Annotated in this window: 116 protein-coding genes, 1 tRNA gene and 1 riboswitch (2 of these 118 cut by a window edge); of the genes, 74 read left to right on the top strand and 43 right to left on the bottom strand. The window is 71.0% G+C overall.

All coding sequences use genetic code 11. The features are described 5' to 3' along the window. Both ACYVAQ_RS04355 and ACYVAQ_RS04350 read right to left on the bottom strand, forming a co-directional pair. Positions 1-30, bottom strand: the beginning of a protein-coding gene (locus ACYVAQ_RS04355; protein ID WP_460787245.1) for a succinic semialdehyde dehydrogenase. The gene continues 1,542 nt to the left of window position 1, outside the view; 30 of the gene's 1,572 nt are visible here — the first part of the coding sequence; the start codon lies at positions 28-30; the stop codon falls past the left edge of the window. An 8-nt stretch (positions 31-38) separates the two neighbouring features. Then, a complete protein-coding gene (locus ACYVAQ_RS04350; protein WP_460787244.1) occupies positions 39-965 on the bottom strand; it encodes an acetoacetate decarboxylase family protein in 927 nt (308 codons plus the stop codon). 116 nt (positions 966-1,081) lie between these two features. Here ACYVAQ_RS04350 and ACYVAQ_RS04345 point away from each other — a divergent pair, with 116 nt between their 5' ends. After that, a complete protein-coding gene (locus ACYVAQ_RS04345; RefSeq protein WP_460787243.1) occupies positions 1,082-1,663 on the top strand; it encodes a TetR/AcrR family transcriptional regulator in 582 nt (193 codons plus the stop codon). Between the two features lie 115 nt (positions 1,664-1,778). Continuing rightward, the gene (locus ACYVAQ_RS04340) at positions 1,779-2,468 is read left to right on the top strand and encodes a type 1 glutamine amidotransferase domain-containing protein (RefSeq protein ID WP_460787242.1); all 690 of its coding nucleotides are present in this window, start codon (positions 1,779-1,781) and stop codon (positions 2,466-2,468) included. A gap of 224 nt (positions 2,469-2,692) precedes the next feature. Here the strand turns inward: ACYVAQ_RS04340 and ACYVAQ_RS04335 are convergent, their stop codons facing one another. Genes ACYVAQ_RS04335 through ACYVAQ_RS04310 form a run of 6 tightly spaced genes read right to left on the bottom strand, consistent with a single transcriptional unit; the run spans position 2,693 to position 7,129 of the window. Continuing rightward, complete coding sequence (locus ACYVAQ_RS04335; RefSeq protein WP_460787241.1) at positions 2,693-3,274, bottom strand: acetate uptake transporter; 582 nt, start codon at positions 3,272-3,274, stop codon at positions 2,693-2,695. 25 nt (positions 3,275-3,299) lie between these two features. Beyond that, positions 3,300-3,812: a flavin reductase family protein gene (locus tag ACYVAQ_RS04330; protein WP_460787240.1), complete on the bottom strand. Its 513-nt coding sequence runs from the start codon at positions 3,810-3,812 to the stop codon at positions 3,300-3,302. A gap of 14 nt (positions 3,813-3,826) precedes the next feature. Continuing rightward, on the bottom strand, positions 3,827-4,180 hold the full coding sequence (locus tag ACYVAQ_RS04325) for a cupin domain-containing protein (RefSeq protein WP_460787239.1): 354 nt from the start codon (positions 4,178-4,180) through the stop codon (positions 3,827-3,829). Further along, complete coding sequence (locus ACYVAQ_RS04320; protein ID WP_460787238.1) at positions 4,177-5,634, bottom strand: 4-hydroxyphenylacetate 3-hydroxylase family protein; 1,458 nt, start codon at positions 5,632-5,634, stop codon at positions 4,177-4,179. The genes ACYVAQ_RS04325 and ACYVAQ_RS04320 overlap by 4 nt, the downstream gene beginning before the upstream one ends. Beyond that, a complete protein-coding gene (locus ACYVAQ_RS04315) occupies positions 5,634-6,278 on the bottom strand; it encodes a DUF2848 family protein (protein WP_460787237.1) in 645 nt (214 codons plus the stop codon). The genes ACYVAQ_RS04320 and ACYVAQ_RS04315 overlap by 1 nt, the downstream gene beginning before the upstream one ends. After that, positions 6,275-7,129 (bottom strand): nitrilase-related carbon-nitrogen hydrolase, encoded by an 855-nt coding sequence (locus tag ACYVAQ_RS04310; protein ID WP_460787236.1) that lies wholly within the window; start codon positions 7,127-7,129, stop codon positions 6,275-6,277. Before ACYVAQ_RS04310 ends, ACYVAQ_RS04315 begins: the two co-directional genes overlap by 4 nt. Before the next feature lie 216 nt (positions 7,130-7,345). Between ACYVAQ_RS04310 and ACYVAQ_RS04305 the strand changes: the two genes are divergently transcribed. The 13 genes from ACYVAQ_RS04305 to ACYVAQ_RS04245 are packed head-to-tail and all read left to right on the top strand — an operon-like array spanning position 7,346 to position 17,054. After that, positions 7,346-8,056 (top strand): hypothetical protein, encoded by a 711-nt coding sequence (locus tag ACYVAQ_RS04305; protein ID WP_460787235.1) that lies wholly within the window; start codon positions 7,346-7,348, stop codon positions 8,054-8,056. 29 nt (positions 8,057-8,085) lie between these two features. Next, positions 8,086-9,582 carry a YHS domain-containing protein gene (locus ACYVAQ_RS04300; protein WP_460787234.1) on the top strand — a complete coding sequence of 499 codons (1,497 nt, stop codon included), beginning with the start codon at positions 8,086-8,088 and terminating at the stop codon, positions 9,580-9,582. A gap of 14 nt (positions 9,583-9,596) precedes the next feature. Further along, the gene (locus ACYVAQ_RS04295; protein ID WP_460787233.1) at positions 9,597-9,851 is read left to right on the top strand and encodes a toluene-4-monooxygenase system B family protein; all 255 of its coding nucleotides are present in this window, start codon (positions 9,597-9,599) and stop codon (positions 9,849-9,851) included. An 11-nt stretch (positions 9,852-9,862) separates the two neighbouring features. Beyond that, positions 9,863-10,210 carry an MmoB/DmpM family protein gene (locus tag ACYVAQ_RS04290; protein WP_460787232.1) on the top strand — a complete coding sequence of 116 codons (348 nt, stop codon included), beginning with the start codon at positions 9,863-9,865 and terminating at the stop codon, positions 10,208-10,210. After that, on the top strand, positions 10,207-11,202 hold the full coding sequence (locus ACYVAQ_RS04285) for a ferritin family protein (RefSeq protein WP_460787231.1): 996 nt from the start codon (positions 10,207-10,209) through the stop codon (positions 11,200-11,202). The genes ACYVAQ_RS04290 and ACYVAQ_RS04285 overlap by 4 nt, the downstream gene beginning before the upstream one ends. 2 nt (positions 11,203-11,204) lie before the next feature. Continuing rightward, the gene (locus tag ACYVAQ_RS04280; RefSeq protein ID WP_460787230.1) at positions 11,205-12,221 is read left to right on the top strand and encodes a 2Fe-2S iron-sulfur cluster-binding protein; all 1,017 of its coding nucleotides are present in this window, start codon (positions 11,205-11,207) and stop codon (positions 12,219-12,221) included. Positions 12,222-12,245: 24 nt separating this feature from the next. Beyond that, complete coding sequence (locus ACYVAQ_RS04275; RefSeq protein ID WP_460787229.1) at positions 12,246-12,581, top strand: Rieske 2Fe-2S domain-containing protein; 336 nt, start codon at positions 12,246-12,248, stop codon at positions 12,579-12,581. Positions 12,582-12,609: 28 nt separating this feature from the next. Continuing rightward, complete coding sequence (locus ACYVAQ_RS04270) at positions 12,610-12,819, top strand: tautomerase family protein (protein ID WP_460787228.1); 210 nt, start codon at positions 12,610-12,612, stop codon at positions 12,817-12,819. A gap of 43 nt (positions 12,820-12,862) precedes the next feature. Further along, the gene (locus tag ACYVAQ_RS04265) at positions 12,863-13,579 is read left to right on the top strand and encodes a 5-oxoprolinase subunit PxpA (protein WP_460787227.1); all 717 of its coding nucleotides are present in this window, start codon (positions 12,863-12,865) and stop codon (positions 13,577-13,579) included. Between the two features lie 21 nt (positions 13,580-13,600). After that, positions 13,601-13,849 (top strand): acetyl-CoA carboxylase, encoded by a 249-nt coding sequence (locus ACYVAQ_RS04260; protein WP_460787226.1) that lies wholly within the window; start codon positions 13,601-13,603, stop codon positions 13,847-13,849. Continuing rightward, positions 13,849-15,222: an acetyl-CoA carboxylase biotin carboxylase subunit gene (locus tag ACYVAQ_RS04255; RefSeq protein ID WP_460787225.1), complete on the top strand. Its 1,374-nt coding sequence runs from the start codon at positions 13,849-13,851 to the stop codon at positions 15,220-15,222. The genes ACYVAQ_RS04260 and ACYVAQ_RS04255 overlap by 1 nt, the downstream gene beginning before the upstream one ends. Beyond that, positions 15,215-16,096: a 5-oxoprolinase subunit B family protein gene (locus ACYVAQ_RS04250; protein ID WP_460787224.1), complete on the top strand. Its 882-nt coding sequence runs from the start codon at positions 15,215-15,217 to the stop codon at positions 16,094-16,096. Before ACYVAQ_RS04255 ends, ACYVAQ_RS04250 begins: the two co-directional genes overlap by 8 nt. Beyond that, complete coding sequence (locus ACYVAQ_RS04245; RefSeq protein ID WP_460787223.1) at positions 16,086-17,054, top strand: 5-oxoprolinase subunit C family protein; 969 nt, start codon at positions 16,086-16,088, stop codon at positions 17,052-17,054. The genes ACYVAQ_RS04250 and ACYVAQ_RS04245 overlap by 11 nt, the downstream gene beginning before the upstream one ends. A gap of 31 nt (positions 17,055-17,085) precedes the next feature. On the opposite strand, the gene ACYVAQ_RS04240 is transcribed toward ACYVAQ_RS04245, so the two are convergent. Continuing rightward, positions 17,086-18,072 (bottom strand): hypothetical protein, encoded by a 987-nt coding sequence (locus ACYVAQ_RS04240; RefSeq protein ID WP_460787222.1) that lies wholly within the window; start codon positions 18,070-18,072, stop codon positions 17,086-17,088. Further along, positions 18,069-19,049, bottom strand: coding sequence for a 5-oxoprolinase subunit B family protein (locus tag ACYVAQ_RS04235; RefSeq protein ID WP_460787221.1), 981 nt, complete (start codon positions 19,047-19,049; stop codon positions 18,069-18,071). The genes ACYVAQ_RS04240 and ACYVAQ_RS04235 overlap by 4 nt, the downstream gene beginning before the upstream one ends. Before the next feature lie 107 nt (positions 19,050-19,156). Here ACYVAQ_RS04235 and ACYVAQ_RS04230 point away from each other — a divergent pair, with 107 nt between their 5' ends. Then, the gene (locus tag ACYVAQ_RS04230; RefSeq protein ID WP_460787220.1) at positions 19,157-20,293 is read left to right on the top strand and encodes a PucR family transcriptional regulator; all 1,137 of its coding nucleotides are present in this window, start codon (positions 19,157-19,159) and stop codon (positions 20,291-20,293) included. Positions 20,294-20,313: 20 nt separating this feature from the next. Here the strand turns inward: ACYVAQ_RS04230 and ACYVAQ_RS04225 are convergent, their stop codons facing one another. Beyond that, a complete protein-coding gene (locus ACYVAQ_RS04225; protein WP_460787219.1) occupies positions 20,314-20,709 on the bottom strand; it encodes an SRPBCC family protein in 396 nt (131 codons plus the stop codon). 154 nt (positions 20,710-20,863) lie between these two features. Here ACYVAQ_RS04225 and ACYVAQ_RS04220 point away from each other — a divergent pair, with 154 nt between their 5' ends. Genes ACYVAQ_RS04220 through ACYVAQ_RS04210 form a run of 3 tightly spaced genes read left to right on the top strand, consistent with a single transcriptional unit; the run spans position 20,864 to position 23,930 of the window. Next, positions 20,864-22,180: a purine-cytosine permease family protein gene (locus tag ACYVAQ_RS04220; protein WP_460787218.1), complete on the top strand. Its 1,317-nt coding sequence runs from the start codon at positions 20,864-20,866 to the stop codon at positions 22,178-22,180. Between the two features lie 8 nt (positions 22,181-22,188). After that, complete coding sequence (locus ACYVAQ_RS04215) at positions 22,189-23,634, top strand: NAD-dependent succinate-semialdehyde dehydrogenase (protein WP_460787217.1); 1,446 nt, start codon at positions 22,189-22,191, stop codon at positions 23,632-23,634. After that, complete coding sequence (locus ACYVAQ_RS04210; protein ID WP_460787216.1) at positions 23,631-23,930, top strand: WhiB family transcriptional regulator; 300 nt, start codon at positions 23,631-23,633, stop codon at positions 23,928-23,930. Before ACYVAQ_RS04215 ends, ACYVAQ_RS04210 begins: the two co-directional genes overlap by 4 nt. A gap of 157 nt (positions 23,931-24,087) precedes the next feature. Here ACYVAQ_RS04210 and ACYVAQ_RS04205 read toward each other — a convergent pair whose 3' ends face one another. Genes ACYVAQ_RS04205 through ACYVAQ_RS04195 form a run of 3 tightly spaced genes read right to left on the bottom strand, consistent with a single transcriptional unit; the run spans position 24,088 to position 26,877 of the window. After that, positions 24,088-25,056 carry a helix-turn-helix transcriptional regulator gene (locus ACYVAQ_RS04205; protein ID WP_460787215.1) on the bottom strand — a complete coding sequence of 323 codons (969 nt, stop codon included), beginning with the start codon at positions 25,054-25,056 and terminating at the stop codon, positions 24,088-24,090. 13 nt (positions 25,057-25,069) lie between these two features. Further along, positions 25,070-26,239, bottom strand: a complete 1,170-nt coding sequence (locus ACYVAQ_RS04200; RefSeq protein WP_460787214.1) for a serine hydrolase domain-containing protein — start codon at positions 26,237-26,239, stop codon at positions 25,070-25,072. Further along, positions 26,236-26,877: a TetR/AcrR family transcriptional regulator C-terminal domain-containing protein gene (locus tag ACYVAQ_RS04195; protein WP_460787213.1), complete on the bottom strand. Its 642-nt coding sequence runs from the start codon at positions 26,875-26,877 to the stop codon at positions 26,236-26,238. Before ACYVAQ_RS04195 ends, ACYVAQ_RS04200 begins: the two co-directional genes overlap by 4 nt. An 85-nt stretch (positions 26,878-26,962) precedes the next feature. Here ACYVAQ_RS04195 and ACYVAQ_RS04190 point away from each other — a divergent pair, with 85 nt between their 5' ends. After that, positions 26,963-28,411, top strand: a complete 1,449-nt coding sequence (locus tag ACYVAQ_RS04190) for an APC family permease (RefSeq protein ID WP_460787212.1) — start codon at positions 26,963-26,965, stop codon at positions 28,409-28,411. Continuing rightward, entirely contained in the window at positions 28,408-29,991 is a 1,584-nt protein-coding gene (locus ACYVAQ_RS04185) for an amidohydrolase (RefSeq protein WP_460787211.1), read from the top strand. The genes ACYVAQ_RS04190 and ACYVAQ_RS04185 overlap by 4 nt, the downstream gene beginning before the upstream one ends. 34 nt (positions 29,992-30,025) lie before the next feature. Here ACYVAQ_RS04185 and ACYVAQ_RS04180 read toward each other — a convergent pair whose 3' ends face one another. After that, positions 30,026-30,796, bottom strand: coding sequence for a nucleoside phosphorylase (locus tag ACYVAQ_RS04180; protein ID WP_460787210.1), 771 nt, complete (start codon positions 30,794-30,796; stop codon positions 30,026-30,028). Between the two features lie 136 nt (positions 30,797-30,932). Continuing rightward, positions 30,933-31,595, bottom strand: a complete 663-nt coding sequence (locus ACYVAQ_RS04175; protein ID WP_460787209.1) for a FadR/GntR family transcriptional regulator — start codon at positions 31,593-31,595, stop codon at positions 30,933-30,935. A gap of 207 nt (positions 31,596-31,802) precedes the next feature. Here ACYVAQ_RS04175 and ACYVAQ_RS04170 point away from each other — a divergent pair, with 207 nt between their 5' ends. The 5 genes from ACYVAQ_RS04170 to ACYVAQ_RS04150 all read left to right on the top strand — a co-directional run bounded on the left by ACYVAQ_RS04170 (position 31,803) and on the right by ACYVAQ_RS04150 (position 37,413). After that, entirely contained in the window at positions 31,803-32,843 is a 1,041-nt protein-coding gene (locus ACYVAQ_RS04170; RefSeq protein ID WP_460787208.1) for an ABC transporter substrate-binding protein, read from the top strand. Next, positions 32,830-33,651 carry an ABC transporter ATP-binding protein gene (locus ACYVAQ_RS04165; RefSeq protein ID WP_460787206.1) on the top strand — a complete coding sequence of 274 codons (822 nt, stop codon included), beginning with the start codon at positions 32,830-32,832 and terminating at the stop codon, positions 33,649-33,651. Before ACYVAQ_RS04170 ends, ACYVAQ_RS04165 begins: the two co-directional genes overlap by 14 nt. Beyond that, positions 33,652-35,244 carry an ABC transporter permease gene (locus ACYVAQ_RS04160; protein WP_460787205.1) on the top strand — a complete coding sequence of 531 codons (1,593 nt, stop codon included), beginning with the start codon at positions 33,652-33,654 and terminating at the stop codon, positions 35,242-35,244. A gap of 73 nt (positions 35,245-35,317) precedes the next feature. After that, positions 35,318-36,541 (top strand): amidohydrolase family protein, encoded by a 1,224-nt coding sequence (locus tag ACYVAQ_RS04155; RefSeq protein WP_460787204.1) that lies wholly within the window; start codon positions 35,318-35,320, stop codon positions 36,539-36,541. Further along, positions 36,538-37,413 carry a purine-nucleoside phosphorylase gene (locus ACYVAQ_RS04150; RefSeq protein WP_460787203.1) on the top strand — a complete coding sequence of 292 codons (876 nt, stop codon included), beginning with the start codon at positions 36,538-36,540 and terminating at the stop codon, positions 37,411-37,413. Before ACYVAQ_RS04155 ends, ACYVAQ_RS04150 begins: the two co-directional genes overlap by 4 nt. A gap of 175 nt (positions 37,414-37,588) precedes the next feature. Here ACYVAQ_RS04150 and ACYVAQ_RS04145 read toward each other — a convergent pair whose 3' ends face one another. From ACYVAQ_RS04145 to ACYVAQ_RS04130, 4 genes are all read right to left on the bottom strand, one after another. Then, on the bottom strand, positions 37,589-37,885 hold the full coding sequence (locus ACYVAQ_RS04145; protein ID WP_460787202.1) for a hypothetical protein: 297 nt from the start codon (positions 37,883-37,885) through the stop codon (positions 37,589-37,591). Positions 37,886-37,898: 13 nt separating this feature from the next. Further along, positions 37,899-38,648: an aspartate/glutamate racemase family protein gene (locus ACYVAQ_RS04140; RefSeq protein WP_460787201.1), complete on the bottom strand. Its 750-nt coding sequence runs from the start codon at positions 38,646-38,648 to the stop codon at positions 37,899-37,901. A 13-nt stretch (positions 38,649-38,661) separates the two neighbouring features. Then, the gene (locus ACYVAQ_RS04135; RefSeq protein WP_460787200.1) at positions 38,662-39,153 is read right to left on the bottom strand and encodes a cupin domain-containing protein; all 492 of its coding nucleotides are present in this window, start codon (positions 39,151-39,153) and stop codon (positions 38,662-38,664) included. A gap of 86 nt (positions 39,154-39,239) precedes the next feature. Further along, positions 39,240-40,253, bottom strand: a complete 1,014-nt coding sequence (locus ACYVAQ_RS04130; protein WP_460787199.1) for a LacI family DNA-binding transcriptional regulator — start codon at positions 40,251-40,253, stop codon at positions 39,240-39,242. 225 nt (positions 40,254-40,478) lie between these two features. Here ACYVAQ_RS04130 and ACYVAQ_RS04125 point away from each other — a divergent pair, with 225 nt between their 5' ends. The 12 genes from ACYVAQ_RS04125 (at position 40,479) to ACYVAQ_RS04070 (ending at position 55,083) form a co-directional block, all read left to right on the top strand. Beyond that, positions 40,479-42,053: an ABC transporter substrate-binding protein gene (locus ACYVAQ_RS04125; RefSeq protein ID WP_460787198.1), complete on the top strand. Its 1,575-nt coding sequence runs from the start codon at positions 40,479-40,481 to the stop codon at positions 42,051-42,053. Between the two features lie 84 nt (positions 42,054-42,137). After that, on the top strand, positions 42,138-43,157 hold the full coding sequence (locus tag ACYVAQ_RS04120; protein WP_460787197.1) for an ABC transporter permease: 1,020 nt from the start codon (positions 42,138-42,140) through the stop codon (positions 43,155-43,157). Then, complete coding sequence (locus ACYVAQ_RS04115; RefSeq protein WP_460787196.1) at positions 43,154-44,035, top strand: ABC transporter permease; 882 nt, start codon at positions 43,154-43,156, stop codon at positions 44,033-44,035. The genes ACYVAQ_RS04120 and ACYVAQ_RS04115 overlap by 4 nt, the downstream gene beginning before the upstream one ends. 5 nt (positions 44,036-44,040) lie before the next feature. Beyond that, positions 44,041-45,090 carry an ABC transporter ATP-binding protein gene (locus tag ACYVAQ_RS04110; RefSeq protein ID WP_460787195.1) on the top strand — a complete coding sequence of 350 codons (1,050 nt, stop codon included), beginning with the start codon at positions 44,041-44,043 and terminating at the stop codon, positions 45,088-45,090. After that, positions 45,087-45,926 carry an ABC transporter ATP-binding protein gene (locus ACYVAQ_RS04105; RefSeq protein WP_460787194.1) on the top strand — a complete coding sequence of 280 codons (840 nt, stop codon included), beginning with the start codon at positions 45,087-45,089 and terminating at the stop codon, positions 45,924-45,926. Before ACYVAQ_RS04110 ends, ACYVAQ_RS04105 begins: the two co-directional genes overlap by 4 nt. Beyond that, the gene (locus ACYVAQ_RS04100; RefSeq protein WP_460787193.1) at positions 45,923-46,894 is read left to right on the top strand and encodes a polysaccharide deacetylase family protein; all 972 of its coding nucleotides are present in this window, start codon (positions 45,923-45,925) and stop codon (positions 46,892-46,894) included. The genes ACYVAQ_RS04105 and ACYVAQ_RS04100 overlap by 4 nt, the downstream gene beginning before the upstream one ends. Before the next feature lie 48 nt (positions 46,895-46,942). Next, complete coding sequence (locus ACYVAQ_RS04095) at positions 46,943-48,049, top strand: hypothetical protein (RefSeq protein ID WP_460787191.1); 1,107 nt, start codon at positions 46,943-46,945, stop codon at positions 48,047-48,049. Next, complete coding sequence (locus tag ACYVAQ_RS04090) at positions 48,049-48,999, top strand: cyclase family protein (RefSeq protein WP_460787190.1); 951 nt, start codon at positions 48,049-48,051, stop codon at positions 48,997-48,999. Before ACYVAQ_RS04095 ends, ACYVAQ_RS04090 begins: the two co-directional genes overlap by 1 nt. After that, positions 48,996-50,933, top strand: coding sequence for an acetoacetate--CoA ligase (locus tag ACYVAQ_RS04085; RefSeq protein WP_460787189.1), 1,938 nt, complete (start codon positions 48,996-48,998; stop codon positions 50,931-50,933). Before ACYVAQ_RS04090 ends, ACYVAQ_RS04085 begins: the two co-directional genes overlap by 4 nt. Beyond that, positions 50,930-51,868: an MBL fold metallo-hydrolase gene (locus ACYVAQ_RS04080; RefSeq protein WP_460787188.1), complete on the top strand. Its 939-nt coding sequence runs from the start codon at positions 50,930-50,932 to the stop codon at positions 51,866-51,868. Before ACYVAQ_RS04085 ends, ACYVAQ_RS04080 begins: the two co-directional genes overlap by 4 nt. Positions 51,869-51,958: 90 nt before the next feature. Beyond that, positions 51,959-54,166, top strand: coding sequence for a malate synthase G (locus ACYVAQ_RS04075; RefSeq protein WP_460787187.1), 2,208 nt, complete (start codon positions 51,959-51,961; stop codon positions 54,164-54,166). After that, positions 54,163-55,083 (top strand): fumarylacetoacetate hydrolase family protein, encoded by a 921-nt coding sequence (locus ACYVAQ_RS04070; RefSeq protein ID WP_460787185.1) that lies wholly within the window; start codon positions 54,163-54,165, stop codon positions 55,081-55,083. The genes ACYVAQ_RS04075 and ACYVAQ_RS04070 overlap by 4 nt, the downstream gene beginning before the upstream one ends. A gap of 158 nt (positions 55,084-55,241) precedes the next feature. Here the strand turns inward: ACYVAQ_RS04070 and ACYVAQ_RS04065 are convergent, their stop codons facing one another. The 3 genes from ACYVAQ_RS04065 to ACYVAQ_RS04055 form a co-directional block, all read right to left on the bottom strand. After that, positions 55,242-55,991, bottom strand: a complete 750-nt coding sequence (locus tag ACYVAQ_RS04065; protein ID WP_460787184.1) for a class II aldolase/adducin family protein — start codon at positions 55,989-55,991, stop codon at positions 55,242-55,244. 300 nt (positions 55,992-56,291) lie between these two features. Further along, a tRNA-Pro gene (locus ACYVAQ_RS04060) sits at positions 56,292-56,365 on the bottom strand. Positions 56,366-56,420: 55 nt separating this feature from the next. Further along, positions 56,421-57,332, bottom strand: a complete 912-nt coding sequence (locus ACYVAQ_RS04055) for a metallophosphoesterase (protein WP_460787183.1) — start codon at positions 57,330-57,332, stop codon at positions 56,421-56,423. A 36-nt stretch (positions 57,333-57,368) separates the two neighbouring features. On the opposite strand from ACYVAQ_RS04055, the gene ACYVAQ_RS04050 reads away from it, so the two are divergent. Then, positions 57,369-57,827 (top strand): GatB/YqeY domain-containing protein, encoded by a 459-nt coding sequence (locus ACYVAQ_RS04050; protein ID WP_460787182.1) that lies wholly within the window; start codon positions 57,369-57,371, stop codon positions 57,825-57,827. 12 nt (positions 57,828-57,839) lie between these two features. Here ACYVAQ_RS04050 and ACYVAQ_RS04045 read toward each other — a convergent pair whose 3' ends face one another. Beyond that, complete coding sequence (locus ACYVAQ_RS04045) at positions 57,840-60,227, bottom strand: transglycosylase domain-containing protein (protein ID WP_460787181.1); 2,388 nt, start codon at positions 60,225-60,227, stop codon at positions 57,840-57,842. A 194-nt stretch (positions 60,228-60,421) separates the two neighbouring features. Here ACYVAQ_RS04045 and ACYVAQ_RS04040 point away from each other — a divergent pair, with 194 nt between their 5' ends. Then, positions 60,422-60,709: a WhiB family transcriptional regulator gene (locus tag ACYVAQ_RS04040; protein ID WP_460787180.1), complete on the top strand. Its 288-nt coding sequence runs from the start codon at positions 60,422-60,424 to the stop codon at positions 60,707-60,709. A gap of 21 nt (positions 60,710-60,730) precedes the next feature. Here the strand turns inward: ACYVAQ_RS04040 and ACYVAQ_RS04035 are convergent, their stop codons facing one another. Together ACYVAQ_RS04035 and ACYVAQ_RS04030 are read right to left on the bottom strand one after the other, a co-directional pair. After that, on the bottom strand, positions 60,731-61,897 hold the full coding sequence (locus ACYVAQ_RS04035; protein ID WP_460787179.1) for an ArsA family ATPase: 1,167 nt from the start codon (positions 61,895-61,897) through the stop codon (positions 60,731-60,733). Between the two features lie 70 nt (positions 61,898-61,967). Then, positions 61,968-62,966, bottom strand: coding sequence for an ArsA-related P-loop ATPase (locus ACYVAQ_RS04030; RefSeq protein ID WP_460787178.1), 999 nt, complete (start codon positions 62,964-62,966; stop codon positions 61,968-61,970). A 43-nt stretch (positions 62,967-63,009) separates the two neighbouring features. On the opposite strand from ACYVAQ_RS04030, the gene ACYVAQ_RS04025 reads away from it, so the two are divergent. Genes ACYVAQ_RS04025 through ACYVAQ_RS04010 form a run of 4 tightly spaced genes read left to right on the top strand, consistent with a single transcriptional unit; the run spans position 63,010 to position 65,317 of the window. Beyond that, positions 63,010-63,165 (top strand): DUF4177 domain-containing protein, encoded by a 156-nt coding sequence (locus ACYVAQ_RS04025; protein WP_460787177.1) that lies wholly within the window; start codon positions 63,010-63,012, stop codon positions 63,163-63,165. 3 nt (positions 63,166-63,168) lie between these two features. After that, entirely contained in the window at positions 63,169-63,630 is a 462-nt protein-coding gene (locus ACYVAQ_RS04020) for a RidA family protein (protein ID WP_460787176.1), read from the top strand. Continuing rightward, complete coding sequence (locus tag ACYVAQ_RS04015; RefSeq protein WP_460787175.1) at positions 63,627-64,505, top strand: NUDIX hydrolase; 879 nt, start codon at positions 63,627-63,629, stop codon at positions 64,503-64,505. The genes ACYVAQ_RS04020 and ACYVAQ_RS04015 overlap by 4 nt, the downstream gene beginning before the upstream one ends. Further along, on the top strand, positions 64,502-65,317 hold the full coding sequence (locus ACYVAQ_RS04010; RefSeq protein WP_460787174.1) for an MBL fold metallo-hydrolase: 816 nt from the start codon (positions 64,502-64,504) through the stop codon (positions 65,315-65,317). Before ACYVAQ_RS04015 ends, ACYVAQ_RS04010 begins: the two co-directional genes overlap by 4 nt. On the opposite strand, the gene ACYVAQ_RS04005 is transcribed toward ACYVAQ_RS04010, so the two are convergent. The 4 genes from ACYVAQ_RS04005 to ACYVAQ_RS03990 form a co-directional block, all read right to left on the bottom strand. Then, positions 65,299-66,642 (bottom strand): DUF2079 domain-containing protein, encoded by a 1,344-nt coding sequence (locus tag ACYVAQ_RS04005; protein ID WP_460787173.1) that lies wholly within the window; start codon positions 66,640-66,642, stop codon positions 65,299-65,301. The two genes, ACYVAQ_RS04010 and ACYVAQ_RS04005, sit on opposite strands and share 19 nt — an antisense overlap. Before the next feature lie 50 nt (positions 66,643-66,692). Then, positions 66,693-67,913 (bottom strand): hypothetical protein, encoded by a 1,221-nt coding sequence (locus ACYVAQ_RS04000; protein WP_460787172.1) that lies wholly within the window; start codon positions 67,911-67,913, stop codon positions 66,693-66,695. Next, positions 67,910-68,422 carry a SigE family RNA polymerase sigma factor gene (locus ACYVAQ_RS03995; RefSeq protein WP_460787171.1) on the bottom strand — a complete coding sequence of 171 codons (513 nt, stop codon included), beginning with the start codon at positions 68,420-68,422 and terminating at the stop codon, positions 67,910-67,912. Before ACYVAQ_RS03995 ends, ACYVAQ_RS04000 begins: the two co-directional genes overlap by 4 nt. A gap of 89 nt (positions 68,423-68,511) precedes the next feature. After that, positions 68,512-69,189 (bottom strand): Crp/Fnr family transcriptional regulator, encoded by a 678-nt coding sequence (locus ACYVAQ_RS03990; RefSeq protein ID WP_460787170.1) that lies wholly within the window; start codon positions 69,187-69,189, stop codon positions 68,512-68,514. A 151-nt stretch (positions 69,190-69,340) separates the two neighbouring features. Here ACYVAQ_RS03990 and nth point away from each other — a divergent pair, with 151 nt between their 5' ends. Genes nth through ACYVAQ_RS03970 form a run of 4 tightly spaced genes read left to right on the top strand, consistent with a single transcriptional unit; the run spans position 69,341 to position 72,544 of the window. Next, a complete protein-coding gene (gene nth, locus ACYVAQ_RS03985) occupies positions 69,341-70,057 on the top strand; it encodes an endonuclease III (RefSeq protein WP_460787169.1) in 717 nt (238 codons plus the stop codon). Beyond that, positions 70,057-70,686: a TlpA family protein disulfide reductase gene (locus ACYVAQ_RS03980; protein WP_460787168.1), complete on the top strand. Its 630-nt coding sequence runs from the start codon at positions 70,057-70,059 to the stop codon at positions 70,684-70,686. Before nth ends, ACYVAQ_RS03980 begins: the two co-directional genes overlap by 1 nt. Next, positions 70,683-71,360, top strand: a complete 678-nt coding sequence (locus ACYVAQ_RS03975; protein ID WP_460787167.1) for an NUDIX hydrolase — start codon at positions 70,683-70,685, stop codon at positions 71,358-71,360. The genes ACYVAQ_RS03980 and ACYVAQ_RS03975 overlap by 4 nt, the downstream gene beginning before the upstream one ends. Continuing rightward, on the top strand, positions 71,360-72,544 hold the full coding sequence (locus tag ACYVAQ_RS03970) for a MarP family serine protease (RefSeq protein ID WP_460787166.1): 1,185 nt from the start codon (positions 71,360-71,362) through the stop codon (positions 72,542-72,544). The genes ACYVAQ_RS03975 and ACYVAQ_RS03970 overlap by 1 nt, the downstream gene beginning before the upstream one ends. 138 nt (positions 72,545-72,682) lie before the next feature. Here the strand turns inward: ACYVAQ_RS03970 and ACYVAQ_RS03965 are convergent, their stop codons facing one another. From ACYVAQ_RS03965 to ACYVAQ_RS03925, 9 genes are read right to left on the bottom strand one after another with little or no spacing between them, the layout of a single operon-like run. Further along, positions 72,683-73,810, bottom strand: coding sequence for a sensor histidine kinase (locus ACYVAQ_RS03965; RefSeq protein WP_460787165.1), 1,128 nt, complete (start codon positions 73,808-73,810; stop codon positions 72,683-72,685). Then, positions 73,807-74,484: a response regulator transcription factor gene (locus tag ACYVAQ_RS03960; protein ID WP_460787164.1), complete on the bottom strand. Its 678-nt coding sequence runs from the start codon at positions 74,482-74,484 to the stop codon at positions 73,807-73,809. The genes ACYVAQ_RS03965 and ACYVAQ_RS03960 overlap by 4 nt, the downstream gene beginning before the upstream one ends. Beyond that, on the bottom strand, positions 74,472-74,894 hold the full coding sequence (locus ACYVAQ_RS03955; protein WP_460787163.1) for a hypothetical protein: 423 nt from the start codon (positions 74,892-74,894) through the stop codon (positions 74,472-74,474). Before ACYVAQ_RS03955 ends, ACYVAQ_RS03960 begins: the two co-directional genes overlap by 13 nt. Next, complete coding sequence (locus tag ACYVAQ_RS03950; RefSeq protein ID WP_460787162.1) at positions 74,894-76,033, bottom strand: molybdopterin-dependent oxidoreductase; 1,140 nt, start codon at positions 76,031-76,033, stop codon at positions 74,894-74,896. The genes ACYVAQ_RS03955 and ACYVAQ_RS03950 overlap by 1 nt, the downstream gene beginning before the upstream one ends. Then, positions 76,030-76,668 carry a class I SAM-dependent methyltransferase gene (locus tag ACYVAQ_RS03945; RefSeq protein WP_460787161.1) on the bottom strand — a complete coding sequence of 213 codons (639 nt, stop codon included), beginning with the start codon at positions 76,666-76,668 and terminating at the stop codon, positions 76,030-76,032. The genes ACYVAQ_RS03950 and ACYVAQ_RS03945 overlap by 4 nt, the downstream gene beginning before the upstream one ends. Next, complete coding sequence (locus ACYVAQ_RS03940) at positions 76,665-77,327, bottom strand: TIGR04282 family arsenosugar biosynthesis glycosyltransferase (protein ID WP_460787160.1); 663 nt, start codon at positions 77,325-77,327, stop codon at positions 76,665-76,667. The genes ACYVAQ_RS03945 and ACYVAQ_RS03940 overlap by 4 nt, the downstream gene beginning before the upstream one ends. Then, positions 77,324-77,998, bottom strand: a complete 675-nt coding sequence (locus ACYVAQ_RS03935) for a glycosyltransferase family 2 protein (protein WP_460787159.1) — start codon at positions 77,996-77,998, stop codon at positions 77,324-77,326. Before ACYVAQ_RS03935 ends, ACYVAQ_RS03940 begins: the two co-directional genes overlap by 4 nt. Then, complete coding sequence (locus ACYVAQ_RS03930) at positions 77,995-79,053, bottom strand: NAD-dependent epimerase/dehydratase family protein (protein WP_460787158.1); 1,059 nt, start codon at positions 79,051-79,053, stop codon at positions 77,995-77,997. Before ACYVAQ_RS03930 ends, ACYVAQ_RS03935 begins: the two co-directional genes overlap by 4 nt. After that, positions 79,050-79,859: an S-methyl-5'-thioadenosine phosphorylase gene (locus ACYVAQ_RS03925; RefSeq protein ID WP_460787157.1), complete on the bottom strand. Its 810-nt coding sequence runs from the start codon at positions 79,857-79,859 to the stop codon at positions 79,050-79,052. Before ACYVAQ_RS03925 ends, ACYVAQ_RS03930 begins: the two co-directional genes overlap by 4 nt. A gap of 142 nt (positions 79,860-80,001) precedes the next feature. Between ACYVAQ_RS03925 and ACYVAQ_RS03920 the strand changes: the two genes are divergently transcribed. Further along, positions 80,002-81,345: a glycosyltransferase 87 family protein gene (locus ACYVAQ_RS03920; protein WP_460787156.1), complete on the top strand. Its 1,344-nt coding sequence runs from the start codon at positions 80,002-80,004 to the stop codon at positions 81,343-81,345. After that, on the top strand, positions 81,342-82,112 hold the full coding sequence (locus tag ACYVAQ_RS03915) for an enoyl-CoA hydratase/isomerase family protein (RefSeq protein ID WP_460787155.1): 771 nt from the start codon (positions 81,342-81,344) through the stop codon (positions 82,110-82,112). Before ACYVAQ_RS03920 ends, ACYVAQ_RS03915 begins: the two co-directional genes overlap by 4 nt. A 53-nt stretch (positions 82,113-82,165) precedes the next feature. Here ACYVAQ_RS03915 and ACYVAQ_RS03910 read toward each other — a convergent pair whose 3' ends face one another. Continuing rightward, complete coding sequence (locus tag ACYVAQ_RS03910) at positions 82,166-83,083, bottom strand: oxygenase MpaB family protein (RefSeq protein ID WP_460787154.1); 918 nt, start codon at positions 83,081-83,083, stop codon at positions 82,166-82,168. 107 nt (positions 83,084-83,190) lie between these two features. Here ACYVAQ_RS03910 and ACYVAQ_RS03905 point away from each other — a divergent pair, with 107 nt between their 5' ends. Further along, positions 83,191-84,396 carry an oxidoreductase gene (locus ACYVAQ_RS03905; protein ID WP_460787153.1) on the top strand — a complete coding sequence of 402 codons (1,206 nt, stop codon included), beginning with the start codon at positions 83,191-83,193 and terminating at the stop codon, positions 84,394-84,396. Here the strand turns inward: ACYVAQ_RS03905 and ACYVAQ_RS03900 are convergent. Further along, entirely contained in the window at positions 84,384-86,054 is a 1,671-nt protein-coding gene (locus ACYVAQ_RS03900) for an HAD family acid phosphatase (RefSeq protein ID WP_460787152.1), read from the bottom strand. The two genes, ACYVAQ_RS03905 and ACYVAQ_RS03900, sit on opposite strands and share 13 nt — an antisense overlap. Before the next feature lie 126 nt (positions 86,055-86,180). Between ACYVAQ_RS03900 and ACYVAQ_RS03895 the strand changes: the two genes are divergently transcribed. The 8 genes from ACYVAQ_RS03895 (at position 86,181) to ACYVAQ_RS03860 (ending at position 94,719) form a co-directional block, all read left to right on the top strand. Beyond that, positions 86,181-87,335, top strand: a complete 1,155-nt coding sequence (locus tag ACYVAQ_RS03895) for an NAD(P)H-dependent amine dehydrogenase family protein (RefSeq protein ID WP_460787151.1) — start codon at positions 86,181-86,183, stop codon at positions 87,333-87,335. After that, positions 87,335-88,144, top strand: a complete 810-nt coding sequence (locus ACYVAQ_RS03890; RefSeq protein WP_460787150.1) for an SDR family oxidoreductase — start codon at positions 87,335-87,337, stop codon at positions 88,142-88,144. Before ACYVAQ_RS03895 ends, ACYVAQ_RS03890 begins: the two co-directional genes overlap by 1 nt. Next, a complete protein-coding gene (locus tag ACYVAQ_RS03885; RefSeq protein WP_460787149.1) occupies positions 88,141-89,208 on the top strand; it encodes an MBL fold metallo-hydrolase in 1,068 nt (355 codons plus the stop codon). Before ACYVAQ_RS03890 ends, ACYVAQ_RS03885 begins: the two co-directional genes overlap by 4 nt. Positions 89,209-89,267: 59 nt before the next feature. Continuing rightward, positions 89,268-89,375, top strand: a riboswitch (TPP riboswitch). Next, positions 89,368-90,360 (top strand): thiamine ABC transporter substrate-binding protein, encoded by a 993-nt coding sequence (locus ACYVAQ_RS03880; protein WP_460787148.1) that lies wholly within the window; start codon positions 89,368-89,370, stop codon positions 90,358-90,360. It overlaps the preceding riboswitch by 8 nt. Beyond that, positions 90,336-91,949 (top strand): ABC transporter permease, encoded by a 1,614-nt coding sequence (locus ACYVAQ_RS03875; protein WP_460787147.1) that lies wholly within the window; start codon positions 90,336-90,338, stop codon positions 91,947-91,949. The genes ACYVAQ_RS03880 and ACYVAQ_RS03875 overlap by 25 nt, the downstream gene beginning before the upstream one ends. Continuing rightward, a complete protein-coding gene (locus ACYVAQ_RS03870; protein WP_460787146.1) occupies positions 91,946-92,917 on the top strand; it encodes an ABC transporter ATP-binding protein in 972 nt (323 codons plus the stop codon). Before ACYVAQ_RS03875 ends, ACYVAQ_RS03870 begins: the two co-directional genes overlap by 4 nt. Before the next feature lie 9 nt (positions 92,918-92,926). Then, positions 92,927-94,054: a phosphatase PAP2 family protein gene (locus ACYVAQ_RS03865; RefSeq protein ID WP_460787145.1), complete on the top strand. Its 1,128-nt coding sequence runs from the start codon at positions 92,927-92,929 to the stop codon at positions 94,052-94,054. Continuing rightward, on the top strand, positions 94,051-94,719 hold the full coding sequence (locus tag ACYVAQ_RS03860) for a class I SAM-dependent methyltransferase (RefSeq protein WP_460787144.1): 669 nt from the start codon (positions 94,051-94,053) through the stop codon (positions 94,717-94,719). The genes ACYVAQ_RS03865 and ACYVAQ_RS03860 overlap by 4 nt, the downstream gene beginning before the upstream one ends. A gap of 15 nt (positions 94,720-94,734) precedes the next feature. On the opposite strand, the gene ACYVAQ_RS03855 is transcribed toward ACYVAQ_RS03860, so the two are convergent. Then, complete coding sequence (locus tag ACYVAQ_RS03855) at positions 94,735-95,271, bottom strand: inorganic diphosphatase (RefSeq protein WP_460787143.1); 537 nt, start codon at positions 95,269-95,271, stop codon at positions 94,735-94,737. Between the two features lie 94 nt (positions 95,272-95,365). Between ACYVAQ_RS03855 and dacB the strand changes: the two genes are divergently transcribed. The 11 genes from dacB to ACYVAQ_RS03800 all read left to right on the top strand — a co-directional run bounded on the left by dacB (position 95,366) and on the right by ACYVAQ_RS03800 (position 105,332). Next, the gene (gene dacB / locus ACYVAQ_RS03850) at positions 95,366-96,829 is read left to right on the top strand and encodes a D-alanyl-D-alanine carboxypeptidase/D-alanyl-D-alanine endopeptidase (RefSeq protein ID WP_460787142.1); all 1,464 of its coding nucleotides are present in this window, start codon (positions 95,366-95,368) and stop codon (positions 96,827-96,829) included. A gap of 104 nt (positions 96,830-96,933) precedes the next feature. Beyond that, positions 96,934-97,974 carry a zinc-dependent metalloprotease gene (locus ACYVAQ_RS03845; protein WP_460787141.1) on the top strand — a complete coding sequence of 347 codons (1,041 nt, stop codon included), beginning with the start codon at positions 96,934-96,936 and terminating at the stop codon, positions 97,972-97,974. Continuing rightward, complete coding sequence (gene tilS / locus ACYVAQ_RS03840) at positions 97,971-98,951, top strand: tRNA lysidine(34) synthetase TilS (protein ID WP_460787140.1); 981 nt, start codon at positions 97,971-97,973, stop codon at positions 98,949-98,951. The genes ACYVAQ_RS03845 and tilS overlap by 4 nt, the downstream gene beginning before the upstream one ends. 4 nt (positions 98,952-98,955) lie before the next feature. Further along, positions 98,956-99,507, top strand: coding sequence for a hypoxanthine phosphoribosyltransferase (hpt, locus tag ACYVAQ_RS03835; RefSeq protein ID WP_460787139.1), 552 nt, complete (start codon positions 98,956-98,958; stop codon positions 99,505-99,507). A gap of 141 nt (positions 99,508-99,648) precedes the next feature. Continuing rightward, positions 99,649-101,694 carry an ATP-dependent zinc metalloprotease FtsH gene (gene ftsH / locus ACYVAQ_RS03830; protein ID WP_460787138.1) on the top strand — a complete coding sequence of 682 codons (2,046 nt, stop codon included), beginning with the start codon at positions 99,649-99,651 and terminating at the stop codon, positions 101,692-101,694. Further along, positions 101,694-102,305, top strand: coding sequence for a GTP cyclohydrolase I FolE (gene folE, locus ACYVAQ_RS03825; RefSeq protein WP_460787137.1), 612 nt, complete (start codon positions 101,694-101,696; stop codon positions 102,303-102,305). The genes ftsH and folE overlap by 1 nt, the downstream gene beginning before the upstream one ends. A 52-nt stretch (positions 102,306-102,357) precedes the next feature. After that, on the top strand, positions 102,358-103,203 hold the full coding sequence (gene folP, locus ACYVAQ_RS03820; RefSeq protein ID WP_460787136.1) for a dihydropteroate synthase: 846 nt from the start codon (positions 102,358-102,360) through the stop codon (positions 103,201-103,203). Continuing rightward, positions 103,196-103,606, top strand: a complete 411-nt coding sequence (folB, locus tag ACYVAQ_RS03815; RefSeq protein ID WP_460787135.1) for a dihydroneopterin aldolase — start codon at positions 103,196-103,198, stop codon at positions 103,604-103,606. The genes folP and folB overlap by 8 nt, the downstream gene beginning before the upstream one ends. After that, positions 103,603-104,172, top strand: coding sequence for a 2-amino-4-hydroxy-6-hydroxymethyldihydropteridine diphosphokinase (gene folK / locus ACYVAQ_RS03810; RefSeq protein ID WP_460787134.1), 570 nt, complete (start codon positions 103,603-103,605; stop codon positions 104,170-104,172). The genes folB and folK overlap by 4 nt, the downstream gene beginning before the upstream one ends. A gap of 16 nt (positions 104,173-104,188) precedes the next feature. Then, entirely contained in the window at positions 104,189-104,668 is a 480-nt protein-coding gene (locus tag ACYVAQ_RS03805) for a DUF3180 domain-containing protein (protein ID WP_460787133.1), read from the top strand. Between the two features lie 79 nt (positions 104,669-104,747). Then, on the top strand, positions 104,748-105,332 hold the full coding sequence (locus ACYVAQ_RS03800; RefSeq protein WP_460787132.1) for a hypothetical protein: 585 nt from the start codon (positions 104,748-104,750) through the stop codon (positions 105,330-105,332). 3 nt (positions 105,333-105,335) lie between these two features. Here ACYVAQ_RS03800 and ACYVAQ_RS03795 read toward each other — a convergent pair whose 3' ends face one another. Beyond that, the gene (locus tag ACYVAQ_RS03795) at positions 105,336-106,439 is read right to left on the bottom strand and encodes a glycosyltransferase family 2 protein (RefSeq protein WP_460787131.1); all 1,104 of its coding nucleotides are present in this window, start codon (positions 106,437-106,439) and stop codon (positions 105,336-105,338) included. Between the two features lie 173 nt (positions 106,440-106,612). Between ACYVAQ_RS03795 and ACYVAQ_RS03790 the strand changes: the two genes are divergently transcribed. From ACYVAQ_RS03790 to ACYVAQ_RS03775, 4 genes are all read left to right on the top strand, one after another. After that, entirely contained in the window at positions 106,613-107,512 is a 900-nt protein-coding gene (locus ACYVAQ_RS03790; protein WP_460787130.1) for a Rossmann-like and DUF2520 domain-containing protein, read from the top strand. A 4-nt stretch (positions 107,513-107,516) separates the two neighbouring features. Continuing rightward, positions 107,517-108,389, top strand: a complete 873-nt coding sequence (gene panC / locus ACYVAQ_RS03785; RefSeq protein WP_460787129.1) for a pantoate--beta-alanine ligase — start codon at positions 107,517-107,519, stop codon at positions 108,387-108,389. 127 nt (positions 108,390-108,516) lie between these two features. Further along, positions 108,517-108,936 (top strand): aspartate 1-decarboxylase, encoded by a 420-nt coding sequence (gene panD, locus ACYVAQ_RS03780; RefSeq protein WP_460787128.1) that lies wholly within the window; start codon positions 108,517-108,519, stop codon positions 108,934-108,936. Next, positions 108,936-109,069, top strand: partial view of an L-aspartate oxidase gene (locus ACYVAQ_RS03775; protein WP_460787127.1) — the beginning only. The gene runs 1,513 nt beyond the window's last position; the window shows 134 of its 1,647 coding nt (coding positions 1-134); it begins with the start codon at positions 108,936-108,938; its stop codon lies beyond the right edge, outside the window. Before panD ends, ACYVAQ_RS03775 begins: the two co-directional genes overlap by 1 nt.

The raw sequence follows: 109,069 nt of genomic DNA, 5'->3' as shown, positions 1-109,069 counted from the left end.
GTTGCGCGTGATCGCGGTGGTCGTTGCCATGGCGGTGGTCACCTGGTCGGGATCGAGACGGGCACGGGGATGTGCAGGGCGTTCTGGGCCTCGGTGAACACGTCGAGGCGCAGAACCTTGAGCGGCTTCAGCGAGCGCACGTCGTCGCTCAGCCGTCCGCTGCCGAGCTCCAGCGAGACGCCGCGGGGCAGCAGGCGGCTGCCGGCGGCCAGGTTGTTGGTCTGGCTCAGCGTCGCGTTCCAGCCACCGTTGAGCTCGGTGTACGACCTCAGCGTCGAGACGCTCGTGCCGCTGGGGATCTTCTTCTGCTTCGGGGTGGCCACGTCGAGCGCGATGTCCGTGCCACCGTCATCGTTGAACGCCCGCGCCGAGGTACGCCGCTCGTCGATGTCGACGTCGATGTCGGTCACCCACTTCGGGAAGCCGTAGCCGTCATGACCGCGCACCTGCGCGATCTCGGTGTTCACCGGCAGCGAGAGCACGTACGCGTGGGTGGAGTCGTTGGCCAGCGTCGAGAGCAGGTCCGCGGTGCCCAGGCGGCCGTGCCGGGCCGGACGGACGGCGATGCCCACGGTCGCCTCGGTGTAGAAGTCGATGTCGCACACGTCGTACCGGAAGAAGACGACAGAGAACAGCCCGATGCCGGGAGCGACCTCGAGCGGGTCGAGCTCACCTGGAAGGCGCGAGCGCAGCGCGCCGGTCGGCGCCAGGTAGGTCAGCTGCGCCTTCGACATCGCGTAGTAGAAGTTCGGGCTCCGGGTCGGCCCGATCGCGGACTGCACCTCGGTCTTGGGCAGGGACCGGAAGAAGTCGACGCCCGGCACGCGCGGGTCCTTCGCGACCTCGTCCAGGTCGGTGTCCATCCGGTAGCGGTCGTACAGACCGCCCTTCGGAACTGTGACCGTGCGGCTACCGAGTTGGACCTCGACCACGTCGCTCTGTGGGCCGTTCTTCGATGACGTCATCACAACCTCTTTCAATGTATGCAGTGCTTACATCGAGGTTGCCCTACAATGTGAGCAGAGTCAACATTGAGGGGCTGCGACGCCGGTCACGGCTCGCAGTGCGAGGAGGAGGCACCGTGGCTGAGGCGGGCAGGAGCAGCTACCACCACGGCGACCTGCGCGCCGCGCTCATCTCCAGTGCCATGGGCATGCTGGAGCGCGGCGAGCCCTTCTCGATCCGCGCCGTCGCGCGCGAGACGGGCGTTTCGGCGACCGCGCCCTACCGCCACTTCCCGGACCGCGAGGCGCTCGAGTCGGCGCTGGCAGCCGAGGGTCTGCGCAACCTCAAGGAAGACCTTGTCCGTGGCCGCGTCCTGCCGACCACTCCCGAGGAGCTGGCCGAGTTCGGGGTCGCCTACGTCGAGTTCGCACTGCGCCGGCCGGCGTTGTTCCGTCTCATGTTCGGCAATGAGTGCAACACCGACGACGAGGACCGCGTGCGGGCCGCGGCGGACGTGCATGAGCTGCTCGCCGCAGCTATCACCGGGGTCTACCCCGATGCTCATCCACTCGACCTCGCGTTGGGCGGATGGGGCATCGTGCACGGGCTGGCGTTCCTCTACCTGGATCGCAAGCTGACCGCCGCCTCGATCGACGAGGTCGCCGCGCAGGTGCGTGCGTCCCTGCTGGCGGTGTTCGCCGCCCGACCGCGGGACTGACGTGACGAGCCTCGCTTGACCCGCCCAGGGGATCGGTCTACCGTCGATGTAAGCACCGCATACATTGACGCAGTCGCCCTGGCGGGCAGCGTCGTACGGAAGGAAGCAGCCGGACATGGCCAAGCGCATCTTGAACGTCGTCACCAACGTGGCGCACTACGACGACCCGGGCCACCCGACCGGGCTTTGGCTCTCCGAGCTCACCCATGCCTGGCACGTCTTCGAGGACGCTGGTTTCGAGCAGACCCTGGTCAGCCCGGCCGGCGGCGCAGTGCCGCTCGAGCCGCGGGCGCTGAAGTTCCCCAACTACGACAAGACCGCCAGGGCCTGGCGCGCCGATCCTGCCAAGATGGCGCTGCTGGAGAACACGCTCGGTCCTGACCAGATCGACTCCGCCGAGTACGACGCCATCTACTTCACCGGCGGGCACGCGGTCATGTACGACTTCCCCGACAGCGAGGGCCTGCAGCGCATCACGAGGGAGATCTACGAGCGTGGCGGCATCGTCTCCTCGGTCTGCCACGGTTACTGCGGCCTGCTCAACACCAAGCTCTCCGACGGTTCCTACCTCATCGCTGGCAAGAGGATGACGGGCTTCGCGTGGGCCGAAGAGGTCCTCGCTCGGGTCGACAAGCTCGTTCCCTACAACGCCGAGGAGCGCGCCAAGGAGCGCGGAGCGCTGTACGAGAAGGCCAAGCTCCCGTTCGTCTCGTACGCCGTGGTCGACGGCAACCTCGTCACCGGCCAGAACCCCGGGTCTGCCAAGGACACCGCGACCAAGGTCGTCGCCGCCCTTCGCGGGTAGCCGACACAAAGGGTCAAACCCCCTCCGCGCTGCGTTTGCGCAGTGCGGAGGGGGGTCTCTGTCGCGTCGGGCCGACAGGATTTGAACCTGCGGCCTCCTCGTCCCGAACGAGCCGAGTGGCGGATTCACGCCTGGGCCACGTGGTCCGGGCGGTCCGTTCGAACCATCCGGATGCACCCTGGGGGTGATTCCAGGGTGCGACCAGAAGGGCTCGTGGGGTTTTCTCAGCCCAGGGTCCCGAGTGGCAGCAGGGTGCGCCCGAACTGGTGGTTGATGACCTCGGCGGCCGCGATGTACCAGACCACGACAGCGAGGGCGATGCCGGCGTAGCCGCCCAGGTGGGTGGCGGTGATGCTGGCGCGGGCGTCGCCGATGATGCCCGGGACCAGGGTCAGCTCGACGAGGACGAAGGCGATCACGACGGCGATGTTGGTCCTCAGCGCGCCGACCAGCATGAAGAGGGCGAAGACGGCCCAGGGCGCGAGGAACAGCGCTGTGGCGGGCCCGCGATGCTCGGCCGGGATCTCGTCGACGTACAACGTGGCGTAGAAGGCGAAGGACGCCCAGAACGCACCGAACGCGCCGAAGGTGACGGCCGGGAAGAGCTGGCCGTCACGCAGCAACCAGAACGCGACGGCGATCTGGATCGCGCCGCCGAAGATCCAGGCAGTGGCGGCGGTGCCGGCGAGGGCGCTGTGGTCGATCAGGCCCGCGTTGACCCAGGAGAGCAGGAACGTCGTACCGGCGAAGGCGCTGAAGGCGAGCGGTGCTGGGTTGACGCGGGTCGCGTCGGCGGTGGTGGACATGGCGGATCGCTTTCGTGAGGGAGGGTCAGAAGAACCAGTGCTGGGGCTCGGCGTCGTGGGTGCGGATGTCGGCGAACCGGCCGGCGTGGAAGGCGAGCGGCTCGCCGGGCGACGCGCAGGTCGCTGAGACGGCCCCGAGCACGACGGTGTGGTCGCCGGCCTCGATCACCCGCTCGACCTCGCAGTCGAGGTGCGCCAGCGCGTTCGGTACGACGGGCAGGGAGTGCTCGCCGTACTCCAGGTCGAGCCCGGCGAAGTGGTCCTCGCCGCGGGCAGCGAAGCGGAGGGCGATCTCCTGCTGCCGGCGGGCGAGGACGTTGACCACGAACCGGCCGCGCTCGACGACCGCCTCGGCGGTGCGCGCGCCGTGGTTGAAGCAGACCAGCAGCAGCGGCGGGTCGAGCGACACCGAGGTCAGCGAGTTGACGGTCATCCCGTGCGGCACGCCGTCGAGCTCGGTCGTGATCACCGCGACGCCGGTGGCGAAGCGGCCCATGGTCTGGCGCATCTGCATCGGGTCGATGAGGGGCTCGGTCATCGTGGTCATCTCCCTCAGGCCTCGCGGGGACCCGGGTAGCGGACCTCGAAGGTCAGCACGCCCTCGTCGGTGCGCCACGGGCCGTGCGGCATGCCGGGCGGGCGGCAGGCGTACTGGCCGGCCACGAAGGTCTCCTCGAGGGTGATGTCGTAGAAGGAGCCCTCGAGGATGTAGACCTCCTCCCAGAAGTCGTGGCGCTGCACGCCCATCGGCGTGGAGTCGGCGCCTGCCTCGTAGCGCAGGATCCGGGTCGCGATGCCGGTGTCGGGGTCCTTGGCGAGGATCCGCTCGGTGATCAGCGGGTCGTCGCCGGGGCAGACGGTGAACTCCACGTCGGTGACCGGGTGGAACTCGAGCTCTGGCTTCATCGTGCGGCCTCCGTGGTGGACTCGAGGGAGTAGGTGGCGAGGAAGTCGTCGACCGCGGCGACGGCGGAGCCGTAGTCGAAGTTGCGGAACGAGTAGCCCTTGGCGACGAACGGCGCGCCGGCGTAGAACATCTCGTACTGCTGGTGGCGGCCGGCGAACTCGGAGCCGACGGCGTCCCAGACCAGCTTGAAGAGCTTGATCCGGTCCTCGGCGCCGACGCCGGGGCTGGACACGTAGCGCTCCATGTCGGTCGCCGTGTCGGCACCGAGCAGCTCGGCGGCCGAGGACGGGACCTGGAGCACGCCGCCGCCGACCAGCTCGCGGACGATGGCGATGACGCGGGGGTGCAGCTCGGCCTGCAGGCCCATGACGCCGTAGAGCGCGGGTGCGCCGGGTCGGTGCAGACCCTGGTCGTCGGTGTGCGCGGTGAACTGTGCGGCATCGATGCCGGACTCCACGATGGAGACCAGGCTGGCGAGCTCGCCGAGCTTCTCGACCACGCCGGGGAACTTGTCGACGCCGTTGACGGCGGCGACCTTGCGGGCCAGGCCGGCGAGGAATCGCAGCTTGGTGGCGAAGCGGATCTGGGCCTGGAAGTTGCCGAGGACGTGCGCGCCGGTGTCGAAGAACTGGCGGCGCAGGCCGGCGACGTCCTGGTGGACGAAGACGTCCTTCCAGGGGATGAAGACGTCGTCGAAGACGAGCAGGGCGTCGGTCTCGTCGTACCGGCTGCTCAGGGGGTAGTCGAACTCGCTCGTCGCGCCGGTGGCGTACGGGCGGCGGCAGTAGAGCTTGAGGCCGGGGGCGCCGACGGGCACGGTGAAGGAGTTGGCGAACACCGCGTCCTCGTCCTGCAGCGGCTTGATGCAGGAGACAAGGATCTCGTCGGCGACGGCGCCGCCGGTGGCGAGCATCTGCGCGCCCCGCACGACGATGCCGTCCTCGCGTTCCTCCTTGATCCCGACCTGGACCAGGTCGCCCTCCCAGGCGTGCGCGGTCGTCGCGCGGGAGACCTGCGGCGGGATGATCGCGTAGGAGACGTACAGGTCGTCCTCGATGACCCGGCGGTGGAAGGCCGCGACGTTGTCGCGAAGCTTCTCGTCGAACGCCTCGGGGTGCGCGGAGAACGCCGCGAGGAACGCGCCCACGTGGTCGGGGGACCGCCCGACCCAGCCCTGGGTGGCGTCGGCCCACACCTGGGCCGCGGCCCGGTAGGCGGCGAGATCGTCGGCGTCGCGCGGTGCCAGGTAGAGGCGGTTGACGACGGCACCGGTGCCGCAGTCGATGGCCTGCATGCCATTGGTCTCGTCGGCCGCGAGGTCGAAGAGCCGGCCGATGGTGCGGGCGATGGGGGCGAACGCGGGGTGGTGGGCGATGTCCTTGACGGGCTCGCCGTCGACGATGACGGTGCGGCCGTCGTCGAGGCTGGACAGGTAGTCGGCGCTGGTGCGCATCAGGGGTTCCTCACTTTCACGGAGTAGCGGAGCTCGAGGGGGTCGAGGCCGGGCGCCTCGAGGGTCATGCGCCAGTCGGTGCCGGCGCGGAAGGTCCCGTCGATGAGCGGCACGGTGCCGCCGAACAGGACCAGGTCGCCGTCGCCGGGGTCGGGGCAGCGAGTCAGGGTGTCGGCCAGCGGCCGCAGTGCGGCGAGGGTGCCGTCCTGGTAGAGGTCGCCGTCGACCCAGGACCGGATCCGGATCCGCTCCCACTCGGGTGCGGCCGGGTCGGTGCCGAGCCGGATCGCCGTACGGCCGATCGGCTTGGGGCAGGCGGCCTTGGAGTCGCCGATGTCGGTGCGCTCCAGGTCGCGGTCGGTGTGGTCGGACCCGACGCCGAGCCAGAAGTGGCCGGCCGTCCGGATCAGGACAGGCTCCACCTCGCCGGACGTGTAGTCGCCCGCCACCGTGATGGTGCCGGCGGTCGTGAGCCGGTCGTCCGGCATCGGGTAGTAGGCCGGCACGCTCGCCGGGGCCGGTACGCCGATCGCGGCCAGCTCGTCGATGTGGTGGCGGACGGCCGCCTCGTCGCTGCCGGTGTAGCCGGCGACGACCAGGCGGGTGCTGTCGGCCGCCAGGGTCGGGATGGGCTCGGTGTTCATGCGTGCTCCTCGAGGGCGTCGATGGCGTCGATGGGATGGGGGTCGGTGGCCGAGCGGGGTGCGGCCGGGGGCCAGCGGCGGTCGGCGAGCGCGGGGAAGTCGGCGCGGACACGCTGGGGGAGGGACGTGTCGATCTCGGCGAAGGTGAAGCCCTCGTCGTCGCCGGCCTCGGCGACGACCTCGCCCCACGGGTCGACGACCCGGCTGTGGCCGCCGAGCTTCGCGCCCCGCTGCTCGCCGACGGCGTTGCACGCCGCGAGCCAAGCCTGCTGCTCGACGGCCCGGACCGAGGTGAACAGCCGCCAGTGCGCCAGCCGGGCGGCCGGCCAGGCCGCGCACACGGCCAGCTGCTCGGCGCCGAGGTCGGCCAGCGAGCGGAACAGCTCGGGGAAGCGCAGGTCGTAGCAGGTGGTGATGCCGGTCGGCGCGCCGCCGACCGGGCCGACCGAGACCCGCTCGCCGGGGGTGAGCAGCTCCTGCTCCTGCGAGCCGTAGCCGAAGACGTGGACCTTGCGATACAGGTTGCTGACGGTGCCGTCGGGGGCGACCACCACCGAGGTGTTGCTCAGCCGGCCGGCACAGTCCCGCTCGACGAAGCTGCCGAGGTGGACGTCGAGCCCCAGGTCCCGGGCCCACCCGCGGGCCAGGCCGAGGGTGGGGCCGTCGAGCGGTTCGGCCGCGTCGGCGTACGCATCGAAGGCGTTGTAGCCCACGCCCCACAGCTCGGGCAGCAGCAGCGCGTCGGCGGTGCGCAGCCGTGACTCGGCGCGCACGACGGCGTCGACCCGGCGCCGGCGGGCCTCGGGGGTCTCGTCGTCGGGGCTGGCGACCTGGAGCAGTGCGAGAAGCATGCCGACGAGTCTGTGACGCCCGACACGTCGTCGATATCGGAGAAGCGCGCACCGGCTGTCGGATTTGCGCGATCACTATCCGTCCACGGCTCGCAAGGTGGGCGACCTGCCGGCTTGGCCAAGCCCACTGTTCCAAGTTGTACACATCGCGCATGCCACCCGAGGTGGTCCGGGTCACAGAGTTGTCGCATCCCGTCCACGTCCCCGAGGAGTGACATGACCAGCGCTCTCCATGCTCCGCAGCTGATCTTCGACAGCCAGATGCTCTACCTCGTCTGGATCCCGGCTGAGCCCGACACGGTCGCCAAGCTGGTCCCCGAGGGCCTGACGCCTCGGGAAGACGGAGCCGTCTACCTCAACCAGTACGTCGTGCGCGACGGTGCGCAGACCTCCAACGGTGCGGAGCCGGTGGACTCGTTCGGCGCCTACTCCCTCACCTATCTGGGGGCCGACCTCGCCGACCTCGACACCGAGGCCGGAGTGCCCGCGCGCTGGTGGACCCATTACTTCAACAGCTCCGAGGCGATGAACCGCTATGCCGCCGAGCGCGGGGTCCCGACCGGCGGTGGCCGGACGACCCTCGACGTCGCCGACGGCAAGGTCATCGCGACCACCTACCTCGACGACAATCCGATCATCCGCACGGTCGCCCGCATCGACGACGGCCCGACGATCCGTTCCACGGGCCAGCTGCGCTACATCACCCGCGGCCAGGACGGCGGCTTCACGAGTGGTCGCTACCCCTTCGTCGCGGACCTCGCGAACGGCTTCGTCGTCGAGTCGCTGGAGTTCCTCGACTCGGAGCACGAGCTCTACGCGTTCCGGCCTGCCGACCCGCTGCAGGTCACGTTCGGCTTCTACTCGCCGAGCATCACTTTCTGCTACCCGGGCGGCGAAGGCCCCCTCGGCAGCTTCCACGGCAGCTGATCCAGCCCAACCCACAGGAGACAACTGACATGGCACTACTGGAACGAAGCGCCTGGTACGACCTCGCGCGCTCGACCGAGTGGACCCCGTCCTACATCTCGGAGGACGAGCTGTTCCCGCCCGAGATGTCGGGCGGCGAGGGTATCCCGGCCGAGGTGTGGTCGACGTACGACGAGCCCTACAAGGTCACCTATCGGGAGTACGTCGACGTCCAGCGACAGAAGGACGAGGGCGCCTACTCGGTGAAGGCCGCGCTCGAGCGCGCCGACCTGTACAACAAGGCCGATCCGGGCTGGATCTCGATCCTCAAGGAGCACTACGCGGCCGTCGCGCTCGTTGAGTACGGCGCGTCCTTCCAGGAGGCCCGCTACGTGCGCTGGTCCAAGGCACCGGGCATGCGCAACATGGCGACGTTCGGGATGCTCGATGAGATGCGGCACGGCCAGATCCAGCTCTACTTCCCGCACGAGTACATCGGCAAGGACCGCCAGTTCGACTGGTCGCACCAGATGATGTGGTCCAACAACTGGGTCGCCCTGGGTGCGCGCCATTTCTTCGACGACATGTTGATGACCCGCGGTGCCGCGGAGACCTCGATCTCGGCGAACTTCGCCTTCGAGACCGGCTTCACCAACCTGCAGTTCATCGGCCTGTCCGGTGATGCCGCCAACGCCGGCGACTTCACCTTCTCCAAGCTGATCCAGTCGATCCAGTCCGACGAGGCCCGGCACGCGCAGCTGGGCACCCCGCTGCTGCAGATGATGATCGAGAACGGACAGAAGGCGAAGGCCCAGAACCTCATCGACATCGCGTTCTGGCGCTCCTACCGCCTCTTCACGATCCTGTCGGGCATCCCGATGGACTACTACGTCCCGCTCGAGGTGCGTGAGTCGTCCTTCAAGGAGTTCATGGAGGAGTGGATCGTCACCCAGTTCATGAAGTCGATCGAGGACCTCGGGCTGTCCAAGCCGTGGTACTGGGACATCTTCCTGCGCGACCTCGATGAGCACCACCACGGCCAGCACCTCGGAACCTACTCGTGGCGCCCGACCCTCTGGTGGAACCCGGCCGCCGGCGTCAGCCCCGAGGAGCGCGACTGGCTGGAGGAGAAGTACCCCGGCTGGAACGACACCTTCGGCAAGGTCTGGGACGTCATGATCGACAACTTCGTCAGCGGTCGGCCGGAGAAGACGGTGCCGGGCACGTTGCCGATGATCTGCAACGTCTCGCAGCTGCCGATCGTGGGTACGCCGGGCGTATCGCTCAAGGACACCAACATCGTCTTCGAGGGGCGCAAGTACCACTTCGCCTCCGAGGTGGACAAGTGGATCTTCGAGCAGGACCCGGAGCGCTACAAGCACCACAAGAACCTCATCGACCGCTTCCTCGGCGGCGAGATCCAGCCCGCCAACCTCGACGGAGTCCTGGAGTACATGGGCCTCGGCGTGATCAGTCCCGGCGGCGACGACGCCCACGGCTACGCCTGGCTCGAGGCCTACAAGACCGCACTGGCTCCGGCCGGCTGAGAGAGGAGATCGTCATGGCATTGTTCCCCATCTCCTCGAAGTTCGACGGCGACTTCGTCCTGAAGCTCGTACCCGTCGACACCGAGAACACCATGGCCGAGGTGGCCGCCGCGGCGGCCGAGCACTCGGTCGGCGTGCACGTCCCCGACCAGCCCGGCCGGCCGATCCGCGCTCGTGCGGAGGGTGCGACGCAGCCCTACCCGCTGGACATGAAGTTGTCCGACACCGGCCTGGGACCGACCGACACGGTCGAGTTCTACTTCGAGTGAGGAAGCCCGAGATGACCAACCACAGTCCAGGCGGCCTGCCGCCGATCGCCGACCCGGTCGGCCCCGTCGTTCAGGCCGGCGAACTCGCCGACGCCGTCGCCGAGGCCGTGCGCATCGACAACGGCGGCAAGCGGGTCGACGTACGCAACCGGGGCTCCTACGTCCGGATCGAGGTGGAGGGCGGCGAGTGCGTCCTCCGCCGTACCACGGTCGAGGAGCAGCTCGGGCGTCCGTTCAACATGCGCGACCTCGAGGTCAGCATGCCGTCCTTCGTCGGTCGCATCGAAACCGGCACCGAGCAGTTCCGCTTCTGGCTCGGCCAGCAGTCCGCCGCTACCACGCAGGAGGTTCTCACATGACCACCGCCCCCCTGGCCCTTCGGCCGCAGAAGACATGGAGCCACCTGGCCGCGCGTCGGCGCAAGCCCAGTGAGTACGAGATCGTCTCCACCAAGCTGCTGTGGCACATGCGTGACCAGGAGCAGCCCTGGGACGTCGCCCACGAGGGACCGATGGCCGACTGGTACCGCCAGTACCGCAACGGCAGCGCCGTCCAGCACGATGACTGGGACGGCTTCAGGGACCCCGACGAGCTCGTCTACCGCACGTACAACATCCTCCAGGACGGGCAGGAGACGTACGTCGAGGGTCTTCTCGACCAGCACAGCGAGGAGGAGCACGACAAGGGCCTCGACGCGGAGTGGGTCGGGAGCCTCGCGGCGCACTACGCCCCGGGTCGCTACCTGCTGCACACCGTGCAGATGGCCAGCGCCTACCTCGTGCACATGTCCCCGGCCAGCACGATCAGCAACTGCGCCGCCTTCCAGGCCGCCGACCAGCTGCGCTGGCTCTCCCACGTCGCCTACCGCACCGCCGAGCTCGCCCAGACCCACCCGTCCGCCGGACTGGGCACGGCGGAGCGCTCGCACTGGGAGGAGCTGCCGGCCTGGCAGCGCTTCCGCGAGCTGATGGAGTGCGTGCTCGCCACCCGCGACTGGGCCGAGGCGTTCGTCGCCCTCAACCTCGTCGCCAAGCCGGCCATCGACGAGGCGTTCTACCGCCAGCAGGGCATCAGCGCACGGCGTCAGGGCGACACGCTGTTCGCGCTCGCGGCCGAAGCGGCGCTGCGGGACAGCGAGCGCTCGCGCCGCTGGTCGATCGAGCTCGTGCGGCACATGGCCCAGCGGCCCGAGAACGTGCTGGTCCTCGAGCAGTGGATCGATCGCTGGGTGCCGCTGGCCGACGCCGCGATCGAGGCGTTCTGCTCGGAGCTGCCTGACAACCCGGACGCCACGAGCAACGCGATCGCCGCAACCCGGACCTTCCGCAACTCCCTTCCGCTGCGGGGCTGAGCATGAGCCACTCGGAGGTCGCCACCCGCACCTTCCAGGTACGCAACGGGGAGGGCAACCAGTTCACCTGCACCGAGGGCGACTCCCTGCTGCGGGCCGCGCTGCGGGCGGGGCTCCCGGCCACCTACGAGTGCAACAGCGGGGGCTGCGGGAGCTGCAAGTTCACGCTCACCGACGGTGCGGTCCGGCAGGTGCAGGAGACGCCTGCCGGGCTCACCGAGCGCGACCGCCGCAAGGGCCGGCTGCTGGCATGCCAGTCCGTGCCCACGTCCGACTGCACGGTCTCCCTGCTCCTCGACCCGGTCGATGCCGGACTGCCGTCGCCGGTGCGCCACCTTGCCGAGATCGTCGACGCACGGATGCTCACGCACGACCTGCGCGAGCTCACGGTCGCGGTCGACGCGCCCTTCCTGCCCGGACAGTTCGCGATGCTGCGCCGTACCGACGGCGAGGAGCGCGCCTACTCGATGTCGAACCTCCCCGGCAGCGGCGTCTGGCAGTTCCAGATCAAGCGGGTGCCGGGCGGTGCGGAGTCGGGGGCCTTCGTGGACGACCTCGGCGTTGGCGTTCCGATCGAGGTCGACGGTCCTTACGGGCACGCGCACCTCAGGACCACCGGCCGTGACGTCGTGTGCGTCGCCGGCGGGTCCGGACTCGCGCCGATGGTATCGGTCGCCCGCGGCCTCGCCGCTTCGGAGGGTGCCGGAGAGCGGCGCCTCCACTTCTTCTACGGCGGTCGCGCCGCAGGCGACCTGTGCGCCGGCCAGTTCGTGGGCGAGATCGCCGGCGACCTGGCCGAGGTGACGCTGGTCGACGTCATCTCCGACGAGGTGCCACCCGACTGGGAGGGCGCGCAGGGCTTCGTCCACGAGGCGCTGGCGACCGCCGACCTGCCCGACCTGGCCGAGCGCGACATCTACGTCGCCGGGCCGCCGCCGATGACCGACGCCGTCGTACGACTCCTCGTGCGCGAGCTGCTGGTCCCCGTCGAGCAGATCCACTACGACCGATTCTTCTGACCGATCTCTAGGAGAGACAGACCGATGGCATTCCAGCTCGTGACCACCCTGGACGACCTGTGGGAAGGCGACATGGAGTCCTTCGACGTTGGCGACAAGGAGATCCTCGTGGCCCACCTCGAGGGCGGCGAGGTCGTCGCCACCCAGGCGAACTGCCCGCACCAGCAGATCGAGTTCGTCGAGGGCGAGCTCGAGGGTGCCGAGCTCACCTGCAAGGCCCACCTGTGGCAGTTCGACCTGCGCACCTGCAAGGGCATCAACCCCGGCCACACCGAGATCGCCCGCTACCCGGTCCGGGTCGACGGCGACGACGTGTACGTCGACCCCGACGGCGACACCCCGCGCATCGCCCACTCCTGACGCCATCCCTACCCAGAGGAGAGACACCATGCCGTTCATCCGAGTCGACTGGTTCCCCGGCCGCAGCCTCGAGCAGAAGCGGGAGCTGGCCGAGGTGCTGACCCGCGAGTTCGCGCGCATCGCGGACTGCAAGCCGGAGACCATCAACTTCATCTTCACCGACGTCTCCCGCGAGGACTGGGGGCGCAACGGAAAGCTCTTCTGCGACGCCTACGAGTACGAGAACGACCCGGTCTAAGGCCCGCCCCCACCCCATCACCGACACGAGGAACGAGAGAACAATGGTCAGCCTGAACTCCGACATGGGTGAGGCCTTCGGGATCCACTCATTCGGCAACGACGACGAGCTCGTGAAGCTCATCGACACCGCGAACATCGCCTGCGGCTTCCACGCCGGAGACCCGAGCGGGATCCGGGAGACTGTCGAGAAGGCCGTCGCCGGCGGCGTCACGGTCGGGGCCCACCCGGGCCTTCCGGACCTGGTGGGCTTCGGCCGACGGGAGATGAAGCTCGAGCGGGACGAGACCGCGGACCTGGTCCGCTACCAGGTCGCCTCCCTGGTGGGCTTCCTCGACGCCGCCGGAGCTCCGCTCGACCACATCAAGCCGCACGGTGCGCTGTACGGCATGGCGGCCCGGCAGCCCGACATCATGGACGCGATCTGCGATGTCGCGGTCCAGTACCAGGTGCCGATCTTCGGCATGGCCGGGACCGAGCACGAGAGGGTCGCATCGAAGCGAGGGGTGCCGTTCGTCGCCGAGTTCTACGTCGACCTCGGCTACCGCGTCGACGGCAGCCTCATCATCGCCCGGCGGCCTCGTGCCACCCCTGTCGAGGAAGCGAAGCAGCGAGCCCACAAGGCGCTGACCGAGGGGCTCGCCACGGCCGACACCGGTGAGGACTTCCCGATGCGCGTCGACTCGATCTGCGTCCACTCGGACACGCCGAACGCCGTCGAGGTTGCGCACGCGGTTCGCGAAGTCATCAACTCCCTCTGAGGTTTCCAGGAAAGGTGCGTCATGGCCGAACACATCGTCTCGTCGCCGCTGCCCGGCGTCTTCTACCGCTCGCCGGCTCCCGGGGAGCCACCCTTCGTCCAGGAGGGTGATGCGGTCGCGGCCGGGCAGACGATCGGACTGGTCGAGATCATGAAGCAGTTCACCGAGCTCAAGACCGACGCCGATGGCACCCTCGTCGCCTTCCGCGTCGAGGACCACGCGATGGTCAGCCCCGGCGACGAGGTCGCCGTGATCGATGGAGGTGAGTGATGAAGCGTCTTCTTGTCGCCAACCGTGGAGAGATCGCCGTCCGGGTGATCCGGGCGGCGCGCGAGCTCGGGATCGCCACCGTGGCGGTGTACTCCGAGGCCGATGCGGACGCCCTGCACGTGCGGCTCGCCGATGAGTCGTACTGCGTCGGGCCGGCCCCGGCCCCCGCCAGCTACCTCAACGTGGACAACCTGATCGAGGCGGTGCGAACGATGGCGGCCGATGCCGTCCATCCCGGTTACGGCTTCCTGTCCGAGAACGCCGACTTCGCCGACGCTGTCGTCGATGCCGGCGCTGTCTGGGTCGGGCCGTCAGCGTCGGCGATCCGGGAGATGGGCGACAAGGTCGCGGCTCGGATCTGCGCCCAGAACGCCGGTGTCCCGACGGTCCCGGGCAGCGACGGTGAGATCCACAGCCTGGCCGAGGCCCGGTCCGCGGCCGAGGTGACCGGGTACCCCCTGGCGATCAAGGCCGCTGCGGGCGGCGGCGGTCGCGGCATCCGGATCGTCGAGCGTCCCGACGAGCTGGAATCGGCCATCTCGACCGCGCAGGCGGAGGCCCGAGCCGCGTTCGGCAGCGCTGCGGTGTACGTCGAGCGGTTCATCCCGCGGGCGCGCCACATCGAGGTGCAGGTCTTCGCGGACGGCGAGCGCGGCGTACACCTCGGCATCCGGGACTGCTCGATGCAGCGGCGGCGCCAGAAGGTGGTGGAGGAGGCCGGCCAGGTCGACCTGCCCGCAGACGTCGTCGACGCGATGACCGAGGCGTCGGTCCGGCTCGCCGAATCGGTCAAGTACAGCGGCGCCGGCACGGTGGAGTACCTCTACGACGAGCTCCGCAACGAGTACTACTTCATCGAGATGAACACGCGGATCCAGGTCGAGCACCCGGTGACCGAGATGGTCTACGGACGTGACCTGATCGCCGAGCAGCTCCGGATCGCGTCGGGGGAGAGCCTCTCGTACCACCAGGCCGATCTGGTGCCACGCGGCCACGCGATCGAGGTGCGCATCAACGCCGAGAACGCCAACCAGGGCTTCATGCCCAGCCCCGGCACCCTGGAGGTCCTCGACCTGCCGGCTGGCCCGTTCGTCCGAGTCGACAGCGGTGTGGTCCAGGGCTCCGTGGTCAGTCCCTACTACGACTCGATGCTGGCCAAGATCATCGTGTGGGGCGAGGACCGGCCCCGCGCGGTGGCGCGGATGCAGCGAGCACTTGTCGACCTGCGGGTCGAGGGCGTGATCACGACAGCGCCCTTCGTGGCGGCGATCCTGGAGACCGACGCCTTCGGCACCGGGCGTTATCACACCACGTGGTTGGAAGGCTGGATGCAGGAGCGCGCCGAGAAGGGACTGGGTATCGCCGATGGCTGAGAGCCGCTACTCCTGGGGAGCGGACGAGCACCTGGTCGTCCAGATCGACGAGGAGATGAACCTGCAGGCCAACTTCAAGGCGATGGCGATCGCCCAGGGGCTTGCCGTGCGCGGCCTGGACGGAATCACGGACATCTGTCCGGCCAACGCGTCGTTGCTGATCCGGTTCGACCCGGACGTGCTCGAACCGTCGCTCCTGGAGAAGGAGGTCCGGCGCGTCGAGGGGGATCTCGCCCAGGCCGACGCGCCTCGGCTCAGCACGAGGCTGCTGGAGATCCCCGTCTGGTACGACGACCCCTACACCAGCGAGGTGGGTGCGAGGTTCCGCGACCGCCACCAGCGGCCCGAGGGCAACGACCTGGAGTACGCCATGACCGAGCTCGGGCTCGCGAGCGTCGATGAGTTCGTCGCCCGGCACTCGGGCTCGCCCTGGCTGGTCTCCATGGTGGGCTTCGTCGCGGGGCTGCCGTTCATGTTCCAGATGGTCGATCGGGAGCAGCAGATCGAGCTGCCGAAGTACCTGCGGCCGCGTACCGAGACGCCAAAGCTGACGATCGGCCACGGCGGCTGCTTCGCCTGCATCTACTCGGTGAAGGGGGCCGGTGGCTACCAGATGTTCGGCATCACCCCGTTGCCGATCTACGACCCTGCACAGAGTCACGGGATCTTCGCGCAGTCGATGGTCCTGTTCCGGCCCGGCGACATCGTGAAGTTCCGCGCTGTCGACGAGGCGGAGTTCCGGGAGCTGGAGGCCGCGGTCGAACGAGGCGAGGACGTCTACCGGACGGTGCCGGTCGACTTCGACCTGGAGAAGTTCCTCCAGGATCCGGATGGCTACAACGCACGACTCCTGGAGGTGCTCGATGCACGTTGAGGTTCTCGACCCAGGCCTTGCCACCTCGATCCAGGACCTGGGTCGCGTCGGTGGCTACAACGTGGGCATCCCTCCGTCCGGTGCGCTGGACCAGCGATCCGCGCGGATCGCGAACCTTCTCGTCGGCAACCCCGAGGGCGCAGCGCTGCTCGAGGCGCCCTACCTGGCGCCGAAGCTGCGCATGGGCCAGCGCGGAACGATCGCGGTGACCGGGGCGAGCATCGAGCTCACGGTCAACGGCGCGGTGCGGCCGCTGTGGTCGGCGGTCGCGGTCGAGGCGGGCGACGAGATCTCGTTCGGGTTCGTCCAGGCCGGTGCCCGCGTCTACATCGCGTTCGCCGGCGGAATCGACGTCCCGGAGGTCATGGGCTCGCGATCGACGTACACGCTGGGGGGACTGGGCGGGCTGGGGGGCCGACCGGTACAGGCCGGCGACCGGCTGCCCCTCGGTGCGTCCACGGGCCGGGCAGCGGCCGACCCCGTGCCCGCCGACCTCCGGCCCGCGTGGTCGCGTGAGGTGGAGCTGCGCGTCGTGCTGGGTCTCTACGACTACCGGCTGACCGAGGAGGCCCGCGACGTCCTGCTCGGCTCGGCCTGGACGCTGACGCCGGTCGCCGACCGCACGGGCTTCCGGTACGCCGGCCCGTCCCTCGCCTTCCAGGAGCGCACCCAGCCGTTCGGCGCCGGATCGGACCCCTCCAACATCGTCGACGCGGGGTACCCGATCGGCTCCATCCAGGTGCCGAGCGGATCCGAGCCGATCATCCTGCACCGCGACGCGGTCTCCGGAGGCGGCTACGCCATGGTCGGGACCGTGATCAGCGTCGACATGGACCTGGTCGCCCAGTGCTCGCCCGGCACGACGACGAGGCTGGTCCCGGTCAGCCTCGAGGAAGCGCTCGCCGCTCGCCGCGATGCTCGTGCTCGCCACCAGAAGCTCCGCGACGCACTCTCCTGACGGTGCCGATCCGAGCCCGGCCGGCTCGCCCTCACAGGGTGACCAGCCGGGCCGGGTCGACCGTCACGGCGAGCTGTCGGTTGAGGACCTGCGCCTCGGCGTAGGAGACCTCACGGAATCGGATCAGGTCGCGGCCCGGTCGCAGCTGGCCGACCTTCCACAGCGCGCACTCCGGCAGGGTCGCGACCACCGCGAATCCTCCGGAGGTGTTGGTGTCGGCGCCCAGGATGGTCAGGACGTCACCGTTGGCGAGCACCCCGCCGCGCGGGTAGGCGTAGTCGAGGACGTTGGACGGATGCCCGCCCGCCGGCCCGCCGTCGCGGCGCGCCCACTCGAACCGGTGTGGGTGCAGCCGGGTGCCGATCCGGTCGGAGTTCAGGTCGACCCGCCAGGTTTCGTTGGTCAGCAGGGTCCAGTCCTTCTCGGTCAGGTAGTCGGGGCGTGCGTGGGGACCTTCGATGACCTCGATCTCCCACGTGGTCGGGAACCGCGGCCGGAGCGCGTCCGGCATCCGCCGCAACGGGCGCTCGGCGACGTCTCGTGCCCTGAGGATGTCCCCGCGGACCAGTGCGCGTCCCTCCACCCCGCCGAGTCCGGCGACCAGCGACGTGGCTGCGGAGCCGTACACCTTGGGTACGTCGATGCCCCCGGCCACCGCCAGGTAGAGCCGAAAGCCGGGGCCGTCGGCGCTGGTCGTGCGCAGCACGTCGCCGGCCTTCACCACGAGCGTCTCCCACAGCGGCACCCGGCCGTCGTTGCACCAGGCCTGAGCATCCTCAGGTCCGGTCAGGGCGACCTGCGCGTCCCTCAGGAACGCGAGGGTCGTCCCGATCAGCGGCACCTCGAGCGCGGGAGCGCCCGGTGCGTTCCCGACCAGGGTGTTCGCGACCCGGAAGGACACGCTGTCCATGGGTCCGGCGGAGGAGTAGCCGAAGGCCGTGAGGCCGAGTCGCCCGGGCCACGCCTGGACGGTGGTCTGCAGACCCGGGTCCACGACCTCGATCAGTTCACCGCTCATGGGATCTCCACCTCCTGCGCCGCCTGTGCTCGGTGCTGGGCGATCTTCGCGACGGCGGCCGCATGACGGTCGAGATCGTCCAGATAGCTGCTCACGGCGTACGACGACTCCTCGATGCGCCACTCATAGGACCCCTCGAGCACCGCCAGGCGCATCCGCAGCAGCTCAGCCTCGCTGACCCGGGAGAAGCGCACCCGGTCGCCGACGCGGAAGACGTGGGAGTCCTCCAGGCTCGCGCCCGCTGCGGCCGGACGGGTGACGGGCAGCGTGCGGCCGAACAGCTCGTACGACCCGGGGGACTCCATCGGATACAGGACGATCGCGGGCCCACCGATGCCGACGGCTCCCTCGGGCGTCCACATCCGGGTGGGGTTGTACTTCGGTGCCGAGAGCTGCGTGCGCGGGTCGAGGGAGAACAGCGACGGCAGGCCCGGGAAGAACCCGATCGAAGCGCACCACCACTCCGGCTCCAAGAAGACCTGGAAGAAGGCCTCGCGGTCGGGGAAGCCGTTGTACTGGACGATGTAGTCGATGTTGCTGCGGTCCTTGACGTTCGGCGCGTCCATGCGCGTCGTGATCCGGTAGCGGTTGACGGCCTCGCGGGTCAGCTCGTCGTCGAAGGCGATCGGCAGCTCGACGACGCGGCTCGGCAGCACGAGATCGCGCAAGGAAGTGGTCGCCGTGTCGAGCCTGACCAGCTCGTCGAGGAGTACTTCTCGGCGCAGGAGTTCCGGGTCGTAGGAGACGAGGACCGCACGGAAGCCGGGCACCGCCTCGCGAAGCCCGCTCAGCGGCTCCGACTCGAGGCGTTGCACCAGCTCGTGCACCCTGAAGTTGAGCCGTACGTCGCTCGCTCCGGAGTCGTACTCGACGAGCACCTGGTGATCGCCGGCCTGGCGCAGCAGGGTGGCTGGTCGATCATCCTGGTGGTCGATGCGACGCAGAACCGCGTGCTGAGAACCTGCGCTTGCGCTCACTGGTGGCGGTCCTCCGGCAGTAGGGATCCGTCCCGGCACGCGTGGCACCGGGATCGACGACGCGGCAACTGTTTCGGTTCCCGCCCGAGCACGCAAGGATGTGCACCGTGGTGATTTCGGTCGATGCCGCCGCCAAGGCGCATCGCGAGCTGGTCCGCGGAGCAGTGGCCGCCCAGGGACCGCGTGGCATCGTCGAGCGTGTCGTGTCGAGCGTGGGCGGATGGGGACTGTTCCTCGACGCCCAAGGGGCGCTGGTCGCCTCCGTCCCGCCCAGCGCCCGGGTCAACCTCGCCCGCATCCAGACCGAGCTGACCCGGATCGAGGGCAATCCGCACGCACCCACAGTGCTGGTCAACAGACCGGGTGACTCCCTGGCGATCCGTGCCGTCGGCATCGCCGGACGCGTGCGTGGCTATGTGGCACTGGGTCGCACGACGCCCCTGGAGGCGATGGAGAGGTCGCTCGTCGACACGGCGACCTACCTCCTCGCCGACGACCTCCAGCGCACCGACGAGGTACGACGTGCGGCGCGGAACAACCGTCGAGCGGTGTTCGAGCTCCTGGTCGGCGGGCATCCGGCCTCCGTCGTACGGCCGACGTCGGAGATCCTTGGTGTTCCGGTCCCCGACGGGCAGATGCGGGTGGCTCTGCTCGGCGTACCGAAGGCCTTCGGGGCCGAGCTTCTCGAGGTGGCCGAGGACGACCAGGCGCTGCGGCGCATCGTGCGGGTCATCGCCGAGCTGAGGGTGGGACGGGTCGCCGTGGTGTTCCCGACGGCCGAGGGCGACACGCGCACTCTCGAGGCGATCCTGCGCCGTGTCCCCCACGGCCGCGGCGCGGTCAGTGATCCCGTCGACGCGGGCGACCTCGCCGCCGCCTGGACGCGCGTCCAGGCGGTGTTCCGCGCGTCGGCCGAGGAGCCCGGTCGCCTGACCGCGGCGAGCGACGTCGCCGACGCCGGGCTGCTCAAGCACCTGGACGGTCCCGAAGCACGCGCGTGGTCGGCCGCGACGCTGGAGCCGCTCAGCCGGCTGGACAAGGTGTCCAAGGTCGACTTCCTGCAGACCCTGCGCACCTTCCTGGCCCACAACGGCAAGGCGGACGCGTCCGCGGCCGCGCTGAACATCCATCGGCACACGCTCCGCTACCGCATGACGCAGATCGAGACCGCGCTCGGTCGCGACCTCGACGACCCGACGGTGCGCAGCGAGCTCTGGATCGCCCTGCAGCTGACCCAGGACTAGAGGTCGCGAGTCCGAGCCGCTCACCGCTCGCGCAGGTAGGCGTCGAGTCCGGCGACCGCATCGCCGATGGCGGCGTCGAAGGCAGCGGCGACCTCCGGTGGATCGACCTCGGAGCTGTACACCAGCACCGACCGGCCGTCCTTCAGATCGATGACGTCGACCGTGCCGAGGTGGCCGTCGACGGCGAGGTCGCCTCCGCGGATGCGGTACTGCATCCGGCGCATCGCATCGTCCAGCGTGACGACGTCCTCGACCAGGCGTGTGCCGTCGGCCAGGGTCACGAGCCGTCCGGACGACGACGGCTCGGACGAGGACATCGCGGGGAACCAGTCGGCCACCGATCCGACGTCGCGCACCAGGTGCCAGACCGTCGAGGCGTCGTGGTTGAGGACAGCGTGCGATCGGATCGTGGGCATGGGACAAACATGCCGCGCCGCGTGGGTCTTGTGATTGCGCGGGTTGGCCAGTGCATCTGCTCCAACTTGTACGAACCGGCGAATGTGCCCGCCGTCACACCTGCCCGAGGCTGAAGCGACCGCCCGAGACGGTCCTACGAAAGGGATGACGAGCATGACTACAACGGACGCCTCCAGCGTCGAACCCGGCGCCGAGGCGCGCGTCGGCCGATGGTCGCTCACGATGGCGTGGTGGGCGCTGTTCAGCGCGATGTTCTGGCTGTACGTCGCCACCTCGGCCACCGCCGCATACGGAGCCCGAGCGACGCTGATCGGCATGGGCCTCGCGGTGCTCGCGTTCGCTGTGATCAACCGGGTGCTCGCGGCCTACGCACTTCGGACCCGCGCCACCGTGGAACGGGTCTCGGCCGCGCTCTTCGGGACCGTCGGATCGACCGTTGCGACACTCCTCATCGCGGCGACCGCCCTCTACTACGCGGTCTTCGAGGGCTCGGTCATCGCGCTGACGCTCCAGGACTGGTTCGGCGGTCCGATCAAGCTCTGGTACGCCGTCTGCGTCGCGTACGCCGTACCGCTGGCCGCCGGCGGCGTGAGGCACTGGCTCGACCGGCTCAACGGCTACCTGCTGCCCTTCTACTGCGTCGGCCTGGTCGCGCTCGTGATCGCAGCGACCGTCAAGCAGGGTTACCCGAGTGGCTGGCTGTCGAGCTCCGGCGTGGCGACGGAGGTCCCGGGCTGGCTCGGCGCCTTCCTGATCTACATGGGCATCTGGGTGATGATGCTGTTCACCATCGACTTCGCGTCACTGGGCCGCGTCGAGGACACCCGTTTCCACCAGCGCGCCACGTTCGGCGGCCTGTTCTACTTCTGCACCTTCGTCGTGAACGGCCTGATCGGCATGTACGTCGTCTCCGCCTTCGGCGTCTCCGGCACCGAGACCGGCGTGGTCCGTGCCGTCACCGGCTCGCTCGGCTTCGCCGGCGTCCTGCTCGTCGTGGTGTCCCAGACCCGTATCAACACCGCCAACTACTTCCTCGCGTCCAACAACCTCGGCAACGTGGTGCGCCGGGTGTCCGGTCTCCGGTTGCCGCACCTCGTCTGGGTCGCGGTGTGCGGCGTGCTCGCCTACTCCTTCATGTTGACCGACGTGCTGAGCTACCTGCTGACCGCGCTGGCCTGGCAGGGCGTCCTGATCATCGCCTGGACCGGCGTGGTGCTCGTCCATGTCCTCACCGGCGGGCGCCCAGACACCGATCAGAACCTGCACGCCCGTCGTCCGCAACGCGGCCTCGCTGTGGCCTGGGTGCTCGCGTCCACGGTGGGCCTGGTGACGCTCCAGCTCGACGGACATCCGACCGTCAAGACCCTGTCGCCGGTGTTCACCGTCCTGATCTCGATGGGAGTCGCCTACGCGGCGGGCCGGCAGGCCCACGCGCGGCAGGAGCTTCAGGTCGTCGGTGAGGTCGGTTGACCGGCCTGGTGCGTGAAGTCGCCTCGGCCGTATCTGGCGGACTCCTGATCGACGGCGCGTGGCGGCCGAGCTCGACAGGCGCGACGATCGAGGTCGAGAACCCTGCGACCGAGGAGGTGCTGGCGACGGTGGCGGATGCCTCCGTGGGCGACGTGCTGCTCGCCCTCGAGGCCGCCTCGACCGCCCAGGGGTCGTGGGCGGCGACTCCGCCGAGAACCCGCAGCGAGATCCTCCGTCGTGCGTTCGCGGAGGTCACCGAGCGCGTCGACGAGCTGGCGACGCTGATCAGCCTGGAGATGGGCAAGCCCATCGAGGAGTCGTACGCCGAGGTCCGCTACGGCGCGGAGTTCCTGCGATGGTTCTCCGAGGAGGCCGTTCGCGTCGGTGGCACCTGGTCGACCTCGCCGGAGGGCTCGACGCGCCTGCTCACGATGAAGGCGCCGGTCGGTCCCACCTTCATGGTGACGCCCTGGAACTTCCCGCTCGCGATGGCGACCAGGAAGGTGGCTCCCGCCGTGGCCGCGGGCTGCACGATGGTGCTCAAGCCGTCGGAGCTGACGCCCCTGACCGCATTGCTCTTCGCGGACATCATGCAGCGGGCCGGGCTACCCGACGGTGTGCTCAACGTGGTCACGACCTCGGACGCACCGGCGGCAGCTGCTGCGCTCATGCGTGATCCGCGCCTGCGCAAGATCACCTTCACCGGGTCGACGGCCGTGGGCCGCACTCTCATCGCCGCCTCCGCGGAGCACGTGCTGAGGGTGTCGATGGAGCTCGGCGGCAACGCCCCGGTGCTCGTGTTCGAGGACAGCGACATCGAGCGCGCGGTCCAGGGCGTGCTCGATGCCAAGATGCGCAACGGTGGGCAGGCCTGCACCGCGGCGAACCGGGTGCTGGTCCACGAGGCCGTCGCCGATGCGTTCACGGCTCGCTTGGTCGACGCGATGGCCGGTCTGACCGTCGGCCCGGGCATCGACCGCTCGACCCAGGTCGGGCCGCTGATCGACGCTCGCGCCCAGGACAAGCTGCGACGGCTCGTCGAGGAAAAGGTCGACGACGGTTGGCTGGTGTTGACGGGCGGGAAGGCCCGACCGGGCCGCGGGCACTTCTTCGACCCGACCGTGCTGCGTCTGGCCGAGAGCGCTCCGGTCTCGGACGAGGAGCTGTTCGGCCCCGTTGCGCCGATCGAGACCTTCGCGACCGAGGACGAGGCCATCAGACGAGCCAACGACACCCAGTACGGGCTGGCGTCATACGTGTTCACGCGCGACCTCGAGCGCGTCGTTCGCATCGCGGAACGGCTCGAGTTCGGGATGGTCGGCGTCAACCAGGGACTGATCTCGAACGCGGCTGCGCCCTTCGGCGGGATGAAGGCATCCGGCTTCGGACGCGAAGGCGGTCGGGAGGGGATCGAGGAATACCTCGAGACCAAGTACGTCGGGATCGCGCCATGAGCCGGTCGGGCGCGGCGGCCCACGAATGGGCCGGCCGGGCGCGCTGCAGGGTCGAGGACCCCGACCTGTTCTTCCCTCCCGGGGCGGGTGCCGCCAGCCAGCAGCAGATGCACGAGGCACGCACGGTGTGCCGCGCCTGTCCGGTCGCCGACGCCTGTCTCGAGTTCGCCCTCGCCGTGGACGCCGAATTCGGCATGTGGGGCGGGCTCACAGCACTGGAGCGACGTCGGTTGAAGCGCCGGAGGATCGCCACCGAGAGGCGAGACCGCTACCGCGACCGAGCCCCTGCCTGTTGACCCGATCGACAACCCAGAAGGATGGTGACCGAAGTGCCACGACGAGAAGTACGCCGTGAAATCGTCAGACTCCAAGCCCTCGCCGCGGCCGTCCGAGCGCGGCCCGCCCGAGATCCCGGCGACGTGACGCAGCCGCAGGACGACAGGCGGCGCGCGGCTACTTCGAGCGGGCGATGAGGGCCGACGGGGTTTCGCCGTACCGGCGCTTGAAGGCCGCACCGAACTCGCCCAGGTGGAGGAATCCGCAGGCGTAGGCGACTTCGGTGACGGTCGTGCCACCGGCGCCGAGCAGGACCCTCGCGCGCTCGAGGCGCTGGGAGCGCAGCCACTGCAGCGGGGTGGTGTCCAGGTCGCGACGGAACGCCTCCTGCAGGCTGCGCACACTCACGCCGCAGGCAGCCGCGACCTCGCCGATGCCGAGCGGTTCACCCAGCCGGTCGTTCATGTACGACGTGGCGCGGCGGACCCGCTCCGACGGCGCAGGTCCGCCGCCGAGGGCCGCGCTGCGGTCGTGCGGCTGGGTCAGCAGGAGCGTCTCGACCAGGAGCTGCTCGACCTGCCACAGCAGCTGTGGTCGGGACTCGGCGAGCCCGGACGCTGCCAGCTCGACCGCGCTCAGCAGGAGGCCGTCGAGCCGTGACACCTCCGGCGCCAGGGCGAGCTCGAAGTGGACCGGTCCGGTCACGCCGGTGAGGGCAGCGGCGGCAGCTTCGACGCGTGTGCGGTCCAGGCGCACGATCAGCTGGTCGAAGGAGGCGTCGATGTCGAAGGCGAACTCGCGGTAGGGCCCGATCAGCACACCGCGCGCGGCGGTCGCGTCGGCGCGCTCGGCGCCGTACCGGAAGCTGGCGTGGCCGGCGACGGGCAGCGTCAGCAGGAAGTTGTCGTCGTCGCTGACGGCCGGAGCGATGGTGACGTCGGCGCCGTAGACCAGCCGGTTGACCGAGAACCCGCCCACGGCCAGGTGGCTGAGGCTGGTGCCGAGGCCGCCCGAGGACCGGACCTGCAGCTGGTGGGGGCGCAGTGTTCCGACGCACGCTGCCATCACCTCGTCGGCGTCGCTGGCGCCGGACAGCACCGTCTCGCCACGCAGGGTCGTGGCGTGAGCGAGGTCGGTGCTGGTCATGAGATCTCCGCGGCTATCCCCGGTTCGAGTTCCTGACATGGTCCGCGATGGTTGCGAACATCCGCAACGTTGCATCCATCCGCGCCCCGTCCTGGGGGACCGGCCAGCTGGACAGCTTCACGCCGACCAGGCGGGCCGCGCGGTCGACGTACACGAGCTGGCCGTGGATGCCGATGCACAGCGCCCGTTCGCCGCCGGGTGGGACCCAGAGCTGGCTGCGGTAATGGCCGCCGGGCAGGTACGCCGCCTCGGGGCCGGCCGCGAAGGCCTCGGTCAGCTCCGGCGACCCGGTGAAGACGTCGTCGATCCAAGCCTGGCTGACGACCCGCTGTCCGGTGGGCGCGACGCCCGCGCCGAGCACGGTGGCACCGAACCGGGCCAGGTCGCGCAGGGTCGTGTTGATGCCGCCGTCGCACATCGCGGAGCCCTCGGAGTCGACGCAGAGGAGGGCGTCGTGCTCGGCGCCGAGCCGGGACCAGACGAGGTCCGAGATCAGGTCGGCGAGGGGCGCCTGCCCGGCCGCCTCGCAGATCCAGCCGAGGACGTCGGTCTCGCAGCTGCGGTAGTGGAACGGGCCTCCGTGCGACCTCTCGGCGACCTGGGTGCGCAGGAAGGCGTGCAGGGTCGCCGGCCCGCCGCTGACGTGCGGGGCCCAGCCGACCGCCTCGTCGAGCAGGCGCACCTCGGAGGTCGGGTCGAGGTAGTCCTCGCTGAAGCGGATGCCGCTGCGCATGTCGAGCACGTCGCGAACGGTCGCGCCGGCGTACCCGCTGTCCGCGAGCTCGGGGAGGTACGACGTCACCTGCCGACCCGGGTCCAGCAGCCCGCGGTCCACCAGCGCTCCCGCCGTCGCGCCCACCACCGACTTGCTGACCGACATCAGCAGGTGCCGGGTGGCGGGGGTCATCGGGGCGACGTACTCCTCGGCGAGGACGCGGCCGTCGTGCACCACCATCCAGGCGTCGGTCTCGGTGGCGGCGACGACATCGGCGACGGTGCCGAGCTCCGGCCCGACCACCAGGTCGGCGAGCTGCGCCGGAGCCGCCGGCCAGGCGGAGGCCGGAGGATCGCCCCGGCGGATCGTGGCGGTGGGCAGGAAGGAGTCGATCTGCTGGAAGGACGTCCGCACCATCGCGGGCGACTGCCAGTCGGCGACGGTGGGCACGACGCTGGACGAGGTCACGACGCTGCTCCGAACTCGGCGGCCACGGAGGCGAGGAGCCGGGTGAGCCCGTCCTCGAAGGCGTCGTCGGCGCGCCGGTGGTCGCTCGGCTGGGCGGCCAGGGCGGCGGCGAGCGCCGGGGCCTCGACGCCCTCGGGGATCTCCCACATCACCTCGGGTGCGGCCAGGTCGAGTGCGGAGCCGATGACGAAGTTGTCGACCGCGTTGAGGACCTGCATCGCGTTGGCGACGGGGATCCCCGCATCGGTGAGGCGCACGATCATCCGGTCGTAGGCGCGGACCACGGCGGCCGAGCGCACCGTGGCGGTGGTGAGCAGGGGGACGATCCGTGGGTGCGCGGCGAAGACCGCCCGGTAGGAGCGGCAGAACCCGGCCAGCGCGACGTCCCACGGCTCGTCGTCGAGCGTGGTCGCGTCGATCTCGCTCGCGACCTGCTCGCGGAGCAGCTCGATCACGCCCGCGCGGCCCTCGACGTGGTGGTAGAGGGAGGAAGTCCCGACGCCCAGCTCGCGGGCCAACGCGGGCAGGTTCACGTCGCCGGTCTGGTCGACCAGCTCGAGCGCGGCGCGGCCGATCCGGGCCCGATCGAGGACGGCCTTGCGGGGCCGTCCGGCTCGTCGCCTCGTCTGCACCGTCATTTTTCCCTCTTCCCTTCGCGTGTGATCGGGCTTACAGTACTCCAAATCCTAAATCGAAACGATTTCTATTTAATGGAGCTGGCCGATGTCCACCACCACCCAAGAAACGGGGCTGAAGCGCGACGCGCTCGGCAGCCGTGACCTCGTCTTCATCGTCGTCTCCGCCGCCGCACCGCTGATGGTGATGGTCGGCGTCGCCCCGCTGGCGATCATGATCGGCGGCATCGGCGCGCCGGCGGCGTACGTCTTCGCCGGCATCACCCTCGCGATCTTCGCCGTCGGGTTCACCACCATGTCGCGCCACATCGACAACGTCGGCGCGTTCTACTCCTACATCGCGGTCGGGCTCGGCCGGACCGCGGGCGTGGTCGCCGCGCTGGTGGCGCTCGTGTCCTACAACGCCCTCCAGATCGGGGTCTACGGGTTGTTCGGCGTCGCCGCCGAGAGCACCTTCGCCGACGTCTTCGGCATCGACCTCCCGTGGTGGGCGTACGCCGTCGGCGCGATCGCCGTCGTCTGGTTCGTCGGCTTCCGCAGCGTCGACTTCGGCGCCAAGCTCCTCGCCGTCCTGCTCACCGCCGAGACCGCCCTGCTGCTCGTCCTGGCCGTCGCGATCCTCGTGCAGGGCGGTGCCGGCATCGGCTTCGACTCCTTCGCGCCCGCGAACCTCTTCGTCCGCCCGATGACCGTCATCCTGCCGACCGCGTTCGCTGCCTTCATGGGCTTCGAGGCCACGGTGATCTACCGTTCCGAGACCCGCGACCCGCGCCGCACCATCCCGCGTGCGACGTACGCCGCCGTGGCGATCCTGGCCCTCACCTACGCCTTCATCGTGTGGGCGATCATCCAGGCCTTCGGTGCGCAGAACGCGGTCGGTGCGGCCGCTCAGGACCCGGTCGGCATGTTCTTCACCGCCTCGGACACCTACATCGGCACCTGGTTCAGCACGGTCATGCACCTGCTGATCGTGACCAGCATCCTGGCCAGCCTGGTCGCCTTCCACAACGCCGTCACCCGCTACGCCCTCGCCATCGCGAACGAGGGCCTGCTGCCCGCCGCGCTGGCGAAGGTGCACGCCGGCACCCGCTCGCCGTACGTCGCCGGCCTGGCGCAGACCGTCCTCGCGCTCGCGATCGTGGTCGGGTTCGCGGTCGCGCACGCCGACCCCTACTCGCAGCTGCTGATCTGGGTGAACACCCCCGGGATCTTCGGGATCCTTCTCCTGCAGGTGGCCGCGGCGCTCTCCGTCGTCGTCTACTTCCGCCGCCGCAGCACCGGCGAGGGCGTGTGGCGCACGGTCGTCGCCCCGATCGTCTCGGCCGTGCTGATGGTCGTTGCCATGTACCTGTCCGCGGAGAACATCTCGTTCCTCACCGGTACGACCGGCACGGTGAACGTCGTGCTGCTCTGGACCATCCCGGTCACCTGCCTGGTCGGCATCGCCTGGGCGCTGTGGCTGCGGCGCAGCCGGCCGGCCGTCTTCGAGGCCGTTGCGTCCGGGTGCGACGGGGAGCCGGCGGCGGTGACGGCGTGAGCGTCCCCGACCTGCTCCTCGTCGGTACGACGGTCCGCACCCTCGACCCACGCCGCCCCGTGGCCTCGGCCGTCGCCGTGATGGGGGACCGGATCGTCGCCCTCGACGACGACGCCCTCGCCCTGCGCGGCGCCCGCACCGAGGTCGTCGACCTGCGCGGTGCGGTGACCACGCCGGGGCTCGTCGACGGGCACACGCACCCGGTCTTCGGGGTGGCTTCGTTCCTCGGGGCCGACCTGTCGTCGTGCCGCGACCTGGCCGACCTGCGGTCCGCGCTGGCTGAGGCCAGTCGTTCCGGGGAGGAGTGGGTGGTCGGGTTCGGCCTGGACCACAACGTGTTCGGCGGCGCGGCCCCCACCAACGACGTGCTGGAGGAGGTGTTCCCCGGACGCCCCGTCCTCGTCCGCCTGTACGACGGGCACTCGGCCCTGGCCAGCCGCGAGGCGCTCCGCCGCGCGGGCGTGACCGGGCCGCGCGAGTTCGAGCAGCGTGCCGAGATCGTCTGCGACGCGCACGGGCGGCCGACGGGCTTCCTGCTCGAGCACGCCGCGATGGAGGCTGTGCAGGCCGCGATGCCGCCGGCCGACCCCGGCGTCGTACGTGACCGGCTGAGGGCGGCTCTCGACGGCATGGCGCGCACCGGCATCACCGGCACCAACATGATGGACGCCGAGTCCGGCGCCCTGGACCTGCTGGCCTCGTTCGAGGAGCACCACGAGCTCCCGGTCCGGCTTCGGGTCGCGCCGTGGTGCATGCCGGGTGGCGAGGTGGAGGACGTGCTCGCGGTCCAGGGCCGGCACGGCCGGCGTTGGTCGGTCGAGGCGGTCAAGTTCTTCATGGACGGCACCGTCGAGGGCGGCAGCGCCTGGCTGGAGCACCCCGACTGCCACGGGCAGGGGGACGCAGCGTTCTGGCGCGATCCGGCGGCGTACACGAAGGCGGTGCAGCGACTGGCCGAGGCCGGCGTGCAGACGGCGACCCACGCCATCGGCGACGCCGCCGTCCGGCACGTGGTCGACAGCCTGGAGAACGTCGCCACGGGCGGCGTCCGACACCGCATCGAGCACCTGGAGACCATGCCGCGCGAGCTGGTACGTCGGGTCGTCGACGCCGGTCTCGTCGCCTCGATGCAGCCGCCGCACGTGGGCTACACGCGCGCCGACCACACTGATGAGTGGTCGCGCCGGCTCGGCCCGGAGCGGGCCGGCCGGGCCTGGGTGTGCCGCGAGATCCGCGACGCCGGTGGTGTGCTCGTGCTCGGCTCGGACTGGCCCATCGCCGACTACGACGCCCGCGGCGTGCTGGCCTACGCGCGGTTGCGCCGCGCACCCAACACCGACCTCGACCCGGTGGGGCCCGAGCAGGCGCTCACCGGACTGATGGCGCTGGAGGGGATGACCACCCACGCGGCGCTCGCCGACGGATCCGGCGACGCGGGCAAGGTGGCGGTCGGCTGCCGTGCCGACCTGACCGTGTTCGCCGTCGACCCGGTGGAGGCTCCGGCCGACGAGGTCGCAGCGGCGCCGATCGAGCTGACGGTGAGCGGGGGCCGCGTCACGCATCGCGCGGCCCGGAGCTAGCGCCGCGCGCGGTTGAGGCGGTCTGGTCTCGACGTCACGGCCTCGCGGGCCGCTCTCCGCGGGATCCGTCGGTCGATGCCAATCGACGGATCCCGTCGGCACACACGGCGTGCAGGTGATCGAGCGCCGGCGGATCCGTCGGATCGGCATCGTCGGCCCACATCATCACGACACCGCCGGCTCTCGCGCCGAGGGCGCGAGCCACCGTGAGGACGGTCGCCATCTCCATCTCGGAGCAGAGGACTCCCGCCTCGGCGCACATCCGCAGCCGCGCGTTGAGCTGGTCGCGCATCGGCAGCCGGTCCGGCTCGACCTCGCCGTAGAAGGAGTCCTTGGTGTGGGTCAGCCCGAGATGGTGGCGTACGTCGCGCTGTTCGGCGCTCTCGCGCAGGGCGGCGACGACCTCGTGCGTGGCGACCGCGGGGAACTCCAGCGGCAGGTACTGGCGCGTGGTGCCCTCGTCGCGCACCGAGCCGGTCGCGATGGCGAGGTCGCCGGTGCGGACGAACGGCTGGAAGGTCAGCGAGACGCCGACGCGGACGAAGGTGTCGACGCCGATCGCGTGCAGCTCCTCCATCGCGAGGGCGGTCGACGGACCGCCGACACCGGTCGAGGTCACGAGCACCGGTACGCCGCCGACCGAGCCGCGCCACGAGACGAACTCGCGGTTGCTGCCGACCGGGACGGCGTCGTCCAGGTGCCGCGCGATGACCTCGCAGTGGGCGGGATCGCTCGGGAGCAGGGCGTACCGCGCGGAGTGCGATGCGTCGAGGTGGATGTGGTGCTGACGGCCGTGGGCGCTCATGGGCGGGCGTTCCTCTCGGGGTGGGGGGATGGTCGCCGCGCACGCCGGGATCGTCACCCGGAGAACCGAGGTCCTCGGGGTGTCATCGCCTGGCGGGATCCTGTGGTCCGGCCCCGCCGATGTCAAGGGCTCCGGATCAGGTGAGCAGGCGCTGGAGGAAGTCGCGGTACTCCTCGTGCAGCGCGTGGCAGGTCTCGATCGCGGCGTCGACGTCCTCACCGACCACGCCGCCGGCGATGACCCGGTGACGCTCGAGGTCGTCCTCGGTCATGACGTGACCCTTCGGGTCGATCTGGACGATCCGGTCGATCTCGTCGGTGTGCTCGTCCCACACCCGCAGCAGCGACGGCGACCCGGTGGCCTGCACCAGGCTGCGGTGGAGTGCGTGGTCGGCATCGCTGAGCTCCTGCCGCGCGCGGACCGCGTTCTCGAGATGGGCCAGGGCGGACCGCACGACGTCCTTCGCCTCGTCCGACGGCCCGCGCCGGCGCAGGAGCAGCAGCGCGCCGCACTCGACGTTCTCCCGGACCAGGTCCAGGTCCGTCAGCGAGCGTTGGACCTGCTGGGACTGCTCGGCGACGTCCTTCTCGGTCACGAAGGCGCCGCGGCCCACCTGGATCTCGACGACACCCAGCGAGCTCAGCATGCCGAGCGCCTCGCGGACCACCGGCCGGGACACCTCGAACTCGACCGCGAGCTGGCGCTCGGAGGGCAGCCGGCTCCCGCCCGGGTAGCGCCCGTGCCGGATGCCCTGGAAGAGCTCGTCCGCCACGCGGGAGCGCTGCGTGCTGAAGGCCATGGCCCGTGTTCCCTCCTGCCGGCTCGATCCGCGGAGCAGCCTATGCCCGCCCCGCCCGGGTCCACCGGCTCCCGGCGGTCCAGAATAAATTGGTCTTACCGGTATTGCCAGTTGCGATCCGGCGGGCATAGCCTGCGGGTGCCGCATCGCCGCGGTCGTCATCGCCTCGACGACAGTTCCCCTCCAGACACCGATCAGGAGCTTTGCGTGGACATCAACAACCTCTCCTCTGCGTCGCTCAGCCGACGCGGTCTCCTCTGTCGCGCCGGACTGGGCGGCGTCGCCCTCGGCGCCGGCGCCCTCGGCGTACCCCTCCTCGCAGGGTGCGGCGGCGGCGCGACCTCGAACGGCTCCGCCAGCTCGTCGTTCGGCCTCCAGCTCGGGTGGGTCGCGAACGCGGAGTACTCCGGCTTCTTCATGGCCGCCAAGAACGGGCACTACAGCTCGGCCGGCGTCTCGCCGACGATCATGCCCGGCGGCCCGAACGTCACCCCCGAGCCGATCGTCACCACGGGCAAGGCCCTGGTCGCAGTCCAGCCCGTGCCCGAGAACGTGGCCAACGCGGTGAACCACGGCGCCGACCTGAAGATCATCGGCGCCGAGTTCCAGAAGAGCCCGGAGTGCTGGGTCTCGCTCGCCGACGCCCCGATCACGCAGCCGAGCGACATCGTCGGCAAGAAGCTCGGCATCACGCTCGCGGGCAAGAACACCGCGATCGCCTTCCTGACCAAGAACGGCGTGGATCCGAGCAAGGTGACGCTGGTGCCGATCAGCTTCGACCCGGCGCCGCTGGTGGCCCGCGAGGTCGACGCCCTCTGGGGCCTGGCGACCAACCAGCCCGTCACGCTGGCGGCCAAGGGCACCGAGACGCACACCATGCTCCTGGCCGACTACGGCTTCAACCGGATGCAGGACGTGCTGATCACCACGGGCGCGGCGCTCAAGAACCCCGACCAGGCGGCGATCCTGAAGAAGTTCGTCGCCGCGAGCCAGCAGGGCTGGCAGGACGCGTTGAGCGACCCGGCCACGGCTGCGGGCGTCACCGTCAACGACTACGGCAAGTCACTCGGCCTGACCGTCGACTCGCAGGTGAAGACGATCCAGTCGATGAAGCCCTTCGTGCAGCCGACGGCGAACGCCCCGCTGCTGTCCATGTCGGACGCCCTCATCAGCGAGACGATCAGCGCCCTGAAGAACATCGTCGGCGTCGACGCGAGCCCGTCCCTGTTCACCAATGAGCTCTTCTGAGGTCTCGGAGCTCTCGGTGACGCTGCACCCGGACGCCACACCGAGCGGCCTCGACCTGTCCGGAGTGCAGAAGTCCTTCCGGGACGGCAACCGGCACGTCGAGGCCGTCCAGGACTTCACCTTCCGCGCACCGAAGGGCGCGTTCGTCGGCATCATCGGGCCGTCCGGCTGCGGCAAGTCGACCGTGCTGCGGATGCTCGCCGACCTGGACACCCCGTCCGCAGGCACCATCTCCGTGAACGGTACGACGCCCCAGCGGCTGCGTTCCGAGCACGGGATCGGGGTCGCCTTCCAGGACGCGGGCCTGTTGCCCTGGCGCAGCGTCGAGGCCAACATCCGGCTCCCGCTGCAGGTCGCGGGACAGACGCCGGATCGTCGCGACGTCGCCGACCTGATCGAGCTGGTCGGCCTGGCCGGCTTCGAGGGTTCGCGTCCCTCGCGGCTCTCCGGCGGCATGCGGCAGCGCGTCGCACTTGCCCGAGCCCTGATCAACCGCCCCAGCCTGCTGCTGCTCGACGAGCCGTTCGGCGCGCTCGACGACCTCACCCGGCAGCGACTGAACTTCGAGCTGCAGCGGATGTGGATGGAGCGCGGAACGACGACGGTCCTGGTCACCCACGGCATCGGGGAGGCGGTGCTGCTGTGCGACACGGTCGTCGTGATGAGCAGCCGACCAGGCACGATCTCCAAGGTCGTGGACATCGACCTGCCGCGGCCGCGCACCGTCGACACGCTGCGGGACCAGCGCTTCCACGCCCTGTGCGACGAGATCTCCGCGGTCCTCTTCGCGAAGCCATCGGACAGCTAGATGGGCGTGCAGATCTCCTCTCGGCGTACCGCCGGCTACGGGGTCGTCGCGCTCGTGCTCGTTGGTCTGTGGTGGGTCGTGTCCGCATCGGGTCCGTACGCCGCTGTCGTCCCGTCACCGAGCGAGCTCGGCCGGCAGATGTGGGCGGACCGCGCGTTCTACGGGCCCAACGTCCGGGCGACGCTCGGTGAAGCGGCACAGGGTTTCGTGTGGGGCAACCTGCTGGCAGTCGCCGCCGCACTCCTCGCGTCGCGCTACCGGGTGCTGCAGCGGATGCTCGAACGGTTCGCGGTCACCGCGATCGCGCTGCCCCTCGTGGCCGTGGCCCCGCTGCTGTCGATCCTGTACGACGGACACACCTCGAGCGTCATCCTCGCTGCGCAGTCGGTGGTCTTCATGACGGTGGCCTCGGTGCTTCTCGGACTGCGCTCGGTCTCGGCGAGCGCCGTCGACGTCATCCGCGCCGCCGGCGGTGACGAGTGGACCGTGCTGCGCCGCGCGAGGATCCCCGCGGCCCTTCCCCACCTCGTCGGTGGCCTGCAGATCGCCGCCCCGAGCGCGATCCTCGGCGCCATCGTCGGTGAGTACCTCGGCGCCAGCCAGGGGCTGGGGGTGGCGATGATCCAGGCGCAGGGCGCCTTCGAGGTCGCTCGACTGTGGGGGTTGCTCATCATCACCTCGGTGCTGGCGGCGGTGTTCTACCTGGCCATCCCGCTGGCCGCGCGAGCGCTGATCCCGGCACTCCGCTCGGTGGAGACCACTCTCGGATCGACCGAGCGCCGGGACGTGCCACGGAGCACGCTGAGCGGACTGCTGGGCGGCCTGACCGGCATGGTCGCCACCCTGGTGACGATCCTGGTCGCCTGGTGGCTGCTGGTGACACTGGTGCCGCAGGCGACCTCGATCGCCCGCGGCCCCGACCAGGTGATCCCCTACCTGGTGCACGGGACCACGACGCTGAGCTCGACCGGCGCCGCGTCCGAGCGGGCTCTCATGTTCATGCTGCAGCAGCTGGTGCACACCCTTGCCGACACCAGCATCGGCCTCGTCTTCGGCGTCGTGCTCGCGCTGGTGATCTCGATCGCCGCCTTCGAGATCAAGGCTGTCGAGAGCGTGATCCTGGCGGTCTCGGTCGCGCTGCGGTCGATCCCGATGCTGGCGATCATCCCGCTCCTCGCCCTGGTCTTCGGCCGGGGGCTGTTGGCGGTCACGGTGCTGATCGGGGTGATGACCTTCTTCCCCACGGTCGTGAACGTGCTGCTGGCCATGCGGTCGATCCCCAGCACGGCGGAGGACATCCTCCGGGCCGCGGGAGCACCGCGTTGGCAGACGGTCCTCCGGCTCCGGATTCCGTACGCGCTGCCGGGTCTGCTGGCCTCGGTCAAGGTCGCGATCCCCGTCTCGATCGGCGCCGCGATGGTCGCCGAGTGGCTCTCGACCGGCAGCGGGTTGGGTGCGACGCTCACCGTCGCGTCGGCCGTCTACGACTACGACTTCATCTGGGGCTCGGTGTTCCTCATCCTGCTGACCTCGCTGGCGGCGTACCACCTCGCCGCGGCCGCGGAGGCACGGCTCACCGACCGCCGTTCCTGAACCCCTCCGCCCCCATCCATCGCTCCACCCATCCACGGATCCCGCGCACACAGGCGCGAGGAGAGGAGATCCCATGTCCCGCACGGTCCTCGTCAACGGACGCCCCCACGGCCAGGAACGGCCGCAGACCCTCGTGATCGACGACGGGCGCATCACCGAGGTCCTCGACGTCGCGCCACCTGCCATCGACGGTGAGGAGCGCATCGACCTCGGCGGTCAGATCGTGCTCCCCGGCTTCGTCGACGGCCACGCCCACCTCGACATGAGCCTGTGGGGAGAGCCGTGGGTCCGACGGGTCTCGCAGGCCATCACGATGGAGCAGATGTTCGCCGACACCCTCCAGGACTGGCAGGAGACCAGGACGCCGAGCGCCCTGCGCGGTGGGCGGTTCCTCGCCGAGTGCATCCGGCACGGCTCGACCAACGTCCGCACCTTCGCGAACGTCGCGCCCGAGGTCGGGCTGGCCGGCGTCGAGGGGATGCTCGAGGTGCGGGAGGCCTTCGCGGGCCAGGTCGACCTCGAGATCATCGCGTTCGGGCAGGTCGGGGTGCTCAGCCACCCGGGCACCAGCGAGCTGCTCGAGGAGTCCCTGAAGCTCGGCATCGACGGTGTCGCCGGCGTGGACCCCGCCGGCATCGACGGCGACGCCACGGCATCCCTCGACCTGATCTTCGGCCTGGCGGAGAGGTACGGCGTCGGCGTCGACTTCCACCTCCACGAGGCCGGCGACCTGGGGCGGTGGTTGATCAAGCAGATCGCCCAGCGGACCAAGGCGCTCGGCCTGCAGGGCAAGGTCTCGCTCTGCGACGTGTTCTGCCTCGCGGATCCGTGGCCCACGCCCGAGCAGCTCACCTCGACCGGCGAGCTGCTGGCCGACGCCGGCATCGCGGTGGCGATCGGTGTGCACGGCCTGCTCCCGGTCCCGGACGTCCTGCGCCTGCAGGAGATCGGCGTGCCCATGTGTCTGGGCTCCGACTCCTCGCGCAGCAGGTGGTCCCCGTGGGGCGACGGCGACATCCTCGCCCGGGCCATGATGCTGTCCTACAAGTCCTACTTCCGCCGCGACGAGGACCTCGAGTTCGCGCTCGACATGACCTCCCGGCTGGGGCGCGCGGCCTTCGGCTACGAGACCTGCGACCTCGCGGTCGGAGATGTGGCCGACCTCGTCGTCCTCCCGGGACAGGCGCCGGCGGAGCTGGTCGTCCTCCCTCCGGTCCGCTCGCTGGTGATGAAGGGCGGCCGGATCGTCGCTCGGGACGGGGCCCTGGTGTCGGTGCCGTCCCTGATCCAGCCATGACCGTGCACGACGCGTTCGACGACCCGCACCTGGACGCTTTCGAGCTCGCCGCCTCGGCAGCCGCGCTGATCGTCGAGCGGACCGGCGTGCCGCATCACGACGTGGCCCTTGTGCTGGGATCGGGCTGGGGGCAGACCGCCGACCTTCTCGGCGAGACCATGGCGACCATCCCGCAGCCGGCGGTTCCAGGCTTCGTCGCCACGGCCGTGGCGGGACACCACTCCGAGATACGCTCGGTCCGCATCGGCGACACCGACCGTCGGGCCCTGGTCTTCGGGACCCGCACGCACTTCTACGAGGGGCGCGGAGTGCGCGCGGTCGTCCACGGCGTGCGCACCGCGGCAGCGTTGGGATGCCACACCATCGTGCTGACGAACGGGTGTGGCGGGCTCGACCCGTCGTGGTCACCCGGCACCCCTGTGCTGATCAGTGATCACATCAACCTGACCGCGGCCTCGCCGGTCGAGGGCGCGACGTTCGTCGATCTCACCGACCTGTACTCGGCACGGCTGAGAGCCGTCGCGCGCGAGGTCGAACCCGGCCTGGATGAGGGCGTCTACGTGCAGTTCCGCGGACCCCACTACGAGACTCCTGCCGAGGTGCGGATGGCCAAGGCGATGGGCGGGTCGCTGGTGGGCATGTCAACGGCTCTCGAGGCGATCGCGGCACGACAGTGCGGCCTCGAGGTGCTCGGCATCAGCCTGGTCACCAACCTCGCCGCCGGTGTCGCCGAGCAGCCGCTCTCCCATGCCGAGGTCATCGAGGCCGGCCAGCAAGCCTCTGAACGCTGCGCTGCGCTGCTTGCGGCTCTCGTCCAGCGCATCGGAACGGCCGACGAGACCAGGCCGGACGGTCGGGGTCGGACGGGGTGAGTCCCGGACCGGTCGGCTCAGTGGCCCAGCCGCGGCGGGGCGGGACCGGACGGGCGGCAGGCGAGGACGGCACGGTCAGGGTCGGATCCCGCCGAGCGGCCGGCTGCTCCGACAGCAGCTGGTCCGGGGGCCGATGTGATCGGCGGATCCGGCGGACGACGCAGCCTCGTGCGCATCACGCAGGGTCGGGCAGTTGGGTGAAACGGACGACCTCGGCGGGCTGGGTGGCCCAGGAGTGGATCTCGGTGCGGCCGATGGCCTCCACGATCGCTGGGAGGACCGCCTCGAACTCCGCCTGCTCGTGCCAGAGCGTGATCGCCATCAGGCGTCCTGTCCCCACCTCCTCGCCGGTCAGCGTCGCGATGAGGCCGGGAGCCCCGTCGAGGACGGTGGCCCCCACCTCGTCGAGGACCGCGCGAGCGTCCTCGCGCCTGTCGTCGGAGGGGGAGTGGACGGCAAGGTGTGCGTACATGGGATTCCTCTCGCTATGCGGTGGGGGGCCAGATCAGCTGGTTCAGGGCGTCGAGGATCGGTTGATCCCCGACGAATGGTTTGCGACCGACGAGCGCGTATGCCGAGGAGCGGTTGCCGTGTGGCTTTGTCGCAACGAGTCGCTCCAGGGACCGGATGCCCGCGTGGACCGCGTTGACGACCGGGAGGCCGATCGCGTCGGCGACGGCATCGGCATGGACGCCCAGCGGGCCGCCGCCGATGCAGATCGCCGCGGGTCGCGCCGTACGGACCAGCTCATGCGCGCGGGCGACCATCTCCGCGCGGACCTTCGCCGGATCGGTGGCATCGAGGACCGACACCGCCGCTGCGTGCACCGCAACGCAGGAACCGGTCAGCGCGTTGTCCGCGATCATCCGGTGCACCAGACCGACCGAGGAGCGGGCGACGGTGAGGACGGCGAAGTCGCCGAACTCGGCGGCCGCGGCGACGCCCGAGGCGCCGATCCCGGCGACCGGCACGTCGAGTGCCTCGCGGAGGGCGTCGATACCCGGGTCCGAGAAGGCCGAGACCAGGACCCCGTCGTACGCGCGCGTCTCCGCCAGCAGGTCGAGCATCGCCAGTGTCGCGACGTGGCCGTCGATGTTGGTCTCGATGGAGGGTGATCCCCATCGGGGCTGGTCGCTGACGAGCTCCGTCGTGGGGTGCGCAACTTCCCGAGCCTGCGCGTCGATCAGCCGGGTGATCGCGGGCGTCGCGTTGGGGTTGAGGACGAGAAGCCGCATCAGCAGGCTCGACTCACGTCGGCGTACCCTCCCGGGAGGCTCCGGCGAGCCGACCGCCGATGAACTCGAAGCCGTTGGCCTGCGCGAGCCGGTGGACCGTCTCCATCGGAGTCGGCACGAAGTCGTCCGGGGGGAGGGTCGCCTGGGTGGCGGGCGTGCCCAGCGCGCGCACGTAGTTGATCCAGTAGTGGCCCGGAGTCACGACGTGCAGCACCCGGGCCCCGGTCTCGCCGACCAGGTAGGTGCTGGGAACGCCGCGCGGGCAGTGGGCGACGCCGCCAGGCCCGAGCTCGCTCAGCTCGCCGTCGATCGAGAACGTCATCGAGCCCTCGAGGAGGTACGTCGTGAAGTCGGCGTAATGGTGCACGTTCATCGCCGGCCCCTGCCCGGCGCGCAGGAGCGACTCGCTGATGGACGGTGCCGCGGGGTCGTGGGACACGTGGCGCACCTGCACCAACCGGCCGCCCATCCAATAAGCCTCGGGCACGTCGGATTGCTGATTCATCTGCTGCCTCACCTCGTCGCGTGGGAACGATCCCAATCATGGAGGCGCAGAAGAGCCAGCGTCAAGGGGTCGAACCGTGGCGATGCTCAGATCAGGGAGACCGGGCCGCAGGACTCACGCACCACGAGGTGGGCTCCGGTTCGGGCGACGCCGGTGGAGGCGGCCGTGCCCCCCTTGATCTGCGCGATGAGCGAGTCGAACGTAGCGTTGGCGATGGCTCCCGAATCGATGTCGACCACGGTGATGGGCGGCGTCCAGGTCGCGAACCAGTGGAAGTCCTCGAAGGCGATCACGCTGAGATCCTCAGGCACACGGACACCCCGGGCGGCGAGCGTGGACAGGACGCCGTAGGTCGCCTCGTGGTTGCCGACGAGCAGGGCCGTGAAGGATGCCGGCCCGTCGAGAAGCTGGGTCATCGCCGAGCTGCCGAAGGCGACGTCGAACGGCCCGCGGTGCACGAGGAGGTCGTTGACCTCGTCGCCTGCCTGTTCGAGCGCGGACCGATAGCCGGCGAACCGCTCGTGCCCCGACGTGACACCGAGGTCGCCGCCGAGGAAGGCGATCTGCCGGTGTCCGAGGCCGAGAAGGTACTGGGTTGCCTCGTACGCCCCGTGGTAGTTGTCAGGCAGAACCGCGGGTGTGAGGCCGTTCTTCGCGCGCCGGATGAGCGAGACGACGGGGAGCCCGGCCTGTGCCAGGCTGTTGATCCGGTCGGTGTTCGCGCCCGTTCCCATGATGATCAGGCCGTCCACGCGGTGGTCGATGAGCGTGTCGATCAGGTGAGCCTCGCGATCGGGATCGCCTCCCGTGACGCCGAGCAGCACCTGGTACCCGGCCTCCTGGGCCCGCGACTGGACGACCTCGGTGATGGTGTGGATCGATGCGTTGACGAGGTTCGTGACGACCAGTCCGATCAGGCGCGACTCCCCCGCGCGCAGGGCACTCGCCATCCGGTTGACCCGATAGCCCAGGCTCTCGGCCGCCGCGATGACTCGCTTCCGTGCCGCGGGGCTGACGCCCGGGCTGTCGGACAGGGCGCGGGCCGCCGTCGACTTGGAGACGCCGGCGACCCGCGCCACCTCGATCACCGTGACGGCCATGGCTCCTCCTTCGGGCGGCACTGCCGCGTCGCCGAGTGGTCGGCGTTCACGATCAGGCTAGAACGTGGGTGCCGGTCCCGTTCGGCCCGGTCTGCCGAAAAATCCGTTGACACCGCTGGCAGTCTATGGGAACGTTCCCATCAACGACACGTGAACTCCGTCACCTCACTCGGAAGCAGACGGACTCGCCGAACCTTCGGACTTCGAGAAACCAGGAGCCACATCGTGAACAACTCCCCTCAGCGTCGGTTGATCCGGCGCTCCGCCGTCGCCGTGGCCGCCGCAGCGGTCGCGGCCGGTTCGTTGAGTGCCTGCGGAAGCGGTGGCACCGGCTCGAGCGCCGGACTGTCCTCCTTCACCATCGGTAGCCCGCTCAGCGGGACCATCGACCCGATCCACTCCGACCAGGAGCAGACCGACAACCCCGACCAGCTGTTCTACGACCCACTGGTCTCCTACGACTCCAACAGCAAGCTGGTGCCCCGGCTCGCCAGCAGCTGGACGGTGGCTCCCGACGCCAAGTCGATCACGTTGACGCTCCGCACGGACGTGAAGTTCCACGACGGCACCGCGTTGACGGCGAAGGACGTCGTCTTCACGCTCGACCGGCTGCACACCCTCAACGTGGGCATTGCCTCCCTGCTCCCCAACTTCGCCTCTGCCGAGGCCAAGGGCGACGGCCAGGTGGTCATCAAGCTCACGAAGCCCGACACCACAGCGCTCGGCGCGCTCAGCCGGGTCTACATCCTCAACTCGGCGCTGGTCGCCAAGCACGAGGGTTCCGACAACGCTCAGGCCTGGCTCTCCTCGAACGAGGCGGGCTCCGGTCCCTACACGCTGGCGTCGTTCACAGCGAACAGTGCCGTCAAGGGCCAGCGCTTCGCGACGTACTGGGACTTCCAGGCGGGTCGACCGGCCACGTACAACCTCTCCTACATCCAGGAGAGCACCGCCGCGAAGAACGCGCTGCTCTCCGGCGGGCTGGACCTCTCCCAGGACATGAGCCCCTCGGACGTCGCGTCGTTCAAGGGCAACTCCGACTTCACCAGCACGCCGATGCCGACGACCTATGCGGTGTACGCGTTCATGAACACCCAGAGCCCCGCGCTCAAGGACGTGCGGGTCCGCCAGGCGATCTCCCTCGCCTTCGACTACCAGGGCGCCTTCCAGCAGGTGTTCGGCGGACAGGGCCAGATCGGGAACGGGCCCCTGCCGCAATACCTGGCCTGCCGTGCCGATCTGCCCACCTCGGCGCAGAACGTCGACCAGGCCAAGCAGCTGATCCAGCAGGCCGGAGCCAGTGGTCTGAAGCTGAAGATCTTCTACCAGCCCACGCTGAGCCAGCTCACCGATCTAGCCACCCTCCTGGCGTCGAACCTCAAGGCGATCGGCATCGACGCCCAGCTGCAGACGACGACCTACCCCCAGTACCTCGACATGCTCAAGAGCCCGTCGACGACTCCCGACATCTCGATGGTCTACGAAGGCGCGCCGTACCCGGACCCGGGAACCACGCTGTTCCAGACCTACGACTCGCAGTTCGTGGGACGTGGCTCGAACTTCGGCCAGTACGCCAACCCGAAGGTCGACAGGCTCGTGCAGACCGCGATCGGGACCGCGGACGAGACCAAGCGCTGTGACCTCTACAAGCAGGCACAGGTGCTGATCGCCAAGGACTACGTGTCGCTCAACATCGCCCTGGGCGAGGCCTCGGTGGTCGCGCGTACAGGTGTGACCGGCGTCGTGCCGAGCCCGATCCACGTCTACTTCGACGAGATGGCGATCCGCACCGGGTCGTGATCCCCCGCCGTCGGCCGGCGTCTCCCGCGCCGGCCGACGGCTCTTCCGACCGTCCATCACACCGACCCGGCAAGGTGGAATTCCATGGTCCGCTTCCTGATCAGGCGAGTGGCGCTGATGGTCGTGGCGCTCTGGGGCCTGGCGACGCTCGTCTTCGTGATGACCAAGGCCATCCCCGGCGACGAGGCTGCCGTCGCTGCCGGCCCCACCGCGACCGCCGACCAGGTGGCGCAGATGCGCCACGCCCTCGGGCTCGACACCTCCGTGTTCCACCAGTACGCCAGCTACCTGTGGCGGCTCTCCCACGGCGACCTCGGTACGTCGCTCGCGACGTACCGGCCGATCCGGACGGACCTGCTGGCGGTCATCCCCTCGACGGTGGAGCTGGTGGCGGTCGCGATGGCGATCAACGTGCTCATCGGCGTCCCGATGGGTGTCGTAGCAGCGTCCTACCGCGGTCGCTGGCCGGACGTCTGCTGCCGGGTGGTCTCGGTGGTGCTCGGTGGCTTCCCCGTGTTCTGGCTGGGCTACATGCTCCAGTTCCTGTTCGGTGCCCAGTGGCACCTGCTTCCCGCCGTCGGTCAGATCGATCTCTCCTACGACGTGCCCAAGCGCACCGGCTTCCTGACGATCGACAGCCTGCTGTCGGGCAACCTCCCGGCGTTCGGCAGCACCCTGACCCACCTCGTGCTCCCCGCCGCGGCCCTCGCCGCACCCTTCTGTGCGGTGCTCTTCCGCATGACGCGAGCCTCGCTCCTGACCCAGCTCAACGAGGACTACGTCCTGCTGTCGCGCGCCAAGGGCGCCTCGCAGCGACGGATCATGGTGCGCGAGGTCCTCCGCAACGGCTCCTTGCCGATCATCACCCTCTCCGGAGTGCAGCTCGGCTGGATGCTCGGATCGGCCGTGCTCGTCGAATCCATCTTCAACCGACCCGGCGTCGGGTCCTACCTGACGACCGCGGTGCTCCGCAAGGACACCTTCGCCGTGCTCGGCTCCGTCGTCTTCATCGGAGTGGTCATCGTGATCCTGAACTTCATCATCGACTGCCTGCCCCTGGCTCTCGACCCGCGGATCCGCAGCGCCCAGGCGGTGGCGGCGTGACCACCGCGCAGGTGGGCGGACCGCGCCCGCTCGTCGGTGCGCTGATGGCGGTGCGCCGTCCCGCCGGTGGCACCCTGCTGGACCGTGTCGTCATCGCGCTGGCGCTCGGGCTGGTCGTCATCGCGGTCTTCGGCCCGTTGATCGCGCCGTACGACGCCTACAACTCCCAGATCTCCCAGGCGCTCCACTCGCCGAGCGCGTCGCACTGGTTCGGGACCGACGACCAGGGCCGGGACGTCCTCAGCCGGATCCTGGTCGGTGCCCGCTCCACGCTCCTGACCTCCCTGGTGGTCGTGATCTGCGCGGCCCTGCTCGGCACCCTCGTCGCCAGCCTCGCGTCGATCGGCAATCGATGGGTCGACGACGCGGTGATGCGGATCTGCGACATCGTCCTGGCCCTGCCGGGTCTGGTCCTGGCGTTGAGCGTCTCGGCCGTGCTCGGTGCCGGGGCGACGCCGGCGGCCATCGGGATCGTCGTCGCCCTCTCACCGGCGTACGCCCGCGTGGCGCACGGCGTGATGCGGCAGACGAAGGCCACGACGTTCGTCGAGGCAGCTCGCATCCTCGGTGCCTCACGGCTCCGCATCCACCGCAAGCACGTCCTGCCGAACTCGCTCGACCTGGTGATCGTCCAATCGGCGTTCGACATCGGCGGGGTGTCCCTGATCCTCGCCGGCCTCTCGTTCGTCGGCGTAGGGGCGCAACCGCCCAGCGCGAACTGGGGTGCGATGGCATCGGGTGGGCGAGGCTACGTCACCACGGCCTGGTGGGCTGCATTGGCGCCGGGCCTGATGATCACGATCACGGTGATCGTGTTCGCCCTGCTCGGTGACATGTTGCAGGTGCGTCGGGACCCCACGTTGCGGACGGGATCGTGAGCCTGATGACCAGAACCGAGGCGCGCCCCGAGGCGAGCACGTCGAGCCAGGCCGAACCGCTCCTGAAGGTCACCGACCTCACGGTGGACGTCGTCCGCAAGGGCGAGTCCGTGCGCGTGGTCGAGGGCATCGACCTGTCCCTGCGCGCCGGGGAGCGCCTCGCGCTGGTCGGCGAGTCCGGCTCCGGCAAGAGCATCACGGCCCACGCGTTGATGCGACTCAACCCGTCGCTGACGGTCGGCGGCTCGGTCCGTCTCGCTGGGACGGAGCTGCTCACGCTGTCGGAGAAGCAGATGCGGGAGCGTCGCGGCAGCGAGATCAGCATCGTCCTCCAGGACCCGCTGCGCGCGCTCAATCCGCTGCGTCGGATCGGCCAGCAGGTCGCTGAGCCGCTCGTGCTGCGCGGGGTCGGTCGCAAAGAGGCGATGGAGCGTGCCAAGAACCTCCTCGACGAGCTCGGCGTGCCGCCGACCAAGGAGAAGCTGTCGGCGTACCCCCACGAGTTCTCCGGCGGCATGCGGCAGCGGGTCGTGATCGCCATCGCATTGATCGCGGAGCCCAAGCTGCTGATCGCGGACGAGCCGACCACGGCTCTCGACGTGCGGGTCCAGGAGAAGGTCCTCGACCTGCTCGATCGGACCGCTGCCGCGCGTGATCTCGCGGTCCTCCTGATCACCCACGATCTCGGCGTCGTCGCCGGCTTCGCCGACCGTGTGGCGGTGATGTACGCCGGTCGCAAGGTCGAGGAGCGGCCGGTCGACCTGCTGTACGACCACCCGGCCCACCGCTACACCGCCGGCCTGCTGGGTTCGGTGCCGCGCCTGGACCTGGACGTGGACCGGCTCGCGGTCATCCCGGGCTCGCCGGTGTCTCCGGACCGGCGGCCGTCCGGTTGCGCCTTCCGCACCCGCTGCGCGTTCGCAACCAGCACGTGCGAGGAGGTGCCTGCCTTGCTGCCCGCTCCCGGAGGCGAGGGGGTCGTCGCCTGCCACCACCCGATCGTCGCGGACGAGGCCCCTCGCCCTGCGCACCGCAAAGAGGAGGCCCAGCCATGAGCCCGCTGCTCGAGGTGACCGGCCTGACCAAGACCTTCGGCACCCGCCGACGTCCCGGCACGAAGGCGCTGGTCTCCGTCGACTTCGCCGTGAACGCCGGCGAGATCGCCGGGCTGGTCGGAGAGTCCGGTTCCGGTAAGTCGACCTTCACCCGATGCATGCTCGGCCTCACCAGGCCGGATGCGGGTTCGGTGACGTACGACGGCATCGACGTGCTCGCCGCGGGGAAGGCGGACCGGGTGCGGCTGCGCCGCGAGATCCAGCTCGTCTTCCAGGACCCGTACGCCAGCCTCAACCCGCGGATGACCGTCGAGGAGAGCATCTCCGAGGGGCTGGTGATCCACCGGCTCGTGACGAGCCGGGCCGAGTGCCGAGCGCGAGTCGCGGAGATGTTGGAGATCGTCGGGCTCGACGCCCGCGATGCGAGCGCACACCCGCGGTCGTTCTCCGGGGGGCAGCGGCAGCGCATCGCCATCGCCCGCGCCCTGGTGATGAAGCCTCGCGTGCTGGTCTGCGACGAGCCGGTGTCGGCCCTCGACGTGTCTGTGCAGGCGCAGATCATCAACCTGATCGCAGAGTTGCGCCGCGAGCTCGACCTGACCGTGGTCTTCATCGCCCACGACCTGGCGCTGGTCAAGCACCTCTGCGACCACCTGACGGTTCTGCACGCCGGCACCGTCGCTGAGGCCGGCACCAGCGACGACGTCTTCAACCGCCCTTCCAGCGACTACACGAAGTCGCTGCTCGAAGCGGTGGCCACCCCCAACCCGCGGCTCGAACGCCAGCGGCGCAGGGGACGCGCGGACGTGCGCACGCAGACAGGAGCACGCGGATGAACGCACCGTTGCCGCCGGCGAATCGGCACAACGACCTGAGGCTGGACCGTGACCTGATCGGCTACGGCCGCCAGGGCATGCAGGTCCGATGGCCCGACGAAGCACGCATCGCCGTCAACCTCGTCATCAACTACGAGGAAGGGGCGGAGTACTCCGTCGCGTCGGGCGACTCCATCTCCGAACCTCCGCCCGAGCTCGCCTACCCCTCGGTCGGCCACGACCTCGCGACGGAGTCGATCTTCGACTACGGCTCGCGGGCCGGGATCTGGCGGTTGCAGCGACTCCTCGACGAGTACGGACTGCCGGCGACCTTCTTCGGGGTTGCTCGCGCCTTCGAGCTCAATCCGGAGGTGGGCGCCTACGTCCGTGAGGCCGCCCACGACGTGTGCTGCCACGGCTTGAGGTGGGAGCGTGTCGACGTCCTGTCTCGTGAGGAGGAACGCTCTCGCATCGCGGAGGCCGTGGCATCGATCGCGGAGACCTGCGGTACACGGCCCGACGGGTGGTACTGCCGCGCACCTGCCTCCCCGAACACCCGCGAGCTGCTCGTCGAGGAGGGCGGCTTCCTGTATGACTCCGACTCGTTCGCCGACGACGTGCCCTACCTCGTTCCGGTCCTCGGCCGCCAGCACCTGGTGGTGCCGTACTCGTTCGTCACCAACGACTCGAAGTTCGCGCCGGGCCAGAGCTTCTCCTCCGCAGCGTCCTTCCTCGACGACACCCGGCGGGCCTTCGACTACTTGTGGCGCGAGGGTGAGACGGCTCCCAAGATGCTCACCATCGGGTTGCACCCGCGCATCATCGGCCAGCCGGCGCGTGCCTCAGCCCTGCGCGAGTTCATCGAACACGCCCTCGGCCACGACCGGGTCTGGTTCGCCCGCCGTCGCGACATCGCGTCGTGGTGGAAGGGCGCCGTTCTCGGTACGCCGGCTTCCACCGCCCTGGCCGACCGCCATATGACCCCCTGATTCCGCGGCCGTTTCCTCCCCTACGATCGAGAGAGCGAGAAGATCTCCATGTCCTCCAGCACCGAACGCACCGTCCCCTTCGGATTCTTCGGAGCCCACACCGACCGCTACTGCACCGCAAGCGTCGCGACGCTCGAGCAGGAGCTCGCCCTGATGGTCGACAGCGGCGTTGAGACGCTGCGCGTCACGTTCCTGTGGGGCCACATCCAGATGTTCTACGCGCCGCGCTTCCCGGGCGCGATGCACGCGGTCGGCGAGTGGATCCGTCCTGACGCGATCGTGGGAGCCGCCGCCCGGGCCGGCCTCAAGATCCTCGGCACGGTGTGGGGTGCTCCGTCCTGGGCCGTCGGGGGTCTGCGCCCCGGTGACCCGCAGCGGTTCGCCTACACCGCGCTCGGCGGCGTTCCGGCGCACTCCTCGGACTTCGCCAACTTCATGACCGACCTCGTCGAGCGCTATGGACCCGACGGCACCTTCTGGCGTGACAACCCGGACATCCCCAAGAACCCGGTCCGCCAGTGGCAGCCCTGGCAGGAGCCGGACCGCCCGGCCTTCAACCCGCAGCCCTTCGACCGCGCCTACTTCGTCGAGATGGCGCACGCCGCGTACGCCGCCGTGAAGGCCGCGGACCCTGAGGCGATCGTCTACGGCACAGGCTTCGGTCCGGACTGCAAGGAGCCGGACCTTCTCGAGAGCGTGTACGCCGCGGGGTACGCCGGTGCCGCGGACATCCTGTCCTTCCACCCCTTCCCGGGCGACGCCGCCGGGTTGGTGGACGTGCTCAAGGTCAACCGCGAGGTCATGGCGCGCTACGGCGAGGGTGAGAAGCCGATGGTGCTGAGCCAGATGAGCTTCTCCTCGGCACTCGGCCAGACCCGACACCCGCAGATCCCGAACATGAAGGACGAGGAGGGCCAGGCCGCTGCGATCCGCGAGGCACTGAGCACGCTCGCCGAGCGCCGGGAGGAGCTCGGCCTGCACGGCATCTACTACCACGGCTGGTCGGGCTGCGACACCGAGGCGGCTGCGCCGAACCCGGGCGACCCGTGGCTGTTCACCGGCCTGCGCAGGGTCGAGCCGGACGGCACGATGACCTCCAAGCCAGCACTCGCGGCGTACCGCGAGGTGGCCCTCGCCCTGGAGGGCCGGGCCTGATGGTCGATGACGTGCTTGCGCGCTACATAGCCCAGTGCAGCAACTGGGGACGTTGGGGGAGCGACGACCAGATCGGCACCCTGAACTATGTGGGTCCCGCGCAGGTCCGCGACGCCGTGGCCCTCGTGCGGTCGGGCACGGTCATCCCGATGAGTCTCGCCTACGACAGGTCAGGGTGCCAGGACGGCAGCCTGCGCCAGAATCCTCAGCTCTTCGTGACCGCGACCGGGACCGATCACGCCGCGGACGCCCAGGGCGATCAGCTCGCTGCCTTCGGGCCGCCCAACGGGTTCGGCTACTCCGACGACGTCCTCGTCATGCCGACGCAGAGCGGGACGCAGTGGGACTCGTTGTCCCACATCTTCTACCGAGGCCAGATGTACAACGGCGTCGATGCGCGGGAGGTCAGCGCCACCGGCGCGCGCCGCAACGGCATCGAGGCCGGTGTGGACAGGTACGTCATGCGCGGTGTCCTCCTCGACGTGGCGCGGTGGGCCGGCGTCGACTGTCTCGAACCCGGGCACGCCATCTCCGTCGACGAGCTCGAGCAGGTCGCGCAGAAGCAGGGCGTTGAGATCCGATCCGGTGACGCCCTCATCGTGCGTACCGGCTTCCTGGGGGCGCGCCGAGGGAACTGGGGCGACTTCGCCGGCGGCCCAGCCCCCGGGTTGTCACTGCACACCGCGCCCTGGCTGCACGAGAAGGAGGTCGCAGCCGTCGTGAGCGATACGTGGGGCGTTGAGGTGCGGCCCAACGAGATCGACTACTTCCAGCCGCTGCACGCCGTCGCCCTCGTCCACATGGGCCTGGCCTTCGGCGAGATCTTCGATCTGGAGGCGATCGCCGAACACTGTGCCGCCGACGGTGTCTACGACTTCCTCTTCGTCGCTCCGCCGTTGCCACTGACCGGTGCGTCCGGATCACCTCTGTCCGCGGTGGCGATCAAGTGAGCACCGCGGTCCCGCCCGTCCTGTGGCGCCCGGACCCTGTGGCGGTGCGGGAGTCCGCGTTCGGCCGGTTCGCGACCGCGAACGGTCTCGAGCCGGACTACGGTGCGGTCCACCGGTGGTCGATCGAGGATCTCGACCGCTTCTGGACGGCTGTCGCACGATTCGTCGATCTCGAGTGGGGCCAGGTCCCCGGGTGCGCGCTCTCAGACCCCGCCATGCCCCATGCCGCATGGTTCCCGGGAGCGACGGTCTCCTACGCCGCACATGTCTTCCGCGACCGCGACGATGACGCGATCGCGATCCATGAGCAGAGCGAGACCCGCCAGTACGGCACCTGGACGTGGGGTCGGCTGGAGGAGGAGGTCGCGCGGATCGCCACCGCGCTGCGCACGATGGGCGTCGGTCGTGGCGACCGGGTGGCGGCGTACCTCCCCAACATCGCGGAGACCCTCGCCGCGTTCCTCGCCACCGCATCCCTGGGTGCCGTCTGGTCCTCGGCTGCCCCCGAGTTCGGGGTCGAGGCCGTCGTGGCGCGATTCGCGCAGATCGAGCCGAAGGTGCTCCTCACCGTCGACGGATACCGGTACCGCGGGCGGGTCATCGGCCGTGATGAGCAGGGCGCAACGATCGCGCAGCGGATCGGAGCCCGTCAGGTCCGATTCGGGTACGTGGACGGCACGGGCTGGGACCGATCGGTCGCCGACGTCGAGCCGGATCCTTTGACCTTCGAGCTGGTGCCCTTCGACCACCCCCTGTGGATCCTCTACAGCTCGGGTACGACGGGTACGCCGAAGGCGATCGTGCACGGGCACGGTGGAGTGCTGATCGAGCATCTCAAGACCGCGATGATCCAGGAGGACCTCACCCCGGGGGATCGCTTCTTCTGGTTCACCACGACCGGCTGGATGATGTGGAACTTCCTCGCCAGTGGCCTCCTGGTCGGCGCGCAGGTCGTTTTGTTCGACGGTGATCCGGCCGGTGAGGTGCTGTGGGACCTCGCCGAGCGCGCGAGGATCACGGTCTTCGGCGCGAGCGCGGGATATTTCCAGAACTGCATGAACGAGGGTCAGCGGCCCGCGGAGGCGCGCGACCTTTCGTCCCTCAGGGCTGTCGGCTCGACGGGCGCGCCGTTGGACCCTCGGTGCTTCGACTGGATCTACGACGTTCTCGGCGACGATGTGTGGTTGTTCTCCCCGAGTGGCGGCACCGATGTCGCGACGGCGTTCCTCGGGACGTCCGTGGCCACGCCGGTGTACCGCGGCGAGCTCGGCCCGGCGGCCTTGGGTGTCGACCTGCGCTCGTACGCGCCCGACGGTGCTGCGCTGACCGGCGAGGTGGGTGAGATGGTCATCGCCCAACCGATGCCGTCGATGCCGATCTACTTCTGGAACGACGCCGACGACGTCCGTCTCCGGGCGTCCTACTTCGAGCAGTTCCCAGGCGTGTGGACCCACGGCGACTGGTTGGTGCTGACCGAGCGCGGGACGGGTGTCATCCAGGGGCGCAGCGACGCCACGGTCAATCGTGGCGGCGTGCGCATCGGCACCAGCGAGTTGTACGACGCGGTGCTGCGACTCGATCTCGTCGAGGACGCGCTTGCCGTCGACGTGCCGGGGGCTGACGGCACGAGCCAGCTCCTGATGTTCGTGACGCTCGCGCGGGAGGTGTCGCCCGACGAGGTGCGTGATGCGGTGCGGTCCACCATCCGTGCCGAGGTGTCCCCGCGACACGTGCCCGACGTCGTCGTTCCGGTGCGCGGGATTCCACGCACGTCCAGCGGGAAGCGCATCGAGATCCCGATCAAGCGGATCCTGATGGGCGCAGATCCTGACTCGGTGCTGGATCGATCCAGCCTGGCCGATCCCAGCTGTCTGGATGAATTCGAGAAGTTCGCCGCGTCGTACAGGCCCGGAAACGAGGAGGAACAAGCATGAGTGCGCCCACGATCATCACCCCCGACGATGTCGTCGAGCCCCGGTTGGAGGAAGTCGCAGACGGGATCTTCGCCTACCTGCAGCTCTACGGTCAGTGGGGCCTGAACAACGCGGGCTTCCTCGTCGGATCCAAGCGGACGATCGCGATCGACACCTGCTTCACGGTCAGCCGTTCACGCGCCTTCCGGGACCAGATCGAGCAGGTGACGTCGAGCCCGATCTCGACACTCCTGAACACCCACCACCACGGGGACCACACCTACGGCAACTTCCTGTTCCCCGAGGCGACCATCGTGGGCCACGAGCTGTGCCGCGAGGAGGTCGTCTCGACCGGCCTGACGACCACGGCTCTCTTCCAGGACGGGGTCGACTGGGGCGACATCGAGATCGATCCGCCCTTCGTCACGTTCTCGGACAAGATCACGTTGCACTCGGACGCCGGGCGGGTCGAGGCGATCTACGTCGGTCCGGCCCACACCACCAACGACGTCGTCTACTACCTGCCGGAGCGGAAGCTGATCTTCTCCGGCGACGTCGCCTTCGCCGGCGGTACGCCGTTCGCGCTCATGGGCTCGGTCAGCGGCTCCCTGCTGGCGTACGAGCGCCTCCGCGAGCTCGATGTCGAGACGGTCGTTCCCGGGCACGGCCCGGTCTGCGGACCGGAGGTCTTCGACGACATGGCGTCGTACCTCGCCATGGTGCAGGACGCCGCCGTGGAGGCCCACGCGGCGGGCATCTCTGCGTTGGAGGCAGCCCGAAGCGTCGATCTCGGTCGGTACGCCGAATGGCACGACAGCGAGCGGATCGTCGGGAACCTGCATCGCTCGATGGCGGAGCAGGCCGGACTTCCTGCCGGTGGCCAGCTCGACCTGGGTCCGGCGATCGCCGACATGGTCGTCCTCAACGGCGGCCAGCCACTGCACTGCCTGGCATGACCATGGCGCTCGAGATCGAACCTCCCACCGCGGAGGAGTACGTCGAAGCGCTCCTCTCCACCGTCGAGGAAGGACATGGCTGTGGGTTCGATGACTGAGGAGACGATGGACGTGAGGCCACGGGTCGAGGTCGCGGGCCTCAGCGTGGATGCCGAGCTGCACACCTTCGTCCGCGAGGAGGCGCTTCCGGGCACGGGGGTCGACGAGTCGGCGTTCTGGGAGGGCGCGGCCTCCATCTTCGCCGATCTCGGGCCCCGCGTCAGGGCCGCTCTGCAGGAACGCCGCGAGCTCCAGGATCAGATCGACGAGTTCCATCGTGCCTGCCCGGGAGTTCCCGAGCCGGAGGAGTACGAGCAGTTCCTCCGATCGATCGGGTACGTCGTCGACGAGCCCGCGCCGTTCGAGATCTCGACCGACCACGTCGACGAGGAGATCGCAACGATCGCCGGACCGCAGCTCGTCGTGCCTTTGCTCAACGCGCGGTTCGCGACCAACGCGGCCAATGCCCGCTGGGGCTCGCTCTACGACGCGCTCTACGGCACCGACGCCGTCGAGCGCTCGGGCGAGCTCATGCCGGGGGACGGCTACAACGTCGCACGCGGGGCAGCCGTCGTGGCTCGCGTCCGGGGATTCCTCGACGAGCACTTCCCGCTCGCTTCCGGATCCCACGCCGACGCACGTTCGTACAGGATCACCGCCGACGGGCTGGTGATCGATGGGGCCGACGGTGCCACCGGCCTGGTCGAACCGGCGCAGCTCGCCGGCTATCGCGGTGATCGGTCCGCGCCGACCTCGGTGCTCCTGGTCCACCACGGCCTCCACGTCGAGATCGTGATCGACCGCGAGCACCCGGTCGGGGAGCTGGACGCTGCCGGGATCGCCGACGTCGTGATCGAGTCCGCCGTGTCGACGATCATGGACCTCGAGGATTCTGTTGCGGCGGTCGACGCGGCCGACAAGGTCATCGGCTACCGCAACTGGTTGCTGCTGATGCAGCGCCGTCTCGCCTCATCGGTGACGAAGGGCGGATCGACCTTCGTCCGCACGATGAACGACGACCGCGAGTTCGTGGCAGCGGACGGGACGGCGCTGGTCCTGCCCGGGCGTGCGCTCCTGCTCGTCCGGCAGGTGGGCCACCTGATGACCACCTCCGCGGTGCTCGACCCCCACGGGGCAGAGGTCTCCGAGGGCATCCTCGATGCCCTCGTCACCGGGCTGGGTAGCCTGCACGATCTGCGCGGACCGACAGCCGGCAGCAACTCCCGACAGGGCTCGGTCTACGTCGTCAAGCCCAAGCAGCACGGCCCCGACGAGGTCGAGCTCACGGGCGATCTCCTGGCCCGCGTGGAGGACCTCCTCGGGATGCCCGCTCGCACCATCAAGCTCGGCATCATGGACGAGGAGCGCCGTACGTCGGTCAACCTCCGCGCGTGCGTGCACCGCGCCCGGGACCGGGTGGCGTTCATCAACACCGGGTTCCTGGACCGCACCGGCGACGAGATCCACACCTCGATGGAGGCCGGGCCGGTCGTGCGGAAGGCGGACATGCGCCAGCAGCGTTGGATCGGCGCCTACGAGGACGCCAACGTCGACGTGGGGCTGTCGTGTGGCTTCCGCGGGCGTGCCCAGATCGGCAAGGGCATGTGGGCCGCACCCGATGACATGGCGGCGATGCTCGCCCAGAAGGCCGCGCACCCGCGTGCCGGCGCGAGCTGCGCCTGGGTGCCGTCGCCGACGGCGGCCACCCTGCACGCCCTCCATTACCACCAGGTCGACGTCGCACAGCGGCAAGCCGAGCTGACCGGGCAGGAGCGCTCGACGCTGCGTGACCTCCTCGAGCTCCCGCTCGGGCAGCCGTCGATCTGGAGCGACGAGGAGCGTCGCGAGGAGCTCGACAACAACGTCCAGAGCACGCTGGGCTACGTCGTGCGCTGGGTGGATTCCGGGGTCGGCTGCTCGAAGGTTCCCGATCTCGGTGGGACCCAGCTCATGGAGGACCGTGCGACCTGCCGGATCAGCTCCCAGCACGTCTCGAACTGGGTACGCCACGAGGTCGTCACGGTCGCGCAGGTCGAGGACTCGCTGCGGCGGATGGCGGTCGTCGTCGACCAGCAGAACGCCGGCGACCCGACGTACCGGCCGATGGCTCCGTCGTACGACGGCGAGGCCTTCCTCGCCGCACGTGAGCTGCTCCTCGACGGGGCCGCCCAGCCATCGGGATACACCGAACCGATCCTCCACCGACGCCGTGCGGCGGTGAAGGCATCGACCACCACGAACAAGGAGAAGACGCGATGAAGTTCGCGACCTATGCAGATGAGTCCGGCGCCACCCATGCAGCGGTGCTCCGAGACGGGAAGCTGTACGCCGTACCGAACGTCTCGAGCGTCCTCGACATCATCGGCGACGGGCTCGACGCCCTCCTGGCCATCGGGGTGGCGGCGGTCACCTACAGCGTGCCCGTCAAGGCCGACTCGGTCCGGCTGCTGGCGCCGGTCCAGCCTCCGGCGATGCGGGACTCGATGTGCTTCCACGAGCACATCCGCAACTGCATGGGGTCGGTGGACCCGTTGCACGAGAAGTTCCCCGCGTTCTACTTCAGCAACCACCACGCGGTCCTCGGTCCCGAGGACGACGCCCCCATCTCGCCGGGATGCGAGATGTTCGACTACGAGCTCGAGGTGGCCGCCGTGATCGGCCGCCCCGGCTCCAACATCCGTCCGGAGGACGCGCGCGAGCACATCGTCGGCTACACGACCTACATCGACTGGAGCGCTCGTGACCTGCAGCTGGAGGAGATGGAGGTGCGGCTCGGGCCGGCGAAGGGCAAGGACGGGGCGACCACGCTCGGTCCGGTGCTTGTCACCGCCGACGAGTTCGAGCCGCTCCGGTCGGGGAAGGGCTTCGACATCGGCATGTCCGTCGCCATCGATGGCGTGCCCATCAGCGCGGGCAACTGGTCGACGATCAACTGGTCCTTCGATGACGTGGTGGCCTACACCTCGCGCGGAACGCACCTTCGGACCGGCGACGTCCTCGGATCGGGAACGGTCGGACAGGGCTGCCTGCTCGAGCAACGCGCGCTGGATCCCGAAGGATTCCGCGGGTGGCTGCGCGAGGGCGAGGTCGTGACCTTCGAGGTCGAGCTCATCGGGCGGCTCGACGTACGTATCGCGGCGTCGTCACCGCGGCATCCGCTGAGTTCCGGGCACTGACGCAAGCACCCCCGCGATGACGTCGGGCCACGACGTGCCTCGCGTCCGCCCCGGCGGTCGCGTCCGGGACCCCGGTCCGTGCCCGATCGAGCTCGGGCCCCAACCGAGCCCAAGCATTGAGTCGCGGCCTGGAACCCGGGCTCGTCCGACGGCCCCGCTCAGTCCCGGAAGTCCGGTGCGATCCGTTCGGCCTGGCGCATCAGCGCTGCCCAGGCGAGTTCTGGCGCCGCTTCCTCGCGGAAGTCGTCACCGACGTCCTCGCCGTTGAACTGAGCCGCGGTCCGCAGGGCGACGGCCTCCGCGGGGATCGTCAGGTCGCGTCCGCCCGCCAGCGCGTCCACCTGGATCTGGCAGGCGCGTTCGAGGTTGAACATGCGGAGGAACGCCTCCCCGGCACTCTGGCCCACCGTCAGCAGGCCGTGGTTGCGCAGGATCATGGCGTGGTGCGGCCCGAGGTCGTCGACCAGCCGCTTCTGCTCGTCGAGGGAGAGCGCGACCCCCTCGTAGTCGTGGTAAGCGATACGGCCGTAGTGGCCCATCGCGACCTGGCTGAGGGGCAGGAGTCCTTCGCTCTGCGCCGCGACGGCGCAGCCCGCGCGGGTGTGGGTGTGCAGCACGCTGTGGGCGTCCTCACGGGCCGCGTGGATCGCGCTGTGGATCACGAATCCCGCGGGGTTGACGGGGTGGGGGGACGGCTCCACCTTCGCGCCCTCCAGGTCGATCTTCACGAGCGAGGATGCTGTGATCTCCTCGAACAGCAGTCCGTACGGGTTGATCAGGAAGTGGTGGTCGGTGTCGGGGATCCGCAACGAGATGTGCGTGAAGATGAGGTCCGTCATCTTGTAGTGGGCGACCAGGCGGTAGACGGCCGCCAACTGGCAACGCAGGTCGTACTCGGTCTCGTTCATCATTCGGCTCCTTGGTGGTGCGCAGTTCCTGCGCCAGCGCCGGCGAGGCGTGCGGGACGTTCATCGACAGCCATGCGGGCCTTCTTCGTCGCCCCCATTCTCGGGAAGCGGCAGGACGCTGCAGATCCCCCGATCGGGTGTGAGCTGCCCCACAGTTCGTGCCCGGCGGGTGAGCGGACCTCGCCGCGCTCCGCGAGGTGACCTCTGGGGTGCGCGGAGCGCCGAGATCGGTCCTCAACCGGAAAACTGAGAACCCCCTCCGCACCGCGTTTCCGCGGGTCGGAGGGGGTCTTTGTCGCGTCGGGCTGACAGGATTTGAACCTGCGGCCTCCTCGTCCCGAACGAGGCGCGCTACCAAACTGCGCCACAGCCCGCGGTGCAACGCGCTGAGCCTACCGGAGGCTCAGCGGCGACCTCCAATCGGCACCGTCAGGTGAGCGTGAGGAGGGTGGCCTCGGGTCGGCAGGCGATCCGGATGGGCGTGTACGGGCTGGTGCCGACGCCGGCGGAGACGTGCAACCAGGCCGATCCGGGGTCGCCCGGAGCAGAGTCGGCGGGGTGGCGGTGCAGGCCGCGCGACCGGGCCGGCTCGAGGTCGCAGTTGGTGGTGAGGGCCCGTCCGCCGGGCAGGCAGACCTGGCCGCCGTGGGTGTGGCCGGCGATGATCGCGTCGTAGCCGTCGGCGGCGTACTGGTCCAGCACCCGCAGGTACGGCGCGTGCGCGACGCCGAGCCGCACGTCGGCATCGGGATCGGCGGGACCGGCGACGGCGCCGAGGTCGTCGTACCTCAGGTGCGGGTCGTCGACACCCGCGAACGCGAGCGTCGTCTCGCCCACGGTCAGGCGCGCGCGGCGGTTCGTCAGGTCCAGCCAGCCGGCGTCCGTGAAGCCGGACGACAGCTCGCCCCACGGCAGCTGCGGCACGTTCGTGCGCCGCTTCCCCCGGTCCGGCAGCAGGTACTGGAAGGGGTTGCGCAGCCGCGGCTCGAAGTAGTCGTTCGATCCGTGCACGAACACGCCCGGCCGGTCGAGCAGCGACCCGAGGGAGTCGAGCACGACGGGTACCGAGCCCTGGTGGGCGAGGTTGTCGCCGGTGTCGATGACCAGGTCGGGCTCGAGAGCCGCCAGCGAGCGCAGCCAGGCCTGCTTGTCGCGCTGGTACGGCGTCATGTGGATGTCGCTCAGGTGCAGGACCCGCAGCGGCCGCATGCCGGCGGGCAGCACCGACACGGTGACCTCGCGCAGCGTGTACTGCCGGGCCTCCCACACGGCGTACGCCGTGATCAGGCCACCGCCGACGCCGGCGACACCGAGTGCACCGAGGGCCGACGACAAACGCATTCGGCAAGGTTGCCAGAGAGCGGGCAGAATCACCGCATGAGCACCCTCAAGGACCGTCTCCGCACCGACCTGACCGCCTCGATGAAGTCCCGCGACGCGGTCCGTGCCTCGACGATCCGGATGGTGCTCACCGCGATCACCAACGCGGAGGTCGCCGGCTCGGTGGCCAAGGAGCTCACCGACGACGAGATCATCGGCGTGCTGGCCACCGAGGCCAAGAAGCGCCGTGAGGCGGCCACCGCGTTCGACGACGGCGGCGCCCCGGACCGCGCCGAGAAGGAGCGCGCCGAGGCGGCGGTCATCGCCGACTACCTGCCGCAGCAGCTGACCGAGGAGGAGATCTCCGCGCTCGTCGCCGACGCCATCGCCCAGCTCGGTGTGGCCGGCGAGGGCCCGCGCGCGATGGGCAAGGTGATGGGCGTCGTGAGCCCGCAAGTCAAGGGCCGGGCCGACGGAGCGGTCGTCGCCGCGGAGGTCAAGCGCCAGCTCGCCTGAGCCGGCCGCGGGTCAGTGGCCCTTGCCGTGGCCCTTGCCCGGTGACGTGGTCGTCGGCGGGGTCGAGGGCGGGGCCGTCCGGTGGTGGTTCTTGCCGCCGCGTCCCTTGTGCGAGGGCGGCGGAGGGGCGTGGTAGACCGGCGCCACCGCCGGCGCCCCGTGGCCGGTCGAGGTGAAGATGTAGACCGTCTGGCCGTCCGCGCCCATGCTCAGGAACGCCACCTCTCCGCGGGAGTACGCCGAGTCGACGACACCGGCCAGCGCGGGTGTGTAGCCCGCGTTCTTGATCGCGTCCATGGCGTGCCGCACCCCGGCGCCGAGCACGCTCGGCAGGGCGGACTGGTCCGGGCCCAGGCCGGGCGCGGTGAAGTCGGCGAACGGGATCTGGTCCTGGACCGGGCGCAGCGCGGCGGCCCACATCGGGCCGGCGACGGTCGATCCGTGGGCGGTGCCGTAGTAGATGCCGCCGAGCGTGGACGGCACCGGGATCGGGTGCCCGGCGCGGTTGACGCCGCTCACCACGGTCGAGACCGACAGGTGCGGGGTGTAGCCGTTGAACCAGACGGCCATGTTCTCCGAGTTCGTGCCGGTCTTGCCGGCCGCGGGACGGTTGAGCAGCAGGTTCTGCCCGAACCCGCCCGGCGCCATCACCCGGTGCAGCACCGAGTTGATCGTGTTCGCGGTGTGCTCGGAGAGCACCTGCTTGCACTGCGTCGGGTACTTCTTCACGACCTGGCCGTTGCCGTCGAGGATGGCGCTGACCGGGTGCGGCTTGCAGTACGTGCCGCCCGACGCGGCGGTCGCGTACGCCGACGCCATCGTCAGCGGGTTCTCGTCGGCGACACCGAGCGTGAAGCTGGGGACCTGGTTGCCCTTCTTCAGCGAGACGCCCATCTCCTTGGCCAGCTGGTAGGCCTTGCAGATGCCGGTCTTGCGCTCGAGCTGGGCGAAGTAGGTGTTGACCGACTCCGGCGCCGCGACGTCCATGTCCATGGTCTGGTTGGTCGCGGTCGTCGAGTTCGACGGCGTCCACGGGATGGTGCTGGAGTACATGCCCTGGCAGGTGCGGAACTCGTCCTGCGCCACCGACAGCGTCTGCGGTGCGTAGAAGCTCGTCGTCTCCGGCAGGCCCTCCTCCAGCGCCGCCGCCATGACGAAGAACTTGAACGTCGAGCCGGGCTGGAAGCCGTTCGCGCTGCCGTACTTCGGCGGCACCGAGTAGTTCAGGAACGTCTGGCCGGCCTTCGCGTCAGCACCCATCGGGCGGGACTGCGCGATCGCCCAGACGTCGCCGGTGCCGGGCTCGACCTCGGCGATCGCGCCGATCGCGTTGTCGGTCTTGTAGACGTGCGTCGTCGCGGCGACCGTCGCCCAGTGCTGGAACTGCGGGTGCATGGTCGTCTGGATGGTGAGGCCGCCACCCCAGAGCACGCGCTCGCGCTCCTTCCTGGTGTGACCGAGCGCCGGGTCCTGCATCAGGTAGCTGACGACGTAGCTGCAGAACGTCGGAGCGCTGGAGTTCACGCACCCGTTGGCCGTGGGCTGTACGTCGAGGCGCAGGCCCTGCTTCTTGAAGTGCTCGGCCCGCTGGTAGCTGATCGCGTGCAGCTGGGCCATCCGGTCCAGCACCACGTTGCGCCGCTCGATCGCGCCCTGCGGGTTGTTGGTCGGGTTCAGCGCCTCGGGGCTGCGGACCAGGCCGGCGAGGAGCGCGGCCTGCGGGAGGGTGAGGTCCTTGGCGTTGACGTTGAAGAAGTGCTGGGCCGCGGCCTGGATGCCGTACGCGCCGTCACCGAAGTAGACCGTGTTGAGGTACTGCTGGAGGATCCAGTCCTTGCTGTGCAGCTGCTCGAGGGCGATCGCGTAGCGCAGCTCGCGGAGCTTGCGCGCGAAGGTGTCGGCGACAGCGGCCTTCTGCTCGGCCACGGTGTCGGCCTGGTTGACCAGGGTCTGCTTGACGAGCTGCTGGGTGATGGAGGAACCACCCTGCACGACGCCGCCCTGCGTGGAGTTCGTGAACAATGCGCGCAGCGTGCCCTTCACGTCCAGCGCGCCGTGCTGGTAGAAGCGGTAGTCCTCGATCGCGACGATGGCCTTGACCATCGTCCGCGAGATCTGGCTCAGCTGGACGTTGACCCGGTTCTGGTCGTAGAGCGTCGCGATCGGGTCACCGGCGGAGTCCACGAGCTCGGTGCGCTGCGGCAGCGCCTCGGTGGTGAGCTCCTTGGGGAGGTCGTTCGCGGAGTTGGCGAGGTCCTTGGCCGTGAAGCCGAGCACGCCGGCGAACGGGATCGCGAGGCCGGAGACGACGATGCCGAGCACCGCGGCGACCGCCATCATCACTCCGATGTGGGAGGCCACCTTGCGCTTGTCGAGACCGTCGAACCGGGGTCCTGCCATGGGGTTCAGGGTACGGGACCGCTCCTGACCAGCCATTTCCGCGCTCGGCAGCCGATCTCTAGTCAGTAGTGACTAGACCAGTTGGGCCCAATTCGTCCTGTACGAGTCGCCATTTTCCTTTACCGTAGGGCCACGAGTCTGGGACCAAGGGCGCTGTGGGGGCGCCACCCGGGCTCAGATGTGGGGACAATTCCATGTGGGCAGAGGACTGGGCGCTGCGCGCCGCATGTCAGAACGGCCAAGCTGACGCGTTGTTCGTCAAGGGTGCCGAGCAGAACAAGGCCAAGTCGGTGTGTTCCGGCTGTGAGGTCCGTGCCGAGTGCCTGGCCGAGGCACTCGACAACCAGATCGAGTGGGGCGTCTGGGGCGGGATGACGGAGCGGGAGCGCCGTGCGCTGCTGCGTCGTCGTCCCACCGGTTCGTGGCGCAAGCTGCTCGAGTCGGCGCGGGACGCCGGCGTCGAGGCGCGCATCGGCGCCTGACCTGATCTGTGTGGCCGGGGCTCAGGCCCCGGCCAGCAGGTCGCCGACCTCGCGGAGTCCGTCGAGGTCGTGGACGTCGCCGGCGAGAGCCGGTACGACGACGGTCCGCACCTGCGGGTGCGCCCGGGCGAAGCCGTCCCTGAGCGCGCTCTCGCGCACGGTCATCCGCATCCGGTCGGCGTGCATCCGGAGCAGGGCCGCGGCCGCCGACGTACCGTCGCCGTCTGCTGCGTCGATCCGGTCCGCCCCGGCGGTCGCCTCCTCCGCGGACAGGTGCCCGGCCGGGACCGGCGTGCTGCGGTTGACCACCAGGCCGGCCAGCGGCATCCGGTCCTCGCTGAGCCGGTCGACGAAGTACGCCGCCTCGCGCAGCGCGTCCGGCTCCGGCGCCGCCACCACCAGGAACGCGGTGCCGTGGGCCTGGAGCAGCGAGTAGGTCTGCTGCGCGCGCTGGCGGAAGCCGCCGAAGACGGTGTCCAGCGCGGAGACGAAGGTCTGCAGGTCGGACAGGAAGCCGGCGCCAAGGATCTTGTTGAGCGCGCCCGTGATCAGCCCGAAGCCGGCGCTCATCAGCTTGGCCGGCCCGCGCGCGGGCGCCAGCAGGAGCCGCACGAACTTGCCGTCCAGGAAGCTGGACAGCCGCTCGGGCGCGTCCAGGAAGTCCAGCGCCGAGCGGGAGGGCGGGGTGTCGACGACGATCAGGTCGTAGGTGTGGTCGCCCTGGACCTTGTCGCGATGGATCTGTCCCAGCTTCTCCATCGCCATGTACTCCTGCGTGCCCGCGAACGAGCTCGACAGCGCGATGTAGAACGGGTTGGCCAGGATCTGCTTGGCCTTCTCCGGGCTGGCCTGGGAGAGCACCACCTCGTCGAAGGTGCGCTTCATGTCGAGCATCATCGCGTCGAGCGAGCCGCTCCCGCCCACGTCCTTCACCGGGCGGGGCGTGTTGTCCAGGGCCTCGATGCCCATCGACTGCGCGAGCCGCCGGGCCGGGTCGATGGTGAGCACGACGACCTTGCGGCCCCGTTCGGCGGCCCGCAGCGCGAGGGCGGCGGACGTGGTGGTCTTGCCGACGCCACCGGAGCCGCAGCAGACGATGATGCCGGTGGTCGGGTCGTCGAGCAGCGCGTCGACGTCGAGCGCGGGTGCCGGGCCGCCGGTCGGGCCGACGCGGGTGCGGTTGCTCATTCGGGGTCCCCGACAAGTTGTTCGCTGGAGGAGCGAAGCGGGGGAAGCGAAGAACTTGGTGGGGTGAATTTCATGCCATCCCCTGCTTCCGGAGCAGCTCGGCCAGCTCGTAGAGGGCGCCGAGGTCGACCCCGCCGGCGAGCCGGGGGAGCTCGTACGTCGGCACGCCCAGGTCGGCCACGACCGCACGCTGGCTGTCCTCGAGGGCGCGGCGCTCGGCGTACTCCTGCGCCTCGGTGAGCAGCCCGTCGACGAGCGTGCTGTCGTGCGGCAGGCCGATCGCGGCGAGGTCGGCCGCGATCGCGGCACCGTCGAGGGTGCCGGCTCGCGCCGCCACCAGGTCGGCGTCGCTGAGGTCGCTGGGGCGCGTCATGTTGACCACCACGCCGCCGACCGGGAGCTTCGCGTGGCGCAGCTCCTGGATCCCGTCGGCCGTCTCCTGCACCGGCATCTCCTCGAGCACGGTCACCAGGTGCACGGCGGTCCGGGGTGAGCGGAACAGCGTCATCATCGTGTCGCTCTGCGACTTGATGGGCCCGACCTTCGCCAGCCCGGCGAGCTCGTTGCTGACGTTGAGGAACTGGGTGATGCGGCCGGTCGGCGGCGCGTCGAGGACCACGGCGTCGTACTCGATGGCGCCCTTGTTGCGGCTGTTGCGCTGGACCGCCTCGTAGACCTTGCCGGTCAGCAGCACGTCCCGTACGCCGGGCGCGATCGTGGTCGCGAACTCGATCACGCCGAAGCGGTCGAGCGCCCGCCCGGCGCGGCCGAGGCGGTAGTACATGGCGAGGTACTCCAGCAGCGCCGACTCGGCGTCGACGTGCAGCGCGTGGACGGTGCCGTGGTTGCCGGCGTCGTCGGGCAGGCCGGTGGCGAGGCGGCGCTCCGCGTAGGGGAGCGGGTCGACGTCGAACATCCGGGCGATGCCCTGGCGCCCCTCGACCTCGCACAACAGAACGTTCTTCCCGGCCCCGGCAAGCGCGAGCGCCAGTGCCGACGCGACCGTCGACTTGCCCGTGCCCCCCTTGCCGGTGACGACGTGCAGACGCACCCGGCTCCAATCGCTCACCGGGGCAGCGTAGCGACCTGGGGCCGTGAGTATCGTGCGAGTCATGACCAAGTGGGAGTACCAGGTAGCGCCCGTCCTCAACCATGCGGCGGCGCAGATCCTCAACAACTTCGGCCACGACGGCTGGGAGCTCGTCGCGGTGATCCCGAGCCCGCAGGGCAACGACCTGGCCTACTTCAAGCGGCCGGTCGAGGGCTGAGTCATGACCGTCGAGGCGCGTCTCGCGGAGCTCGGGCTGACCGTTCCCGAGGTGGTGCCGCCGGTGGCGGCGTACGTGCCGGCCGTGCGGGTGGGCTCGCTGGTGTACACCGCCGGCCAGCTGCCGATGCGCGACGGTTCCCTCGTCGCTGTGGGCAAGGTCGGTGACGCGGTCACCGCCGAGGTGGCCACCGAGTGCGCCCGCCAGTGCGCGCTCAACGCGATCGCCGCGATCAGGTCGGTCGCGGGCTCCCTGGAGAACGTGCGGATCGTCAAGGTCGTGGCGTTCGTCGCCTCGACGCCGGACTTCACCGGTCAGCCGGGCGTCGCCAACGGGGCGTCCAACCTGTTCGGTGACGTCTTCGGCGATGCGGGGGTGCACGCTCGCTCGGCCGTCGGCGTACCGGTCCTGCCGCTGGACGCGCCCGTCGAGGTCGAGGTCATCGCCGAGATCCTGCAGCCATGACCGGTACGCCGCCGGCCCGCGGCCTCGCACGGATCCCGCTCCCGCAGCGCCTGGTCGACCAGGCGCACGCGTTCGCGTCCGGGGAGCAGGAGCCGGCCGAGCCGCGCAACGCCGCCACGGTGGTGCTGCTGCGGCCGGGCGCGGCCGGGTCGGAGGTGTACCTCCTGCTGCGCCAGGCCTCGATGGCGTTCGCGGCCGGCATGGCGGTGTTCCCGGGCGGTGGCGTCGACCCCCGCGACCACGACCACGCGGTGGCGTGGGCCGGGCCGAGCGCGGCGGAGTGGGCCGAGCGGCTGGGCACGACCGAGGAGCTCGCCCGCGCGCTCGTGTGCGCGGCCGTGCGGGAGACCTTCGAGGAGTCGGGCGTGCTGCTGGCCGGACCGTCGGCCGACGCGGTCGTCGCGGACACCAGCGGCGACGACTGGGAGGCCGATCGCCAGGCGCTCGAGGCGCACGAGCTGGCCTTCACCGATTTCCTCGACCGGCGCGGGCTGGTGCTCCGCACGGACCTGCTCGGCGCGTGGGCGGGCTACCTGACGCCGGTCTTCGAGCCGCGCCGGTTCCGCACCTGGTTCTTCGTCGCCGAGCTCCCCGTGGGTCAGGTGACCCGCGACGTGTCGAGCGAGGCGACCGAGGTGCAGTGGCGGCCGCTGCCGGACGTGCTGACGTCGGTGGAATCCGGCGAGCTGATGATGCTGCCGCCGACGTACCTCACCTGCCTGGAGATCGCGGGCCTGACGCCCGCGGAGGCGGTGGCCGCGTCGGTGCGGCAGGACCTCACCATGTTCATGCCCGAGGTCGTTGCCGACGGTGAGGAGTTCGTGCTCTCCCGTCCGCCCCGCTTCGACCGCCTGCTCGCGGAGCGGTTCGGATGAGCGAGGCCTGGACCGGCGGTGCGTACGGCGAACGTGGCCGGTGCGTCCTCGCCCCGAACCCGGGGATCATGACGCTGGACGGCACCAACACCTGGGTGCTGCGCGAGCCCGGCTCGTCGTCCTCCGTCGTCGTCGACCCGGGGCCGCTGGACGACGGGCACCTGGACGCCGTGGCCGAGGTGTGCGGCACGGTGACGGCCGTCGTCGTCACCCACCACCACGCCGACCACACCGAGGCGGCGCGATCGTTCGCGGAGCGGATGGGCTGCGGCGTACGCGGCCTGGATCCCGCGCAGTGCTGGCGGTCCGAGCCCGTCGTCGACGGCGAGGTCCTCGTCGCAGGCGACCTGTCCGTCGAGGTGATCACGACGCCGGGCCACACCCGTGACTCGATCTCACTGGTCCTGGATGCCGATCGGGCGCTGCTGACCGGGGACATGGTGCTCGGCCGCGGCACCACCGTGATCGTGCACCCGGACGGCGACCTGGGCGGCTACTTCTCCTCCTTGGAGCGGATGCGGGCGCTGGTGAGCTCGGGGCGCGTCTCGTCGCTCTGGCCTGCCCACGGGCCGGTCCTCCCCGACGCGGGCGCAGTCCTCGATCACTACAAGGTCCACCGCCAGGAGCGCCTCGCCCAGGTCGAGTCGGCCCTCCGGCGGCTGGGGATCGACACCCTCCTACCCGATGCCGCCGAGGACCCGGTGCTGCCGCGCCAGGTCGTCGAGATCGTGTACGCCGACGTCGACGAGTCCCTCTGGGGCGCGGCCGAGTGGTCGGTGCGGGCCCAGCTGGCCTACCTGGCGACCCGGTAGCGCTCCAGCAGGGTGACCCCGTCGCGTCGGTCGACGAGCCGGTAGCCGTGGATCGACGGCACCGCTGTGGTGATCGCGTCGCCGGCGCCGCACCGGTCCTGGGCGGGGTCGGTCGCGTCGAAGACGAGCCACTGCGGCGGCGTCGGGGTGGGGAGCGACCCGGGGGACAGGCACACCTCGCTGACCGTGGTGCGGGCGGCGAGCTGGGCCGCGAGCCGGTTCGAGGCCGCGACCGTGGCGCCGGAGGGGATCTCGGCGAGGATCGTGCGGACCGCGCGCAGGTGCGGGCCGGTCTCCCACAGGGACGGTGACAGCAGCGTGTGCAGCGGGTGCGCGGCGAACGTGATCGCCGTGACCGTGCTGCCGAGCCAGCAGGCCGTACGTCGTAGCGAGTGGGGGACGGTCCCGGCCGCTTGGATCGCCGCGGCGAACACGACCGGCATCACAACTGCGCTGTAGTGGAAGTGCGTGCCCCAGTAGTGCGGGTTCGATGCGGTGAAGCGCCACGCCAGTGTCGGGGTCGCCACCACCAGGAGCGGCGAGCGCACCGCGAGGAAGCCGGTCGGGGCGAGGAGCATCGACACCGTCAGCCACTTGGTCAGCGGCCCCGCGATCCCGGCCAGGTCCAGGCACGCGTAGGCGAAGTGGCCGCCGGGGTTGAGGGCCGGGAGGGCCACGCACATCTCGAAGGCGGTTGCCGCGATGCCGGTGGCGGCGAGAGCGAGTCCGAGTCGTCGCGGCCCGCGCCAGGCGATGACGGCGCCGACGGCAGCGACCGTCAGGCCGAGGTCCTCCTTCACCAGCACGAGCGGCAGGGACCAGAGTGCCGCGGTCGTCCAGCGTTCCTGTCCGAGCGCGCAGACGGCGTACGCCACGAGCGGCACGGCGAAGGCGACCTCGTGGAAGTCGAAGCCCACCAGCTCCGCGATGCCCCAGGACGCTGCGTAGGAGAGGCCGATCCACCAGGCGAACCGGCTGCCGACGGCCGTACGCGCCCACCGCATGAGCGGGAGCACCGGAACCGCCGCGAGGATCGCCTGCGCGACGAGGAGGGTCACGGCGGACGGAAACACCCGGTAGAACGGGGCGATCACTGCCAGGATCGGGTGGAAGTGGTCGCCGAGTGCGTTGTAGTGAGGCCCCTTCAAGGGCGCGTACGGCGCCGTGAGGTCGGCGTACGACTTCACGACCTGGGTGAAGATGCCGAGGTCGAAGCCGGTGGCCTGTCCCTCGGTGTAGCGGCGGATGCCGAGCAGGAGGTACGCCGCCGCGCAGGCTGCCGCGAACCCCATCTCGCTCCACCGCACGCGGGCGCGCGGGAGCACGGTGGAGCCTTCCTTCGTGGCTCACTCACCTGTGAGTGAGCGGGATTCACTCACATGTGAGTGAGCCGGCGGCGTCGGCGCCGCCAGAGGGCGGCGGCGACAACAAGGAGAGCGGTGGCGCCAGCGCCGACCAGCACAGCGGGGTGACCGGTTCCGGAGCCGGGCGGAGCGAGCGACCAGCTCGGCGCGGCTCGCGGCACCGTCAGGTGACCGGGTCTCATCAGGTCGGTGGCGATCGTCAGGCCTGAGATGCCGGGCGCGACCGTGATGAGCGGGAGCGTGCTCGTGCGACCGGGTTCGGTCTCGACGACCGTCGTCGACCGATGCGGATCGGAGCGGTGCAGGAGGACCCGGCCTGCAGCGAGGTGACCAGCGACGGTCGGGCGGGCGGTGCTCCCCGTCACGGTCGCGAGCATTCCTGTGTCGCTCACCGTGATGGTGCGGGTCCACGTGGTGAGGCCACCGGAGCGGAGGTCGGCCAGCTCTGCCGGGGTCGGCGCGGGAACCGTGCGGATGGAGGCCGCATGGTGCCTCGTCCCGAAGAAGTGGATGACGCCGCCGACGTACTTCGACAACGGTTCGTAGGTGTCCGGCGTCCACGCGCTCACCGGTACGCCGCCCCAGCCGACCCACTGGCTGTTCGCGGACCAGGTGAGGCCGAGGACGTTCACGGCATGTGCTGCGCCCTGGGACTTGCTGCTCACCCGTTGCTCATAGATCTGGCCGCCGACGAGATCGACGACGGTGACGGATGTCCACAGGTCGTCCGGGTAGCCCAGGTGCGGTGCGACAGCTCCCCACGCCAACTTGCGCCCGTCCGGCGACAGGGCGACGGCATGGACGCCCCGGGTCGGCCAGGCGTTCTCGGGGTACGGTGTCGGGTCGTAGCGTCGATATGCGCCGGTCGCGGCGTCCACCACGACGACCTGGCCACGTCCGTCCACGAAGGCGGCCGCGGCTCGTCCAACGATGGCCCCGCCCCACGGTTGCAGCTGGCCGGGTGGTGCGTAGAGATGGTTCGGCACGCCGACGACGGCTCGTCCCACGGGCTGGCCGTCGTAGCCCGGCTGTCCGGCACCCTCGCGTCCGACAAGGAGGGTCACGCCGAGAACAGCGCCGAGCACCAGGCACCCCGCGGCCACCACGCTCGCCGCGATCCTCGAGCGTGCGGTCGCCCGCCGCCCGCGTCGGTAGGTGTCCGAGGGGACCGAGGCGACCGGCGCGGTGTCGGCGAGGCGGGCCAGCTGTTCGCGGAGCTCGTCGCGGCTCATGACACACCCTCCAGCAGGGTCTCGAGGTGCGGCGCGACCACGCGCAGGCGGGCCAGCGCCTCGCGGGTCGTCGACTTCACGGTGCCGGCGCCGATCCCGAGGACCCGGGCGGTCTCGACCTCGGTGAGGTCCTCGTAGAAGCGCAGGACGAGCACGGTGCGCTGGCGTGGTGTGAGCAGGCGCAGGGCGGCGTCCAGGCTGAGCCGCAGGTCCGGGTCGGGAGCGGCGGCATCCGCGCGGTCGTCGTACGTCGACAACGGGATCTCGGGCACCCGTGACCGCGACCGCCGCCACCGGGAGATGTTCTGGTTGGCCATGATCCGCCGGACGTACGGCTCGGGGTCGCCAGCGATCCGGTGCCACGCCTTGGCCGCCTGGACCAGCGTGACCTGGACCAGGTCCTCGGCGAGGTGCGCGTCGCCGGTCAGCAGGAACGCGGTGCGGGAGAGCGCGGGCGTGCGCGCGGCGACGTACTGCTCGAACGCCGCCCGAGATGCTTCACGAACCACAACGGCCCCCTTTCACCGGTACCTACGCACCGGGAGAGGGGGCCGGGGGTGGCAAGCTGCGATCTTTCGGTGATCGAGCCTGTCGAGCTTCAGCGGGCGCGGCGTGCCATCCGCTCCATGTCCATGATCACGACCGAGCGCGGCTCGAGCCGCAGCCAGCCGCGCGAGGCGAAGTCGGCGAGGGCCTTGTTGACGGTCTCGCGGGAGGCACCGACCAGCTGGGCGAGCTCCTCCTGGGTGAGGTCGTGGTGGACGTGCACGCCGTCGTCGGCGGTGCGGCCGAAGCGCTCGGCGAGGTCGAGCAGCGCCTTGGCGACGCGGCCGGGCACGTCGGAGAACACCAGGTCCGCGACGACGTCGTTGGCCTTGCGCAGGCGGCCGGCGAGCTGGGCGAGCAGGCCGCGGGCGACGGCCGGGCGGCCCTCGAGCCAGCGCAGCAGGTCCTCGTGGGACAGCGAGGCGAAGTCGGCGTCGGTCACGGCGGTCACGGTCGCGGAGCGCGGGCCCGGGTCGAACAGCGACAGCTCACCGAACATCTGGCCGGGGCCCATGATCGCGAGCAGGTTCTCGCGGCCGTCCGAGGAGGTCCGGCCGAGCTTGACCTTGCCCTCGAGCACGACGTAGAGCCGGTCGCCGGTGTCACCCTCGTGGAAGAGGACCTCGCCGCGGCGCAGGTGGGTCTCGCCCATCGACGACCGGAGGGCGGTCATCGCCTCGTCGTCGAGGGCACTGAACAGTGGCGCCTGACGGAGTACGTCGTTGTCCACGCTGCCTCCAAGTTCACGTCGACGACGCACCCCGACCCCCCGCTGAGGCCGACACACACGTCGTCTCGCCGAATCCTAGCCAGTGGCCCACTTCACACCTAACAGCAGACGTACGTCGGGAGCGTCGGTGTCGCCCCGTAGGCTGACCCGCGTGCGGCCGATCGACACCTCCGGGGAGACCCCGACCCAGCTGGTGCGACGGGCCCGCAAGATCGACCGGGTGCTCGCCGAGACCTACCCCGACGCCAAGGCCGAGCTGGACTTCGACAACCCGTTCCAGTGCCTGGTCGTCACCGTGCTGTCCGCGCAGACCACCGACAAGCGGGTCAACGCGGTCCGCCCGATCCTCTTCGCGGCGTACCCCGACCCGGCGGCCATGGCCGCCGCCGATCGAGCCCACCTGGAGCAGATCGTCGGCCCGCTCGGCTTCTTCCGCGCCAAGTCCGACAACCTGCTCAAGCTCGCCGCCGCCCTCGTGGAGCGCTACGACGGCCAGGTGCCGGGCCGGCTCGAGGACCTCGTGACGCTGCCCGGCGTCGGTCGCAAGACCGCGAACGTGGTGCTCGGCAACGCCTTCGACGTCCCCGGCATCACCGTCGACACCCACTTCGGCCGGCTCGCCCGCCGCCTGGGCTGGACAGACGAGACCGACCCGGTGAAGGTCGAGCACGCGATCGGCGCGCTCTTCCCGAAGCGGGACTGGACGATGCTCAGCCACCACCTCATCTGGCACGGCCGGCGCATCTGCCACGCCAAGAAGCCCGCGTGCGGGGCGTGCCCGGTGGCGCGGTGGTGCCCGTCGTACGGCGCCGGTCCGACGGACCCGGTCGAGGCGGAGAAGCTGGTCCGCACCGAGGGCCCCAACTGATGCGGCGCCCGCTTGCCGCGGCCGGGGTGGCCGCCCTCAGCGCAACCGTGCTGCTCACGTCGTGCGACGCGAAGTCCGCCGTGGGCGCGTGCAACGTCGTGGTCAACACCACCGATCTGGCCCAGGCCCGCCAGCACTTCCACATCGCCGACTGCACGCCCTCCACGCTCGCCGTCGACGACTCAGCTCCTGCCACGACGCTCCCCGACACGGCGATCGGCTGTCTCGGCAGCCCAGCGACACCTGCCCTCGCCGACATCAAGGGCCCGGCGATCATCAACTTCTGGGCCTCCAACTGCGGGCCGTGCGTCAAGGAGATGCCGGCTCTCGCCGCCTTCGCCAAGGAGTACGCCGGGCAGGTGACCGTCGTGGGCGTCGACTACCTCGACACCTTCCCCAAGGCAGCCATGCTGCTGGCCGAGAAGTCGAACGTCACGTACCCGCTGCTGGCCGATCCGTGCGGCGAGCTGCAGCAATCGAGCATGGACCCGCCGAGCGCCCTGCCGACCTTCTACTTCGTGACCGCTGATGGCACGGTGTCGAACCCGGTGGCGGGTGGCCTCGATTCCGTGCAGGAGGTGGTCGACCTCGCGGCCCAGCACGGGATCACCCTGAAGCAGGCCGGATGACCGCCCCCGACGGCCCGAAGTGGCTGGAACAGATCGCGGCCGGAGCTGCCCGGATCCAGGGCAAGGACCTGACCGCGTTCCTGCCGCCCGAGGGCAGCGACCCGCGCCGTGGTGCGGTGCTGATGCTGATGGCGGAGGGGCCCGAGGGCCCCGACGTGCTCCTCACCGAGCGGGCGCACGACATGCGCTCCCACCCCGGCCAGGTGTCCTTCCCGGGCGGCAGCATCGACCCGGGGGAGACCGCGGTCGAGGCGGCGCTGCGCGAGGCCGAGGAGGAGGTCGGGCTCGATCCGCTGGCGGTCGAGGTCTTCGCGACCTTGCCGGAGCTGTGGCTGCCGCCGTCGAACTTCGCCGTCACCCCCGTCGTCGGCTACTGGCGCGACCCTGTCGACCTTGTCGTCGTGTCGCCCGCCGAGGTGCATGCGATCCACCGGGTGTCGATCCGCGAGCTGGTCGACCCGACGCACCGGATCCAGGTGCGCCACCCCGGCGGCTGGGTGGGTCCGGGCTTCCTGATCGGCGAGGACAAGGACGTCATCCTGTGGGGCTTCACGGGCGGCATCCTCACCCGGTTCCTGGACTTCATCGGCTGGTTGCCCCCGGTGGCCGACCCGCCGGTGCATGATCTCCCCGACTACATGTTGGCCGAGTACGTGCGGCGTACGGGGGACTGATGAACCTTCTGGACTGGCTCCTGGTCCTGCTCGTCCTCGCCTATGCGCTCTCCGGCTACTGGCAGGGCTTCGTCACCGGTGCGTTCGCGACGGCCGGGCTGCTGACCGGTGGCCTGTTCGGGATCTGGCTCGCGCCCACGGTGCTGCGCAGCGCGAGCCCGTCGCTGCTGGTCTCCCTCGGCGCGCTGTTCATCGTCATCGTGAGCGCGTCGCTGGGCCAGGCGCTGATGCAGTACGTCGGCGCGCGCGTCCGCGACAAGATCACCTGGCGCCCGGCCCGGGTCCTCGACGCGCTCGGTGGAGCGGTCCTCAGCTCCCTGGCCGTGCTGCTCGTCGCGTGGGCGCTCGGCGTCGCGATCAGCGGCACCCGGATCGGCCCGATCACGGCGCTGGTGCGCAGCTCCGAGGTCCTCGCCAAGGTCAACGGCGCGCTCCCGGGCGCAGCGCCCAAGGCGCTGCAGGCCTTCAACAACGTGGTCGGTACCGGCTTCTTCCCGCGCTACCTCGAGCCGTTCGCGCCGGAGCAGATCACCAACGTCCCGCCCGGCCCGAAGGACCTCCCGGGCACGGCCAAGGTGCTCGCCACGCAGGCCAGCATCGTCAAGATCCGCGGCGCCAACTCCTGCGGACGCGGCGTCGAGGGCAGCGGCTTCGTGTACGCCGAGAACCGGGTCATGACCAACGCGCACGTGGTCGCCGGTGTCCACGACCCCGAGGTGGAGATCGACGGCGAGACCGAGCTCGCGCGGGTCGTCCACTACGACCCCGAGCTCGACATCGCGATCCTCGAGGTCGACACCCACGGCGCCACCGGGCTGAAGTTCGCGACCGGCTCCGGCGCGGTGCAGGCCCAGGACCCGGTCGCCATCATCGGCTACCCCCAGGACGGGCCGTTCGACATCGAGACCGGCCGGGTGCGCGCCCAGCAGCGGCTGCGCTCTCCGGACATCTACGGCTCCGGCACGGTCCTGCGCGACGTCTACTCGCTGCGCGGCCTGGTGCGCCCGGGCAACTCCGGCGGCCCGATCGTGACGCCGGCGGGCAAGGTCGCGGGGGTGGTCTTCGCGGCCTCGGTCACCGACCCGGACACCGGCTACGCCCTCACCGCCGACCAGGTCCAAGGGGCTGCCGCCCAGGGGCGGACCGACGACACCGAGGTCGGGACGGGCGCCTGCGCGGGCTGATCGTTCCCGGTCCGCCTCGGGCAGCTGTAACACGTTGTTCGACGCTGTAGGTGCATCGAATTGCGCTGTAGTACGACGAGATTTCGGCGTACTACAGCGCTGAACAACGTGTTACAGCGGCGCGGACCGACCGCAGGCTCACCCCGGCAGCACCACCGAGAACCGGCACCCGCCCAGGCCCGTGAGGTTCTCCACCGCCACCCGGCCCCGGTGGGCCTCGACGATGCCCTTGACGATCGCCAGGCCGAGGCCCGCTCCCTGACCCAGGTCGGCGTCGCCCGGCGTACGGGCGCTGCTGCCCTGCCAGCCGAGGTCGAAGACGCGGTCGATCTCCTCGGCGCGCAGACCGCCGCAGCCGTCGCTGACGCACACCTCCACGCCGTCGCCCCGCTGCCGGCCGATCACCTCGACGACCCCGTCGGCCGGGGTGTGCCGGATCGCGTTCATCAGCAGGTTCGACAGCACGCGGGAGAGGCCGGCGGGGTCGGCGGTGACCTCCAGGCCGACGTCGACCGAGCCGCCGATCCGGACGTTGCGGGCCCGCGCCACCGGATCGGCTCCCGCGATCGCCTCGCTCACCAGGTCGCCCACAGCCAGGGTGGTCGGGTTGAGCTTGAGCACGCCGGCGTGGATCCGGGAGAGCTCGAAGAGGTCGTCGACCATCGCCGCCATCCGGTCGACCTCGGTCCGGATCTGCTGGTGGAAGCGGGCCGGGTCGGCCGCCAGGCCGTCCTCGAGCGCCTCGGCCATCGCGCGCAGCCCGGCCAGCGGGGTCCGCAGGTCGTGCGACACCCAGGACACCAGCTCCCGGCGGGCCTCCTCGAGGCGCAGCTCGCGCAACCGCGCCTGCTCGAGCCGCCGCTGGGTCTCGGCCAGCTCCTCCGCCACCGCCCGCAGCTCGCGCGGGCCACCCGACCCGGCCGTGCTCACCACGCCCGGGCCCATGCCGCGGACCTGCGTCTGCAACGCGGTCGACCAGCGGGCCAGCGGCCAGCCGACCGCGAGCGCGACGACCACCGCGACCACGGTCGCGACCGACGCGACCACGGTGACGACGAGGAGGTCGTGGGAGGACAGGAACATCAGCTGGGCGATGGCCAGCGTGCCGGCGTACGAACCGAGCCCGGCGATCGCGACGAGGAGCACGACGTGCCAGCGCAGCGACCAGCCACGGGTGAGCCAGGCCAGTGCCAGGCCGACGGCCCCGACCACCACCGCCGCGAGGGCGGCCACCCAGACGATCTCGAGGAACGCACCCGTGCTCATCGTGGCTCCCATCGGTAGCCGACGCCCCACACCGTGAGCAGTCGGGTCGGGTTGGTCGGGTCGTGCTCGACCTTCTCGCGCAGGCGGCGGACGTGCACGGTGACCGTCGAGCGGTCGCCGATGGTCCAGCCCCACACGTGGTGCAGCAGGTCCTCACGGGTGAACGCGGTGGACGGGTGCGCGACCAGGTAGCGCAGCAGGTCGAACTCGCGCACGGTCAGGGCGAGCGGCTCGCCGGCGAGGGTGGCGACGTGCCGGGCTCCGTCGATGACGAGGTCGCCGTCGGTGAGCGTCTCCTCGACGACCGCGGGCGCTGCGGTACGCCGGAGCACGGAGTCCACCCGCAGCGCGAGCTCGCGCGGGCTGAACGGCTTGCCCACGTAGTCGTCCGCGCCGAGCTCGAGACCCACGACCCGGTCCGCCTCGCTGCCCAGCGCGGTCAGCATGATGATCGGGACGTCGCGCTGCGCGCGCAGCTGACGCGTCACCTCGAGGCCGTCCATGCCGGGCAGCATCAGGTCCAGCACGACCAGGTCCGACGGCTGGTCGGACATCAGGAGCAGCGCCGACTCGCCGTCGGCCGCCTCGACCGTCTCGTGGTCGTGGGCGCGCAGGTACGTCGCCAGCACCTCGCGCACCGTCGCGTCGTCGTCGACGACCATCACCCTCGCCACCCGCGCGACCTCCTGAGTCGTCCCAGCGCCGCGGCGACCACCGCGGCGCCGATGATCACCAGCGTGACGGCCAGCAGCCCGATCGGGTAGTCCCGGTCCAGCAGGGTGCCGTTGCTGCCGCCCCGGTGGGACCGGGTGAGCACCGCGAAGGCGGCGACCGCGACGGTCCCGACCAGGGTGAGTGCGACGGCGACGGCGCGAGCCGGGCCGGCCGGCAGGCGGCGCTGTACGAGCCAGCCGACGGCGAGGGTGAGCGGTGCCAGCACCGCGTCGTGGAGGACCACCGCGGCGACCGCCCACTCGCCGACCTGGATCAGCTGCGGGACGGTCTGGTCGCGGACGAGCAGCCAGGCGGCGTACGCCATGAGGAGGGTGCCGGCCGCGACGAGCGAGGAGCGCAGGACACGCATCAGAGCACCTCGATCCGGGCGATCCACTTGGTCTGCAGCGCGCCGGGCCGGTCCGGCGCGATCAGCCGGACCGGGTAGCCGTGGTCGAGCGACAGCGGCTCGCCGTCCAGCGCCAGGGCCAGCAGGGTGCGCGGGTCGTCCGCGAAGTCTGCGGGCAGCGTGCTCACCCGCTCCGGGCCCTGGGGCTCCAGCGACGTCACCACGACCGCGCGTCCGCGAGGCGAGCCGACCCGGTCCAGGAGCACCCGCAGCGGTACGCCGGTCCACGACCCGTCCGCGCTCCAGCCCTCGACGCAGGCGATCGGGAGGGTGTGGGTCGACTGCGGCAGGGCGAGCAGGTCGGCCCGGGCGAACGTCGTGCTCCCGCCGGCGTGGTCGATCCGGCAGCGGTAGCCGGCGCTCAGGGCGGCCGGCGCCACCCGCGCATCGGCTGCGGTGCGGTTGACCGGGATGCCCGAGCGACGCGAGCGCGGTGAGAGGACCGCGAGCCGGTCCAGGCCGGGCACGGTGCCGGTCGCCGAGCTGGTGGTGACCACGGCGACGGCCGCGGCGAGCCAGCCGGTCCGGATGACGGCGCGGCGTCCGACCACGCCCGCGACGACGGCCTCCGGCCGGTCGCGGTCGACGCTGTCCACATCGTTGGTCAGCGCGTCGCGGATGACCGGCAGCTTGACCGCGACGTGCACCAGCAGCGCGCCGATCACCGCCCAGGCGAGGGCGTAGTGCGTGGCGCGGAAGTCGAAGCGCCAGACGTACCACTGCGCGACGTTCATGACGCCGATCGCCAGCTCCAGGAGCGATCCCGCCACCAGCACCGCGATCGATCCGCGCTCGAGGGCGGCCAGGACCACCTCGCCGAGCCGCCGGGGCAGCGCCTGGAACAGCCGGGGGTAGACCGCCCAGAGCTTGACCAGCAGCAGCGGGATCGCGGCCGTCCCGCTCACCACGTGCAGGGTCTGGGTGAGTCGGTAGCCCCAGCTCGGCGACGCGGGGAACGCGACAGGCTGCTGCGGGAGCTGGGCGTAGTGGCTGATCAGCCCGGTCACGAAGCAGACGCCGAAGCAGATGCCGACCCAGATCCCGATCCGGGCCGCGACGGCCGGGCTGCGCAGCCGGGACGTGAACGCGCCGGTCTTCATGCTGCCTCCGTCAGTACGCCGACCCAGCGGCCGTGCGCCGTGCGCCGGGAGATTTCGACCAGCCCGGCGGCGTCGGCCAGGTCGGGCAGGGCATCGATCGACACGAGCGCCCACGGGAACCGCTCGCTGTGCCCGCACGCGCACTCGAGCCGGGCGTCGAAGTGGACCGACGGCTGCCCCGGCCCCGCGACCTCGACGACGACGCGCCCGCCGGGGTGGAGCAGCCGACGGGTGCGCGTCAGCAGTGCGACCGGGTCGCCGCCGATGCCGATGTTGCCGTCGGCGAGCAGCGCGGTCTCCCACCGGCCCTCGCCCGGGACCCGCGCGAAGACGTCGCGTCGGAGCGCGGCCGCGCCGCGGTCGACGGTCTGCCGGACCGCCTCGCCGACGACGTCGATGCCCAGCGTCACGTGGCCGCGCGCCGCGAGCTCGGCGACCATCCGGCCGGGCCCGCAGCCGATGTCGAGCGTGGCGCCGAGGCAGAGCTGGAGCAGCAGGTCGTCGGAGCCGTCGGTCGCGCGGGTCCAGTCCGCGACCGGGAGCCGGAGCCGTTGCGCGTCGGGAGTCGAGAGGTAGCAGGTCTCGCCGCGCAGCGCGTGGCTGAACACCTCGCCGGCAGGCAGGGTGGCGGTCATCGCGGCACCGCCTCCACGATCGCCGCCAGCGTCCGCGCGAAGCGGGTCCCCGGAGCGGCCGCCGCGATGCGGCGTGCCTCGGCCAGGTGGTCCGCGTCCTCGAGCACCGGGGCAGGCGCGACCTGCAGCCCGCCGCCGGTCAGGGCCGCCAGCGTGTCGTCGTACGTCGCCGGCCCCGACATGCGCACCCCACGGAGCAGCCGTCCGTCGTGGCCGGTGCGCAGAGCCAGGGCCCACCAGCCGCCGTCGGCAGCCGGCGCGAGCACGGCGTCGTGGCCGGCGAGGCCGGCCGCCATGCAGAGCAGCAGGGCAGGGGTGACCTGGGGTGTGTCCATCCCGACCTGGACCACCGGCCCGGGGATGCGCTGGTGCGCGTGGGCGAGCCGGTCGGCGAGGTCGCCCGAGCACTGGCGGACGACGGTCCAGCCGGTGAGGGCGTCGCGGAGCTCCGCCGCGTGCGGGCTGTCGGCGAGGTCGCCGTCGAGCGCCAGCCGGCAGCGGTTCGCCCCGAAGGTCGCCGTGCCCGCCACGATCGTGTCCAGCAGCGCGGCGGCCGCCAGGTCGGCGGCGAGGTCGACGCGGTCGCCGAGGTCGGCGGCCAACCGGGTCTTCACCCGCCCCACGACGGGGGACTTCGCGACCACCAGCAGCGTCGTCATGGCTGCACCGCCAGCACGCGTCCGAAGTCGCGGGCCGTCCGCAGCGTGCCCCGCACCGAGCCGGAGACCTTGGACCGCGTGCCGGCCGTGCGGGGCAGGTACGCGACGTCGCGCTCGACGATCCGCCAGCCCGCTCGGGCCGCCCGGTCGAGCAGCTCCACCGGGTAGCCCATCCCGCGATCGGCCACCCCGAGGTCGAGCAGCATCTCCCGGCGTACGACGCGGAGCGGGCCGATGTCGCGCACGTCGAGCTCCAGGCGCCGGCGGAGGACGGCGAGGACCAGCCGGTTGCCGAGCCGCGCGTGCCACGGCACCAGGCCTCGGCGTACTGGAACGCGACGGCCCATCGCCAGGTCCGCCGCCCCGGAACGTACCAGCGCGACGAGTGGCGCGATGTCGTCCGGGTCGAGGGATCCGTCCCCGTCCATCACCACGACGATCGGTGCGGTCGCGGCCAGGACGCCGGCGTGCACCGCAGCGCCGTACCCGCGCTGCGACGCGTGCACGACTACTGCGCCGGCGGCGCGCGCGACCGCGGCGGTGTCGTCGCTCGATCCGTTGTCGGCGACGATCACCCGCATTCCACCGGGGACCCGGGGCAGCAGCGCCCGCAACGACGGCCCCTCGTCGAGGCAGGGGAGGACGAGGTCGACGTCGGCGTACCCGCTCATCGCACGACCTCCCGCAGCCGGGCGGTCGCCAGCTCGCGGAGGCCGTCGCCGGGAGCGACGGCGGCCCGGAAGCCCAGCTCCCGCGTGGCCGCCTCGGGCGAGGCGACGACGTGCCGGACGTCCCCGAGCCGGTAGCCGCCCGTGGTCTTCGGCGTGATGCCGGCGCGCGCACCGAGGAGCCGCGCCACCTCACCGACCGTGACCGGCGTCCCCGATGCGATGTTGTACGCCGCCAGCGCGCCGGGCGCGGCCGTCCCGACCGCCCCCACCGCGGTCAGGTCGGCCGCCGCCACGTCGGCGACGTGCACGAGGTCCCGGGTCTGCCGGCCGTCCTCGAGCACCACAGGTGCCAGGCCGCGCTCGATCCGGGAGCGGAACATGGCCGCGACACCGCAGTACGACGTGTCGCGGGGCATGCCCGGGCCGTAGACGTTGTGGTACCGCAGCGCGATCACCCGGCCTCCGGTGGCCCGGGCCCATGCGGCGGCGTAGTGCTCCTGCGCGACCTTGCCGGCGGCGTACCCGCTGCGCGGGCGGAGCGGTTCGTCCTCACCGACGGCGAGCCAGTCCAGGTCGGCGCCGCAGGCCGGGCAGGGGTTCTCGAAGAGCCCGGCCTCGAGGCGCTCCACCGACCGCGCCACCGGCTGCTGCGGTCCGTGCACAGCGCACGCGTAGCGGCCCTCGCCGTACACGACCATCGAGGACGCGAGGACGAGTCGGTCGATGCCGTGCGCCGCCATCGCGGCGAGCAGCGCGGCCGTGCCGAGGTCGTTGTGGGCGGCGTACGCCGGCAGGTCGGCCGGCGACGTCTCGACGCCCACCATCCCGGCCTGGTGGCACACCACGTCGATCCCGTGCAGCAACCTGCCCCAGGCGGGGTCGTCCGCCGCCCGTCGTACGTCGAGCAGGTGGGTGCCCTCGGGCACCGCCGGTGTGGTGCCGTGCGCCTGGGGGAGCAGCAGGTCGACCGCGACCACCTCGTGGCCGTCACCCTCGAGGGCGGACCTGACGGCGGACCCGATGAAGCCGGCCGAGCCGGTCAGGAGCACCCTCATCGCTCGGCCCGCCCCGGCACTCCGTACGCCAGCTGCAGGCCGTCGGCCCACGTCGCACAGGTGCAGCCGTCCGGATCGGGCAGCTCCTTGATCGCGGCCGTGAGGACGTCTCCGAGCCGGTCGAGGTTCGCGGCGAACAGCCGGTGGACCTCCCGCTCGTCCACGCCGTCGCCCGGGTCGACGCCGGCGTCGAGGTCGGTCACGAGGGCCAGCGGCGAGTAGCAGAGCAGCATCTCGCGCGCCAGCACCGCCTCGGGATGGCCGGTCATGTTGACGAGGTCCCAGCCCTGGGCGGCGTACCACTGCGACTCGGCGCGGGTCGAGAACCGCGGCCCGTCGATCACGACCATGGTGCCGCCCCGGCGGACCTCGGCATCGGCGTCGGCCAGCACACCGCGCAGCCGCGCGCAGTAGGGGTCGGCGAAGGGCACGTGCGTCGCGCCGGTCTCGACGTACGTCTGGATGCGGCCGGTCGTGCGGTCGACGAGCTGATCCGGCACCACCAGCGAGCCCGGCGGCACGGAGGGCCGCAGGCTGCCGACCGCGCACGGCGCGAGCACCTGGCGCACCCTGAGGCTGCGCAGCGCCCACAGGTTCGCGCGATGGTTGATCGCGTGCGGTGCGAGGGAGTGTCGCTCGCCGTGCCGGGGGAGGAACGCGACGGCGTGGCCCGCCACCGCGCCCACCCGCACCGGCCCCGAGGGAGCGCCGTACGGCGTCCTGATCGCGACCGGCTCGGCGTCGTCCAACCAGCGGTAGAAGCCGGTGCCGCCGATGATCGCGACCGTGGCCCGAGGTGTGTCCATGGCAGTCAACCTGACAGCGGAACCCGCGTGGGAACAGGGTTCTGGGCCATCCGTCACCGCCTCGTAAGAACTTCCTTACGGACCCCTTACGGTCCCACCGCAGCCCTTCAGGAGGCCGGGGGACGACTGGCAGGCTCGCCGTGTGCTCGAGGTACGCCGCCCTGTCCTGCTCGCCGGGGCCGTCGGCTGCCAGGTGCTCCTCACCGCCGCCCTGTACGCCGGTCCGCACGTCGGTCTCGACGTCCCGCGGGCGGGGGAGTTGCAGCCCCTCAACGCGGTCCCGTTCGCGGTCGCCGTCCTCGCCCTCGCGCGGTCCGGCCTGAGCCGTCGGTCCACCGCGGTCCTGGTGCTGGCCGTCACCGCCGCGCTGCAGCTGCTCGCCCTGACCCAGCCGCCGCTCACCTCCAACGACGACCTGCGCTACCTCTGGGACGGCAAGGTCCAGCTGGCCGGCGTCGACCCCTACCGCTACACCCCGGACGACCCCGCGCTCGCGCGGCTGCACGAGCCGGACCTCTTCACCACCCAGGGCTGTCCGCTACCGACCGGCTGCGCGCTGCTCAACCGCCCGACCGTGCACACCGTCTACCCCCCGGTGGCCCAGGCCGCCTTCGACCTGGTGCGCATCGTGACGTTCGGCGGGCACGCCGCGTACGGCGGGCAGCAGGCCTTCCAGGTCGCCGCCGCTCTGGCCGTCCTGCTGCTGACCTGGCTGATCCTGCGGCGCTGCCGGCAGCGCGGCGACCCGGCGTGGTGGGCCGCGCTGTGGGGTTGGTGCCCGGTGGTGGTGTCCGAGATGGGCAACAACGCCCACATCGACTGGGTCGCGATCCTGCTCTGCTACGCGGGTCTCGTGGCCTACGCGGCGGCCAGGCCGGCGTGGGCCGGCGCGCTCGTCGGCGCTGCCGTCGCCACGAAGATCTACCCGGCGCTCGTCGGCCCCGCGCTGCTCCGCCGGCACCCGGTCACGGTGGTCGCGGCGGCGGCCGCGGTCGGCGTCGCGAGCTACCTCCCGCACGTGGCCGCGGTCGGGACCCAGGTGATCGGCTACCTGCCGGGCTACCTGCACGAGGAGGGCTATGCGAACGGCAACCGGCTCACCCTGGTCGGCCTCCTCGCGCCGCACCCGTTCGACTCGATGGTCGGCGTCCTGCTGCTCGCCGTCGCGGCGTGGTGGTGCTGGCGTCGTACCGACCCCGAACGGCCGGAGGTCGCCGCCGTCGGGCTGGTCGGGGCGGCGTTCCTCGTCTTCACCCCCGGCTACGGCTGGTACGCCGCCCTGCTCGTCGCCCTCGTGGCCATGACCGGCCGCTGGTACTGGACCCCCGTCGCCCTCGCGCCCACCTGCGTCTACCTCTACGCGCGCTCCGGCTCCGCCTCCGCGGCGATCTACGGGACGGCGCTCGCGGCCGCCCTCGGCTGCTGGTGGGTGTCCCGACCGGTGCGGGCGGGCGTCCCCGCGCCGTACGGCATGCTCGTCCCATGACTGAGGACGTCCGCTACGAGTACGCCGACGGCCTGGCCACCATCACGCTGGCCGACCCGGCCGGCGCCAACGCCCTCGGCACCGAGGTCGGCGCGGCCATGGTGTCGTCCGTCCTCCGCGCCCGCTCGGACCGGGCACGCGTCATCGTGGTCCGCGCCGAGGGACGCTTCTTCTCCGTGGGCGGAGACCTCGCCGGCATGGGCAGCGCCCAGGACCCGTCGGCGTTCGTCCTCGAGCTCGCCGAGGGCGCGCACCGCTTCATCACCGAGCTGATCAAGAGCGACGCGATCGTCATCAGCGCGGTGCAGGGCGTGGCGGCCGGCATCGGGTTCCCGATCGCGGCGGCCGCGGACGTCGTCGTGGCGTCCGAGAAGGCGGCGTTCAACCTGGCCTACGTCAAGGTCGGCCTGAGCCTCGACGGCGGCGGCAGCATGCTCGTGCACACCCTCGGCCTGCACCGGGTGCTGCGCCTCGCGCTGCTCGCCGAGAACCTGACGGCCCAGGAGGCCGCCGACTGCGGGCTGGTCGCCCGGGTCGTCGCTCCCGAGGAGCTCGACGCGACCGTCGACGGCATCGCCCGGACCCTCCTCGCCGGCTCCTTCGACGCGCTCGCCGCCACGAAGCACCTCGTCCGTCAGGTGGCCGAGCCGTCTCCGCAGGAGGCCCTGCGCCGCGAGTCCGAGTCGATCAGCCGGCTCGCCGGTGGCCCCGACGGTCGCGAGGGCGTCGCCGCCTTCCTGGCGAAGCGGTCCCCCGAGTTCTCCTGATCCGCGAGTTCTGGCTTCTGGTCGACCGAAACCCTGGCTTCGGTCGACCAGAGCTACGAACTCGCGGGAGTGGGGGTCGGGGTGGAGGTCGGGGTCGCGGTGGCGTGGGGGACCGGACAACCGCCGTACGGCGTGAAGGTGCCCAGATCCTCGAGCCGGTAGCCGTCGGGGTAGGTCTTGAACCGCGGCAGGTCCGCGATGCGCTGGGGCGTACGCCGCGACGGGGTGTGCCTCAGGACCCGTGCCCGCACGCGCATCCCGGCGTGCACGAGCCGGCGGGCGCGCGGGCCGGGGTCGTCGTACCGGAACGCGGCGAGCAGCGGCGGGTCCATGAGGGCGCGGCTCATGACGTCGACCGGACGCCTCAGCGCCCGCGAGTAGAAGGTGCCGAGCAGGTCGAGCGTCGCGTCGGCGACGTGCCGGCCACCCTCGTCGTACCCGAAGTGCGCCCGCTCGTAGTCGTCCATCAGGTGCATGAACGCGTCGTAGGTCTCGGGGATGTCCTTGATGCCCATGTGCCGGCCGAGCGCCCGGTAGTAGCTGACCGTCGCGCGCAGCTCGCCCTCGGTGAGCGGCCGCCAGCCGTACGCGTCCAGCCACCGCTTCGGTACGACGACGAAGGTCGACAGCACGTAGCGCAGGTCGTCGTTGCTGATGTCGTACATGTGGTGCATCTGGTTGATCCGGCGGATCGCGGCCCTGCCCTCGGGGCTGTCGAAGCCGCTCACGAACGGCGCCTCGAGCAGCAGCCCGGTGTCGTCGTACCGCTTCTGGCAGGCGGTCGTGAAGGCACCGGTCTCGTCCAGGAGCCGGCCGATGCTGGGCACGGCGTACGTCCGGAACAGGGCGAAGCTGAGCGCCTGGGTGATGTCCCAGGTGAACTCGTAGAGCGCCAGGTTCTGCACGATCTCGACGTAGTCGGTCTCCGGGTCGAGCGCCGCGTTGCGCTCCTGCCACAGCTTCTTCGCCATGTCCTCGAGCGTAGGTGCGGCAGCCGGTGGCCGAAAGATGAATGATCCTCACTTTCTTCTCACTTCTCGATCTAGAACACGTTCCAGTTTCTCGTTACGCTGCCGGGGTGGCGATCCCAGACGTCTTCGACCCGGTCGACCTCGGCCCGGTCCGGCTGCGCAACCGCACGGTCAAGGCCGCGACCTTCGAGGGGCGTACGCCGGAGGGGCTGGTCACCGACGAGCTCATCGCCTACCACCTGGCGCCCGCGCGCGGCGGCGTCGGCCTGACGACGGTCGCGTACCTGGCGGTCGCGCCCGAGGGCCGGACCCATGCCGAGCAGGTCGTCGTGGGGGAGCGCTCGCTCCCCGGCCTCGCCCGGCTGGCCGACGCGGTCCACGAGACCGGCGCCAAGGTGGCTGGCCAGGTGGGGCACGCGGGTCCGGTCGCGAACGGCCGCTCCAACGGCGGCCGGGCCATCGCGGCGAGCGCGATGCCCAGCCCGCTCTCGATGCAGATGGTCCGCGCGGCCTCCGAGAAGGACCTGACCCGGGTCACCCGTGCGTACGTCGACGCGGCCCGCACCCTGGTGCGCGCCGGCTTCGACGTGCTCGAGCTGCACATGGCCCACTCGTACCTGATCTCCTCCTTCCTCGCGCCCGGTCTCAACCGGCGCCGCGACCGCTGGGGCGGATCGTTGGAGAACCGGGCCAAGCTCGCCCGCCAGGTCGCGCGGGCCGTGCGTGAGGAGATGGGCGACGCCGCCGCGGTGACCGCCAAGATCTCGGTCAGCGACGGCTTCGCGGGCGGCGTGACGACCGAGGCCGGTCTGGACTTCGCGCGGCTGCTGCAGGGCGACGGCCACCTCGACGCGCTGCAGCTGTCCGGCGGCTCCTCGCTGATGAACCCTATGTACCTGTTCCGCGGCGACACCCCCGTCGACGAGTTCGCCGCGAGCATGCCGCCGCTGGTGCGCTTCGGGCTCAGGACCCCGGTGGGACGGGGGTTCATGAAGCACTACGCCTTCGAGGAGGCCTACTTCCGGCCGAAGTCGCTGGAGTTCCGCAAGGAGCTCGCGATGCCGCTGATGTACCTGGGCGGGGTCAACTCGCTCGCCACCATGCAGCAGGCCATGGCCGACGGCTTCGACTTCGTCGTCATGGGCCGCGCCTTGCTGCGCGAGCCGGACCTGGTCAACCGCCTCGCCGTCGGCGCGGCCACCGAGGGCATCTGCATCCACTGCAACCGCTGCATGCCCACGATCTACTCGGGGACCCGCTGCGCGGAGTGGTCGGCCGACCAGGTCATCCCGGTCTCGCGTCAGGGGAGGTAGTACGTCGGGTTCGGCAGCTTGATGGTGGTGTCGGCGTACCCACCGATCAGGTCGGAGAACTGGTCACCGAAGCTCGCGACGATGTCATAGCCCTCGGCCTCGACGTGTCGGCGCGTCCCGGACTTGTACTCGATCGTCGAGCACACGCCGTCGCTGCCGCAGTCGAGGTACGCCGGCGGGGTGGTGCCGGTCGCCCACTTCGTGAAGTAGGTGTCGGGCATGAAGCCGACGTACCCGACCTTGGCGAGGTTGGCGAGGGTCGCGTCCTTCTGCGCGGCACCGCGCCCGGTGAGGCCGATCGGGGTGCAGCCGGCGGCCGTGACGGCCCGCTCCAGCCCGACCATCGACGGGGTTGCGGGGAAGCGCTGGTCCTGCACCCACTGGTCCTGGAGCGCCGGGTCGAAGTTGAACCTCATCGCCCCGTCCTCCATGTCGTAGGTCCACAGCGTGGTGTCGTCGGCGTCGAACACGATGGCCGGCCGGGCACCGCCCGCGGCGAGCCGGCGGCACGCGTTGACCAGCCGCGGCTGCCAGCGCCCGGCCAGCTCGGCCATCTCGCTGATGTACGGCGAGGTCGACTTGTCGGCGATGCCGCCGGTCGCGCGGTAGTAGGCGCGGATCTCCTTGCGGAGCGGGTCGAGGTTGGGGATGCCGTCACCGCTCGCGACGGTCGTGCCGCTCGAGCCGTCGGGCGCCATCGTGTAGCTGGTGGGCGGCACCATCGTGCTGTCGGTGGTCGGCGCACCGGCGATGTCGGCGGCGGCCAGGAAGTACGTCGGGTTCGGGATCTTGGTGTGCGCGTCGGCGTACCCACCCTCGAGGTCGCTCCATTGGTCGCCCACGTTCATGACGACGTGGTCGCCGAGGTCCTGCTCGATGTGCTTGCGCGTGTTGGCCTTGTACTCGACCGTGTTGCACGTCGGCGAGAGCGTGCAGGCGCCGATGTAGCCAGGCTTCGCGGACGGGTCGGCGGTGTTCCACTTCGTGTAGAGGGTGTCGTTGGTGAGGAGCGGCGTGCCGGTCGGGGTGCCATCGCTCGTGAAGCCCTGGGCGGTGAGGTTGCCGAGGGTGGCGTCCTCCTGGCTGAACGGCCGCCCGGTGATGCCGTAGAGGTCGTAGCCGCGCGCGACGATCTGGCGCAGCAGGTCGGGCATCCCGGGCACGGCGGGGAACGCCTGGTCCTGGACCCAGGTGTTGTTCACCGCGGGGTCGAAGTTGAAGTGGGTCGCCTCCTCGAAGGCGTAGTCCGACAGCAATGTCGAGTCGACGTCGAAGACGACGGCCTGGTGCGGTGCGTGATCCGCGGGGAGAGCGTCGAGGATGCCCTGCTCGATGGCCCGCACCTGGTGTGCGTACGTCGATCCGGTGAGGTCGGGCAGGTTGATCGGACCGCTCGACAGACCGGTGGGGTCGGGCCCCTTGCGCGCGCCGTAGTAGGTGCGGATCGTCGACTTCGCCGAGTCGATGTTCGGGATCTCCGCGCCGTGGTCGGGCGGAGCGACGGTGCCCGTCGCCTGGTCGACCACCATCGTGAAGTGGGTCCTGGGGGCGAGCTGCGGAGTGGCGGCTTTCTCGTTCTGGCGGGCCTGGGTGGGTCCGGCGACGAGGGCGGCGGCGGCGAGGGCCGCGGTGGCGGCGACGATGCCGGAACGGTGCATGGGGGTCTCCCGAGGGATCGACGGTGGCGGTGCGGTGACGGTAAGCCGCTCCTTGCGTGCCAGCAAGCAACTCCTTGCGGGCCGGCACCCCTAGCCAGAAACTAGAACCTGTTCTAGATTCGGCCCATGTCGCAGGCCATCCCCGAACGCCCCCTCAAGATCGTCGTCTGGTCGACCGGCACCATCGGCCGGCACGCCATCGCCGGTGTCGATGCCCACCCCGACCTGGAGCTGGTCGGGGTGTGGACGTCCACCCCGGAGAAGGAGGGCAAGGACGCCGGCGAGCTCGCCGGTCTCGGCCGCACCCTGGGTATCCCCGCCACCACCGACCGGGACGCCCTCATCGCCCTGAAGCCGGACTGCATCGTGCACGGTGCGATGACCGACGACCGGCTCTTCGAGTCGATCGAGGACCTCACCGGGTTCATCCGCGACGGCGTCAACGTGGTCTCCAGCGGGCCGGTGATCCTGGTCCACCCGCACGGCACCCTGCCCGACGACTTCATCGCCGGCATCGACAAGGCCGGCCAGGAGGGCAACGCCAGCCTGCACGTCAACGGCATCGACCCCGGTTTCGCCAACGACGTGCTGCCGCTGGTGATGACGAGCCTCAGCCAGCGCGTGGACCACGTCCGGGTCAGCGAGATCGCGGACTACTCGACGTACTACCAGCCCGTCGTCATGAAGGACCTGTTCGGCTTCGGGCAGCCCCTCGACACCAAGCCGATGCTCTGGGAGCCCGGCATCCTGTCCTCCGCCTGGGGTCCGGTCGTCCGCGTCATCGCCGCCGGCCTCGGCGTCACCCTCGACGAGCCGCTGACCGAGCACGTCGAGCGCCGCCCCGCCCTGCGGGCCAAGGAGGCGATCTCCGTCGACATCGCCGAGGGCACGATGGGCTCGGTCCGTTTCCAGGTGACCGGGAAGGTCGACGGCGTGCCCCGGATCACCCTCGAGCACGTCACCCGCACCGACGCCACGAGCGATCCCGACTGGCCCACGCCGCTGGAGGGCGACGGCTGCTACCGGATCGAGATCACCGGCGAGCCGTGCATGAAGGTGGAGTTCAGCCACCACGGCGAGAACGGCGACCACAACGTCTCCGGGATGATCGTCACCGCCCAGCGCCTGATCAACGCCATCCCCGCGGTCGTCGCCGCGAAGCCCGGGCTGGTGAGCCCGATCGACCTCCCGCTCGTCACCGGAAGGGGGCTGGTCGCGGGTCTCGATACGGCTCCCTCGTCCCTCGGGAGCCACTCGACCACCGGGAAGGCTGGCGCCTGATGCCGATCCTCGACCGCTTCGACCTCACCGACCACGTCGCCGTCGTCACCGGCGCCGGCCGTGGCATCGGTGCCGCCACCGCCGTCGCGCTGGCCGAGGCCGGCGCCGACGTCGTCATCTCGAGCCGCACCGAGAGCCAGCTCGCCGAGGTCGCGAGCCGGATCGAGGCGACCGGCCGCCGCGCCCTCGTCGTACCGGCCAACCTGAGCCACACCGACGAGGTCGCCGCCCTCGCCCAGCGCGCCTTCGACGAGTTCGGCCGCCTCGACACCGTCGTCAACAACGTCGGCGGCACCATCCCGAACGCCTTCCTCGACACCGACGTCGCCTACCTGGAGGAGGCGTTCCACTTCAACGTCGCCACCGCCCACGCGCTCAGCCGCGCGGCCGTCCCACTGATGCTGAAGTCCGCCGGCGACGACCGGCAGAAGTCGATCACCAGCATCAGCTCGATGATGGGGCGTACGGCGGCCCGCGGCTACCTCGCCTACGGCACCGCGAAGGCCGCGCTCGCGCACTGGTCCCGCCTCGCCGCGACCGACCTCGCGCCGACCATCCGGGTGAACGGCATCTACGTCGGCTCGGTGATGACGAGCGCGCTCGAGTTCGTCGCCGGCGTACCGGAGATGAAGGAGCAGATGGAGACCCGTACGCCGCTGGGGCGGATCGGCGAGGCCGAGGACATCGCGGCCGGCGTCGTCTACCTGGCGTCGCGGGCCGGGCAGTTCGTCACCGGCAAGCTGCTCGAGATCGACGGCGGGATCCAGGAGCCGAACCTCGACCTGGGGCTGCCAGACTTGCAGCCGTGACGACTTCGATCCCCACCGGCGCGGCCATCTCCCCCGACTCCGGAGAGCACTGGGCCGCCGAGGGGGCGTGGAAGGTCGCCGAGGGCATCCACCGGATCCCGCTGCCGCTCCCCATGGACGGCCTCAAGGCGATCAACGTGTACGTCGTCGAGGGTGACGACGGGCTCACCCTGATCGACGGCGGCTGGGCGATCCCGGTGGCTCGCGAGCTCCTTGACCGGTCGCTCAAGTCGATCGACGCGGGCTTCGGCGACATCAAGCGGTTCCTCGTCACCCACATCCACCGCGACCACTACACGATGGCGTCGGTGCTCGGTGGCGAGCTGGGCATCCCGGTCGCGCTCGGCCGCGACGAGCAGCCGGGTCTCGACCTGCTCAACAACGTCGACGCGTTCACCGAGAGCCCGTTCCTCCCGGTGCTGCGCAGCGCGGGCGCCGAGGACGTCGCGGCCGCATGGGCCGCCGGCCGGACCGAGGACGACCTGCCGGTCCCGGAGATGTGGCGCTACCCCGACCAGTGGCTCGAGGGCGACACCCGCTTCGAGATCGGCGCCCGCGCCATCGATGCCGTGCACACCCCCGGCCACACCCCCGGCCACTACGTGTACGCCGACCAGGCGGCCGGCCTGCTCTTCGCCGGCGACCACGTGCTGCCCACCATCACCCCGTCGATCGGCTTCACGGTGCCGCCGGTCGACCAGCCGCTCGGCGACTTCATGGCCTCCTTGGCCAAGGTCCGTTCGCTGCCCGACCTGCAGATCCTGCCGGCGCACGGGCCGGTCGCGCCGTCGTCGTACGCCCGCGTCGACGAGCTGCTCCTGCACCACGAGAGCCGGCTCGACCTGTGCCGCGAGTCGGTCGACGCGCGCGGCGACGTGACGGCCGAGATCGTCGCCCGCGACCTCGGCTGGACCCGGCACGAGCGCAGCTACGCCGACCTCGACGTGTTCAACCAGGGCATGGCCGCGATGGAGACCAAGGCGCACCTCGACCTGCTCGTGGCCCGCGGCCAGGCCGCGCTGGCCGTGCGCGACGGCGTCAGCTGGTACCAGCCCGCCCCGTAGCTGCCCGAGTGACCCAGGGTCACGCTGACGACGCCGCGCGCGCCGTTGCGTAGCATGGATGGCTCAGACAGGGGAGCACCCGCGGGGTGCTGAGAGTGCGGATCCGCTGCAGACCCTCCGAACCTGATCCGGTTAGCACCGGCGAAGGGAGTCCATCCGATGAACCGTGCACGCGCCGCCGTCTCCGCGACCGCCGTCCTCCTCGCAGCGACGGCGGTCGCCGGCTGCGGGTCGAAGGCCGCGACCACCACGTCGACGGCCCCGGCCGACCACAAGGTCGTGCTGGTCACCCACGACTCCTTCGACCTGCCCAAGGCGTTGCTCAAGCGCTTCGAGAAGTCCAGCGGCATCGACGTCCAGGTCACCACCTCGGGCGACGCGGGCGAGCTCGCCAGCAAGCTGCAGGTCACCAAGGACGACCCGCTCGGCGACGCGGCGTACGGCATCGACACGACCTTCCGGGCTGCGGTCACCGGTGCCGGGGTCGTGGACGGGGACCTCAGCCCGATCGACGTCGGCTACGTCTGCGTGAACGTCGACGACGCGTGGTTCGCCAGCCACCACCAGGCGCCGCCCACGAGCCTGGACGACCTGGTGAAGCCCGCCTACAAGGACCTCTTCGTGACCGAGGGCGCGACCACGAGCAGTCCTGGCATGGCCTTCCTGCTCGCCACGATCGGCACGTACGGCGACGGCTGGCAGGACTACTGGCGCCAGCTGGTGGCCAACGGGGCCAAGGTCGACGGCGGATGGACCCAGGCCTTCGAGAAGGACTACTCGGCATCCGGCGGAGATCGGCCGATCGTGGTCAGCTACAACACCGATCCGTCGTACGGGGTGAAGAACGGCAAACCCTCCACGCACGCGCTGCTCAACACCTGCTTCGCCGACACGGAGTATGCCGGCGTGCTGGCCGGCGCGAAGAACCCGACCGATGCGCGGAAGGTCGTCGCCTGGCTGCAGAGCGCGGCGGTGCAGAGGGTGCTGCCGACCAGCATGTACGTCTACCCGACCCGCGCCGGCACCCCGCTGCCGAGCAGCTGGAAGCGGTTCGCGCCGGTGCCGAGCAAGCCCATCGAGGTCTCCGCGTCCGACATCGCGGCGAACCGGCGCGACTGGACCACGACGTGGACAGACATCGTCTCCGGCTGAGCCTTCGGCCGGCCCTCGGCCATCTCGCCCTCGCCGCGGTCCCGGCCGCGGTGCTGGCGGTGTTCTTCCTGCTGCCCGTCGGCGGCATGGTCGCCCACGTCGACTCCTCCGGGTGGGCGCTGCTCGGTGACGACCGCACCCGCCGGGTCGTGTGGTTCACGGTCTGGATGAGCACGCTCGCGACGGTGCTGTCCGTGGTGCTCGGCCTGCCCTGCGCCTATGTCACGCACCGGCTCCGGTTCCCGGGCCGCGGCCTGCTGCGCGCGCTCCTCCTCGTCCCGTTCGTTCTGCCGACCGTCGTCGTCGGTGTCGCGATCGGGCGGCTCGTCGACAACGGTGCGTTCGCGATCCTGCTCGGCCTCGTCTTCTTCAACGTCTCCGTGGTCGTCCGCACGGTCGGGGTCGCGTGGGAGTCGCTCGACCGCCGCCCCGCCGAGGCCGCAGCCGCCCTCGGTGCGTCCTCGGCGCGGGTGTTCCGCTCCGTCACCCTGCCCGCTCTCCGCCCGGCGCTCGTCTCCGCGGCGGTCGTCGTCTTCCTCTTCTGCGCGACCGGCTTCGGCGTCATCCTCACCCTGGGCGGTCTGCGCTACTCCTCGGTGGAGACCGAGATCTACCTGCTCACCACCGGCGGCATCACCGGCTTCCCCGAGCTCAGCGCGGCCGCCGCGCTGTCGCTGGTGCAGCTCGCGGTCGTGGTCGTCCTGCTGGCTGTCGCGGCGCGGTTGCGGGCCACCCCCGACCCGACCGTACGACGCCTCCCGGCCACCCCCGCCCGCCCGCGGCTGCGGGACGTCCCGGTCCTCGGGGTGACCGCGGCGGTGCTGGTCGCGCTCGCCATCCCGCTCGTCTCGCTGGTGCTCGGGTCCCTGCGGCGCGACGGCCGCTGGACGCTCGTCTTCTACCGGTCGCTGCAGAGCGACGGCGGCGGCCTGATCCGGGTGCCGATCACCGAGGCGCTCGGCAACTCGCTGCGGATCGGCCTCGAGGCCTCGGCCCTGTCGCTCACCCTCGGACTGCTCGTCGCGTTCGTCGTCACCCGTCGCTCCCGCAGCGTCGCCGAGCGCCGGGTGCGCGCGGTGTTCGACGGTCTGTTCATGGTGCCGCTCGGGGTCTCCGCAGTCACCCTCGGCTTCGGCTTCCTGATCACCCTCGACCGGCCCCCGGTCGACCTGCGCGAGAGCCCCTGGCTGGTGCCGATCGCCCAGGCACTTGTCGCGCTCCCGCTCGTGGTGCGGATCCTGGTCCCGGTGCTCGCCGGCATCGACGACCGGCAGCGGCAGGCCGCGGCCTCCCTGGGCGCCGGCCCGTTCCGGGCCGCCCTCGTCGTCGACGTCCCGGTGCTCTGGCGGCCGCTGCTCGCCTCGGCCGGCTTCGCCTTCGCGGTCTCGCTCGGGGAGTTCGGCGCCACCAGCTTCCTGGTCCGTCCCGAGACGCCGACGCTGCCCGTGGTGATCTACCGGCTCAGCGGCAGCCCCGGCCAGCTCAACTACGGTGCGGCCATGGCTGCCTCGGTGATCCTCGCGGCCACGGCCGCCGCCGTGGTGCTCGTCGTCGAGCGGCTGCGGGTGCCGGGGGTGGGATCGCTGTGACCCTGTCGGTCGAGAACCTCGCCGTCGACGTCGGCGTCCCGCCGCTGCGGGCAGTGGCCGATGTCGACCTGACCCTCGACGACGGCGAGGTGCTGGCGGTCCTCGGCCCGTCCGGCTGCGGCAAGTCCACGCTGCTGCGGGCTATCGCCGGCCTCGAGCCGCTCGCGACCGGGCGGATCGCGTGGGACGGCGCCGACCTGTCCGGCGTACCGACCCATCGGCGGGGGTTCGCCCTGATGTTCCAGGAGGGTCAGCTCTTCGACCACCTCACGGTCGCGCGCAACGTCGCCTACCCCTTGCGGCTCCGGGGCGCGACGCGTCGCGCTGCCGCGGCGGAGGCGAGCGACCTGCTCGACCTCGTCGGCCTGCACGCGTACGCCGACCGCCTCCCGCGCACACTCTCCGGCGGTGAGAGGCAGCGGGTCGCGCTGGCCCGGGCGCTGGCCGCCCGGCCGCACCTGCTGCTCCTCGACGAGCCGCTCAGCGCGCTCGACGCGGGCCTGCGCACCCGGCTCGCCGCGGACCTGCGTCGCATCCTCACCGAGGCCGGCACCACCGCGCTGCTCGTGACCCACGACCAGTCCGAGGCGTACGCCGTCGCCGACCGCCTCGCCGTCATGCGCGCCGGCCGCGTGGTGCAGCAGGGGCCGGTCGCCCAGGTCTGGGCCCACCCCGCGGACGCCGAGACCGCCCATTTCCTGGGGTACTCGCGGCTCCTCGAGGGCGACGCCGCCCGCCGCCTCGCCCACGCCGACCGGGTCGCGCTGCGGCCCACCGCGCTCACGACCAGCGACCACGGCGATCTCGAGGGCGTCGTCCGCGCGGTCCACGCCACCCCCGACGCCACCCGGCTCGTCGTCGACGTCGACGGCATCGGCGAGCTCGACGCCACGACGGACGGCACGCCCCCGGCGATCGGCGACACGGTCCGCCTCGCCCCGACCGGCCGAGGCACCGCAGACCTCTAGACTCCCCGGGTGCGCAACGGAGCGGAGAGGTCGACGTACCGCCTCGCCTACCCGCTCCTCCTCGCGACAGCCGGGACGATGGCAGCGGCCACGGTCTACGTGCATGTCCGCTACGACCGCCCGATCCTCGACCCCGAGGGCAGCTTCCTCGGCCCGTCGTACATCCGGATCCCGGTGCTTCTGCTGCTCGCCCTGGCGGTCGACCTGGTGCCGATCGCGTGGTGGCAGTCGCGCCGCAAGCGCAGCGCCTTGCTGCCCCTGATGCGGGACCGCTGGCACAGCCACTGGACCGCCGAGCGGCTGCGGCTGGTCGTGCTCGGCGTCGCGTGCTTCTACGTCACCTACGTGGGCTACCGGAACCTCAAGTCGGACCTGCCGTTCGTGCGGATCGGCGACAACGGGATGCCCCTGCTCTACGACAACGAGCTGCACAAGCTCGACCGCGTGCTGTTCTTCGGGCACGACCCGAGCGACGCGCTGCAGGCGGTCCTCGGCACCCATGCGGCGTACCTGCTCTCGCCGGTCTACCTGTTCTTCCTGCCGCTGGTGCCGGTGGTCATCACGCTGTGGGCGGTGTGGTCGCGCAACATCTCCTACGGCTACTGGTTCGTCGCCAGCCAGTGCCTGGCGTGGGCCTTCGGGACGCTCAGCTACTACCTGCTGCCCACCCTCGGGCCGGGCATCGCGTTCCCCTCGGAGTACCAGGGCCTCCCGCACACCAGCACCACGGCGCTGATGGAGACGATCGTCGACACCCGCGGCCGGTTGGTCTTCGGCGGCGTCACCAACACGGTCAACTCGATCGCCGGCTTCGCCAGCCTGCACACCTGCATCACGCTGCTGGTCGCGCTGATGGTCAACTACACGATCCGCAACCGGGCACTGCGCGTCGCCTGCTGGGTCTACTTCGGCCTGGTCGTCGTCTCGACGCTCTACTTCGGCTGGCACTACCTGGCCGACGACATCGCCGGCGCCGCGATCGCGATCGTCTCGTTCTGGCTCGCCGCGGTCGCGAGCGGGCAGCGGTTCGGCCGCGACACCCCGATCAGCCCCTACCCCCGCCCCGAGGGTGCGGTCCCGTTCTGGCGGGTCCCGCTCACGTGGCTGCAGCGACGTACGACGACGGAGGACCCATGATCCGCATCCCCGGTCTCGGCGGCTGGTCCGAGGACCCGCTGTGGGCCAGCTTCTACGACTGGACCGTCGAGCACCCCCGTGCGGGCGGAGCGATCTGGCGCACCGGCATCCGCAGCGACCTCTCCCGCCTGTACCGGGCGGCCGACGAGATCGGCCGGCAGCCGGCGGGCGCCAGGATCCTCGACATCCCGTGCGGTGGCGGCGTCGCCCTCCGCGGCCTGCACGAGGGCCAGGGCGTCGAGTACGTCGCCGCCGACATCGCGCAGACCATGCTGGACCGCACGATGCGGGCCGCCGAGCGGCGCGGTGTGGCCGACCAGGTGATCCCGCGGCTGGCCGACGTCGGCCGGCTCCCGTTCGACGACGGGGAGTTCGACCTCGTGGTCAGCTTCACCGGCCTGCACTGCTTCCCGGACCCCGAGCTCGCCGTGCGCGAGATGTCCCGGGTGCTCCGCGTCGGCGGCGTGGTGACCGGCAGCGCCCTGACCAACGACACCGGGATCGCGTTCGAGCCGATGCGCCGGGTCGGCCGGGTGGCGGGCCTGCTCGGCCCCGGCTGCACCCGTGACGACCTCCGGAAATGGTTCGGCGCCGCTGGTGTCGACGACCTCGTCGTCGACACCAGCGGCGCCATCGCCTACTTCAGGGGCGTCCGCCGCGCCTGAGCGCGGCCGCCGCGGTCAGTGACCGCCGGATTCCGCGAGCCGCTTGATCGAGGCCTCGATCTCGGCCTCGGCGGCGGCGCGGTCGGCCCAGTTCGAGCCCTTGACCGACTTGCCCGGCTCGAGGTCCTTGTAGCGCTCGAAGAAGTGCTGGATCTCGTCGAGGTCCCACTCGGCCACGTCGGGCAGGTCCTGGATGTCGTCGAAGCGCGGGTCGACCGGCACGCAGAGGACCTTCTCGTCCTGGCCGGCCTCGTCCTCCATCACGTACATGGCGACCGGGCGGGCCTTGACGACCGTGCCCGGGTAGACCGGGAAGGGCAGCAGGACCAGTGCGTCCAGCGGGTCGCCGTCGCCACCGAGGGTGCCCTCGATGTAGCCGTAGTCGGCCGGGTAGACCATCGACGTGAAGAGCACGCGGTCGAGGCGGATGCGACCAGTCTCGTGGTCGACCTCGTACTTGTTCCGGCTGCCCTTGGGGATCTCGATCAGAACATCGAACTCGGCCACTGCAGTTCCTCCACCACTCGTGCCTGTCCGTCCAGGCTGTGTCACGCCGCCCGGTGCGGGCGACGCGGAGCATTGTCGCGCACAATAGGCGCGCAGCGCAGTCGAGGCCCCGCTCGGGGGCCGGTGGGAGGGTGAGCGAGTGGCCGACGTGGCCTCAGGGGTACGCCGCAAGGCGCTGGTCGCGATCCCCACGGTCCTGGCCCTCGTGGTGGCCGTCGCGGGCCTCGTCGGCTGGCGCACCGGCCGCCTCGACGACTGGTGGCACCAGGTCCGCGGCGACGCCGTCGCGGCCGGTCCGGCCGCGGTCGCGCCGCCGCGGGGCGTGGAGGCGCCCGACGTCGTCCGGCCCGGGGTCGTGGCGCAGGCGGTCACCGAGCGCGCCCTCAGCCGCTCCCGGATCGCCGCCGCCCTGGCCCGGCCGCTCGCCAAGGCGGCCTTCGGTCCGCACGTCCTCGCTGCCGTCGGCACCCTCGACGGCCCCGGCCTGACCTACCGCTCCGCCTCCTCCGGCAGCTTCCTCGCGACGCCCGCCTCGACGACGAAGCTCGTCACCACCACGACGGCTCTCTTCGCGCTTGGGCCGGCCCACACCTTCGACACCACCACGGTCCTGACCGGCTCCGGCGCGAACCGCCGCCTCGTCCTGGTCGGCGGCGGCGACCCCTACCTCGCGTCCGCTCCGGAGAAGGACGACCCGTCGCCGACGTACGACCTGCACCGGGCGGACGTCACCACCCTCGCCTCCCGCACGGCCGCGGTGCTGCGCCAGCGCGGCATCCGCCGCGTCCACCTGGGCTACGACGCCTCGCTCTTCTCCGGGCCGGCCGTCAACGCCCACTGGGAGGTCGACTACGTCTCCAGCGGCGAGGTCGCGCCGACGAGCGCGCTGTGGGTCGACGAGGGGCACACCGCAGCGGGGGAGAGCGTCGCGAACCCGCCGCTCACCGCCGCCACCGTTTTCCGCAAGGCCCTGGCCCGCCGTGGCATCACCGTCACCGGCGCGCCGACGCCGACGGTGGCGCCGAAGGGAGCCAGCGCGGTCGCGAAGGTGACCAGCGCCCCGATGGCCCAGATCGTCCAGCGCATCCTGCAGGTCAGCGACAACGACGGCGCCGAGGTCTTGCTCCGCCAGCTCGGCCTCGCCGAGGAGGGTCAGGGCTCGATCGCCGCGGGCCGGACCGCCGTCCAGCACGTCCTCGCCGCCAACGGCATCGGCATGCAGGGCAGCGTCCTGTACGACGGCAGCGGCCTCTCCCGCCACGACCTGATGTCCCCGAACGTGCTCGTCGGCGTGCTCCGGCTCGCCGCCGGCGGCGCGCACCCCGAGCTGCGCGCGATCATCGAGGGCCTGCCCGTCGCGGGCTACAACGGCTCGCTCGTCGACAGCTCGGGCGGTCCGACCCCGCAGGGCTGGGGCCGGGTCCGGGCCAAGACCGGCACCCTCACCGGCGTCACCGCCCTGGCCGGCATCGGTGTGGACCGGTCCGGCGACCCGATGGTGTTCGTCCTGATGGCCGACCACGTCCCCGCCGGCAAGGACGCCCTCGCCCGCCAGTGGCGCGACCAGGCCGCCTCCGCGCTCGGCGCCTGCCACTGCGGCTGACCACCCACCACCGTCGTACCTGACCAACGCGTTGGTTTTTCGCGCGCAACCCAACGCGTTCGTCAGGTACGACGCACCCCTGGCCTCCCCCGTAGGCTGAATCCATGAGCGACGCGCCCGCCCCCGAGATGATCGACTGGAAGCTCGCGGTCGCGCTGGGCGCCAAGATCGCCGGTGAGGGACCGGCGGTGTCCCGCCTCCAGGCGGACGAGGCCGTCGCCGAGCTCCGCTCCGACGCCCACCGCTCCACCTCCCTGGTCCGCGACTTCACCGGCCTCGACGCGCCCGACGGCACCGCGCCGATCCTCGTGGTCGACCGGCCCGGCTGGGTCCGCGCGAACGCCGAGGGCTTCCGCACCGCGACCGGCCCGCTCGTGCAGAAGCTGACCGAGAAGCGGCCGCCGTCCGGGCTGAGCCGGATGATCGGCGCGAAGGTGACCGGTGCCGAGGTCGGCGGCCTGCTGGGCTACATGGCCGGAAAGGTGCTTGGCCAGTTCGACCCCTTCCACCCCGACCACGGCCGGTTGCTCCTGGTCGCCCCCAACGTGGTCCACGTCGAGCGCGAGCTCGAGGTCGACCCGACCGACTTCCGGCTCTGGGTGTGCCTGCACGAGGAGACCCACCGGGTCCAGTTCACCGCCGTCCCGTGGATGCGCGACCACCTCTTCTCCGAGATCGCCGCCATCACCGGGGCGATGGAGCCGGCCAGCCTGCTCGAGGGCGGCGCCGAGCGGTTCGCCGAGATCATCCGCGCGGCCCGCACCGGCGGCAGCATCATCGACATGGTCAGCACCCCCGAGCAGCGCGAGATCCTGGACCGGGTCACCGGCATGATGTCGCTGCTCGAGGGACACGCGGACGTGGTGATGGACGACGTCGGCCCCGAGGTCATCCCCAGCGTCGACGCGATCCGCGCCAAGTTCACCCAGCGCCGCAAGGGGCTCGGCACCCTCGACCGCGTCCTGCGCCGGCTGCTCGGCCTCGAGGCCAAGATGGCGCAGTACCGCGACGGCGCCACCTTCGTCCGCGCCGTCGTCGACAAGGTCGGCATGCAGGAGTTCAACGCCGTGTGGGCCGGTCCGGAGCACCTGCCGTCGAAGGCCGAGATCTCCGATCCCGAGGCCTGGATCACCCGAGTGCTGTGAGTCTCCACCCGGCCCTCGCCGCCTGCCGCCAGGGCGTACGACGGACCCTCGCGACCCTCGAGCCGGGTGACGCCGTCCTGGTCGCCTGCTCGGGCGGGCCCGACAGCCTCGCGCTGCTCTCGGCGGCCGTCTTCGAGGCGCGTCGGCCCGGCCTGCGGGTGATCGGGGTGACCGTCGACCACGGCCTGCAGGAGGGGTCGGCCGACCACGCGGCCCGCGTCGTGGAGCAGATGGCGGCGATGGGCGCCGACGAGACCGCGTCGGCCCGGGTCACCGTCGAGGCCGCCGGCCTGGGGGTGGAGGCGGCCGCGCGGCAGGCCCGGTACGAGGTCCTGGAGCAGGTCCGCGAGCACTTCGGGGCCGCCCTCGTGCTGCTTGGCCACACGCGCGACGACCAGGCCGAGACCGTGCTGCTCGGGCTGACCCGCGGCTCGGGCGGGCGCAGCCTGGCCGGGATGCGGCGTACCTTCGACCACTACGCGCGCCCCTTGCTCGACGTCGGCCGCGACGACACCGTCACGGCCTGCCAGGTCGAGGGTCTGACGACCTGGGAGGACCCGCACAACCTGGACCTCAGCTACACCCGCGTGCGCGTACGCCGCCGGGTGCTGCCCGTGCTCGAGGACCAGCTGGGGCCGGGCGTGGCCGCCAACCTCGCGCGCACGGCCGACCAGCTCCGTGACGACGTCGACCTCCTCGACGCCATGGCCCGGGCGACGTACGCCGACGTCGGCCGGCCCGACGGTGTCCTCGTCGGCCCGGTCGTGCACGCGCACCCGGCGCTGCGGACCCGGGTCCTGCGCCTCGCCGCCCTCGCGGCCGGGGCGATCGACGCCGAGCTGTTCCACGTGCACGTCCAGCAACTCCTGTCACTCGTGCTCGGGGAGATCCGGGGCGAGGTCCAGCTCCCGGGTCACGTGACCGGGTATCTCGCCGACGGTCGCCTGCGGTTCCGCTCCACCCGTGTGGAATCCTGAGTTCATGGAGTCCTCCCACGTCGAGTCCGACCTCGTCGAGGTGCTGTTCACCGAGAAGCAGATCCAGGACCGGATCGGTGAGCTCGCCGCCCAGATCGAGCAGGACTACGAGGGCAAGGACCTGATCATCGTCGGTGTCCTGCGCGGCGCCGTGATGGTGATGGCCGACATCGCGCGCAGCCTCAACCGGCACGTCGAGATGGACTGGATGGCGGTGTCGTCGTACGGCTCGGGGACGAAGTCCTCCGGTGTCGTCCGCATCCTCAAGGATCTCGACTCCGACCTCACCGGCCGGCACGTCCTCATCGTCGACGAGATCATCGACACCGGCCTGACGCTGTCCTGGCTGACCCGCAACCTGTCCTCCCGTGGCGCCGCGAGCGTCGAGGTCTGCACCCTGCTGCGCAAGCCGGACGCCCTGCAGATGCCGGTCGAGGTCCGCTACATCGGCTGGGACATCCCCAACGAGTTCGTGGTCGGCTACGGCCTGGACTTCCGGGAGCGCTACCGCAACCTCCGCGACATCGCGACGCTCGCGCCGCACGTCTACAGCTGAGTCCACGAGGCGTGACCGATGTCGCCCCGACAGGCTGGAACCAGGAGCCGGACCGGCGCGTTCAGCATTCGGGAGCGGCGTGTACGGTCATGTGATCCAAGCGCGCGGCGTTGATCGCCGGATCAAGGAGCGGATGAGTCAGTGAAGCGTGTGTTCAGGGGCCCGTGGCTCTGGATCGTGGTGGCCGTGGTCGCCGTGGTCCTGGCACTGGAGTTCCTCGCCTCCGGCGGTGGGTACGACGAGGTCGACACCTCCCAGATGTCGCAGTACATCCAGGACGGCAAGGTCAAGGACATCACCTTCATCGACGGTGACCAGGTCATCCAGGCCACCCTGGACGACGGTGTGCGCCCGCAGGGCTCCAAGATCTCCACGCACTACATCGACGGTCAGCAGCCCGAGCTCCTGCGCGAGGTCGACCAGGCGCTCAAGGCCAAGAAGCTGGAGACCTCCAACTCGGAGAACCCCAAGCCCAGCCTGCTCAGCTCGATCCTCGGCACGGTCCTGCCCTTCGCGCTCATCATGCTGTTGTTCATCTTCCTGATGAACAACGTGCAGGGCGGTGGTCGCGGCGTCATGCAGTTCGGCAAGTCCAAGGCGAAGATGATCACCAAGGACATGCCCAAGACCACCTTCGCCGACGTCGCCGGGTGCGACGAGGCGATCGAGGAGCTCGGCGAGATCAAGGAGTTCCTCCAGGAGCCCGCCAAGTTCCAGGCCGTCGGCGCCAAGATCCCCAAGGGCGTCCTGCTCTACGGCCCTCCCGGCACCGGCAAGACGCTGCTCGCGCGCGCGGTCGCGGGTGAGGCGGGCGTCCCCTTCTACTCGATCTCCGGCTCGGACTTCGTCGAGATGTTCGTCGGCGTCGGTGCCTCCCGGGTCCGCGACCTGTTCGAGCAGGCCAAGGAGAACGCCCCGGCCATCGTGTTCATCGACGAGATCGACGCCGTCGGCCGCCACCGCGGCGCCGGCATGGGCGGCGGTCACGACGAGCGCGAGCAGACCCTCAACCAGCTCCTCGTCGAGATGGACGGCTTCGACGTCCGCGGTGGCGTCATCCTGATCGCGGCCACGAACCGTCCCGACGTGCTCGACCCCGCGCTGCTGCGCCCGGGCCGTTTCGACCGCCAGATCGGCGTCGACGCGCCCGACCTCGCCGGCCGCCACCAGATCCTCAAGGTGCACTCCCGCGGCAAGCCGCTCGGCCCCGACGTGGACCTTGAGAACACCGCCCGTCGTACGCCGGGCTTCAGCGGCGCCGACCTCGCCAACGTGCTCAACGAGGCCGCGCTGCTCACCGCGCGCAACAACCAGAAGCTGATCACCAGCCAGGCCCTCGACGAGGCGATCGACCGCGTCATCGCCGGCCCGCAGCGGCGTACCCGCCTCATGAGCGAGAACGAGAAGCTGATCACCGCCTACCACGAGGGCGGCCACGCCCTGGTCGCGGCGGCGCTCCCGGGCACCGACCCGGTCCACAAGATCACGATCCTGCCGCGCGGTCGTGCCCTCGGCTACACGATGGTGCTGCCCGACGAGGACAAGTACTCCCAGACCCGCAGCGAGATGCTCGACAAGCTCGCGTACATGCTCGGCGGCCGGGCGGCCGAGGAGATGGTCTTCCACGACCCGACTACCGGCGCCGGCAACGACATCGAGAAGGCGACCAACCTCGCCCGGGCGATGGTCACGCAGTACGGCATGACCGAGCGGCTCGGCGCCATCAAGCTCGGCGAGTCCAACTCCGAGCCGTTCCTGGGGCGCGACCTGGGGCACTCGCGCAACTACTCCGAGGACGTCGCCGCGATCGTCGACGAGGAGACCAAGAAGCTCCTCGCCACCGCACACCAGGAGGCGTTCGACATCCTGGTCGAGAACCGCGACGTGCTCGACGCGCTGGTGCTCGCGCTGCTCGACAAGGAGACGCTGGACAAGGCCCAGGTGGCGGAGATCTTCACCGCGCTGCGGCGTCGTCCCGAGCGGCCGGCCTGGACCGGCTCGCCGACCCGCGTCCCGTCGTCGATCCCGCCGGTGGAGATCCCCGAGGAGATCCGCAGGCGCGCGCAGAACGGCACCAAGCCCGAGGAGTCGGGTCCCGAGCAGATCCTGACGCCGCCCGGCGGCGGTGGCGACATCCACGGCGGGGGCGACGTACCTCCGCCGGCCCCTCCGACCCCAGGTTTCTGATGCCCGACCCGATCTCCCACCCCGAGCCTGCGCTCGAGGACGTTCCCCCGTTCGACCACGCGCGCGCCGAGGCCGCCGTCCGCGAGCTGCTGCTCGCCATGGGCGAGGACCCCGACCGCGAGGGCCTGCACGACACCCCGGCCCGCGTGGCCCGTGCGTACGCCGAGGTCACGTCCGGGCTGCGGATGCGCCCCGAGGACGTCCTCACCACGACCTTCGACCTCGGCCACGACGAGATGGTCCTGGTCCGCGACATCGAGCTGTGGTCGATGTGCGAGCACCACCTGGTGCCGTTCACCGGCGTCGCCCACGTCGGCTACATCCCGGCCGAGTCCGGCAAGATCACCGGCCTGTCCAAGCTGGCCCGGCTCGTCGACGTCTACGCGAAGCGACCGCAGGTGCAGGAGCGGCTCACCACCCAGGTCGCCGACGCACTCGTCGAGATCCTCGACGCCCGCGGCGTGATCGTGGTGATCGAGGCCGAGCACCTCTGCATGACGATGCGCGGCGTCCGCAAGGCCGGCGCCCGCACCATCACCTCGGCGGTCCGCGGCCAGATGCACAACGCCGCCACCCGCGCCGAGGCGATGTCGCTGATCGTCCGCGGCTGAGTTCCGTAGGGCAAGACGTGGCCCGGCGGCAAGCCTCGGTAGCCTGCGGGGCATGACGTCGCGGCCGCTGGTGATGGGCGTCGTCAACGTCACGCCGGACTCCTTCTCCGACGGGGGCCGGTACGACGACACCGACCGTGCCGTTGCGCACGGGCGAGAGCTCTTGGCGCAGGGCGCCGACATCCTCGACATCGGCGGCGAGTCGACCCGCCCGGGCGCGACCCGACCCCTGCTCACCGAGGAGCTGGACCGGGTCGTCCCCGTCATCTCCGCGCTCGCCGGCGACGGTGCCCGCGTCTCGGTCGACACGATGCGCGCCGAGGTCGCGGCGGCGGCGCTCGAGGCGGGCGCCACGATCGTCAACGACGTCTCGGGCGGCCTGGCCGACCCGGCGATCCTCGACGTGGTGGCCGGCTCGTCGGCGACGTACGTCGCGATGCACTGGCGGGCGCACAGCGACACGATGCAGAGCCTGGCGACGTACGACGGGCCGGGCGGTGTGGTCGCGGCCGTGCACGCCGAGCTGGCGGACCGGGTCGCGGCGGCGCGGGCTGCCGGCATCCCCGACGACCGCCTCGTGCTCGATCCCGGGCTCGGCTTCGCGAAGCTGCCCGCGCACAACTGGGAGCTGCTGCGGCACCTGGACCGGATCGCCGAGCTGGGCCTCCCGATCCTGGTCGGGGCGAGCCGCAAGACCTTCCTGGGGCGGCTGCTGGCCGACCCGGCCGGCGAGCCCCGGCCGGTCGACGACCGCGAGTCCGCAGGGGTGGCACTGACCGCTCTGCTGGCGGCCGGGGCCGGGCGTGCGGAGGTGTGGGGGATCCGCGTCCACGACGTCCGGGCCCACCTCGATGCCCTGCGGGTCGTGGCCGCATGGCAGGGTGAGGGTCGTGCCTGAGCTCGCTGACGACGTCGACGTCCTGTCCGTGGTCGGCATCGAGTGCTGGGGACACCACGGCGTCTTCGACCACGAACGCCGCGACGGGCAGCGCTTCGTCATCGACCTCGCGCTGGCGGTGGACACCCGTCCCGCGGCGGCCTCGGACGACTTGCGCGACACCGTCGACTACGGAAGTCTCGTGGCCGAGGTTGCGGATGCGGTGGGCAGGGACCCGGTCGACCTGATCGAGACCCTCGCCGAACGGATCGCCACCGTCTGCCTCAGGGACCGTCGTGTTGAATGGGCTCGGGTGACCATTCACAAACCGGACGCACCGATCGAGAATCCCTTCGGTGACGTCAAGTTGACCATCACCCGTCGTCAAGCCGCTGACAGTGTGCAGGGAGAGGGCCAAGGATGACCGAGACTCCGAATCCGAACATCATCGATGCAGACACGCTGACGGGCGAGATGCGACCGATCCGACGCGTGGTCATCGCCCTCGGATCGAACCTGGGTGACCGCTTCGCCAACCTGCAGGGCGGCGTCTCCACGATCGCCGACACCCCCGACGTCTGGGTGACCGGCGTGTCGCCCGTCTACGAGACCGTCCCGGTCAACTGCCCTCCCGGCTCGGACTCCTTCCTCAACGCCGTGGTCCTCGCGGACACGACGCTGTCGGCCAGCCGGCTGCTCGACCGTGCCCTGGCCGTCGAGGACGCCTTCGACCGTGCCCGCAACGGCGAGAAGAACGCCCCGCGCACGCTCGACGTCGACCTGATCGTCGTGGGCGACCGGCGTGCCGACACCGCCACGCTCAAGCTCCCGCACCCGCAGGCGCACCAGCGCGCCTTCGTGCTGCAGCCCTGGCTCGACCTCGAGCCGGACGCCCAGTTCCTCGACAAGGGCTTCGTCGCCGACCTGCTGGCCGCGGCCGACCGCTCCGGCATCACCCGCCGCGACGACCTGGTGCTCGAAGCCGAGTGACCCGGCGCCTCCGGGTGTGAACGCATCGTCCGACGAGCCGCACGGCTCGCTGCGCCCGACCTCGCCGCTGGCCCTGCTGGGCTGGGCGGTGGTCGGAGGTGCGGGCGGCTACGCGCTGCACGGCCTGTGCGACCGGTTCAGCGTCGTGCCGCCCCTGGTGCCGTGGGTGCAGGCCGCAGCCCTGTTCCTCATCGCCGCCATCGTCGGGTGGACGGCCTGGGCCACCCACCGCGCCCTGCAGGTACGCCGGGACCGCTGGTCGGTCGAGAACGCCGTCAACCGGTTGGTGCTCGCCCGCGCCTCCGCTCTCGCGTGCGCCCTCGTGGGAGCCGGGTACCTCGGCTACGCGCTGAGCTGGATCGGTGACCCGGCCGACCTCGCCGGCGAGCGCCTGGTGCACTCGCTCGTCGCGGCCGGCGGCGGGTTCCTCGGTGTCGTCGCCGCGCTGTTCCTGGAGCGCGCCTGCCGGGTGTCCGGCCCGCCCGACGAGGACTGACCCCACGGGTCACACCGGTATCACCCGCCACGCGGCGGATCTCCCCGGGATCGGGCTCGTCCGGGCCTACCGTGAACCCATGACGTCACCGGTCGGAACCCGCCGCCGTCAGCGCTCGACCCGTGTCGTGGTCGCGCTGGCCCTCCTCGTGCTCGCCGCGGTGACGGTCCTCGTCACCGCCTTCTCCGGTTCTCTCGCCGCCGCGATCATCGGCGGCGTGGTCGCGTTCGTGCTCGGCGCGGCCGCCACCAAGATCACGCACGCCGAGGTCGTGCTGACCCGCGTCGAGGCCGCCCGCGACCGCGCCGCCCAGGCCCAGGAGTACCGCCGGCTCACCGAGGAGCGGACCCGCGAGGGCGTGGAGTTCGCCGCCGACATGCAGGGCCGGATCGCCAAGCGCGACGCCACGGTCGCCCGGCTCGAGAAGCGGTTGACCGAGGCCGCCGGCGAGCTCGCCGACGCCCGCCGGGAGCTCGCCGACGTCACCGCCCGCGCCGAGCTCGCCGAGCGCGAGACCGAGCGGGTCCGCACCCGCATCAGCGACGCCGAGAACCGGGCGGCCGACGCCGCGATCCGGGTCGCCGAGCTGGAGCAGCAGCTGGACGTGCTGGAGTCGGAGCTGGCCACCTGGCGGCGTACCGACACCAAGCGCCGGGCCGTCTGAGCCCTACTTCTCGTCCGCTCGCAGGGCGACCGCGTCCCGCGGCACGCCCGCAAGGTCGAGGGTCGGTACTTCGACCCGCACGCCCGCCGAGTCCCGGACCCGCGGCAGGCCACCGTGCTCCGCGAGGTAGGAGATGACGGCGACCGCCTCCGGGCGTCGGTCCTGCTCCACGAACCAGCCGACCAGGCGGTGGGCCGGGACCAGCCGGCTCGAGGTCAGCGACCCGTGCGTGCCCCAGAACTCGCGCACCCCCGCCACGAGCAGCGCCCACCACTCGTCGTCGCAGCCGGGGATCTGCAGGAAGTAGCGCCACAGGTCGCCGGGCAGCACGCGCTGCTCGAAGGTCTTCGTGACCGGCGCCGAGCCGTAGCCGCGGACGCTGGCCAGCGACATCCGCTTCGTCGTCCAGCGGTCGCGCAGGTCGGCCACGCTCGCCCGCTGCTGCGTGATCGAGGTGCCGTCCTCGCGGATCCGCCAGTGGTAGACGACGTCCGGGACGATGCCGATCAGCCGGGCCTGCAGGTAGGCGCGGGTGAGCGTGGGCTGGTCCTCGTAGCGCAGCCGCTCGGGCCACGAGAGCCCGGCGCCCTCCCAGAACCCGCGGCGGTAGAGCTTGTTCCACGCGAACACGTCACCGAGCAGGTCGGGCCGCTGCTCGATGAGCACGGCCGCGCGGCCCTGGTGGATCCGCCGCATCCACGGGATCTCGCGCACCTCGTCACCGACCAGCTGGACGACGTCGCCGGTCACCAGGTCGGCGCCGGTGCGGCGCAGCTGGCGCAGCAGCACGGCGTACGCATCGGGCGGGAGGACGTCGTCGGAGTCGGCGAACGCGATGACGTCGCCGGTGGTGTGCCGCAGCCCGGCGTTGCGGGCGGCGCCGAGGCCGCCGTTCTCCTGACGCACGAGCCGCACCCGCGGGTCGCGCTCGGCGTACGCCGCCGCGATGGCCGCGGAGTCGTCGGGGGAGCCGTCGTCGACCACCACGACCTCGAGCTCGCGGTGGGTCTGGGCGAGCAGGCTGTCCAGGCACGCGGGCAGGTACGCCGCCGTGTCGTACGCCGGCACCACCACGCTCACCACGGGAGCCCGCCTACCGAACCGCACGACTGAACGCTAGGGCATCGGTACTCAGGGTGGCCCGGCTCACACCCCGCAGAGGTATCGCAGCGGGATGACCCCGGCCTACCCTCGACGTTGTTCAGCACGAGCACACGTCCGGTACCCACACCGGCCCGCACCCGCGGGTGGCCGGTGGGATTGGAACGAAAGGTTCGCCCATGTACAGCAGCCCTGCCCTGCGCGTCGGTGTCATCGGCGCCGGTCGGGTCGGTTCTGTCCTCGCCGCCGCGCTGCGCGCCGCGGGACACGAGATCGTCGCCGTCGCCGGTGAGTCGGACGCCTCGCGCGGCCGCGCCGCGGACCTGCTTCCCGGCGTACCCCTCCACAAGCCGACGACCGTCGCGCGCGAGGCCGACCTGCTGCTGCTGACCGTCCCGGACGACATGCTCTCCAACGTCGTCACGATGCTCGCCGACAGCGGTGCGCTCCGCGCCGGTCAGTACGTCGTGCACACCTCCGGCGCGCACGGCCTCGCGATCCTCGAGCCCGCCGCCCGGGTCGGCGCCCGCGCGATCGCGCTGCACCCCGCCATGACCTTCACCGGCACCGCCGTCGACCTCGACCGGCTCGCCGGCTGCGTCTTCGGCCTGACCGCCGGTCCGCTCGAGCGCCCCCTGGCCGAGCGCTTCGTGCACGACCTCGGTGGCCGCGCCACGTGGGTGCCCGAGGAGATGCGGACGCTCTACCACGCGGGCCTCGCCCACGGCGCCAACCACCTCGTCACCCTGGTCAGCGAGGCGATGGGCCTCCTGGCCGCGGCCGGGGTCGACGACACCGCCGGTACGCTGCGCCCGCTGCTCCAGGCCGCCCTCGACAACGCTCTCGCCCACGGTGACGCGGCCCTGACCGGCCCGATCGTCCGCGGCGACCTCAAGACCGTCGCCGCGCACGTGCGCGAGATCGAGCGCACCCGGCCCGACACCCTGCCGTCGTACGTCGCGATGGCCCGGGCCACCCTCAGCCGTGCGGTCACCGACGGCCGGGTCCTGCCGATCCGCGCCCGCCGGATCCTCGAGGTGCTCGACGCGGCCGCCGCGCGCGCCCAGGTGGAGCTGTAGAACGGTGGAGATCGCCCGCACCCGCGTCGACCTCGACGCGATGATCGACCGGTCGCGCCCGGTCGTGCTCGTGCCCACGATGGGTGCGCTGCACGACGGCCACGCCTCCCTGATGCGGCTGGCCCGCGAGCGCGCCGGCGCCGACGCGACGCTCGTCGTGTCGATCTTCGTCAACCCGCTGCAGTTCGGCCCCGACGAGGACTTCGACCGCTACCCGCGCACCGAGGAGGCCGACCTCGACGTGTGCAAGCGCGAGGGCGTCGACCTGGTCTTCGCGCCCGGCGTCGAGGAGATGTACCCGACGGGCGTGCCCCACGCGCTGGACGCCGACCCGGTGACGGTCCACCCCGGCGCGACGGCCGACATCCTCGAGGGCGCGAGCCGTCCCGGCCACTTCCGCGGCGTCCTCACGGTCGTCGCCAAGCTCTTCGGGCTGATCCGCCCGGACCTCGTCGTCTTCGGCGAGAAGGACTACCAGCAGCTGGCCCTGATCCGGCGGCTGGTCGACGACCTGTGCCTGCGGGTGGAGGTCGTCGGTGCCCCGACCGACCGCGAGCCGGACGGCCTCGCGCGCTCGAGTCGCAACCGCTACCTCGACGACGAGCAGCGGCAGCAGGCGGTCACTCTCAGCCGGGCGCTGCGCGCGGCACAGGAGCGGGCGTCGTACGGCGTACCGGCGGCCCGGTGGGCCGCCATGAGCGTCATCAAGGGCGAGCCCGCGGTCGAGCTCGACTACCTCGCCCTCACCGAGACCAACCTCAGCACGCCGCCGGACTACCCCGAACCCGGCAGCGAGGGCCGCATCCTCATCGCGGCCCGGGTCGGCACGACCCGGCTGATCGACAACATGCCTCTCGTCTTCGGAGGTGGTGGATGACCCAGCACTCGCTCACGAGGAACGAGCGAGCCCGCCCGACGCGAGCGAAGCGAGCCTGTCGGGCGGAACCAACCAACAGCGCCGCGAAGCGGCCCGTAGCCCTTCCGTCGAACGAAGTGAGACAGCAATGTTGCGCACGATGATGAAGTCCAAGATCCACCGGGCCACCGTGACCCAGGCGGACCTCCACTACGTCGGCTCCGTGACGATCGACGAGGACCTCCTCGAGGCCTCCGACCTGCTCCCCGGCGAGCTGGTCCACATCGTCGACGTCACCAACGGCGCCCGGCTGGAGACCTACACGATCGCCGGCGAGCGCGGCTCGGGCGTGATCGGCATCAACGGTGCCGCCGCGCACCTGGTGCACCCCGGCGACCTCGTCATCATCATCGGCTACGGCCAGATGAGCACCGAGGAGGCCAAGGAGCACCAGCCGCACGTGGTCTTCGTCGACCAGGACAACAAGATCCTGGCCACCGGCTTCGACCCGGCCGAGACCTTCGGCGACGCGACCCTCGAGCGCGGCGACGCGGTGGCCGCTCGCTGATGCCAGATCTGCCTGGGCGCCTCACCGCACCCGAACCCGGCTGGACGACGCGCGCCGACGTCGTCGTCATCGGCTCCGGCATCGCCGGCCTGACCGCGGCCCTGCGGCTGCGCAAGAAGGTCGACAAGGTGCT

The sequence above is a fragment of the Nocardioides maradonensis genome (assembly GCF_054777115.1).
Note: the sequence above shows the minus strand (reverse complement) of the source record. Positions and strands in the feature narration are given on the sequence as shown.

Coding starts and splice junctions, on each gene's coding strand:
- ACYVAQ_RS03970 (WP_460787166.1), top strand. CDS start 71,360: ATGAACCTTCTGGACTGGCTCCTGGTCCTGCTCGTCCTCGCCTATGCG.
- ACYVAQ_RS04100 (WP_460787193.1), top strand. CDS start 45,923: ATGAACGCACCGTTGCCGCCGGCGAATCGGCACAACGACCTGAGGCTG.
- ACYVAQ_RS04255 (WP_460787225.1), top strand. CDS start 13,849: ATGAAGCGTCTTCTTGTCGCCAACCGTGGAGAGATCGCCGTCCGGGTG.
- hpt (WP_460787139.1), top strand. CDS start 98,956: ATGGAGTCCTCCCACGTCGAGTCCGACCTCGTCGAGGTGCTGTTCACC.
- ACYVAQ_RS03910 (WP_460787154.1), bottom strand. CDS start 83,083: ATGGCGAAGAAGCTGTGGCAGGAGCGCAACGCGGCGCTCGACCCGGAG.
- ACYVAQ_RS04040 (WP_460787180.1), top strand. CDS start 60,422: ATGTGGGCAGAGGACTGGGCGCTGCGCGCCGCATGTCAGAACGGCCAA.
- ACYVAQ_RS04055 (WP_460787183.1), bottom strand. CDS start 57,332: ATGCGTTTGTCGTCGGCCCTCGGTGCACTCGGTGTCGCCGGCGTCGGC.
- ACYVAQ_RS04225 (WP_460787219.1), bottom strand. CDS start 20,709: ATGCCCACGATCCGATCGCACGCTGTCCTCAACCACGACGCCTCGACG.
- ACYVAQ_RS04050 (WP_460787182.1), top strand. CDS start 57,369: ATGAGCACCCTCAAGGACCGTCTCCGCACCGACCTGACCGCCTCGATG.
- ACYVAQ_RS03860 (WP_460787144.1), top strand. CDS start 94,051: ATGATCCGCATCCCCGGTCTCGGCGGCTGGTCCGAGGACCCGCTGTGG.
- ACYVAQ_RS04295 (WP_460787233.1), top strand. CDS start 9,597: ATGGCATTGTTCCCCATCTCCTCGAAGTTCGACGGCGACTTCGTCCTG.
- ACYVAQ_RS04035 (WP_460787179.1), bottom strand. CDS start 61,897: ATGAGCAACCGCACCCGCGTCGGCCCGACCGGCGGCCCGGCACCCGCG.
- ACYVAQ_RS04195 (WP_460787213.1), bottom strand. CDS start 26,877: ATGACGGTGCAGACGAGGCGACGAGCCGGACGGCCCCGCAAGGCCGTC.
- ACYVAQ_RS03950 (WP_460787162.1), bottom strand. CDS start 76,033: ATGAAGACCGGCGCGTTCACGTCCCGGCTGCGCAGCCCGGCCGTCGCG.
- ACYVAQ_RS03965 (WP_460787165.1), bottom strand. CDS start 73,810: ATGAGCACGGGTGCGTTCCTCGAGATCGTCTGGGTGGCCGCCCTCGCG.
- ACYVAQ_RS04300 (WP_460787234.1), top strand. CDS start 8,086: ATGGCACTACTGGAACGAAGCGCCTGGTACGACCTCGCGCGCTCGACC.
- ACYVAQ_RS04190 (WP_460787212.1), top strand. CDS start 26,963: ATGTCCACCACCACCCAAGAAACGGGGCTGAAGCGCGACGCGCTCGGC.
- ACYVAQ_RS04270 (WP_460787228.1), top strand. CDS start 12,610: ATGCCGTTCATCCGAGTCGACTGGTTCCCCGGCCGCAGCCTCGAGCAG.
- ACYVAQ_RS03790 (WP_460787130.1), top strand. CDS start 106,613: ATGTACAGCAGCCCTGCCCTGCGCGTCGGTGTCATCGGCGCCGGTCGG.
- ACYVAQ_RS04310 (WP_460787236.1), bottom strand. CDS start 7,129: ATGCTTCTCGCACTGCTCCAGGTCGCCAGCCCCGACGACGAGACCCCC.
- ACYVAQ_RS03880 (WP_460787148.1), top strand. CDS start 89,368: ATGAACCGTGCACGCGCCGCCGTCTCCGCGACCGCCGTCCTCCTCGCA.
- ACYVAQ_RS03940 (WP_460787160.1), bottom strand. CDS start 77,327: ATGACGACGCTGCTGGTGGTCGCGAAGTCCCCCGTCGTGGGGCGGGTG.
- ACYVAQ_RS04070 (WP_460787185.1), top strand. CDS start 54,163: ATGAAGTTCGCGACCTATGCAGATGAGTCCGGCGCCACCCATGCAGCG.
- ACYVAQ_RS04065 (WP_460787184.1), bottom strand. CDS start 55,991: ATGAACGAGACCGAGTACGACCTGCGTTGCCAGTTGGCGGCCGTCTAC.
- ACYVAQ_RS04350 (WP_460787244.1), bottom strand. CDS start 965: ATGACGTCATCGAAGAACGGCCCACAGAGCGACGTGGTCGAGGTCCAA.
- ACYVAQ_RS04260 (WP_460787226.1), top strand. CDS start 13,601: ATGGCCGAACACATCGTCTCGTCGCCGCTGCCCGGCGTCTTCTACCGC.
- ACYVAQ_RS04045 (WP_460787181.1), bottom strand. CDS start 60,227: ATGGCAGGACCCCGGTTCGACGGTCTCGACAAGCGCAAGGTGGCCTCC.
- ACYVAQ_RS04140 (WP_460787201.1), bottom strand. CDS start 38,648: ATGCGGCTTCTCGTCCTCAACCCCAACGCGACGCCCGCGATCACCCGG.
- ACYVAQ_RS04275 (WP_460787229.1), top strand. CDS start 12,246: ATGGCATTCCAGCTCGTGACCACCCTGGACGACCTGTGGGAAGGCGAC.
- ACYVAQ_RS04205 (WP_460787215.1), bottom strand. CDS start 25,056: ATGACCAGCACCGACCTCGCTCACGCCACGACCCTGCGTGGCGAGACG.
- ACYVAQ_RS03915 (WP_460787155.1), top strand. CDS start 81,342: ATGACTGAGGACGTCCGCTACGAGTACGCCGACGGCCTGGCCACCATC.
- ACYVAQ_RS04340 (WP_460787242.1), top strand. CDS start 1,779: ATGGCCAAGCGCATCTTGAACGTCGTCACCAACGTGGCGCACTACGAC.
- ACYVAQ_RS04175 (WP_460787209.1), bottom strand. CDS start 31,595: ATGGCCTTCAGCACGCAGCGCTCCCGCGTGGCGGACGAGCTCTTCCAG.
- ACYVAQ_RS04095 (WP_460787191.1), top strand. CDS start 46,943: ATGTCCTCCAGCACCGAACGCACCGTCCCCTTCGGATTCTTCGGAGCC.
- folE (WP_460787137.1), top strand. CDS start 101,694: ATGCCCGACCCGATCTCCCACCCCGAGCCTGCGCTCGAGGACGTTCCC.
- ACYVAQ_RS04155 (WP_460787204.1), top strand. CDS start 35,318: ATGTCCCGCACGGTCCTCGTCAACGGACGCCCCCACGGCCAGGAACGG.
- ACYVAQ_RS04320 (WP_460787238.1), bottom strand. CDS start 5,634: ATGCGCACCAGCGCCGACTACCTGTCCAGCCTCGACGACGGCCGCACC.
- ACYVAQ_RS04130 (WP_460787199.1), bottom strand. CDS start 40,253: ATGGCCGTCACGGTGATCGAGGTGGCGCGGGTCGCCGGCGTCTCCAAG.
- ACYVAQ_RS04315 (WP_460787237.1), bottom strand. CDS start 6,278: ATGAACACCGAGCCCATCCCGACCCTGGCGGCCGACAGCACCCGCCTG.
- ACYVAQ_RS04290 (WP_460787232.1), top strand. CDS start 9,863: ATGACCAACCACAGTCCAGGCGGCCTGCCGCCGATCGCCGACCCGGTC.
- ACYVAQ_RS04150 (WP_460787203.1), top strand. CDS start 36,538: ATGACCGTGCACGACGCGTTCGACGACCCGCACCTGGACGCTTTCGAG.
- panD (WP_460787128.1), top strand. CDS start 108,517: ATGTTGCGCACGATGATGAAGTCCAAGATCCACCGGGCCACCGTGACC.
- ACYVAQ_RS03890 (WP_460787150.1), top strand. CDS start 87,335: ATGCCGATCCTCGACCGCTTCGACCTCACCGACCACGTCGCCGTCGTC.
- ACYVAQ_RS04330 (WP_460787240.1), bottom strand. CDS start 3,812: ATGACCGAGCCCCTCATCGACCCGATGCAGATGCGCCAGACCATGGGC.
- ACYVAQ_RS03800 (WP_460787132.1), top strand. CDS start 104,748: ATGACGTCACCGGTCGGAACCCGCCGCCGTCAGCGCTCGACCCGTGTC.
- ACYVAQ_RS03895 (WP_460787151.1), top strand. CDS start 86,181: ATGTCGCAGGCCATCCCCGAACGCCCCCTCAAGATCGTCGTCTGGTCG.
- ACYVAQ_RS04210 (WP_460787216.1), top strand. CDS start 23,631: ATGAGCCGGTCGGGCGCGGCGGCCCACGAATGGGCCGGCCGGGCGCGC.
- ACYVAQ_RS04160 (WP_460787205.1), top strand. CDS start 33,652: ATGGGCGTGCAGATCTCCTCTCGGCGTACCGCCGGCTACGGGGTCGTC.
- ACYVAQ_RS03980 (WP_460787168.1), top strand. CDS start 70,057: ATGCGGCGCCCGCTTGCCGCGGCCGGGGTGGCCGCCCTCAGCGCAACC.
- ACYVAQ_RS04025 (WP_460787177.1), top strand. CDS start 63,010: ATGACCAAGTGGGAGTACCAGGTAGCGCCCGTCCTCAACCATGCGGCG.
- ACYVAQ_RS04010 (WP_460787174.1), top strand. CDS start 64,502: ATGAGCGAGGCCTGGACCGGCGGTGCGTACGGCGAACGTGGCCGGTGC.
- ACYVAQ_RS04075 (WP_460787187.1), top strand. CDS start 51,959: ATGACTGAGGAGACGATGGACGTGAGGCCACGGGTCGAGGTCGCGGGC.
- ACYVAQ_RS03845 (WP_460787141.1), top strand. CDS start 96,934: ATGAGCGACGCGCCCGCCCCCGAGATGATCGACTGGAAGCTCGCGGTC.
- ACYVAQ_RS03925 (WP_460787157.1), bottom strand. CDS start 79,859: ATGGACACACCTCGGGCCACGGTCGCGATCATCGGCGGCACCGGCTTC.
- ACYVAQ_RS03930 (WP_460787158.1), bottom strand. CDS start 79,053: ATGAGGGTGCTCCTGACCGGCTCGGCCGGCTTCATCGGGTCCGCCGTC.
- ACYVAQ_RS03955 (WP_460787163.1), bottom strand. CDS start 74,894: ATGCGTGTCCTGCGCTCCTCGCTCGTCGCGGCCGGCACCCTCCTCATG.
- ACYVAQ_RS04000 (WP_460787172.1), bottom strand. CDS start 67,913: ATGAGCCGCGACGAGCTCCGCGAACAGCTGGCCCGCCTCGCCGACACC.
- ACYVAQ_RS04020 (WP_460787176.1), top strand. CDS start 63,169: ATGACCGTCGAGGCGCGTCTCGCGGAGCTCGGGCTGACCGTTCCCGAG.
- ACYVAQ_RS04220 (WP_460787218.1), top strand. CDS start 20,864: ATGACTACAACGGACGCCTCCAGCGTCGAACCCGGCGCCGAGGCGCGC.
- ACYVAQ_RS03975 (WP_460787167.1), top strand. CDS start 70,683: ATGACCGCCCCCGACGGCCCGAAGTGGCTGGAACAGATCGCGGCCGGA.
- ACYVAQ_RS04285 (WP_460787231.1), top strand. CDS start 10,207: ATGACCACCGCCCCCCTGGCCCTTCGGCCGCAGAAGACATGGAGCCAC.
- ACYVAQ_RS03900 (WP_460787152.1), bottom strand. CDS start 86,054: ATGCACCGTTCCGGCATCGTCGCCGCCACCGCGGCCCTCGCCGCCGCC.
- ACYVAQ_RS04245 (WP_460787223.1), top strand. CDS start 16,086: ATGCACGTTGAGGTTCTCGACCCAGGCCTTGCCACCTCGATCCAGGAC.
- ACYVAQ_RS03945 (WP_460787161.1), bottom strand. CDS start 76,668: ATGACCGCCACCCTGCCTGCCGGCGAGGTGTTCAGCCACGCGCTGCGC.
- ACYVAQ_RS03935 (WP_460787159.1), bottom strand. CDS start 77,998: ATGAGCGGGTACGCCGACGTCGACCTCGTCCTCCCCTGCCTCGACGAG.
- ACYVAQ_RS04135 (WP_460787200.1), bottom strand. CDS start 39,153: ATGAATCAGCAATCCGACGTGCCCGAGGCTTATTGGATGGGCGGCCGG.
- ACYVAQ_RS04165 (WP_460787206.1), top strand. CDS start 32,830: ATGAGCTCTTCTGAGGTCTCGGAGCTCTCGGTGACGCTGCACCCGGAC.
- ACYVAQ_RS04105 (WP_460787194.1), top strand. CDS start 45,087: ATGAGCCCGCTGCTCGAGGTGACCGGCCTGACCAAGACCTTCGGCACC.
- ACYVAQ_RS04015 (WP_460787175.1), top strand. CDS start 63,627: ATGACCGGTACGCCGCCGGCCCGCGGCCTCGCACGGATCCCGCTCCCG.
- ACYVAQ_RS04250 (WP_460787224.1), top strand. CDS start 15,215: ATGGCTGAGAGCCGCTACTCCTGGGGAGCGGACGAGCACCTGGTCGTC.
- ACYVAQ_RS04325 (WP_460787239.1), bottom strand. CDS start 4,180: ATGAAGCCAGAGCTCGAGTTCCACCCGGTCACCGACGTGGAGTTCACC.
- ACYVAQ_RS04265 (WP_460787227.1), top strand. CDS start 12,863: ATGGTCAGCCTGAACTCCGACATGGGTGAGGCCTTCGGGATCCACTCA.
- ACYVAQ_RS04280 (WP_460787230.1), top strand. CDS start 11,205: ATGAGCCACTCGGAGGTCGCCACCCGCACCTTCCAGGTACGCAACGGG.
- ACYVAQ_RS04180 (WP_460787210.1), bottom strand. CDS start 30,796: ATGAGCGCCCACGGCCGTCAGCACCACATCCACCTCGACGCATCGCAC.
- ACYVAQ_RS04090 (WP_460787190.1), top strand. CDS start 48,049: ATGGTCGATGACGTGCTTGCGCGCTACATAGCCCAGTGCAGCAACTGG.
- folP (WP_460787136.1), top strand. CDS start 102,358: ATGACGTCGCGGCCGCTGGTGATGGGCGTCGTCAACGTCACGCCGGAC.
- ACYVAQ_RS04335 (WP_460787241.1), bottom strand. CDS start 3,274: ATGTCCACCACCGCCGACGCGACCCGCGTCAACCCAGCACCGCTCGCC.
- ACYVAQ_RS04080 (WP_460787188.1), top strand. CDS start 50,930: ATGAGTGCGCCCACGATCATCACCCCCGACGATGTCGTCGAGCCCCGG.
- ACYVAQ_RS04305 (WP_460787235.1), top strand. CDS start 7,346: ATGACCAGCGCTCTCCATGCTCCGCAGCTGATCTTCGACAGCCAGATG.
- folK (WP_460787134.1), top strand. CDS start 103,603: ATGACCGAGACTCCGAATCCGAACATCATCGATGCAGACACGCTGACG.
- ACYVAQ_RS04145 (WP_460787202.1), bottom strand. CDS start 37,885: ATGTACGCACACCTTGCCGTCCACTCCCCCTCCGACGACAGGCGCGAG.
- ACYVAQ_RS04240 (WP_460787222.1), bottom strand. CDS start 18,072: ATGAGCGGTGAACTGATCGAGGTCGTGGACCCGGGTCTGCAGACCACC.
- ACYVAQ_RS04120 (WP_460787197.1), top strand. CDS start 42,138: ATGGTCCGCTTCCTGATCAGGCGAGTGGCGCTGATGGTCGTGGCGCTC.
- ACYVAQ_RS04110 (WP_460787195.1), top strand. CDS start 44,041: ATGACCAGAACCGAGGCGCGCCCCGAGGCGAGCACGTCGAGCCAGGCC.